Origin of the sequence: Rhizobium sp. CG4 (assembly GCF_023701965.1) — a bacterium.
Classification (GTDB): domain Bacteria; phylum Pseudomonadota; class Alphaproteobacteria; order Rhizobiales; family Rhizobiaceae; genus Agrobacterium.
This window is the reverse complement of record NZ_JABAEG010000006.1, coordinates 57,672-173,014: the sequence shown is the minus strand read 5'-3', so window position 1 is coordinate 173,014 and position 115,343 is coordinate 57,672. Positions and strand designations below refer to the sequence as shown.

The window sequence follows — 115,343 nt, the reverse complement described above, 5'->3', positions numbered from 1 at the left end:
CGTGTTGACCAACGAACTGAAATACCGTTCGAGCGGTGGGTTGTCGGCGCCATAGCTTTCACGGATATGCGCAAGCTGCTCCGGTGTCAGCACGAAGTCTGCCCCCATGAACTTGATGAAAACCGCATCACCCGGCATCATCTGCAACAGCAGGAATGACAGGGTAAATGCGGCCCACAACACGATCACAGCTTGGCCAATGCGCGAGACGAGGTATCGGGAAAGAGACAATGCTTCAGACCACACTTGTTTCGATGTTGATGGCCTGATCTATCGATCAAGCCACACGCTATAAAAGACAGGCCGACCGACAGCCTCAAAAGCGACGTCCTTGACATAGGGCGCGCCGGCAAAGGACTGGGGTTCTTCAAACAGCGGAATGACGTAAGCCTGTTCGATCAAACGCTTCTGCGCTGCACCGGTATATTCGAGACGCTTGCTGGTATCCGGCTCCGACGCGATCTTGTCGAGAACGTCATTCAAGTCGGCGTCGACAAACGTTGTGCCCTCGCCTTTGCCACCCTTCTGGCGCAACTGGTCGCGCGTTGTCGGATAATATTGGCTCTTGAGAACTTCCGGATCAGCACGTTCGACCTTTGTCGGCACCAGCGGCGTCTTCAATGGATCGAGATCATCCTTGGTGCGGGTACCGGCTTCACCAGCCAGCAGTTTCAGTTCGACGCCAACGGCTTTCCATTGCTGGGCGAGCAGCTGTAACGTTTCCTTGCTACGGGCATAGTTGAGCGATTCATAAACACCCAACGACAACCGCTGACCGTCCTTTTCACGAATCCCATCAGCACCCGGCTTCCAGCCCGCTTCGTCCAGCAACGCGTTGGCGCGTGCAGCATCAAAGGTCAGGTCACTGCTGAGATCAACAAAACCGGCAGAAACCGACGACAGTGGTGAGCGAGCCTTGGGATAGTTGTCGGAGAACAGCGTATCGATGATTTCCTGGCTGTTCGTGGCATGCAGAAGGGCCTGACGGACCTTCAGATCTGCAACCAACGGATTGCTTGGACGGAAGGCAACAGCGTGGGTCGTGCCACGGGTTTTTGCACCATAAACGGTATATCCAGCGGCTTTCACCTGCGCCTCATCATAGGCGTGAACCTGGCGGATGAAATCCCCCTGACCGGAGATCAGGGCACCGATGCGCACACCATCTTCCGGCACGGTCAAAATGGTGATCCCATCAAGATTGGCACGGCCCTGATGCTTGAGTTTCGCGGGACCCCAGGCGTAGTCGGTACGCGCCGTCAGCTGAATTTCAGTACCAAGCTTTTCACTGGCGACAACAAACGGGCCGGAACCGATGATGTTGGGCGCCTGACCGAGTTCATCCGACGACAATTTCAGCGTAGACAGGGCAACGAGGCCGGATGTCGGGGTGGCTGTTGCCTGAAGGAAACCAGGTGCTGGCGCCTTGAAGTGGAACTTTACGGTTTTGGCATCAACCACTTCCGAGCGCTCATAGTTGCTGATTGCTTCCGAAACCGTCTGCTTCAGCGCCTTGTTGCCAAGTCCAAATGCGTCATAGTTGGCAGCAACAGCAGCGGCATCAAGCGGTGTGCCATCAGAGAAGGTTACGCCGTCACGCAGGTGGAATGTGTACTCTGTTGCATCAGCATTGACGTCCCAGCTCTCGGCAATCCACGGCTCGATCTCAAGCGTCTGCGGGTTCTGATAGGTCAGCTTGTCGGTGATCTGGTTGAGGAGGCCACCGTTCGGATAAAAGCCAGCAGCTGGCGGATAAAGGCTCGTATGCGCCTGTTTTTCGAGATAAATCAGCGTGCCACCCGGCTTGCCTTCAGCCCATGAAGGTACTGCGAATGTTGTCGCAGCGACCAGCGCACCAACTGCGCACATGCTCTTTAAAATCCGGCGACGCGCAACAGAATAAAGCATCATAATTCCCTTCGTATAACCCTAAAATATACCGCTGCACGCGATGTCTGCGTGATCCGACCGATGTGCCCCAACTACGCCAGCGCATATGCAAGCCCTGCGCTTTAGAAAGTCGGTTAATCTATCTAAATGGTAGATATTCTATGCGTCCGACGTAAGGTCGATTTGTTTCAATTAAATTCTGAATATAGAAATATAAGCTATCAATTATGCGAAATTAGCAAGATGATACTCGCAAAACTTCGCGTGCTCAAGAGCGTTCCAATGAGACGCCGAATTCCAGAAAATAGTTTCGGATAAGGGGTGCACGTTGGAATCAGCCACAGCTGATCGCTCACACGCTTTATTGCAGAAGTAATTTGTCCGAGTGTTTGACAAACCCCGGAAGCGCCTTGGAACTCACCTCTATCGCTTCAATCAACGCGGTGATCGTCTGCCCCATCGGTCGGCCAGAGGCGGTAATGACACCCCAGTGGAACGGGATGCTGAAGGACAAGGGAATGGCTGTAACGTCAGTGACGGGAAGCCCGAAAATCGTTGCCGATTCCACCACGGCAATCCCGAGGCCGGAGCGTGCCATGGCAAGCGAAACATAGGTCGCGTTGCTGTCAATGATGCCGCCCGGTTGCACGCCATGCTTTTCAAGGGTCTGGTTGATACGCATGCGTAACCGGTACGGGTTGGCTGATACGATCAACCGCCGTCCCTGCAGGTCTTCAGGTGTTACGACGCTGTGTTTTGCCAATTCATCATCATTACTGACGACCGCCACGCAGGGGGACTCGCCAATCCAGTGCACATCAAGCCCCGAATTATCGAGCGGCAGGCTGGCGATACCAATATCTGACGTACGCGCCAACACAGCTTGCACGACATTTTCAGACGCCGTGCTTTTGACATGGATATGCGAGGGCAATGATGCACTCTCCAGCAACGCCAAAGCCGAAGGCAGAATGCTGGCGGCGAGAGCCGGGACGGAAGCAACCTCAATGGGCCGAGCGGCATCAACGGCAATCTTGCGCGCACCTTCGCTGATGGTACGCAAACCACTGAGAAACAGTTCCGCCTGAGCAAAAAAAGCCAGTCCCTGTTCGGTTGGTATAATACGCGGGCCATTGCGGTGAAGAACCGGAAACCCCAGTTCTTTTTCAAGGTCCTGGATCAGCCGTGTCATGACCGATTGGGATTTTCCGAGCGCTTTTGCAGCACCGGTCATGCTGCCAATAGATACCACTGCGACAAACGCTTCCAGCTGCCTGGTGTCGAGATAATCGGGTATCATACTGTGCTCAAAGCCAGTTTTGCCTTTTAAAATAAGCAGTTGCTACGCATTTGGTAATTTGCCGGTCAGCCCGACCACCGTTGCATAATCAGAATTCAGCAATTGGCGTCAAGAGGTAGCGAAAACAATGGCCCAGCCCTTACCGGTAAATCGCCTGCCGTTCGCGATGAACGGCAGGCGATTTGACGCGCAAGCTAAGTGTCAATCGACCACAAATCCTGTTTTCTTCAGGAGTTGCAAGAACAGCAACGGCAACAGTGTCGTCAGAATGATCGTAACAAAGGCCATGGCCATACCGATCCCGACTGAACCTTGCTCGAACTGACGCCAGATAAAGGTGGCAATCGTCTGCATGCCAACTGGGGCCACCACAACTGAGGCAACCAGTTCGCGAGAAGCAAGAGCAAAGACCAGCAGCATTGCCGAGGCAACACTGGGGAACACCAGCGGCAGCAGAATACGGCGGAAAGCGACAGGTCCACTAGCGCCAAACACGCGCGCCGCTGCCTCAAGATTGTCACCGAGCTGCACAAATGCAGCGGTTGCGTAACGCGCCGTCTGTGGCAGCAGAATACAGCAATAGGCCAGAAGAAGGATCAAGGCGGTATTATAGGGCGTGAATGGCAGGCCGGGCATGTTCCAGGCCATGATCAAACCAACCGCAACCACAATACCCGGAAGGGCATTGGGAATGACGGTCATGATATCGATCAGGACACGTCCGCGCATTCTGGTCTTTACAACTGTATAGGCCGAGACAACGCCGATGATACCGGTAATGATGGCAGTACCGACGCCAAGCGTCAGACTGTTCACCAAGGCACCCAGCGCACCGGCGCTGTTGCTGAAAACGGTGGCAAAATTTGCCAGCGTGACATTGTCTATGGCAAGACCGCCCGAGATGGTACGCGATAGCGACGTAACGAGAATGGCAAGCATCGGCACGCCGGTTGCCAGAAATGCCACAACAGCAAATGCCGCCATGACAGGCACTGTGAAGGCACCGAGCTCGCGCTTGTCACTGTTTTGCGGTTTGCCCACTACGGTCTGATAGGAACGACGCGCCAGGATCCAGCGCTGGACGAGGAAAGCCAGCAGCGACAAAGTTACCAGCACCAATGACAGGATGGCAGCACCGGGCAAATCAATCGGCCAGTCGCTGACCCGTGTATCAATGCCGGTTACAAGAACCGGGAAACCGGCACGGCTGCCCAAGGCTGCCGGCGTGCCGTATTCCTCGATGGCGGCGGCAAATACCAGAAGAAGACTTGCGGCAAGACCGGGCGCCGACAAAGGCAGCGTAATTCGCCAGAATGCCCGCGTTGGCGTTGCACCGAATACACGGCCGACATCCGCATAACGGGCACCAACCGCCTCGACCGTGCGCGACACAGCAAAATAAACGACCGGAAATGTGTTGAAGGTCATGACCAGTGTCATGCCGAACAGCGAAAACAGAAATTGCGAAAGATTGAAACCAAGAAGCTGTTGCAGATAACCGCGCGGCTGCAATGTCATGATCCAGCCCAGTGTAGCGATGTAGGGAGGGATCATGAAGGGCACGAGCAACAGGATATCCCACACTCTTGCAAACGGAATGCGGTACAGGGCACGCGCAACACCAAGCGGCACCGCTAGAACGGCCGACGCCATCACCACACATAGCCCAAGAAGCAGCGTGTTGCGGGTCATGCCCAAAAGCTTGCTATCCCCAAGGGTTTGAGCAAGCCGCGAGAAGGGCTCCGAAAAGGAGCCCTGCCCGAGTTGAGGAAAGATTGCCTGGAGTACGATTGCGGCAAAGGGCACGACAACAACGATTACGAGGCCACAGGCAGCAAGCCAGGCAGCAGGCGCGGCGCCACCAATATCCTTTGCACGCATTCTTTTATACTCAGTTTGTTCCGAAGATATCGGAAACCTTCTTCAGGGTCTCTTCGCGCTTGCCGTAGATGGCCGACGCATCGTAGTCGAGCAGCTTCAGGTCGCTGATCAGCGGACGGTCAGCCGGGATGTCGGTACGTGCTGGCATCAGGTAGGTTGCAGCAACCATCTTCTGGCCTTCGTCCGACAGCATGTAGTCGATGAACTTCTTGGCCTCATCCTGGTTCTTGGACCAGTTCAGGATCATGGCAGGACGCGGTGCGATAACCGTTCCGGAAGCCGGGAAGATAACGTCGATACTTTCGCCTTTGGCCTTGTTGCCATAGGTGATGTAGTCAACAGCGCCAAAAACAGCAGCCTTTGCACCCTGCAAAACTGGGTTAAGCGCTTCAGCATTGGCGCCGGCAATGATCGCGCCATTTGCCTGCAGGTCCTTGAAGGCCTTGAAGTCGTCATGAGCGCCAAGAACGCCGGTCAGTTCGAAAGCAGAACCGGACTGGGCAGGATCTGGAATGTTCACAAGGTCCTTGAACTCTGGCTTTGCCAGGTCAGCCCACTCGGCAGGCTTCGGTGTGCCGCTCTTGGTGTTCCACGCAATACCGAGCGCAGAAACGCCCTGTGCAACAGCGGTGTCGGACTTCAGGAAATCAGGAACCTTTTCAGCGTTAGGGCTTGTGTAGGACACCAGCCAGCCACGCTTTGCGAAGTCGGTTGCCGTATCCCAGGACGCGGAGATGACAATGTCAACGACAGGGTTTGCAGCTTCTGCCTCAATACGGGCCATGACCTTGCCGGTTGTTGCCTGGAAGACATTGACCTTGATGCCGGACTGCGCGGTAAACCCGGCAGCCATCTTGTCGATGAGGTTCTGCGGGCCAGCGGTGTAGACAGTGATATCGGCATGGGCAGTACCGGCCATCAGCATGACAGCCAATACGCCAAAAGCGGTGTGCTTGAGGGATTTCAACATGTTGCAACTCTCTCCTTTTGAGTGATCTGGTCATCGGCACCGAACCAGTGAATCTGGTCGGCATCGACGGAAATCGGAATTGTTTCGCCCGGTCTGAAACGGACCTGGCTGAGAAGCTGAAGCTCGACGGACGGCAGGCCGGGCGGCGAGACAACCGCCAGATGGCCATCACCACGAAACTGCGAACGCAGCACCACGCCCTGGAAACTGGCACGACCTTCGTCGGCCGACACGGCACGTGTCGGAATGAGGATACGAGCACGGTTACGGGACGGGTTTTGCATGTCGGCGATTTGATAGGTGCTGCCAGCCAAGAACCAGTTGCCGTTTTTCCATTCAATATCGGCTAGACCGCCAAGTCTGAGGAAGTCCGCGACTTCAGGCGTTGCCGGGCTGCCGATCAGGGAATCCGGAGAGGCCAGCTGCTCGATATGGCCGCTGCGCATAATCGCAACTTCATCGGCCAGCGTCAGCGCTTCGGCATGATCATGCGTGACATAAACGGCAGTCAGTTGCAGCGAGGCAATCAGTTCTGCCAGTTCACCAACCATGTTTTCGCGCAGTTCGCGATCAAGATTGGACAGAGGCTCGTCGAACAGGATCAACTGCGGTTCGGCCACAATGGCGCGGGCAATCGCCACGCGCTGCTGCTGGCCACCGGACAGGTCGCTTGGGCGTCGATCCGCGAAAGCAGCCAGACCGACACGTTCAAGGGCGCGAATAGTGCGCTGGTGTCGTTCACTCTTGCCAATGCCGCGCATTTCCAGCGGGAAGGATACGTTGCCTCCCACGGTCAAATGCGGCCACAGTGCATAATCCTGAAACACCATGCCGAGATTGCGTTTTTCAGGCGGTGCGAAAATCGAATTGCCCGCATCAGCCACGACCTTGCCCGCAATCAACACAGAACCAGCTGTCGGCTGCAACAGACCTGCAATCAGTCGCAACAATGTTGTCTTGCCGCAGCCGGAAGGCCCCAGAAGCGCCAAAGTGCCACCACGGATCAGTGAAAGGTCGATGCCCTTGAGGATTGCCGTCTGGGAATACTGGAAACTCAGGCCAGCAGTAGAAACCGCAGCCTGGGCTGCCTCGGAGGTGAAGGTCATATGATCGCAGGGGTTGATTAAGATGCGACCTCACTATTCTCACGAAATAACAGATATGTGACAAACTCTGTCACAGACCAAAAACCAGCTGTTTTCTTTTCAAGGTCAATTCTCCCTCAGCCGATCATTTGGGTTGGCGGGCGATGTAACTCGATGCTGGTATTTTACCCGCAGGCAGCAGACACGCGTAATTGAACAGCCGCATGGCATCACGAAGAAGCTGCGTGTAAGCTCCGCGAGCACACGCAACCATAGCAAGAAATATTTTTACGCATGCATTGAAAGCACAAATGAAGTGCTTTATATATTTAAGCATGATCACAAGGCTTCTTTCTCGCATCATTCTGGTGCTCGAACCGACAAAGCAGGATCTGTCTTCCCTGCGGGAGACCCTGTCTGCCTATCGGGATGCGATGAGTATTCTCGACCAGACAGAAGGCGCAAACCTAGTTGCGCTGCACACCGCAGCCTATGAAAACATCCGCGCCCGGACCGGCCTGCCCTCACGCATGGCGACACTGGCTTTGCGCGACCACAGCCATCACGACCCTGAGCAACCCGTCGAGAGCATTCCTCTCGATGCCAAACTGTTTTCCGTCAAAGGACCAGACACGGTCAGCATCGCCACGATCAACGGCCGTATCGTCGTGCCTTACGCGGTGCGGGGTTATCAGGAGGGCTGGACTGACTTTACTGAAGCACGCCTCATATTTGAGGAAGACACAGTGACCATCCACGCCGGAATAAGGTCCGGCTTTCAACCGAACAAGGAGACTTCCATGAACAATGAAGGCATTCTTGCCCGGCTCGGGCGCGTCATCGCTGGTGTTGTCAACAACGCCGTAGACACAGCTGAGTCAAACAATCCGGTTGCCGTTGCTCAGCAGGCCGTCCGCGAAATTGGGAAAATCGCCGAGGAAGCCCGTGCAGCACTGGGCGTCGCGGTTGCAGCCGGTCATCGGTTGAAGGCCAAGGCCAAGGATCTGGATGACGAAATTCAGGACCTCGATGAAAAGATAAAGGTCGGGTTGGAAAATAATCGCGAAGATCTGGCGCGTGCCGCAACCGGCCTGCAGATCGATCTGGAGGCCCAGCGCGAAGCACTTGGCAGAGCCATCATGGAAAATGCTGCCGAGATCACCGAAGCAGAGGCCACATTGCGCAGTATCGCCTCAGCCAAGGCAGACGCCCAGAAACGGGTTGAGGACGCACAGAAAGCAGCCAAAACTGCAGCACACGTGGATTCGACACCATCGCAGCGCAATGACCAGCGCCTTGCAGACGCACTGGATGCCATTGAGCGGGTTACCGGCACGCCAGCAAAACCCACGAACGGCGCCGCCGAAATTGAAGAGCTTGGCCGCTTGCAGCGACAAAACGCCATTGATGCGCGTCTCAAGGCATTCCGTGAAGGGCAACGCTAATGGGAACAATCGTCCAACCGGGTACGGCTGCATTCTGGCTAGCATTGCTGGTCATTGCCGGGCTTGGCATTGTGGAACTTGTTTCAATGTTGCTCGGCGCATCCGTCTCCTCGCTTCTTGATGATGGTTTTAGCCATCACACACCCGGAGAGTCGCATTCCGGCCTGCTTGGCAGCTGGATGTCCTGGCTCAATGCCGGCGGGGTGCCTGTCCTGGTGCTCGCCGTCATTCTTCTGGCAGCATTTGCAGTGGCCGGTTTTGTCATACAGGCAATATCGTCGGCGACCATTATTGGCCCAATGCCGGATTATGCGGCGATAACCGGAGCACTGGCAGCAGCCATTCCAGTAACCCGCTGGGCCAGTCGTGCCTTGGCCAAGATCATTCCGCGTGATGAAACAAGTGTGCTGCACCAGTCTGACTTCATTGGACTGGTCGGAACAGTCACCCTCGGTCCGCTCGATCAAGGAAATCCTGGCACAGTCAGGGTCAAGGACCGATACGATAACATCCACTCCTTGCGCGCCAAAGCGGCAGTGGGATACACCATTGCAACCGGCGAGCACATTTTAATTGTCGACGGTTCCGAGGGGCTTTTTGAAGCCATCCCGGCACCGGCGGAACTTAACTTGTCCAACAATGGGCAAAATGGGGGTTAACACACGATGGATTTCTTTTCTCTAAGCCTTATTGCCGGGGTTATTATCGCCGCGATTGTCGTCATCGGCATTATCATGACATCGCTCTACACCCGTTCGACGCGCGATAAAGCCTATGTCCGAACCGGTCTTGGCGGCAAAAAAGTCGTGCTGGACGGTGGTTCTATCATCCTGCCAATCTTCCACTCGTATTCCTGGGTATCGCTGAGCACATTGCGCCTTGAGGTGAAGAGATCGGAACATGAATCTTTGATCACCAAGGACCGTATGCGTGCGGACATCACCGCTGAATTTTACGTCCGTGTAAAACCAGATGCGGAAAACATCGCGCTTGCCGCCCAGACCCTCGGTGACCGTACCAATGATGCCGATGCGCTGAAAGCACTGGTCGAAGCCAAGTTCGTTGACGGTCTGCGCTCCGTTGCAGCCACCATGTCGCTGCGCGACCTGCAGGAACAGCGTGCCGAATTCGTCAAATCGGTGCAGGCCGCCGTTGCCCATGACCTGCAGTCGAACGGTCTGGAACTTGAATCCGTATCGCTGACGCGTCTCGACCAGACCGACATCAAACACTTCAACCCGAACAACACCTTCGACGCCGAAGGTTTGACGGCGCTGACCAAGATCACCGAAGAGCGCAAGCGCGAGCGTAACCAGATTGTTCGTGACAATGAGGTTGAAATCGCCACCAAAGACCGTGAAGCCTCTCTGCGCAGATTGACCATTGAGCGCGAACAGCGTGACGCAGAATTGAACCAGGAACGCGACATCGCCAATAAAACGGCGGAAACACGCGCCGAAGCCGCGAAGATCGAACAGGCTGCCCGCCTCAGCGAAGAAACCGCCAAGCTGGATACTGAACGCGGTATCGCGGAACGTGACGCACAGGCCCGTCAGGCCCGTGAAACAGCACGTATCGAAGCTGAACGCGGCATTGCAGAACGTGAAGCCGAAGCCCGCAAGATTACCGAAACGGCCCGCATCGAAGCGGCGATTGCCGTTGCCGAAAAGGTAGAGGAAGAACAGGCAGCTCGTGCCAAGGCCGATGAAGCCAAGGCTGCCGCTATTACCGCCGAAGAACAGGTCGTGACCGCGCGTGAAGTGGAAATTGCTGAACGCGCCAAGCGCATTGCAGTTATCGATGCCCGCAAGGCCGCAGAACGGGATGCAACAGCCATCACGGTCAAGGCAGAAGCGGAACGTGCCGCAGCGGAAAACCTGGCTGCCGCAGCAAAGATCGCAGCAGAGGCTGAGGCTCAGGCCGCCAAGATCCGCGCAGAAGGTGTGATCGCACTCGGCGACGCTGAAGCCCAGGCCGAACGTGCCCGTAACGATGCCCGTAACGCCCTGTCCGGTGATATCATCGAGTACGAACTTGCCCGCGCGCGCATCGAAATCATCCCAGAGGCACTGGCAGAAGCCATGAAGCCAATTGAGAAGATTTCCGACATCCGCATTTTCAGCGCCGGTAATCTGGCCGGTGCGCTTGGCGGCAAGGGCGGTGAAGGTAACGGCGGTGGCAGTGCCTTGAATGATCTCTCGGGCCAGTTACTCAGCTTCACTGCGCAGAAGCCGATCCTCGATGAAATCCTGTCTCAGGCTGGTTTCAAGGGTGAAGACCCGACCCAGGCACTGCTTGCCGGAAGCCTTGCTGGCGCTTCGAAAGGTGCAGCAACCAAGAAACTCGACAAGAGCGACGACGCCTGACAACAACCCTTAGACAAAAACAATGCGCGGCTTTCACGGGAAGCCGCGCATTATCATTTTTACCGTCTACCGCTAAGCAAGCACCCGAACCTGCCCATCCTCTACAATGACCTCGGTAGGACGGTCATGCGACAGGAAGTTGATTGGGCTTGCCGTGATGCCATAGGCGCCTGATTGCAGGACGGCTACGACGTCACCGGCCTTCAGGTTCGGCATCTGGATATCGCGCGCTAAAACATCGAGTGGCGTGCAAAGTGGGCCGGCAATCGTCACTGGCGCCCAATTTGTTTCATTCATGCGGGATGGCGCCACCACGGGGTAACTGCGCTTGATAACCTGCCCCAAATTCCCCGATGCCGCCAGATGGTGGTGCATGCCACCGTCAGTCACCACAAAACAAGTACCGCGCGAGTGTTTCACCGAGTTGACTTCGGCAACGTAAACGCCCGCAGGTCCAACAAGGAAACGGCCCGGCTCTACAATTGCCTTGGCGGACGACAGAAGCGGGTCATCCTTCATCAACGCAATCAGCGACGGAACCGCAGCCGCGATGACATTCAGATCAAGGGACTTGTCGCCCACGTGATAGGGGATGCCTAGCCCACCACCGAGATCGAGCGTTTCAAGCGGTTTTCCCAGCTGCTTAGCAATCCGTGACGCAATGCCAATCGCATGACGCCATTGTTCCAGAAGTGCTGCTTCGTCCAGAATTTGCGTGCCGCCATAAACATGCACACCGACCAGGTCGATAGTCTCAACGTTGGACACGGCATCCAAGGCAGCTTGTAGATTTTCTTCATCAAATCCGAATGCTGTCGGCTTGCCACCCATACGCATGGCACCGGCCTGCACGGTCGGCACCGGGTTGATCCGCAGAGAACACCGCACCGGCTTACCGATCACCTTAAGGCGTTCGATCTCTTCAAAACTCTCAATATGAATTTCGCCGATACCGCCGACTAGGACCTCTTCCAGCTCCCGAACACGTTTGCCTGGGCCGGCAAACAGAATTTTTTCTGGCGCCACACCTGCCGCCAGCGCAGCACGATATTCCCCGACTGACGCGATCTCGACGCCAGCGCCCTCTTCAACAAAAACCTTGATCACCTGCGGATTGGGGTTGGCCTTCACCGAATAGTGGATAGTGGCAAACCCGTCCAATGCGGCTGCTAGCTGCCGGTAGGTCCGGCGCATGAGAGCAGCATCATAAATATAGGCAGGAGTTGCGGTTTTTGCGGTTATCTCACGAACCGTCACGCCGCCAATCAGGAGATCAGGGCCGTCCGTCTGGAAAAGGGAAGCAGCAAGATTATAGCCATGCGACGGCCTGGGGCGCTCGGTTTCACTCACGACGCCACCCGCTCTTTCACCAGCCTCTGGTAATCAATCTTGCCATTGGGCGTGACTGGCAATTCATCAACGACCTCGATCACGCGCGGCACCATGTAGGATGCGAGGCTCGCAGCCACAGACCGCAGGACAGTGGTCACATCGACATCATCGGCCCCGGCAACTGCTAGCGCATGAACCTTCTGGCCGGCCAGTTCATCCGGCAATCCAATCACCGCGACCTGCCTGAAATGGCCCGTTGCCATCACAGCCTCCTCCACCTCAGAGGGACTGATACGGTAGCCCGATGACTTGATCATCGCGTCATTGCGGCCGATGAAGCTGAAAAAGCCCTCGTCATCCTGCACTGCCAGATCGCCGGAATAACAGACAATCTCGCCGCCGATCTCGGCATCGTGGAACGGATGCGGTTTTAGAACCTTGGCCGTGTCCTCGGGTCTGTTCCAATAACCAAGTGACACGGTTGGGCCACGATGGACGAGAATGCCCGGCTCGCCCGGTGCAGCCCGCTGTCCCGATGGTGTTACGATAAAGACCTCACACTCTGGAATAGCCTTGCCAATCGACGTCGGACGGCGGTCGAGTTCCTCCGGCGGCAGAAAGGTCGAACGGAAGGCTTCCGTCAAACCGTACATCAGGAAAACTTGTGTTTGCGGCAGCAATTTGCGAAGTGCTGTAACCGTGCTGGTTGGCACCGAGCCGCCGGAATTGGTGATATAACGCAAATGCGGAAGTTCCGTCTTCGAAAGCAGCGGCGACGTTTTGGTCAGGATCGCCCATACGGTCGGCACACCCGCCAATCCGGTGATCTGGTGATCACGCAGCGCACGGGTGATGTCGTCACCAAATCGGAAGGTGAGAATAACGATGGTGGCGGCCTGTTCCACCGATGTCAGCAGCTGGTTGAGACCGTAATCGAAGCTGAATGGTAGAATCGACAGGATGCGATCTTCGCCAGTGATGCCGAGATAGGTGCGAACAATACGGGTCCCGGCCAGCAAATTGCGATGCGACAGCATCACGCCTTTGGGTTTGCCGGTGGAGCCAGATGTATACAGGATGGCGGCGAGATCTTCGCCAATATTGTTTGAAGGTACTGTCAGACGGTCGGCATCGGAAATATCTTCAACATACAGAACGGTAACATCGTCAATATCAGCCAGACATTCAGCGATTATATCGCCTGACGCTTTGCTGGTGATGATTAACCGAGCACCGCAATCGCTGACGATATGAGAGATCTGCTGACCGCGCAGCAACGGGTTCACAGGGACGAACACACCTGATGCCCGGCTGACCGCGAATATAGCGACGCTTTCCTCGATGCCGCGAGGCAAAAAGATTGCAACCCTGTCTCTCCGTTCCAGACCTTCCGCGACGAGCGCGCCAGCGTATCTGGCAACCAGATCGCCCATCTCCCGGTAAGTGATGCGGCGATCACCATTGATGATCGCAATCTTGTCACTAGAAATGTGAGGCGCAAGAAGGTCGTGCAGAAGTACAGGCTGCGAAATCACCGGGTCATTCGCTCCACGAAAGCTGTAATGCCGGCAGGTGTCGCCAACTCCATAAAGTCAAAATTCTCGTCATCGATCGATATGCCGAAACGTTCCGACAGGAACATGATCAGCTCCAGAAAGCCGAGAGAATCTATGGCGCCTTCCAGCAACGGCGTTGTTGCGCTCAACGGAACCAGATTGGGGAAGCGACCTTCCAGATAACCGAAGACCGCCTCTGAAACGTCCTGGTCGGCCTTCCTCTCACTTAACATTTGTACTCTCCTAAATTGATCGCTTGTCGTCAGGCGTTGAGAAACACGCGCTCCGAAAACATCTCGTTAATAACGTCGTCCTGCCACACGCCTTTTATCTGGTAGGCATGCGCCGGCCACGGATTGATGGCGTGTCTAACCTGAACATCTGCTGGAGTAACCATGCTCAAGAGCGGAACGCCGCGCTTGAGAAGGAAGCGTGAAAGCGGACGCAGATTATCAACGACAGTCTGGGCACTGGTTGCATAAAGCACCCTTGCCATCGGTATCCTGCGTTTGGAAATCACATCGAGAATAACCGGATGACAGGTGTCGTGCAGCTTGATTGCCAGCGCCATACAGCCGAGTTTCATATGCAGGTTGATGCCGTCCACCTGGCGCGCCGATAGCCCCCCTTCGGGAACCTGATCAATGGTAAGAACTGTGCCAGCATTCCGGCCAAACAGCGCAGTAAACGGCAGCGCAAACAACAGGTTTCTGGAGGCAAAGGTCCGAAAACCCAGTTGCTGGTTAAGCTTGATAGCATTTTCAGACGGAGAAAAGTCCGTGTAAACAAACGTGTCGTCCGCCATCGCTTCCTGCAGCATGCGTGGCGCAAACCAGCGATACCTGGCGTCGACATACCAGCTTGAAAGATTGAGAAGTTTTTGGCCCGTCGTCATATGATAGCCGGGTATTTTCAGCAACACGCCAACCGGCTCGTCTTTGGCAAGCAGTATGCTGCCGACCGATGCGAAATCATGGTCTCGGGCATAGGCATGCAGGCGGGAGACACCGCGAGCCCAAAAGCCTGCATCCCTTTCGGGAAAGCCTTTTGCAAGCAAGTCAGCGGCTGTCGTCAGCCTTTGCTCATCGATGGACACGATCCTAAGCATTTTCTCCCCGACTAAGGACGGTCACAACCTTTCCCCCGATACCAGCATCTGCGTTTTTTGCCTGTCAGTCGGCAATCATATCTCGGGTTTCAAACCTAGGACACGACAACCACCGATTTATTCACATATCTCATTTTCGAGGGATTTGCGCCCTCTAGGTTGAGTTTGAATATCCTGATACAGCAAAATCATTACCGCCCTCTTTCAATCGGCGGAGGTAACTTCACAAAAAGGTGAATTCTGCTGAGCTTTTACGCGTTTGACTAGAATATCTCAGACATTCCGGAAAGTAGAAAATGATTTCTACTGTTAACAATATCTAACGAGAAAAAAATAGAGTTGCGCATTAGTCCCGGTTTGCCACAACCGCACGCAGACAGAGATTTTTTACTGATTTGAAAAGCCTGTCGCGGTCCTTTTTTGCGGGATCTGCGACCGCCTCGTCTACGGCTCCGTGCATGGCACTGAACAACATCACTGCCGTCATTTTTGAACCATCGACATCGAACATGCCATCCGTCGGCCGACCGACGATTGCCACCATGGATGGTTCCAACCACCCTTTGACGGATACGCCCTACAATGCGAGGGCGCAGTTTGTCGAGATCACCGACCTTCCGCACCACGCTGTGAATATCGCGACCATGGCCAGTGGCCGTCAATTTCGGCTTCAAGCGAAAAGCTCAGGAATGTACGAATGAGCACGATCAGCCCAAGAAGACCGACACTTTCGAAGGTCAACGGCGATATAATCGTTGCAATGATGTCGGCACCGATCAGAATTTCGAGACCCAGCAGGATACCGCGCCCCAGATTGGCGCGGTAACGATCATAGGCATCCTGTTTGGCCGCCGATGTCAGGTCACGAAGATAGATGCCCGTTGCAACCGCAACGCCAACCAAAATCACACCAACCCCGAAAAATTCCAGGCCCAGTGCAAGCGGCTTGAGGATCGGCGCAATCAGACTTGTCAGGCCGTCGGCCTCGCTACCAATGTCCATTTTCATAATCCTTTTTTGAAAAGAGATGGGGATTTGGCCCTGCGCCAGAAGCGTCACTTACTGAAAGAGGGGCGCGCAGCGCCCCTCTCACCATTATCGATCATAATCAGGCTTGGCCGGGCCGGTTGATCGTCAGGAAGTGCCTGACCACGGGTTTTTCCGGTCCTGTGTGGTAGGCCAGCACCTTGCTCTGCAGGTCGGCATCGGCGTGGGAAACCCGCTTATGTTGGCGCAGGTGTTCAGCCCAGGATTCAACCATGAACCATTCGACCATCTTCTCCGGATCGGCAGAGTCTTCCGTTACACCCCAGCCATAGGCACCATCGCGGCGGCGTTCCTGGGACAGCGTGTCGAGTGCCTTGAGGAAAGCCCGGCGATGCTGCTTTTCAACATGGTATTCGATCAGGATCAGAACAGGGCCACGGTCATGAGCAACAGGTTCTGCAACGAGTGGTTCTGGCCAGTGGTTCGAAGGCACCATGTCAGCATCGCCAGCAGGCAGTTTCAGGCGGTGCATGATCAACCCGACAATCAGCAATCCGGCTGCGCCAATCAACAAGGTGGCTTGAATACCAACAGCCGAACCAACCGCACCCCATCCAAGGCTACCCGCCGTCATTGCACCGTTAAACACGGTCAGGTAAACGGCAAGACCACGACCACGAACCCAGTTTGGCAACACTGACTGTGCAGCACCGTTCAGCGTCGTCAAGGCAGTGATCCATGCAGCGCCAAGGAACAGCAGAACGATAATCGCGACAAACTTCGGTGGGGCGAGTGACAGCACAGCCATGACAATTGCCGTAATGATAGCCGCGCCGAGCAGTAATCCATCGGCACTTAAGCGGTCACGCAGTTTTGGCATAACCAAGGCACCACCGATCGCACCGGCACCAACTGCACCCAGCAGGATACCGTAGAAGCTTGCGTCGCCACCCAGCAACTGACGGGCAACCAGCGGAAGCAAAGCCCAGACCGCACTGGCAAAAGCAAAGAAGATAGCAGCACGCGCCAGAACGATATGCAGTGGACGGCTTGCCCGTGTGTAACGAAGACCAGCCCGGAACGCGCCGAAGAAGTTCTCCTGCAGGGCGTCGTTGGCATTCTTCGCACGCGGCCACCAGACCAGTGCGGCGATCACGAATATGTAACTCGCAACGTCGGCTCCGTAGGTTATCCCGGCTCCAAACCCTGCCAGAAGCAGGCCGCCGGCAGCCGGACCAATCGAACGAGCGATATTGATGCCGAGCGAGTTGAGGGCAACGGCGCTTTTGACATCCTCGCGCTTTACCAGCTCCGGTACGATGGCTTGCCATGTCGGCCCCATTAACGCGGCACCGATACCACCAAGGAATGTCAGACCGATCAAAGCACTGACCGACAACATCCCGGTCTGCGCCAGAACCATCAGGCTGAGACTGACAGAAGCGAGCAAAAGCTGAATGGCGATTAGAAACTTGCGGCGATCCAGAATGTCGGTGAGCACACCGGCAGGAATGGCGAGAAGAAAGATCGGCAGAGTACCTGCCGCCTGCACCATGGCGACAGCAGCAGGAGATGCCGAGAGATCAGTCATCAGCCAGGAGCTGGCGACATCGCGCATGAAGCTGCCGGTATTGCCAAGAACCGTGGCAGCCCAGAGAACCGCGAAAACCGGTTGCGCGAGTGGGGCAAAGCTGCCGCCGGAGGATTTTGTGCTGCTCATTTGCCTTCTCCCTTTGTCAGATCCAGCGCCGCAACGATCACGAATGCGCCAGCAAGGCCGAGATGTTCAAAGAAGGCATTGGTCGCCATCATGCGATCCATGCCGGGCGCCATTTCCCAGAAACGCAGGGCAATGGCTGTTGCAAGAAGTGTGAAGCCTGACAGCGCCAATGCGCCAGCCCAACGAAGGCGACCGGACACCACCATGGCAGATGCCACCAGTTCAAAAATAATGACGGCAACTGCAAAGGCCGATGCAGGATGAAGACCGAAATGCTCCATCTCGGCAATCGCGCCGGAGAAGTCGAAAATCTTGGTCAGAGGTCCCTGAATATAAGCGGCACAAAGGGCAAGCAGTGCCACCGTTCGTGTAGCCGGAGCAGTTATCACGTCGACAAGACGTCCCTGCCGCCGGAGTGAAGAGGAGGTAAGAAGGTTCATGGCTTGCTCCAGCTGTTGTCACCGCGTTGCGGCGCTGTGTTCCTGTGATGGAGCGATAATGATCTCGAAATTCGCCAACAACAATTGCATCAATAATTCAGATTTAATTGTCAAATATGCAATAATAGAAATCGGGCGACCAACAGGTCACCCGATCAGTTTTAAAAGCTTATACAGCCCAGCAAGAGCATCCAAGCGCGCCGAAGAAGCCCTTGAGATCAGCAATCGGCAGTTTCGAGGTCCATGCACCGGCATGGTCATGACCATGAACACCGCAATCGCTGGCGCAGCCGCAGGTCGAGATAGCCGTACGGCGTAGTGAGCGGGCGCCTGCGCCTTCCGGTTCACCCCAAGCGGCATAACCACCAAACTTGCGCACAGGTGACCAGTCGGGCATCGCAGGCGGAACATCGTTCTCATCAAGCGTTCTGAAGTCACCAGTCCCGTAAACGATCTTGCCACCGACCATAGTCAGTTCCGAGGTGAGGAACGAAATCTCGTCCTCGGCGCAGGCAAAGAAGTCCTTGTCCGGCACGATCAGGTCGGCAAACTGCCCCTTCTCGATGCGGCCCTTCTTGCCCTCTTCATTGGAGAACCATGTGACCTTCTCGGTCCACATGCGCAACGCCGTCTCACGGTCCAGGCAATTGGCGCGTGGATAAAGCTGCATGCCACCCACCGTCTTGCCGGTGACCATCCATGACAGCGATACCCAAGGGTTATAGGACGCAACACGCGTGGCATCGGTACCTGCCGAGACATTCACACCTTTGTCGAGCATCTTCCTGATCGGTGGTGTGGCTTCGGCAACACCATGACCGTAGCGTTCAACGAAGTATTCGCCCTGATAGGCCATGCGATGCTGGGTGGCGATACCACCGCCAAGCGCTGCAATCCGGTCGATCGAACGGTCCGAGATGGTTTCGGCGTGGTCGAAGAACCAGTTGAGACCTTCGAGCGGAATGTCCTTGTTGACCTTCTCGAACACATCCAGTGCCCGGCTGATGGTCTCATCATAGGTAGCGTGCAGACGCCATGGCCAGCGGTTCTCGGCGAGGATCCGCACCACTTCTTCCAGTTCACCTTCCATCTCCGGGGCCATCTCCGGACGCGGTTGGCGGAAATCTTCGAAGTCGGCAGCGGAGAAGACCAGCATCTCACCTGCCCCATTATGGCGGAAATAGTCGTTACCCTGTTTATATTTGACCGAGCTGGTCCAGTTGAGAAAGTCCTCTTTTTCCTGCTTCGGCTTTTGCGTGAACAGGTTATAGGCCAGACGCACTGTCATCTGGTTGTTATCCGACAATTGCTGGATGACCTCATAGTCATCGGGATAGTTCTGGAAACCACCACCCGCATCGATCACGCCGGTCACGCCCAGCCGGTTCAGTTCCCGCATGAAGTGACGGGTCGAATTGACCTGATAGTCGAGCGGCAGTTTCGGGCCTTTGGCGAGTGTCGAATACAGAATGCCGGCATTGGGTTTGGCCAGCAGCATGCCGGTTGGATTGCCATTGGCATCGCGGGTGATCTCGCCGCCGGGCGGGTTTGGTGTGTCCCTGGTATAACCAACAGCGCGCAGGGCTGCACCATTCAAAAGTGCGCGGTCGTAGAGATGCAGCAGGAACACCGGCGTATCCGGTGCAATGGCGTTGATCTCTTCGATGGTTGGCAGGCGTTTTTCTGCAAACTGGTGTTCGGTAAAGCCACCAACCACGCGCACCCATTGCGGGGCCGGAGTAATGGCCACCTGGCGCTTCAGCATATCCATGGCATCGGCCAACGAGCGCACGCCATCCCAGCGCAGTTCCATGTTGTAGTTCAGGCCACCGCGCACCACGTGGGTGTGGTTGTCGATCAGGCCCGGCAGCACCCGTTTGCCCTTCAGGTCGATGATTTTGGTGTCGGGGCCGGCCAGTGCCATGATGTCGGCATCCGTGCCAACCTCAAGAAATGTGCCGTCCTTGATCGCGACGGCCGTCGCATGCGGGTTTGAACGGTCGAGTGTTGTGATCAGCCCGTGGTGGAGGATCAGGTCGGGATACATGGGCGTAACTCCAGGCTTTATGATGGTGATGAAGATCAATGCAAAAATTGACGTTTGAAAGGAAACACCGGATGCCTGAGCGGCACCTACTTCGTCAACCGTCAGATGGTGTCGAGTTGTTGCGAGCCGCGATCACTTTGGCGTCATCATCCCCCTTGGGCAAATGACCAAACATGTGCGGCTTGATCTGGTTGATCCAGGAAACTGCCGCAGGCTCCTTGTTGATCAGGGTCTTTGCGAAAGGAATGAGCTGTTCGCCGACGAGAATACCAAGAAGGCCGACAAGCGCAATGACCGGCGGAGCCGGTGAACGGACATTGAGCAGGCTGTAGACGATACCGACAAGCAGCCCTGCGCCGAGGGAAAGAAGATAGATTTTCATGGAATGTACTCCTCTCTTGAATGAAAAACCGCTCCGACAGGGGATTATCGGAGCGGTTCGATCAGGCCTTACTTGGCTGGGTTAGGACCGATACGTTTGCCATGCTTGACGCGCTCGGCACCGCCGTGAACGTGAGTGACTGCGTAGTCGATACCCATGCCGTAAGCACCGGAGTGTTCCTTCACCAGCGAGGTTACAGCGTCATAGGTTTCCTTGCGGGCCCAATCGCGCTGCCATTCAAGCAGAACCTGCTGCCAGGTCACTGGAATGACACCGGCTTGAACCATGCGGTCCATGGCGTATTTGTGCGCATCGCTTGAGGTACCACCGGACGCATCCGCCACCATGTAGATTTCATAGTCTGGAACATCATGGAGAGCGGAAAGAGCGAAGGTCGTGTTGCACACTTCGGTCCACAGGCCGGAAACGACAATCTTCTTGGCGCCTTTGGCGGCGTTCTTTGCCAGGGCATCGCGAACATTCTGGTCGTCCCAGGAGTTCATCGAGGTGCGTTCGAGAATGTCATTTTCGGGGTAAACCGCCAACAGTTCAGGGAAGGTGTTGCCGGAGAAGCTCTCCGTTTCAACCGTGGTGATTGTTGTTGGGATGTTGAAGATCTTGGCTGCCTTGGCAAGACCAACCACGTTGTTCTTCAGTGTCTGGCGATCGATCGACTGAACACCGAACGCCATCTGCGGCTGCTGATCGATGAAGATGAGCTGGCTGTTTGCAGGGGTAAGGACTTCGAGCTTAGACATGGTGGTTCTCCGTTTAAATTTGAGTGCCGATCAGCGGCATTGAGTTTTGAGATACCTTCGGAGGTCGGCTGCCTGCCTCAGGCAGCCGTTTCGAAAGGCGGATAATGTTTTGGTCAGTGGATGGGGTTGAAACCCCCAGTCTTACGCCGCAATCGGAACCAGATTGGCCTCGATCTGATCGCGGAAGTTTTCATAGCGGCTTGGCAGTTTCAGTGCTTCGCCGAGATGGGCAGTATCTTCGTCCCGGTCGAAACCGGGTTCGTTGGTGGCGATTTCGAACAGGATGCCGCCCGGCGTCCGGAAGTAGATCGCCCAGAAGTAGTCTCTATCGATCACCGGTGTGACTTGGTAACCCGTATCCATCAGCGCCTTGCGCACTTCGAGTTGCTTTTCGCGGTTGTCGACGGCAAAGGCTATGTGATGGACCGAGCCCGCGCCCTGACGCGCAAACGGTGTCTTTGGAAGCGAGACCAAATCAATCGTATCTGCACCATTGCCGCCAGGAATGACAAACCGGGTCACGTCACCTTCAGCCTCTGTGCGTTCATACCCCATGAAGCTGAGAAGTTCTGCGGTCGCAGCCGTATCGTGCAGATTGAAACGCGCGCCGCTAAATCCGCGGATGGCAACGTCGTCCGAGACACCCTCACCGACCCAGCCGACGCGCTTGTCATCTGCGGTTTCGACCAGAGCGAAAGCATCGCCATCCGGGCCAATGAAACGCAGGCGGTTGGCACCGAAAGCCGTGTCGGTTTCAATTCCACCAACACCCTGCGCCGTGAAGCGGTCTTTCCAGAAGGAAAGGGCGCCCTTTGGAACAGCAAACTGTGTTTCTCCGACTTCACCGACACCCGGACGACCGAGCATCATGTTGGGGAATGGGAAGTAGGTCATGACCGTACCGGGTGTGCCATTCTCGTCACCGTAATAGAGATGGTAGACACTTGGGTCGTCGAAGTTAACTGTCTTCTTCACGCGGCGCAGACCGAGCGTATCGGTGAAGAACCTGTTATTCTGCTGTGCATCAGATGCCATCGATGTGATGTGATGCAATCCCTTGATGTCCTTGATCATAATCTTTGCCTTTCTGCACTGGCGTTGTCCGTTTCGTTGAGTAGAGTTTTAGCCGGGTTGATTACTGCGCGGAATTGCAATATTTCTTTCGAATGAATTGCGTTTTTTGAAATAATAGAGATGAACGATTACAGAGCCCTGAAAACATTCCTGCTGGCCGCCGAAAAGCGCAATTTTGCCCAGGTGGCCCGCGAACTGAATATGACGCCGGCCGCGGTAACGCGCGCCATAGCCGCGCTTGAGGACGACCTTGGCGTCCAGTTGTTTGTGCGCACGACGCGGCAAGTTTCACTGACGACGGATGGCGCTGTTTTTGCAGCTCAAATCCAGCCTGCGGTCGAGGCCCTAGAAAATGCTCGCAAGGATGTGCGAAATGCACACAAGGCCGATGAAGGCCGCTTGCGCATCAGTTCTCCAACCTGGTTCGGCAAGGCCGTGTTGCCGCCGATCCTGTCAGGCTTTAGAGAACGTTATCCAAAGATGAGCTTTGAGATTTCCTTGTCGGACGGACTGGTGAACATCGTTGACGATGACTTTGATCTGGCAATCCGTATTTCATCGCAACCATCGGACAAATTCACGATCTGGCGTAAAATCCGTGTCGTGCCGCGTATTCTGGTCGCTGCACCAGGAAGCCGGTTTGTCGATATGCAGCATCCAAGCGAGCTGACACCGGATGATTGCCTTGCCTATAGCGGCGAAAGCCGACGGGAAACCTGGGCTCTATCGGATGGCGGTTCCAGCATATCAATCTCGGCCGGCCGCGCATTCAGCGCCAATAATGGTGAAGTGCTGGCCGATATGGCGGCAGATGGTGCGGGTGTCGCGATGTTGCCCGGTTTCCACATCTCCGAGCACCTCAGAACCGGGCGTCTGGTGCATGTGTTGCAAGGATGGGCGCCGGCGGATTTATGGCTGACACTCTATTATCCGCCCTATCAGGCTTTGCCGCCACGCATCGCGTCCTTCTCGAAGTTTTTCGAAGAGCAGGTCGCATCCCACATGGTGATGCTGGAGTGATGTCGATCAAGTGACCTGTAGGTTCAGGTAGTCTGGGCTGCGATAATGTCCGCAGCCACCAGCGCCTGGAGACGCCACAGATTGCGGTCACGTATGCCTTCGGCATGGAGGTCTACAATTGTGTTGTGCAGATATTCGGCGCAAGAACCACCTTGACCACAAGCTCTGGCAATCAACTGCGAGGCCTGCTCAATTGGCAAAGACTGCGTCAACCCGCTCCGTTTGGTGCTAGCCCAAAAGGTCAGTGCTTTGCGGGTGCCAATTTCGGTACGGACCGAAACCCAGCGGACCATATCTATGACTTCCCGGTACCGGATCTCGCGCGCTACGAGGGCACGCAAATCCTGACGTCGACGTTCCGCTGACAGTTCAAAAAGAATGCCGTCACATTGACCGCCGCGCTCAAGTGCCATCATCAGGCCGGGCTGATCGCTGCTGGCCCGCCAGCGCTCAATCTTCAATGAAAATGACCTGTGCCAACCATAGGCGGTGGCGCGTTGACGACTGACCGCTTCAAATTCAGGTTTCCAGATCAGCGAGCCGTAGGCAAATACCAACAGAGGATCATTGCCCGCTTCACGCTCGATCCTGTCAACGAGATGATCAAGCTCCGCTTCGGAAAGTGGCGTCCAGCCCGGCTCCGGGCCATCATCGCTGACATCTCGAAGGGTCAGGGCAACAAGTTCGGGAGTTAACTTCATCATCGTATCAAGTCACATTACGGCAAAATAGAATTGAAGATGGCCGCAGCAAGAGTGCCGCGGCCATCCTTCATCGTCGGCTATTGTATCAGGCCTTTACGAAGGCCAACAGGTCGGCATTGAGAACATCGGCATTGACCGTCAACATACCGTGAGAGAAACCAGGGTAGGTCTTGAGCGTGCCGTTCGTCAGGAGCTTGATCGCCTTGTGGGCAGAATCTGCGATCGGTACGATCTGGTCGTCTTCGCCGTGCAGAACAAGCGTTGGAACGGTGATCGCCTTCAGGTCTTCGGTCTGGTCGGTTTCAGAGAAAGCCTTGATGCCATCGTAATGGGCCTTTGCGCCACCCATCATGCCCTGACGCCACCAGTTCTGGATCACACCTTCCTGGACGGTCGCACCATCACGGTTGAACCCGTAGAAAGGACCAGCCGGTACATCACGGAAGAACTGGGCGCGGTTGGCAGCCAGTGCGGAACGGAAGCCGTCAAACACTTCGATCGGCAGACCCTCAGGGTTGTTGTCTGTCTTCAACATCAGCGGCGGTACGGCGGACACCAGGACAGCCTTGGCAACACGACCTGCGGGCTGACCATGTTTTGCAACATAGCGGGCAACTTCACCGCCACCGGTTGAATGGCCGATATGAACGGCGTTCTTCAGATCAAGGGCTTCGACGACAGCAAATGCGTCGGCTGCATAATGGTCCATGTCGTGACCGTCCGCCACCTGTGCCGAGCGACCGTGACCACGACGGTCATGAGCAACAACGCGGTAACCCTTCGACAGGAAGAACAGCATCTGGGCGTCCCAGTCATCCGACGACAGCGGCCAGCCATGATGGAAAACGATTGGCTGCGCGTCCTTTGGACCCCAATCCTTGAAGAAGATTTCAACGCCGTCCTTGGTGGTGATAGTAGCCATTTGAGTGTTTCCTTTTGTCGAAGTGGAGTTAGGCGCAGCATCTGCTGCATATGTACGTCTTGGTGAAATCGCCAAAGTGGCTACAGCAGCACCTGCAGTTAGCAACGCACGACGGCGGGTAATGGAAGAAAAAATCTCGTTCATGTGAGTGACGCCCGTAAACCTGTGTTTCAGTTTCAGGCGACACGTGTTCGTCTGATGCACAGATATTGCAGCCAAACTAGCGCCGTAACAATTGCACCAATAATTGATATTTTATTGCGTATAATGAAATAATGTTCGTGGCACGTCTAATAAGCAGACTAAGCATAAGGACACACAGTTACAGCCCGGCGACAGAGGCGGATAATGTGTTTGAAGAGGCCGTCACAGACGGGTTGCTCAACGCCGACATGACCTCTTTAATCGCCTCATTCACTGGCCTGAGAAACACGACAGCCGTCAGTTTTGCGTCATCAGCGTCAAATTTCTTGCTGAATTTACGCAGTTCAAACAGTTGGTCAAGCTGGTCGATGCCAGCCTTGCACACTCAACTCCTGATAGTGCAATCTTTGAACGCTACGGCGAGGCAAGGGAGACGGACGTGACAACAAATCGCCGCGTCAGGAACAAACAGCGGCACAATGTGCCGCTGCGGTTTGATCCGGCGAAGCTTAAACGCTATCCACCTGAAGGCAGAGGTATTTCACCTCGACATAATCCTCGATGCCGTACTTCGAGCCTTCACGGCCCTGGCCAGATTGTTTGATGCCGCCGAATGGTGCGACTTCGGTGGAGATCAGGCCGGTATTGATACCGACCATGCCATATTCCAACGCCTCGGCAACCCGGAAGACCCGTGACAAATCCTTAGCGTAAAAATAGGAAGCAAGGCCAAACTCCGTGTCATTGGCCATGTCGATCACGTCACTTTCCGTCTCGAACCGGAACAGCGGCGCAACCGGCCCGAAGGTTTCTTCTTTCGCCACCTTCATCGCCGATGTGACCCCAGTCAGAATGGTCGGTTGGAAAAACAGTCCACCCCGTGCATCACGTTTGCCACCGACAGCAATGGCGCCACCTTTTTCCAGAGCATCGGCAATGTGCTCCTCCACCTTCTCGACCGCTTTTTCGGTGATCAGCGGGCCAGCAACGACGCCTTCTTCAAATCCGTCGCCAACCTTCATGGCAGAAACTTTGGCAGCCAGCTTTTCGGCAAAGGCATCATAAACCGCGGCCTGAACGTAAATGCGGTTGGCGCAGACGCAGGTCTGGCCGTTGTTGCGATATTTCGAGATCATTGCACCTTCAACGGCAGCATCAAGGTCTGCATCATCAAACACGATGAAGGGTGCATTGCCGCCAAGCTCGAGGCCGAGCTTCATGATCTGTTCGGCACCTTGACGCATCAGGATCTTGCCAACCCCCGTTGAACCGGTGAAGGTCAACTTGCGAACCTTGTCATTTTCGGTGAATTCCAGACCGATGTCTGCAGACTTTCTGGACGTGACAACATTGAACACACCGGCCGGCAGACCGGCCCTTTCAGCCAGCACCGCGAGCGCAAGCGCAGACAGCGGTGTCTCAGCCGCAGGCTTGGAGACCATCGCGCAGCCCGCTGCAACAGCAGGTGCAAATTTTCGCGCCAGCATGGCATTGGGGAAATTCCATGGAGTGATGGAGGCCACCACGCCAATCGGCTGTTTCAGCACGATAATGCGCTTGTCCGGCTGGTGGCCGGGAATGGTATCGCCATACACCCGTTTGGCTTCCTCGCCAAACCACTCGACATAGGCCGCACCATAGAGGATTTCACCCTTCGCCTCGGTTAGCGGCTTGCCCATTTCCATGGTCAGGATCGCCGCAAGGTCATCGGCATTGGCAACCATAAGGTCATAAAGTTTGCGGAGCACCGCAGCGCGCTCCTTGCCCGTCTTTTTTGCCCAGAGTTTTTGCGCCTTGTGGGCTGCATCAATGGCGCGTGCAGCATCGGCCCGGGTCATGTCGGGCAATGTGGCAATCACCTCACCGGTCGACGGGTTGGTAACAACGAAACTTGCGCCGCCCTCACCGCTCGCCTGCCATTGACCGTTGATCAACGCCTTGTCGGTGGCCAACGTGGGGTCTTTCAGTTTGGCAAGAAGTGTTTCGGACAGGGCCATGGCGGAAGTCTCCTTCAATGGCTGAAATCAGAGAGCTGAAATCAGGTGCAACGTTACGGAACCGAATTCACCGGACACCGCGTGAGGTGTCAAGAGAATGCGTGTGTTGCATCAGGTTCGAAACTCAACCATGCCTGATCTCCGCGACTAATACTGGAAACCGCATGGTATCCGGACCAACGCAAATTCGCAAAATTTTTGCTGAAATCGAACGCAATGCGCCGGAAGCGGCTGCATTAGCCTGCCGCGCTCACGTCGAGGCGGCATCTGCGATTGCCAAACAAATCCTCGGCAAAAGCTGACAGTTTGATGCTGTTGATGCGGGCAATCCGCCCGCATCTTACCTTGACATGTTCAGGCAGCCTGCAGTTTTGCCTCGCATCGCAACAGCATGCCGTAGAGATCGCGCGGCTCGTCCGGGTCCGCCAAAAGATCGAGGTCAACAAACAGGCCTGTTTCTTCAAGCTTGCTGCGCACGTAGCGAAGCGCTGAAAAGTCCTCGATTGCAAAACCAACGCTGTCAAACAGCGTGATGGCACGTTCGTTGTCACGACCCTGCTTTTTACCAGCAATCACTTCCCACAGTTCTTTGACCGGATAATCCGCGTCTAGCTGCTGAATTTCGCCTTCAATACGGGTCTGTGGCGGATATTCGACAAAAATGTCCGAACGCAACAGGATGTCCTTGTGCAGTTCGGTTTTGCCTGGGCAATCACCACCCACCGCATTGATGTGAATGCCCGGTCCAACCATGTTGTCGGAAAGGATCGTCGCATTCAGCTTGTCGGCGGTGACCGTTGTTACGATATCGGCGCCCTCCACCGCTTCCTGCGGCGACGCGCACTTGGTAATCGAGAAACCCTTGGCGCTGAGGTTGCGGGCGCAACGCTCCGTCGCACTTGGGTCCAGATCATAAAGGCGCAGTTGGTCAACACCGAGGATCGCCTTGAATGCTAAGGCCTGGAATTCACTCTGCGCGCCATTTCCGATGATCGCCATGGTGCGGGAGTTCGGACGTGCAAGATGTTTTGCGGCAACCGCAGACATCGCCGCCGTGCGCAACGCCGTCAGAATGGTCATCTCCGACAGCAACATCGGATAACCGTTGCCAACGTCGGAAAGCACACCGAAGGCAGTGACCGTCTGGCGCCCTTCTTTGGTGTTTTTTGGGTGGCCGTTCACATATTTGAACCCGTAGAGAGTACCATCGCTGGTTGGCATCAGTTCGATGACGCCCTCGTCGGAATGAGACGCGACGCGTGGCGTCTTGTCGAACTGTTCCCAGCGCAGGAAATCTTCCTCGATCACGTCAGCAAGTTCGGTCAGGAAGGTTTCCGTTCCAACCTTCAGGACAAGGCGCATCATGTGGTCAACGCTGACAAACGGCACGACATTGAGGTTCTGATTGGCAGTCATATTCGATCTATCCTCACAATTGCTTAGTGGCTTTCACCACCCATTGTTGGTCCGCCCTGATCAGGCTTCTGTGCTGTTGTCGCCCAGGAACGTGCGGGCAATGTCCATCACCAGACCTGGCAGAACTTCGAATGCATAGGGAGCATGCACGCGTTCAAGCTTCTGGTGGAATTCGCGTCCCCAAGGCCCGAGATTGACGGTCGGGAAGCTTTTGGCATTCGCTGGCGGCAAATCGATCAAACGCGAAATCGGCGTATTTTCTGAAACAATCGTGCTTCCGCTTGCCGCAAGGCCGAGGAAACTCATGTCGGAAATACCCTGGAAGTGGGGTTTCCACACGATGCTTCTCGATGGATCATTGCCAAGACCAGCGCGTGCCTCTTCAATAGCCTGGAACAACAGGCGGTCATTGCGATCGGACATCCGCAGACGGCTGGACGGATAGTGCAATCCTGCAAAGCCGATCACGATGGCCGGGCCCGAAACGCGGGCAATCGACACAAGCCATTCCGTCAGTTCACGGGTAAGAACCAGCGGGTTGTCGATATGCGCAAGCTCCTGTTCCTTTGTGCGGTATACGGCCTCAAAACCATCTCCAAACGCACGACCTGCAGCTGCCTTCAATTCCTTGAAAGTCACGATCCTTGGCTTGGCAGGTGTTGCACCAGCACTACGGCCAACAAGGCGGCTGTATTCTGCGGATGCCGCAGAGAATTTTTCGACGGCTTCCGTCGCACCGATCATCACTTCCTGCGTAAAACGCGCGAAAAGCTCATCAGCACTCATGGCGTGATAGAGCCAGTTGAAGGCGATCCAAAAACGCTCCGGTGTGGTTACCTCATAACCGCTGCGAAGATCCTTCGCTTCAAGGCAAATCGGCGGTGGAGAGACGTCGTTTTCATCCTTGTCGGCCAGTGAAGCATTGCCCTCAAGCCTTGCGAGAATGCCTGCCCCCATCGCCTGGGCGCTGACGCCTTCATAGGGGTAGCTAGCATGCGAGCTGCAACCGATGACCAAAGCAAACGGAAGCAGTTTTCCGATTGTGCCAGCATAAACCGCGCGACCTTCGCTACCGTCACCCTGATCCGAGGTCACGTCGAGATTGACGCCCGCTTCGATTTCGATGCCAAGATCATCAACAAGTGACGGGAAGGCATCACGCATCGAACGCATACCGCGGCTTTCCCGCTCTTCGTCCGGCGTCGAGACAAACATCAGATTGCCCTTGCGATCAGCATCGGCGGCAAATTTCTCGATGCACGCAACCGCCACCGCAAGACCGCTCTTCATGTCAAGCAAGCCGCGACCGGGCAGAAAGTCTCCACTCAACAGGTCCTGAAGGGCGCGTTCTTCCTGTTCAGAGCGGTCGTCCCGGGCTGACAGGTCCTTGATCAGCGCATCTTTCAGCGCAAGGCTCTCGCAGGAGAGGTCCTTGAGATCATGGTAGTTGTCGGTCGACACCGTGTCGAAGTGACCTGCAAGTGCCAGTGTTCTCTTGCCGGTTCCGCGAACCAGCGCCACGACATTGTGGGTCAACGGATCGCCATGGCTGGCGACAAGCCGCAAGTCATCGGGATTCTGCTGAAAATAAGGGATTTCCTGAAGCAACTCATAAAGGCGGTTCGCGAAGGTCGATTCACCGACTGTGCCTGTTTCGCTTCTCCAAGAGGTCATCCGTAAGGCGAACTCGCGCACGCGAGCACCATCGATCTCGCTTCCGACGCGGGAAGCAAAGTTTTGTTCGCTTGTCATGGCTTTTTCCGTTTAGTTCGAAAGATGTTTTCTGAGGAATGAGCGCGTACGCTCTTCCACCGGGTTGGTTAGGACCTGATCTGGGGCGCCCTGCTCGACCACCACACCGCCGTCCATGAACATGACGTGGTCGGATACTTCGGCTGCAAAGCGCATTTCATGGGTAACGATCAACATGGTCATGTGCTCAGCCGCCAGCTGTTTCATGACCTGGTTCACTTCCTCAACGAGTTCGGGGTCCAGCGCGGACGTCGCCTCATCGAACAGCATCACCTTTGGCTGCATTGCCAATGCACGGGCAATTGCCACGCGCTGCTTCTGTCCACCGGACAGACGTGCCGGATAGGCATCGCCTTTTTCGGCCAGGCCAACCTTTGCCAGCAACGCGTTGGCGCGATCTCTCGCCTCGACCTTGCTCAACCCTTTCAGCCGCATCGGGCCAATCATGATGTTCTGCAGAACAGTCAGATGCGGAAACAGGTTAAACTGCTGGAACACCATGCCCATTTCCTGACGGATATGGTTGATGTGTTTTTCGAAGGCACGGCCCTTCAAGGGACGATTGACCATCTGGCCATCGAGCCAGATTTCGCCAGAAGATGTTTCCTCCAGCATGTTGATCGACCGCAGAAGGGTACTTTTGCCCGAGCCGCTTGGGCCGATAATCGAAACGATCTTGCCGCGAGCGACCGTCAGGTCAATGCCTTTGAGCACTTCATGAGGCCCGTAGGATTTGCGGATATGCCGCAGTTCGATCATGGGAGTTTGAGCTTTCATCGAATGGCTTCCACTTTGCGGGCCGCGAGACGGAGCAGATATTCCATCACCAGATTGACGACGTAATAAAGCACAGCTGCGGTCAGATAGAATTCGAACGGACGATAGGTTTCGCTGATGGCGCGCTGAGCGTTGAGGACAAGTTCGGTTATCCCCAGCACCGACAACACAGCCGTATCCTTCAGCAGTATGATGCTGTTATTGCCCACCTGCGGCAGTGCCGTCAGGAAAGATTGCGGAATGATGAAGTGCCGCAACGTGGCGAGGTGACCAAAGCCCAGGGAGCGCGCTGCTTCCGCCTGGCCCGGATCGACCGCCTTCAGCGATGCCCGGAAAATATCTGCGTTATAAGCTGCGTAGTGCAGGCCAAGCCCCAGAACCCCTGTCCAGAAGGCCGGCAACAGAACGCCCAACTGAGACAGGCCGTAATACAGCAAATACAGCTGCAGAAGCAGAGGCGTTCCCATAAACAGGAAGATAACGGCACGCACAGGCGCTGCAACAATGCGTGGGCCATAGAGTGTTGTCGTGGCAATGCCAATACCTAAGATGACGCTGACGGTGCCAGCGATGGCGGTAATCACAACCGTCCAGAGCAGGCCGATCAGAAGCATTTCCCAATAGGGCGGTACGACGCTGAAATCGAAACTCATGCTGGAACCTCCCCTTTGGAGGTAAACAGATATTCCACTCCACGTACGGTCAGCGAAATGACTGCAACAATGGCGAGATAAGCAGCACCCGCAACAGCAAACACCTCGAATGGCTTGTAGGTGGAGGTCACAAACCGCTGCGCCGAATAGGTGAGTTCAACCACGCCGATGGTCGAGACAAGGGCGGTACTTTTGGACAGGATGACCGTGTTCACACCCAGCGAGCGGATCATCAGCGGTGCGGCCTGCGGCAGCACGAACAGACGCATCGTATCGAACCGGCCAAAACCGAGAGAGCGGGAGGCTTCGGATTGCCCCTTATCAACGGAAATAATGGCTCCCTTGATACCCTCTGACATGTAGGCACCGATATTGAAGCCCATGGTCAGGACACCCGCCAGAAACGGGGTGAGTTCAAAACCAAGCTGCGGCCCACCGAAAAATACGATGAACAGCTGTACCAACAGCGGCGTGCCGCGCAGAATGCTGACATAAATCGTGGCGGCCCAACGGACAGCCGTTATTCTCGAAAACCGGCCGGTTACCACCACAGCCGCAACAACAAGACCAATCGCCAGCGAGCAGACCGTGAGTTGGATGGTTAGAAGCGAGGCTTCCAATACGAAGGGCGTTATCCGCCAGATTAATTGAAAGTCCATTGCGGCCTCTCGGACCTGGCAACCGAACATTTCGGAGCCCGATCTCTGTAAACGGATCGAATGACTGGGCGGAAAATGTCAGGCAGTTTGCACTGCAATCCATTTCCCGCCCCGCGAGACATCAGGCGTTAGCGCGTCAAACCGTGGATTAACGAACGTCCTGGCCGATCCACTTTTTCGAAATGGCCTCATAGGTGCCATCAGCCATCATGTCGTCCAGTGCCTTCTGCATGGCGGCAGCGAGTTCGGGATTGCCCTTACGGACAGCAATACCAACGTCGTAACGTGGCATGCGCTCATCCTTGACCTGTTCTACTGGCGTATTGTTCTTGGCAATGGCGACGAAAACCGGAACGTCATCAGCGATGATGGCGTCGACACGACCAGCCGTCAGGTCAAGAAGCATTTCCGGCAGCCCCTTGTATGTACGCACTTCAAACAAGTTCTGTTCGCGAGCCCATTTTTCTGCGGCTTCGCCGAGTGTCACGCCAACATTCTTGCCCTTCAGTTCATCGATATTGGCAACGCCAGCACCAGAGCGAACAAAGGCCGCAAGACCGGAGCGGTAATAAGGACCAACGAAGTCCACTGCCTTCTTGCGCTCTTCGGTCACGCTCATCGAACCGATGATGGTGTCGTAGCGGCCGGTGACCAGACCAGCGATAATACCATCCCAGGCAGTGGTAATGATTTCCGGTTCCACTTTCAGGCGCTTGGCAATTTCAGAACCGATCTCGACGTCAAATCCAACAACCTTGTTGCTTTCGTCAACGAAGCTGAACGGAGGGAAAACGCCCGACAGTGCAATCGAAAGCTTGCCGGCTTTCTGGACTTTTTCCAGATCGTCAGCATGTGCGCTTGTGAAAGGCAAGCAGAGGGTCGCAGCAACAAAAAGGCCGTAAATTGCGCGAGTAAGTTTCATGCAGGTCGTCTCCCAAAAAGATGTCCCGGCTCATAGCAGGACGTCGTGTGTATAGCTTCGATGTCTTCGAATTGCTGCTATCAACCGGCCCACTCTTTTGGATTATCCCGCTTTTTTCGAGGGCCAGCTCTTGCTCAGCGATGACAATTGGTAATTCGAGAAACGAGAACAAAAAAGAATACAAAGTGCTCGAAAATTTCATATAATAACGAAATAGTAAGTCATTTGACGAAATGGTAAAAAATGGACGACCTTGATAGACGGCTGATTGCGGAGTTGCGGATCAATGGCAGGGCGTCGGTTCCACAGCTTGCGCAGATTCTTGGTGTCGCCCGCGCCACCGCTCAAAAGCGGCTCGATCGCCTGATTGAATCAGGCGACATCAAGGGTTTCACCGTCAGGTTGAAAGACGACATCAGCCGCGATCTGATCCGAGCCTTTATCCTCGTTGAAGTGTCCGGCTCACCAAAGCACACAGTGTCGGCCATCAAACGCTTGCCGGGCGTGGCGTCTCTTTCCAATACAAATGGTGTCTGGGATGCAGTCGCCGAAATCGAGGTATCCACGATGTCCGAGTTGAACCAGCTGATTTCAACGGTGCGCGGCACCGAAGGTGTGTCAAAAAGCGAGACCTTCATCCTGCTTGGTCCGGCCTGACCGGCCCAGCTTAACGGGCGTGCTTGAACGAGGCGGCATCAGCCGCCTCGCCCGATATTCAGCGACGTTTCTTACGCCATGGCGCATTCTTCTGCCAGTCACCAGCCATGATGCTTCCAAACGGGATCACCTCGTCGACCACTTCGGCAAGGCCGTAATGTTCGATCTGGGAACGCACATTGGCCGCCGACTTGTAGGCACCCGGCAGTTCGGACACGTCCGCTTCTCCCGAAAAGAAGCGTACATCCAGTCCAGCCGTCTCTTTTGCCATGATGTCGGCAATGTTGTTCGGGCTCAGCCCACGGCAATCGGCGCCATATTCCGCCGCGAGACGCCGCAAATGAGCGCTACGCGAAAAGTTACGGCCCGCGCCATGCGGTGAGAAACCCAGACCATGAGCAGCATTGGAGCCACGCACGATCAGGATCGGCTCCGCCATGTTGAGCGGAATGATCGTCAGATCGGTCGCATCCTCAGCCCAGCCATCAAAGGCAGGCGTCGCCCCCTTACCGTGGTAGAACAGACCGTCTGACTTTCGGAACACAAAGTTATGTTCGTTCCAGAAACGGTCCGACACCTTGGCAGACAGCTTTTCCGCCGTCATGTCATGCAGCACATAATGGTTTTCCTTCGTCCACTGGCGGATGGACTGCAGAGCCGACCAGTAAAGATCACCCTCCTCGGTATCCGCCGGAATCCAGGCATTGTCGCGGTGTGTTTTCGGTGACAATTGTTCACGGAATTTGTTTGCCACCTTCATTCCACGTTCATACAGCCGGGCACCGGGCGCTCGCGATCCATGATGGGTAACCAGTGCCGTCTCGCCGGTCGACTTCATCGTTCCGACATAGGCAAAATGGTTGCCGTCACCCTGCGTTGCAAAGTGCTCGATACCAACATTCAACGCCGCACCGCTCAGATACGGGTTCTGCTGGAAAGCCGCCAATGTTGCTTCGGACGGTTTGACACGCTGATCAACGGCACGACCACCAGGCCCGAAATGCGTCACGGAGTGGATCGCATCCAGCAACGACTTTGGATCAACGCCGGGGAAGATCGAGATTGCCATGGAGCAGCAGATATCGGCCGAATGCATGCCAGGATGGATCGCCTCGGAAGCAACCACGCCACCAACAGGAATGGTTCCCACCGGTCCGGCTGGGCAGGCGTCCGGCATGATTGCCGCCGCGCGCACAACAGGCGTGCGGACAAGCGCCCGCATGGTAGCATTGACCTTCTCGACATTGTCTTGTTCGAACACGTTTTCGGCACGGATGTTGGAATAGATCTCGACATCGCCATCCGTTTTCAGCGGTACAGTCGGGGCTGGCCGGAATGCGAGCGCTGTCGCCATCGCGGCACTCATCGAACCGCCCTCATTCAAAACCCTGTTGGCGGCATCCAGCGCCGGGCGAAACCACTTGCCCTGCGGCATGCCCGCGTCAATCAAATCCTGTCCGCTTACGATCTCAACCATCTTCTTTTCTGCGTTCGCAGTCCTTCTCATTCATTCATCATTGCCGGACAACGTTCCGTCTTCCGGCATTTTCAAAATTGAAAGGCAGCGGCGACGAGGTTGAACGAAACATGGGGGGCTCCGCTCGTGCCAGAGAGCGCTGCCGGGGATGGGAGTCGAACCCATCAAGCCACCCCTAACGTGGAGGCTGTAGTTCCGTTCGGCATTCGCCGCTGCATTTCGGTCGTGGCGACCAGAATGAGGAAACATTCCGCGTCCATACCTTTCGGCATTTGGCGGTGCGGAGTTCGAATCCGCTCCCCGTTAGGGTTTACCGATGTAGTTTCCCCGGCATTCGCCACGTCTTCCAGTGTTGCTCACGGCGACAAGAGGTTGAAAGAAACACTTTTCGATGTAGTTTCTTTCGGTATTCGCCATGCATTTCATTCTGTCCGTGACGACAAAAATTGCTGGAACGCCTGCTCTATCCGCTGAGCTACGGGGTCATAAATGGGGACCCCGGCGGGATTCGAACCCGCGACCTGGAGATTAACAGTCTGTAGTTCCAATCGGCATTCGTCACGGTATCCTGCGCCCTTCACTGGTGGCGCAGGACAATGTCAAAGATCGATCGCCTCGATCTGGCGCAGCCATTCCCCTGCACCGGACTTGCCCGCCGCGAAGTTGGCTATAGCGTCATAAACGGCGTCGGAAAAACCACCGATGTTCAAGACATCCGCGGCCTTGGCAGGCGTCTGGACGTAGGGCTGGATATCGAGACACACCAGCTTTGCAGCCGGGTTGCGTCGCTTGATCCGCGCCCATTCAACCATCATGCCTGTCGCCTGGCCTTCACCGCGGTCATCGATCCAGGACTGGTTGTCCGAAACGAAAACCACGAGGTCGACCTTGGCCTTTTCCTTCACCAGCCGTTGCAGCGGTGCCGAGCAATTGGTTCCGCCGCCGCCGATGGCCGCAAGCTTTGCAGCATTGGTCATCACGCTATCGCGGCCGTTCAATTTTACGTCCACCACCCGGTTTTCAAACGGCAGTACCCGTGCACGCGGGTTACGCCGCAGGAACGAGGCTGCCACAAGAGCGGCCACATCAATGCAACGAACCGCTGACGTGGCCCCCTTTCGGTACCCGGTCACTGGCGAACCCATCGAGCCCGATACGTCAGGGCAGACCACCACATTGCCTTTGAACACCGGCACACTGGAAATTGCGGTTTCCATTGCGTCCTGCAATGCATCGGCAACTTCGCCGGGCACCGTCTGCCCAGCCATATGCCAGGCAACCAGCAACTGGTACGGAAACACCCGCGCCTTGCGAACCGTCTGCGGATCAGCGAGTTTGGCGGCCAGCTTTTCAGCAATACCGGGCACCTCAAACACGCCGTTGCGGGCAAATGTATTGAGGTTCTGGCGCACCATCTGCCAGGATCCGCTAAGTGCCACTTCCGCCCACTGCTCCTTTGTCAGCTTGAGCGAGGTCAGCATCTGGAACGGCACAGCTGGCAGAGCCCGGCTGGTATCCCGCTTGAATGCCTCGAAAGCCTTCACTTCGGCTGGCAGTGCAGCAAGATCGTATGGCTTGCCGATTGCCCATGCATACAATGCTGCACGTTCCGCATCCTTTGGCTTTGGATGCACCATACGGATAACATCCGGAAGCGAAGGATCATTGCCGACCATCGCCTGCAGGAATTGCGGCACCGTACGTGTATCAAGCCATGCCTGAACCATCTTTTTAGGACGTGTTCCAAGCGACTTGCGGCCCGCAGTTCCAGAACGCATGATCTGCACAAAACCGCGCAACATCTTGCCGCTTCTCACCACCCGCGGGAAAGCACGCGTAAAGGCATCGCTCTCAAAGCCGGATAACATTGCCAGCAACATGACCGGCATGTCTTTCATATGGCCTTGTTCAGCCGCATAGATTGCCAGTTTCGCCAGAAATTCCGGCTCGACCTCTGAAGCAAGCTTCACCACCGCATCCAGCTGCTCACCGGCATTGGCGTAAAACGTGTCATTGAACGTTCCTGTCACCGCATACTGCGCAAGTGCTTCACGCGGCGTCAGGGCATAGGCAGCGGCGCTAGCATGATTGACGGCATCCGTCTGCGGCAGCAGCTTGCCGAAATAAGATTTGAAGATTGCCGTGTTCACCATGGCCGCACCTTTTTGTTTGTTTCTGCCAGATACATTTCAAGTGGCGTGCCAGTTTGCTTTCGACGGCGCGAAAACATAGCGAAAGCGAATTCAAACCTTTGATTTTAATCATTTAAAAAATTCGAAAGCTTTTTCAACATCCAGAATTGCCAATCAACGGCAATCTCATTAAATTATCTAGTAATATAAGATTTATCTTTTTGGATAATACATGAAGCGACGTGTTGCTATCAGCATTCTGGGGACGACACTGGATATGGGCGGACGCAAGGACAGATGGAGCCGCTGGCGGCCCAATGTCGCGCTGACTCAGCAACCCGGCATGTTTTTTGATCGTGTTGAGCTGATCCACGACACCCAGTTTGGCAGGCTGGCGGAAACCATCATTGGTGATATCGAGACCGTCTCGCCCGCGACCCAGGTTCGTCAGAACATCATCAATCTCACCGACCCCTGGGATTTCTCGGAGGTCTACACAAAGCTGCGTGATTTTGCCCGCACGTATGATTTCGATCCAGACACAGAGGATTATCTCGTCAACATCACCACCGGCACGCATGTGGCGCAGATATGCTGGTTCCTTTTGACGGAAGCCCGCATCATTCCCGCCCGCCTGTTGCAGCTATCGCCGCCACGCGACCATGAACTGCCAGGCGATTATGCTGGCAAGCACACCGTCATCGACCTTGACCTTTCTCGTTACGATGAAATCGCCACCCGCTTTGCCTCTGAGCGAGAGGAAGCAACCTCGTTTCTGAAGTCCGGGATTTCGACGCGCAACGCCGCCTTCAACCGCATGATTGACGAGATTGAACAGGTTGGGATGCGCTCGGTTGCACCTTTGTTGCTGACCGGCCCGACGGGTGCAGGTAAATCCCAGCTGGCAAAGCGGATTTACGAACTGAAAAAAGCCGAGCGAAAGGTCACGGGTCCATTCGTTGAGGTCAACTGCGCCACGTTACGCGGTGATCAGGCGATGTCGGCGCTGTTCGGTCACGTCAAGGGTGCCTTCACCGGCGCCTCAGGTGAGCGGGCTGGCCTTTTGAAATCCGCAGACAAGGGCGTGCTTTTCCTCGACGAAATCGGCGAGCTTGGTCTGGATGAGCAGGCCATGTGTCTGCGTGCCATCGAGGAAAAGAGGTTTCTGCCTGTTGGTGCGGACAAGGAAACATCGGCCGATTTCCAGTTGCTGGCAGGGACCAACCGCAATCTGCGCGAAGAGGTGCAAAAAGGCCGGTTCCGCGAAGACCTGTTTGCCCGCCTCAACATCTGGACCTTCCAGCTGCCTGCACTGTGCGAACGCAAGGAAGATATCGAGCCTAACCTTGATTTCGAACTGCGCCGTTTTCTGGAAAAGGAAGGCCACAACGTGACCTTCAACAAGGAAGCGCGCGAACGTTATCTAATTTTCGCAACCTCCCCGGAAGCCGCATGGAGCGCCAATTTCCGTGATCTATCGGCATCGGTCATGCGCATGGCAACACTTGCGCCGCAAGGCAGAATAACCGTCGAGGTCGTTCGTCATGAGGCAGAACGCCTCAAGGCCGCCTGGGGAGGCGCCCCTTCAGGCCGCGCAGCAGACCAAATCCTTGTCGATGTCCTCGGCCAAGAAGCCGTCGTAGCACTCGATCTTTTCGATGTCGCTCAACTCACCACTGTTTTGAAAACATGCTGCGAGCATGGGACAGCCAGCGCTGCAGGCCGTGCATTGTTCGCTAACAGCCGCCTTGAGAAAAAAAGCAGCAATGACGCCGACCGGCTGAGCAAATATCTGGCAAGGTTCGGTTTGAAATTTGATGATGTCCGACGCCGCGCCACGGCGGGTTGATCGGCCCGACAGGCATCACGAACGCACGGTTTTGCGCCATACGGGAAACGCCCGGAAGGTCGTAACGTGACCGACCGGATTGTCCAGACGCTCTTCCGTCAGGCGCGTCACGATCGCCTCTGCCATTTCTTCGATCGGCTGACGAAACGTCGTGATTGCATACCCTTCCCAACTGGCCTGCTCGATATCGTCAAAACCGACAACACAGAGATCCCTGGGGATTTTCAGCTGAAAATCATTGCGCGCCACGTCGATAAAACCGCAGGCCAGAAGATCGGTCACGCAAAAAACTGCGTCCGGAGGTGTTGCGCCAGGAAGCAACCGCCGCGCCGCCTCTGCGCCGCTGCGATAACTGGTGGAGCCGGCCTTGATCACCTGCGGTGGCTCGAAGCCTGCCTTGGCGACCACGTCGCAGAAAAGTCGTTCGCGGGCCAGCAGGCTGGGAGACCCGTTGGTGGAGGAAACAATCGCAAAGGACTTGCAGCCCGCGCGGGCCAGCATGTGCCACGCATCTTTCATCGCGGTCTCGTGATCGAGGCTAATATGGTCCGCCTCCTCGATCTGTCCCGCACGATTGATGAGAATGACATGCTGGCCGCTTTCGATACAGGTTCGCACCAGTGACACTGGCGGCGCGCCCGAAAGAACGATTGTGGCTGAGGCACGGTAGTTAAGTGTCTGGTGTAGCGCGGACTGAATATCGGCCTCATCACCCGCCGTATTGATGACCATTGCAGCGCGACCGACCGCCTGAATGCGCCGGGTGATGGCTTCCAGCAGCGCCGATTGATAGGGCGCGTGAAGATCACCGCCCAGAATACAGATCGGCCGGCTTTTTTCCTGCGATAGACCACGTGCCAGATGGTTGACGTGATAATTCAGTTCCTCGGCCGCGGCGAGAACCTTGCGACGGGTCTCTTCAGAGACGCTCGCCCCTTCCGTGAAGGTACGCGAAACGGCGGAGCGCGAAACGCCTGCCTTCCGTGCCACTTCAATGGCACTCGCAAAACTCTGTGGCGGCCGGTTGGTCATGCAATCGCCCTTCTTTTTCCTGCCTCGACAAGGCGGATCATATCAGCTGCCTGTTCCGCCGCTCGGATCAATTGCGGTTTTGGCGTTTCAAACCACTCATCGGTACGCAATTGCCTGTTGGTGCGGACATGGGTAATTGCAGCCGCCAGTGTTGGATAAGTCTTTGGCATTTCCAGATGCAGGAATAGCGACACCAAGGCCACAGAGCGGCTGCGACCGGCACGACAGTTTACAAGAACATTGCCCTTTTCCCGATGCGGGTAGGAGGCCCGTTCCGGAAAGGTTTGGTCCAGTGCGCCACGCAGCAGGTAATACCCCGACAGCAGCATGGTGTCGGAATTGCCCGCGCCATCCACAAGCCCAAGCTTGTAATAGCGAAGCAATCCGGGACCGGACGCCAGAATGCCATTCTCATCCGTCTGACCGCCGGAGACAAAATTCACGTCAAAATTCACCGCACAGTTGACGACAATCTTGATGTCATGTTCGGCCAGCAAGGCCGGATCACAGACGGCTTCACGTCCACCAATGTAGAGATCAACATCCCAGCCGGGCAGGTTGCTCTCGATCAGACTAAGATGCGGGCGTTCATATCGCGGAGAAGCACTCATGCTGCCTCTCCCTTGCGATCTTCATCCGCTATGGCAATCCGCATCGCTTGCGAAAAATCGACGGCAACACCGGGGGCTGCGGCAAAGATCGCGCCACCGGTCAGCAATTCGGCCTGCTCCGCCGGATAGGTTCCGGTTACACCACCGGCCTCACGCACCATCAGCAGACCGGCAAGGCAATCCCAGGCGTTCATATAATATTCGGCGTAGCCATCCGTGCGGCCTTCTGCCACCCAGGCAATGGCCAGCGCACCCGACGCGCCACGGCGAATATTGGCGCCTTTTTCCAGCACACGCTGCTGCGCCGCCAAATAATCAGCGCTCTCAACGCGCGGAGACCAGCCAATCTCCACCGATGCATTGGTAATGGCTTCGGTTTTCGCGGCCGTAAGCGGCACACCGTTTTTGGTCGCACCCTGCCCCTTGCGGGCAAAATAGAATTCATCGGACGCCGGATTAAAGATCACACCCAGCAGTGTTTCGCCCTGTTCATGAACGGCAATCGAAATGCAAAAATGCGGAATGCCACGGGCAAAATTGGCCGTTCCGTCAATCGGATCAATCACCCACAGCCTGTCCGAAAGATAACCACCAGCCTCCTCACCCAAAATCCCGTCCAAGGGAAATGCCTTGGTGATCAGGGCTCGTACATGGCTTTCCACCATACCGTCTGCCTCGGTGAGAAAATCCTGCCGTCCCTTGAGCGTAAAATCGCCGGGCTTGCGGGCATGAAAGGCAGCAAGGGCAACAGCACCGGCAGAGGTGGCAACTTCGCGCAAAAGGGCTTCACGGAGGTTCAGTTCATCGACAGTCAGCATGATTTCTTTCGAATGGATGGTGCAGGCCTTGGCCAGAAACAAGGCCTGCCAGTATTGTTACAAATATTTGACAGTTACTTCTTGTAGTTCAAGGCCCAAAGATCCTGCCAATCCTGACGAGCTTCCCAGTCCGCGGAACCGGTAGAGGCGTCATAGGAAAGCAGCTGGTCACGAACCTTGCCAACACCCGACGGCTCACTGTCTGGCAGGCTAATGGTGGTGTTGGTCGACATTTTGCCGTCCTTCGCCTGCGGCGCGATGCCTTCAGCTGTCATCATGTAACGCAGGAACAGCTTTGCCGCGTTCGGGCTTTTTGTGCCCGACGCAATCAGACCAAGCGAAGGGTAAGTCCAGCCGGAGAATGGGGAAAGACCTACGCAAAGGCCAAGCTTCATACCGTCCTTGTTGTCACGGTACTTGGCCGTGCTGACCAGACCAACAAAGCTATCCTTGGTATCAGGAGCGCCAATCGATTCTGCAGCCGCACCGTCGGAATCGGTCAACAGCGGGCTATTGGCGGCAAGCGCCTTGACCCAGGCAGCGGTAGCGCTGGCCTCGTCGGTTTCCAATGGTTTGCCATATTGCGCCTGATAGGCATCGGCAACAGCCTTGTCGGCGTGGGTGGCCAACTGGTTAAACCAGTCGGTATAGGAAGGCTTGCCAAGCGGATCCTGCATGGCAACCTTGCCCTTCCACTCGGCTTCTGTCAGCTGCCAGATGTTGGAGACAGGGCAGCTGTCATGCAAAGCGGTGTTGTAGGTCCAGACATTCGGTGCAAGAACGATGGTCAGCGGGTCCTGATAGATCACTGGAATATCCTTAGCCAGATCTGTTGGCAGCCAGCTCTTTGCATAACCCTTGGCAACGATCTGCGACAGTGCGGCAGGTGCATCTGCCAGAATAACCACGTCAGCCTTGACGTTATTTGCCTGGGCCTCGCGAATGACGATTTCAAGCGTTTCTGGTGCGCTGGATTTTACGCCAGTAGCCTGAACACCGTATTTTTCCGAAAAGGCCTTTGCCTGTTCGACAATTTTGCCGGTCGAGTCGTAGACGGTAAAAGGCGCTTCCTCTTTGGCGGCGTCAATCAGCTTGTCGAGATCGAAAGCCTCTTCGGCGCCGGCATTGGCCGCGCCACACAGAACAGCGGCAGACAGCATCAGAGAGGAGAGCAGAGTACGGGAATGTCTCATCGGTATTCCTTTGAGTGATTTGAACAAAGATGTTTTCGTGAGGTTATGCGAGTAGAAGTGCCGGACGCTCGGTTCCGGCTGGGTGTGCCGCGCTTGGGGCGCGGATTTCGGTCGTATCGAAACGCTGGCCAGCAGCGTCGAACAGGTAAAGACCCTCGCGGCGCGCAAAACAGCTGATCATGTCACCCGGCTTTGCGGTTGGCCTGCTATGCGTAGAGTGAAACAGTCGTTCTGAACCAAGGGACAGTTCGATGATCCAACTGCCACCGGTCGGCATGATGCTTTCAAGCCGCAACGCGCCGAGTGGTACGGCGTTCGATGTCTCTGACAGGGAAATTTCCTCAGGCCGTAGTCCGATCGATGCTGCGCCGGTCAAGTCAAGGCTCTCGGACAGGCGGGCGCCAAAGCCATCACCGCTTGATGTTCCGTCCAAACTGATCATGTTGATTGGCGGATTGCCGATAAACTCCGCAACGAACCGATTGACCGGACGTGAATAGATATCATCGGGCGCACCGACCTGCTGCAAACGCCCGCCATTCATCACGGCAATGGTGGTGGCAAGCGTCATCGCTTCCCACTGGTCATGGGTGACGAACACGATTGTTGTGCGAAACTCCTCATGCAGACGACGCAATTCGGTGCGCATTTCCAGTCTGAGCGCAGCATCGAGATTGGAGAGAGGCTCATCGAGAAGAAGGATGCCGGGATTAACCGCCAGCATGCGCGCCAGTGCCACGCGCTGCTGCTGACCGCCGGACAGCTGCGCGGGATAACGCGATGCGTAATCGCGGATGCGCAGCTTTTCCATCACGTCGTTGACCTTGGCGCGACGCTCCGCTTCCGGCAGCTTGCGCAGGCGCAGGCCAAAATCGATGTTCCGCTCCACGGTCATATGCGGCCAGAGCGCATAGCTCTGGAACACCAGACCGAGGCCGCGCTTTTCCGGCGGCACAAAAGCGGAGGCCGGAACACTGTCCACAAGCTTATCGCCAATGGCGATTTCGCCGTCGCTCAGATGTTCAAGGCCCGCAATCATGCGCAATGTCGTGGTCTTGCCACAACCCGATGGTCCCAGCAGGCACATGAACTCACCATCTGCGATGGTCAGGTTCAGGCCTTCGACGGCGGCGTTGCCGTGGCCAGCGTAATTCTTGGTGACATTGGTCAGGGTGATATCGGGCATGTCAGCTCTCCAGTCCCTTGGCAATGCCATTGCCCGTGAGACGGTTGATAAGAATGGTGCCAAACAGCGCCAAGAGCGCGATCATCAGCACCACGGCATTGGCTGCCTGGGTGTAGTTGTAATCAACGAGACGCAGCGAATAGGTGGTCAGGACATCGGTTGCCGGCACGGCGAGGATGATGAACAGGCTGACGCCCTTGATGCCGGAGATGAATGGCAGCAGGATTGCGCTGGCCAGCGCCCGTTTCTGGATTGGCATCACGATGCTGAGCATACGACGCCACCAACCGGCACCCGCGATGCGAGCAGCCTCTTCCGGCTCTTTGCCCAGCTGCGCCATGGCCGCAATGCCGGACCGCGAGGCAAATGGCATCTGATCGGCAATCAGTGCGAGAATAAGGATAATCGACGTACCGTATAGCGCTGGCAGCGGACCACGCGGCACCGCAAATACCGTCAGGATGGCAGCTGCAAACGCAATTCCTGGCACAAGATATGGCAGGAACGTAATCTGGCGCAGGAAATTACCAAGTGCGGCAAAGGGGCTGCGAATGACTACATACCCGACCAGCAGGCCGAGAACACCGGATGCAAGTGAGGCCACGCCAATGATCACCAGGGTATTGAGGCCAGCGCTCCAGAATTCCGGCGTCATCAGAATGCCGTTTCTTAGGGCAACGGTGTCGAGGTTGGCGCCGATCCAGTAATCGAAGGTGAAATTTTCGGGCGAGAAACGACCCGGCACACGCATGATGGTCGACAGAAACAAGGTCAGCAGCGGGATCACCACACCGACGGTAAAAAATGCCAGCGTGAAAATAGTGGCAGGCATCTGCCAGCGCCCCAGCGGACGGCGGCGATCCATCGCTCCCTTGCCACCGATGATCGCAAACCGGCGCGCCTCGCGCATCATTCTGGTATCGATGTAGAGTGTGACCACACCAATCGCCATGATGACCGCGGCCATCACTGCGGCCATGCCGGTCTGCCGCGTGGAGATTGCGCGATAGAGCGAAGTCGAAAGCGTGTCGAAACCGACGGGAAGGCCAAGCACGTAAGGCACGGCAAATTCACCGATACAATCGGCAAGGATCAGCAGTCCGCAGGACAAAAGTGCGGGGCGCATCAACGGCAGCACAATCTGAAATGCCACGCGGCGACGGCTGGCACCCAAAATACGTGCGGAATCTTCCAGCTGGGCATCAAGACGCTGCAGCGCGCTGCCTAGGATCAAAATGACGAAGGGCGCATAATGCAACGACAGGATAATGATCATCGGTAACCGACCATAAGCCAGCCAGTCCGGCGTTGAAAAACCAAGCGTCTCCAGCCAACCGGGCTGACCGCCAACCGTGCGGTTCTTGAAAATTGTGGTCCAGGCAAGCGCCAGCGTCCAGGTCGGCAGCATGAACGGAATGATCAGTGCCGTCGCAAACCAGCGACGTCCCGGCAGCTCTGTGCGGTTGACCAGCCAGGCCAGTACACCGCCAACTGACATGGAAAGAACAATAGAACCAATAGCAATCGAGGCGGTATTCAACATCGGCTGCCACAGCAAGATGCTCGACATGCGCGAGGCGAAAGCACGCGTCACATAATAGAGGGTGAATGCGCCTTCCGGAGCTCGAGTGCGCGCAGCATCGCCAATCTGCACAATAGCCACATTGACGAGGATCGAAATGACTGGCGCGAGGATCAACAGCAGGAACACGACAGCCAAAGCAATGCCGATGAACATTACCGGCTCATGGCTTATGACCGTGAGATGATGTCGCAACCGTCTGTATGGCGCATTGCCCGATGCAAGGCGTGCATCTTTTTCTACGTGCCCTATGTCCACCATCTCGGCGCCCTCTCGTATTCACGGGGCGACCATAGGCAGATCACATGACAGCCAAATGACACATTGCACATATGTGCATTGGAAAAATTGGCCAATAAAAGTCCAACAATATTCGAAATGTAGAATGTTTAGCACGTAGGTGCACAGCACTTTTCGCGATATTTTTCACGTCAACAGCGCACAAAAACGCGTGCTTGTTATTGTTTTGCAGCGCTTCGAGAAGCGAAAAACCTCTCTCGCTGCACCACTGACTTAAACATTCGTGGCAAAAAATTGCGCGCACAGATTGCCAAACGGAAAATCCTACTTTAGAATCATTCTAGAAAAAATGAGTATCAATCTCATGTTTCTGCGTAATTTTACAAAGAAGGAAACTACACATGTCCAACAAAGCGTCCTGCAAAGCCTGCTCGTTCTATGAAGACCACGCCGCAAATGCTGGTACAGTTGCCGCAGACGCTGGCCTCTGTCGTTTCAACCCACCGGTTTCGCAGCCAGACGCCAATGCGCGTGGCCTGTGGCCGGTCGTAACCGGTAGCGATTGGTGCGGCCATTTCGACGGTGACAACAAGGCTGCATAAGCAACCTGTTTGTTTTTGACGAAGACAGCCATTGGCTGTCTTCGTTGCATGCCTGATCACACGATCAGCGCAACTTGCCTTTGCAACGGCAAGTTCATTCATACACATCGACGATATGTCGAGCCGAATTTCCAGAGACTGTCTTTTGAGGAGCTGATAAGCCTGCTCTGATGAGGGAGCCTCTCACGCCAAGGGGTTGGCCGCCAACCCTCTTCGTGGCTTGACGAATACTCCCGCCTGACAAGACCTTGTCTTACTGCCAAAACCAATCGAAAAATCGTTCTGGATGGCGATTGGTTTGCCGGATGCTTTTATCTGCCGCCTCAGAAGCCGCCTCAGACGGGTCATCGCAAAACCAGAGAAAATTTTGTTCCGTCTCAACCAGTTCCCGCTTGAAGGACCACACTGCGCGGTCGGCCTTTTCAAAATCGGCAAGCACGATCACCGGTGAAAATTCGCTGTGGAGGTGAAGCAATATTGGATCCTGATCTGACATATGCATTCTTACGGCACATCCCCATTTTCCTGTGCTTTTCCCATCAAAAGCACCGTGACTCTCATGTCTTTCCCTTGCAGGAAATGACTGGTGTTGGGCGCTGTGAAACTGGCCTTCTAACACCGACGCGCATAATGATTGCGACCGGCATTAGGTTCCCGCCTCAATCGAGAAAAGGTCGTGCCTTCTGAGCCACCAAAAATAAAGCGGGCGAAACCGCGTTGGGACGATATCAGGGAAGATTGGGATAATATGTCGGCTGAACCGATATCATGCCAACAATTCAAAGGCTTGCGCCTGCAACCTGTGCGAACAGACCTGCCCCAAATGCCTATTTTTTATTGTACGAAACCCTCAGGGGACTTTGGATGACTGGCGCATCTGCAATTTGTCGAGCCAGTTATGCATCCAATTATCGGCATCACCATCCAACATATTTTTCAGCTGCGCAGCAGCGCCGATATCCCGAATGGCCTCACTGGGGCGAATGCCGAAATATTGCTGAAAAGCGCGGGAAAAGGTGTCCTCATTGGAAAAACCGCAGGAATAGGCAAGTTTCGCCACTGCTCCACGGCCGGTCCCGACCGATGCCAGTTTCAATCTCGCCAGCTTGAGCCGACGCTCTCGGATATATTCACCAACTCCACCAACCGGTTCAAACAGCCGGTAAAGCGCAGAGCGCGACAAGCCGAACTGATACATGATCATATCGGTCGACAGAGACAAGTTTGTCAGGTTGCGCTCGATGAATGTCTGGATCGTTTGCAGGTTTACATGCGTCAGCGTGTCGAACTGCGTGGTAACGGCACCGGTAAATGCACTTGATAACAAGGCAGATGTGGATTCCACCAGAAGCTGCCCCTCCGTCTGGCTTAGTGTCGGCGCACGCCGTGCGATAGACAGCATGTAATCGCTGAGAATGACCCCAAGTGTCGATGAACCTTCAACGCGCGCACCGTGAAGATTATCAACCACTTTTGGCATCAACCGCATCATCTGACGTGGAATGACCAGGCTGATGATGTCCATATTGCTGGCGTAAGACTGCATCGGGCGGCTGAGATCAAAACAGACGATGTCGCCCGTTACGCCCTTACCGTAACCGCCGTCCGCATTATACGAACACTCGCCCTTCACGTAGAGTTGCACCAAAAGGTGATCGACCGCAGTTGCGGATACCAGGGCACCGGAGCGATGAAACTGCTGCGGGCTCGCCGACGATTTGCCGATCAGGAACTGGCCGGGATTATAGGTCGCCAGATCGGCACTGAATGTATCGAAATCACTATCCGTGGGAGTGGCATCAAACAGGCTGGCAATGCCTGTTCGCCAATACTCGTAATTGTCCTCACGGCTCAGCTGCGATGAACGAATAATATGATGCTCAACATTCGCTGGGCTCAAGATTTCTTACTCTGCAAACTGCGGTTGACGTGCTCAACATGAATTTGAACGCTGGAAATGCTCATGTCAAATTTGACGAATATCAATATTCGTCCAATTCCGTCTCTAATAACACTTACCGCTGACAATCGTATTCAGATTGAATTCTGACAGATTCACCATTGCCTGATGTCACGCCATTTCTATTCAAGCCTCCCTTAGGGAACCATGAGCGTGTCTGGCTGTTAAAGCAGAACAGGGAACAAACACATCCGGGCTGGGTCCTATCTCCACTCTCAAGATCAACAGCATGACCAACGAACTGTGGAATAGATACCGGAGACATGAACCATGACGAAAGTTGCCAAACAAACCAGCCACAAACGTTCTGATGCCAGAGATCGTTTGATCATTGCGCTTTACGCGCAGTTGCGTGCCGAGCGGGAAACCCGCGAAGCGATGGAGTGGGTAATGCGCAATGGCGGACTTTCGCCGGAAGTGCTGGAGGCCATGGCTTCAGACCCCATTCCGGTTGTTACGGCCGATGACATAAAAACCGTAGAAAACTCTCTCAAACATCTGCAGCTGGACCATGGAAGCGTTCACCCATGACACGCGCCATCTCGCCGGTACCATCTACCAAAAAACCCTTCAACCAAGATCAGCGGCGACCATTTGATGGGAAACCGCCCTGAAACTGCCTGCCAAGGTCTATCCCGGCAACAACAACCTATTTCACAAAGACTGAGCAGGCGAAGAATGAACACAAGTGCTGCGTCAACACCTGATGCTCCGTTGCCAGAACGGGAACTCACAGCCGAAGAAAAAGAGAAGGCACGTCGCAAATATCTGCTGTCCCGTTTCTGGGAAAGCGCGCGTGGTTTCTGGAGCCGAAGCGGTGAAAAGCTTGCCTGGCCGTTTTCGATCGTGCTGGTGGCTTTGCTGTGCACCAATGTCGTTTTTCAGTACGGCATCAATGTGTGGAACCGAAACCTCTTCGATGCCATCGAAAAACGCGACGCTAGCACCGTCTATTTCTTGAGTGCTATCTTCATACCGCTTGTGTTTGGCAGCATGTCGCTGGTCGTCATCCAGGTATTTTTCCGTATGAAGATACAGCGCCGTTGGCGTTCCTGGCTAACAACAGGGATCATCAATCGCTGGCTGGCGAACGGTCGTTACTATCAGCTCAATTTGATAGGCGGCGACCACAAAAACCCGGAAGCACGCATGTCTGAAGATTTGCGGATTGCGACCGAGGCGCCCGTGGATTTTGTCGCTGGCGTCGTTTCTGCATTTTTGTCTGCGTCCACCTTCATCGTTGTTCTCTGGACCATTGGTGGTGCGTTGACCATCACCATCGCCGGAACCACCGTCACCATCCCCGGTTTTCTCGTCATTACCGCGATCCTTTATGCCACCATCACATCGACCTCAATGGTGGTGATTGCAGGCAATTTTGTGCGGATTTCGGAAGTGAAAAACCAGGCGGAAGCCGAGTTCCGTTATACGCTGACACGTATCCGGGAAAATGGTGAAAGTATCGCCTTGTTGGGCGGCGAAGAAGAAGAACGCAGCGACCTCAACAAAACCTTCTCCCATGTGCTTCATCAATGGGCACTGATTGCCCGGCAATATATGCGCACAACACTGGTGTCGCAGGTGTCCAGCCTGTTTGCACCTGTCGTTCCAATTCTGTTGTGCGCACCGAAGTTTCTTGATGGAAGCATGTCGCTGGGACAGGTCATGCAAGCGGCATCGGCTTTTGCCATTGTGCAGGGTGCATTTGGCTGGTTGGTCGACAACTACCCCCGCCTCGCAGACTGGAATGCCAGCGCCAGGCGTGTGGCATCGCTCATGGTGTCGCTCGATGGACTGGAACGCGCCGAAAAAAGCGACGCGGTCGGCCGGGTTAAACACGGCGACACTCAGGGCGAGGCCATTCTCAGCCTCAATGATCTCTCGGTATCGCTGAACGATGGCACAGCTGTCGTCACAGAGACCAAGGTCCTGATAAACCAGGGAGAGCGGGTTCTGGTATCGGGCGAGTCCGGCTCCGGGAAAAGCACGCTGGTACGCACCATCGCCGGCCTGTGGCCATGGGGTGAAGGAAGCGTCGACGTGCACCCCGGTAAACGGTTGTTCATGCTGCCGCAACGCCCCTATATCCCCTCGGGAACACTGGGTCGTGCTGTTGCCTATCCCGGCGCATCGGATGAATGGCCACTTGATGAGGTAAAATCGGCGCTCGACAAGGTGGGACTGGGCCATCTGGGCGCAAAGATTGAAGAGGACGCCCCTTGGGACCAAACCTTGTCTGGTGGCGAAAAACAGCGCTTGGCATTTGCGCGCCTGCTGCTTCACAAGCCGGATATCATCGTGCTTGACGAAGCAACCTCCGCGCTGGACGAAAAAAGCCAGGACAAGATGATGCAGACGCTTATTAATGAACTCCCTGACGCAACGATCCTCAGTGTAGCACATAGGGCTGAGTTGGAGGCTTTCCACAGCCGAAAGGTGGTCCTGGAACGACGTGAGGGTGGTGCGAAGCTGGTTAGCGATGTTGACCTTGGTCGCCACCATAAAAAACGCAACGTGTTCAAACGCTTGATCCCGAAGCCTCGGTTGCTTCGCTAGAGGGAAACATCTGACAGCCGGACGTCTGTTTATTGTTGCCCGAAACAGTCTGCCTCTCTACAACTGCCGGTGTCCACCACATAGCTTTGATTGTTTCAACCTACCTCGCAAATATGGAGAATACCCGTGGCGACTGGCCTGATTGCTCTTCTTGATGATATCGCGGCAATAGCCAAGCTGGCGGCAACCTCTCTTGACGATGTCGCCGGCCAGACCGCGAAGGCAAGCGTCAAGGCCGCAGGCGTGGTCATTGACGATACGGCAGTTACACCAGCCTATGTCATCGGTCTTTCGCCAAGCCGCGAGCTGCCCATCATCGGGCGTATTGCCCTTGGTTCGCTGCGCAACAAGCTTCTGTTCTTGCTACCGCTTTGCCTGCTTCTCGGATATTTTGCGCCATTCCTGATAACACCCCTATTGATGATCGGCGGCATGTATTTATGCTTTGAGGGGGCCGAAAAAATCTACGAAGCATTTTTTCCCCATGCCGCCCATGATATGGTTTCAGTTGACGCAGTCGTCGATCAGGCGACTCTGGAAGCACAAAAGGTGTCCGGTGCGATACGGACGGACTTTATCCTGTCGGCAGAAATCATGGCGCTGACGCTGGCAGAAGTTTCGACGTCTGATATGTACACGCAAGCGGCCGTATTGGCGGGTGTCGGCATTCTCATTACCGTTGCCGTCTATGGCGTGGTCGCCGTCATCGTCAAAGCCGATGACATAGGACTTCATATGGCCAAGACCGGCCGCTCATTTGTGCGCTCGTTTGGCGAAGGCCTCGTAAAAGGCGTTCCGGTTTTTCTCAAGGTTCTGGCGCTGGTTGGCACGGCAGCTATGTTGTGGGTCGGCGGCAGTATTATTGTGCACGGCCTTGCCGGCCTCGGTTTTCACCTGCCGGAACACATCATCGAGCAGGCGACCCACGCCGTGCAAAACGGAACCCCTGTGCTTCCGGGTGTTCTTGGCTGGCTCACTGCCTCCGTATTGCAGGCAATTCTCGGCATCGTTCTGGGTGGTGTTGTGATTGCGATCCTCAGCTTCATCAATTCAGTCAGGGGCAAACCAAGTTCTGCTCATTAACCCATCTTATCTAATTCTGCAGATGATTGCGCTCGACAAGGAACGTTTATCCATGCTGCGCTGTTGAACCACATTGCCAAAGTCTGAAAGGACAAGCATATGGTTTCCCCGCGCGCGAACTGGAAAGGCTTCATCAAATTCGGCGAAGTGTCTTGTCCAGTAGCACTCTATACCGCCGCGTCGTCGGCAGACCGCATCAGCTTTAATGTGCTCAACCGGAAAACCGGAAACCGGGTACGTCGAGCATTTGTCGATGGTGAAACCGGGGATATTGTTGAGCGTGACGATCAGGTCAAAGGTTATGAAATTGATGACGGGCGTTATGTCGTCCTTGAGCCGGAGGAAGTGGCAGCAGCCATTCCCGATAGCGACAAAACGCTGACGATAGAGGCGTTCATACCTTGCTCGCAGATCGACAATGTATATTTCGACAAACCATATTACCTGGCACCCGAGAAAATGGGAGCTGAAGCGTTCGCATTGTTGCGTGAAGGCATGGAAAAAGAAAACGTCGCAGCCATCGCCCGCACCGTGCTGTTCCGTCGCCTGCGGACTGTCCTCATTCGTCCTCACCATGACGGTTTGATCGCCTCAACGCTCAATTTCGATTACGAAGTTCGCTCCCCGGAAGAGGCTTTTGAAGAATTGCCCGATCTGAAGATCGAAGGCGAGATGCTGGAGCTTGCCGAACACATCATCGGCACCAAGACAGGCAAATTTGACGTCAGCAAATTCGATGATCGTTACGAGGCGGCAGTAACCGAACTGGTTAAGGCCAAGATTGAAGGTCGGTCGCTACCAAAACGCAAAGCACCGGTCGCGTCAAAGCCAGGCGACCTGCTTAAGGCACTCCGTGAAAGTGCAGGTATGGGCGAAGGCAAAGTCACAAACAAACGGTCTGCGGCCAACGCCAACAGAGGAAAAAAAGCCGACACCGGAGAGAAAGCAGACAAGACTGCCTCGAAGCCCAAACGCACCGCCAGCAAGACACGGCGAGCAAGCTAAACGGAGATTGCCATGGCCATTCGCCCTTATTGGAAAGGTTATCTCAAGCTGTCACTGGTGACGTGTTCGGTGCAGATGGTGCCAGCGACATCTGAAAGCGACAAAGTCCGTTTTCACACTCTCAATCGACCCACCGGCAACCGCGTTGTCAGCCATTATGTTGATTCTGTAACCGGCAAAGCGGTGAAAGAGGAGGATGAGGTAAAGGGTTATCCCCGCGGTGAAGACGACTACGTCATGCTGGAGGATGACGAGTTGGAAAATGTCGCCCTAGACAGTACCCGGACGATAGACGTTTCTATGTTTACGCCACGAGACAGTATCGACTGGATTTGGCTGGACACGCCCTATTATCTGTCGCCAAACGAACCGGTTGGTCAGGAAGCTTTTTCAGTTATTCGTGATGCGATGGAAGCGCGAAAAATGGTCGGCGTGTCACAGCTGGTCATCTCCCGGCGCGAGCGTGCTGTCATGCTGGAACCCAGAGGTAAAGGCATTGTGTTGTGGACCTTGCGCTATGGTGACGAGGTGCGCGATGAAAAAAGCTACTTTGATGGCATCGATAATGAAAAACCGGAGCCCGACACCCTGTCTCTCGTTCGGAAACTGATCAAAAAACAGACCCGTGACTGGGATGCAAAAATGGTCATTGACCCCGTGCAGGATCGGTTGCTCGACATTATCGAAAGCCGCAAAAAAGCACTGAAAAAGACCTCAAAAACCAAAACAAAAAAGCCGGCAGTGGAACCGCCCGACAACGTCATCAACATCATGGATGCACTGCGTAAATCGCTGGCAGGAGAAAAACGGTCACGAAAATAATGTACCGACCGATCCACATCTCACTCCGGAGATATGGCCTTGATCTTCGCGAGACGTTTTATGGCCTGTGCAAGTGAACGTTCGCTGTCACAATAATCCTGCCAGGCAGAGGTCTTCTGCAACAGGTCCGGCACTGTGCGGATGGTGAAACGTTTGGGATCCAGATCGGATTTTACCTGAGCCCATGTCAGAGGCATGGAAACCGTCGCTCCCGGCCTAGCGCGTGGAGATAGCGGTGCCACTGCTGTCGCAATGCGGTCATTGCGCAGGTAATCCAGAAAAATGCGGCCATCCCGTTGTTTTTTGGCCATCTTGGTCAGATATAGCTCCGGGCTATCGCTGGCCATTTGTTCGCAAAGATTACGGGCAAAGGCCTTGGCATCGTCCCAGTCCGGCCCAGAGCTTTTGGGCGCAGCAAGCGGCGTCACGACATGCAGGCCCTTGCCTCCGGTCGTCTTGCAAAAACCGATCAGCCCCACCTCCTCCATCCGATCGCGAATTTCTCTCGCCGCAGCAACGATTGCGGAAAATTCTACCCCCGGCCCAGGATCAAGGTCGAACACCAGTCGGCCGGGTACTTCGATACGACCAGGATCACAGTTCCACGGATGCAGTTCCGTGCCACCGATTTGCGCAATCGCAATCAGTCCCTCAACGCGGTCAATTTGCAGATAAGGCTGCTTGTCACCACTGATCGTGACAAGTTCCAGCAGATTGGATGTGCCGCGCATGGCATGGCGCTGGAAAAACTGCTCGTCACCAATACCATCAGGTGTCCGCAATATCGAACATGGGCGTCCCTTGAGATGGCCAATCATCCACGGACCGACAGACTGGTAATACTGCGCAAGCGCCAGCTTGTTTACCGGTTCGCCATCTCCCGCATCCGGCCACAGCGGTTTGTCTGGATGTGAGATCATCACACCCATGACCTCCGCCTTTTTACCTTTGACCACCCGGGCTGATTTGCCCTTTTGTGGTTCAGGCACATCGGATTTTTCCGGATTTGCAGGCATCTCGACCTCTACATCTGCCGCGGGTTTGTCTTCCCGCAGTCCCTTGAAGGCAGCCTGCCGCACCTGCCCGTCGGCAGTCCATCCGGCAAACTCGATTTCCGCGACAAGTTCTGGCTTTAGCCAAACGATATCAGCGCTTTGTTTCGGTGCGCCAACACCGGTAAAGGGCGACTTTGACGTCTCCATTTCCCGCAATTTCGGCAAAATTTCTTGCACAACCTTGGCGCTGTAACCCGTGCCCACCCGGCCGACATAAACAAAATGATCGCCACGATTGACACCGACCAGCAGGGAGCGGAATTTCCCATTGGTCTTGGCATAGGCGCCAATCACAACTTCATGGCCAGCACGGCATTTGGATTTCGCCCAACTGTTAGTCCGCCCGGAACGATAGGGAGCGTCGCTTTTTTTCGACACGATACCTTCAAGCGAAAGACGGCAGGCGGATCGCAGAACCGCATCGCCACCGGTTTCAAAATGCTCGACATAACGCAAGCGTGTGTCAGCATCGGCCTCATCAAGCAGAGTTTCCAACTGTTGTTTACGCTCGGTAAGTGGCAGGTTGCGAATGTCCTCCTTGCCGTCAAACAACAGATCAAACGCAAAGTAGACAAGAGCACCGGTCTGCTCGTCCGATAGTGCCGCCTGCAGCGCCGCGAAATCCGGTGCGCCGTGATCATCAAGGGCGCAGATTTCCCCATCGATGATACCGTCTGCAAGACCGGATGCGGCCTTGGCAATGGCACTAAACTTCTCTGTCCAGTTGAGACCCTTGCGGGTCTTCAAGATTACCTCACCATCTTCAATGCGCATTTGAATGCGGTAACCGTCGAACTTGATCTCGTGCAACCAGCCTTTGCCCGCCGGCGGCCGCGTCAGTGTCTGGCACAGTTGTGGCGGCACAAAAGCCGGGATTTTTGAATTCTGACGGCTCGACTCCTGATGGCCCGTTTTCTGAGAGCCAGCCTTTCGACCAACAGATGCTGACTTTCGTTTGTCTGCGGCAAGGCCGTTACTGCTGTCCCACACAGCATCGGCTTCGATATCGCCACTCTTCATCATGAATGGTTTGGGTTTCCTGCCCTTGCCGGATGCGATTGTTTCCATGGAACGGCCGGAGGCGACCGAGGTCATGTTATTGTCGAGAACGGCGGCGCCGTCCTCCTCAACCGAAAAGTCATCATTGTGCTTGATAAGCAGCCAATTGGTGCGTTTGCCGCCGTTGCGATCATGACGCATGCGAACCAACACAAAACTGCCATGCAGACGGTCACCCTCCAGCGTGAATTTAAGGTCGCCCTTTTTCAAAGCCTCTTCGGCTGTCATATCGCCTTCCGGCTCCCAGTAGCCTCGATCCCACAACATGACAGTGCCGCCACCATATTGTTTTTTGGGAATGGTGCCCTCGAAGTCACCATAATCAAGGGGATGGTCCTCCACCTCGACCGCCAGACGCTTGTCATGCGGATCAAGCGAGGGACCTCTAGTGACCGCCCAGGATTTGAAAACCCCATCCAATTCCAGTCGCAGATCATAATGCAGCCGGGTCGCATCATGTTTCTGGATAACAAAACGCAGGCGATTGGACTTACCCAGCTGGCCTGACCCGCTCGGTTCCTTCGTTACCTTAAAATCGCGCTTCTGCTTATAGATAGAAAGCTTATCTCTGGTCATGGACGCACCCGCAACAATCCGCCCGAAGACATGCTTCAGACCGTGGGATCAACTGCTTTCACCGGGCGTTTGTTCCTGCGGCGAGACTGCTGTGTAAAAAACTCCGCTTCCGTTTCTCATTCCGCAACAGTTACGACTGGGTTCAGGTAAAGCAGGAGAAAATCCATGAAGATCAGCGCACGCAATACCATGAAGGGTAAAATCGTCGAAGTAACCAAGGGCGCGACGACCGCACATGTGCGCATTGATATCGGCAATGGCGTTGTTACGACATCATCCATCACAAATGCCGCTGTCGACGAATAGGGTCTGATGGTTGGCGGCGAAGCCTATGCCGTTGTAAAGGCATCAGACGTCATGGTCGCGGTAGATTGAAGCCAAAGCTGAAAGATCAGAAATCACTTGCCGCGACATAGAGTGCGGCAACTGTCTCAAAGCCTGCCTGATCCTCCAGGTCGAAGCGACCCGGCAGCGGACTATCAAGGTCAAGCACACCGAGAATGCGCCCATCCTTGATCAGCGGCACCACCAGTTCCGAACGCGAATTCGCATCGCACGCAATATGGCCTGGAAAAGCGTGAACGTCAGGCACAAGCTGTGTCTTGGCGTCGGCAACTGCGACGCCACAAACACCCTTGCCAACCGGAATACGCACACAGGCAACCTTGCCCTGAAAAGGACCGAGAACCAGTTCGTCCTGCTGTTTCAGGAAATAGAACCCAGCCCAGTTCAGATCCGGTACGAGACCAAAAACTAGCGCGGAAACATTGGCTGCGTTGGCGATGAAATCGCGCTCGCCATGCAGAAGCCCTTCCAGCTGACTGTTCAGCTCTCCGTAGAACGACGCCTTATTGCTGTTCTCAATCGTCTTGATCGTAAACATCACATTTGCCCTGTCGGTAGTTTTCAAGCCTTCTGGCAATGGATGACATCGCCAGTTTCGAAATCGCCTTACCGCGTCGTTGCGATCGGCTTGAACAATGGTCTATCCGGTTTCAAATTGATAAATGGTGTTTCGTCAAGGCAAACGCTACCACTGAAGAATTGATCATGCCGATAGTGTCCTGATTGAACCTTACCCTCCCAAAAATAGAAACACCGGCATACAACACCGGTGTTTCCTGATCTGGAGAACGCTACGCGAACTGCAATTCACCTAACCGACATCTGCCAGCAGCGATTTGCCTGCACGATCAAAAACCACAGCCTTGGTCGGGTTTGCACTCAGCGCCAGGCTCTCCCCGCGATTAAGAGGCTGGTCGCCGTCCAGCACGGCAAGCCAGAGTGCACCAGACGGCAATTCCAGGCTGACGATCGTCTCATTGCCAAGTCTTTCTACCAGACCGATCCGGCCAACAATGGAACCGTCGGAGGCTGGAGCAAGGTCATGTGGACGAATGCCGAGCGTCAGCTGATCACCGGTCTTCACTGAGCGTGCGTCGGCTTCGACCGTCAGCTTGACGACGTCCTGTCCGCTGACCGTAACCCGGCTGCCCTCTACTTTGTCGACGTGTACCGGCACGAAGTTCATCTTCGGTGAGCCAATGAAACCGGCAACAAAGAGATTGGCGGGGCGCTGATAAAGTTCCATCGGCGATCCAACCTGCTGCACGACACCAGCGTCCAGCACGACGATCTTGTCCGCCAGTGTCATCGCCTCGACCTGATCGTGCGTGACATAGATCATCGTTGCGCCAAGCTCCTTGTGGAGCTTGGAAATTTCCATCCGCATATCGACACGCAAGGCCGCATCAAGATTGGACAGCGGCTCATCGAACAGAAACACCTCCGGCTGCCGCACGATTGCACGACCAATCGCAACACGCTGGCGCTGGCCGCCTGACAGCTGGCCCGGTTTGCGATCCAGCAGGTGTTCCATCTTCAGGATGCGTGCAGCTTCACGGATTTTGCGGTCGCGCTCATCCTTGGGAGTTCTGGCCAGCTTTAGGCCGAAACCGACATTGTCATAGACACTCATATGCGGATAGAGCGCGTAGGACTGAAACACCATGGCAATTCCGCGGTCACGCGGTTCGACATCATTACACAGCTTGTCGCCGATATGCAGCTCGCCCGAGCTGATATCTCCTAGACCGGCAATCATGCGCAACAGGGTGGACTTTCCGCAACCGGACGGGCCGACGAAAACGACGAACTCACCATGCTTGATCGACAAGTCCACACCCTTGATGACGGGCTGCTCGCCGTAACGTTTGTGGATGGATTTGAGAGAAAGACCAGCCATGAAATTATCCTTTGACGGCGCCGGCGGTCATGCCTGCCACAATCTGACGGTTGAAAAACAGGAAGACGACCAAAGGCGGAATGGTAATCAGCGCGATGTTGGTGAAGAGGAGATTGTAGGATGTGTTGAACTGGCTCTGGAAATTGTAGAGAGTCAGCTGAACCGTCGCATTGGCGTTGCCCGGCAGGTAATAAAGCGGGTTGGTAAAATCGTTGAAGATACCAACCGACTGCACCACGATATTGGTCACCGTTACTGGCCATAACAGCGGCAGGATCACCCGGAAAAACACATCCAGCGGCCGCGCACCGTCGATGATCGCTGCCTCATCCAGATCGCGTGGAATGGTCGCAATGAAGGCGCGGTAGAGGATGATGGTGAAAGGCAGGTTATAGGCGACCTCAATCAGCACCATGCCATGCAGCGTACCGAATAGTTTCAAACCCTGCAGCAGCCAGATGGTTGGTACCACCGCAGGTGGGATCATCAATCCGGCAAGGATCAGGAACTCCACCAACGGGTTCCAGCGGGTTTTGCGACGCGCCAGGACGAAACCGACCATAGCGCCGAACACGACAAGCAGCGTCACGCTGGTAACGGTAAGGATGGTGGAGTTGATGAATGCGGTCACCAGCATCCAGTTTCGTGTGGTGATCACCGTGACCAGATTGTCCCAGAGGTGAAACCCTGATGGCCAGGAGAAATCCAGCAGATTGGCCTGTCGCCTGTCCTTGAATGCCATCAGCACAATGAACGCAAATGGGATGACAAAAACGACGAAGGAGATGAGTAGAGCAGCAATGCCGCCAATGGTGGAAGCACGGGATTTCACTGGTGTCCCTCCCTGCGATTGAGGAAGATTGTGATCGGAACAACAAGGATGGCGATCAGGATAAACAGCACCACATTGCCCGCCGTCGACAGTCCAAAAAAGCCTGACTGGTATTGTTTGTAGATCACCGAGGCGATGGTATCGGAAGCAAAGCCCGGCCCACCCTTTGTCATTGCCCAAATCAGATCGAAGGTTCGAAGTCCGCCGATGAAGGACAGCGTGATGACGGTTGCCGTCGCGGGACGACTGAGCGGCAGAGTGATGTAGAAAAAGTTCTGCAGCTTGGTGCCGCCATCGATGCGCGCCGCCTCGTAGTAGTCTTTTGGAATGGCGACGATACCGGCAATATAGATCACAGTTGCAAGACCCACGCCCTTCCAGACATCAACAAGCGCAACTGAGAACAATGCCACCTTGGGGTCTGTCAGCCAGCCAGGACCTTTTATTCCCAACAGCGCCAGACCTTCATTGATTGCCCCCTGCGTGGGGTGCATCAGAACAGTGAAGGTAATGCCGACACCGATGGTCGACACCAGCACGGGGAAAAACACCAGTGACCGCAACAGTCCACGCGCCATGATCTGGCTGGTCAGCATCACCGCCAGCAACATTCCGATGACAACCTTGAGACCTGAGGTGATCACCGCATAGATGATGGTGTTGACGAGGCCTTGAATGAGAAAGGGTTCGCGGAAGAACTGAATGAAGTTTTCAAAACCGATAAAGCTCGAACTGAACAGGCTCCAGCGTGTGAGGCTGAAGTAAAAAGATGCAAATGTCGGCAGAAGAAACAGCACGCCGTAGATGACCGCCGCCGGCAGGTAAAACCAGCCGGGATAGGACGACCGACGCGTGGTCAGGGTTGAAACAGCAGATGCGACCATGAGGGCTCCAGAGACAAAGGCGGTGGCCTCGGGCAAACCTGCCGAAGCCACCGGAATATCGGCATTTATCTGCCGGACAGACCAAGCTGCTGAGCTTGCTTGCGGACATCTTCATCATAAAGTGCTGCAGCATCGGCTGGCTGGCGAATACCGGTGCCAACTTCCACCGTCAGCTGCTCGAGGATCGGTCCCTTGATCGGCGAGAGGAACTCCAGCGCCGGGGCATTTTTGCCGTTTTCAAAATAGGGCAGAAGGTCGGTCACAGACTGCACGACATTGTCAGGCAGCGTGCAGCCCTTGATCAGGTAGGGGCCGTTAATCGCCACGGCCTTGCTTTGCGCTGCACATCCTTCCGGACTTGCAACGAAGGCGAGGAACTGTTTTGCAACATCAATATTGGCCGATGTCTTGGAAATGTAGAAACCAGCCGGCATCCACACGGTGAGGCCAGTGTCTTCAGCCTTGGCGGCGGGCAATGCGAAAAAGCCGACATCATTGATCTGGTCAGGATAACCATCAGAAAGTGCCGGAATGGCAAAGGTGATCATAGGGTAATGGGCGCCCTCGCCCTCGGCGATCATACGCAGACCGTCTTCGTAGCGCGCAGCGCCAAAATCTTCATTGAAGAATCCGCCGTCCGAGACTTCCTTGAGATATTCGAAACCGCGCACAGCAGCAGGGGTAGAGGCAAATTTCGCCGTCCCCGCCGTATATTGCGCGGCAAAGTCCGGCACCTGCTTCTGCACATTGTAAAAGTCAGCCAAGAGCAACACCTGGCTTGTCCAGGGTTCACCATAGGTCTGGATAACCGCGGGGATACCCGCGTCCTTGATCTTCTTGTTATTAATCATGAATTCTGCCCAGCTCGTCGGAACCGACAAGCCAAGTTTTTCGTAGATCTTGCGGTTGTAGAATATGCCACCGGCCTCAGCGGGGCGGGTTGGTACGCCGTAAACACCACTACCTGCCGTCACGACCTGTTTGAAGCTGTCAGCGACATTATCCATGAACGGTTCGGCACTGAGATCGACAAGTGTCTGCTCCGGTGCCAATGCCTGCAGCAGCGAGCCGGTATTGTACCAGAAAATGTCGGTCATCTGGCCGGTTGCCAGCCGGGTCTTGACGATGTTGTCGCCTTCCCCGCCGCCGGGGCGCGCTTCGATGTCTATCGCGACATCAGGATTTTTCTCCTGAAAGGCCGTCGCCAAAGCTTCGGAAATGGCAATAGTGTGCGAGGCATTATCCACCAGAATGGTCAGGTTGGTTTTTGCCAAGGCTGCGCTTGAAAGCGCAGTCAGGGTGAAAAGGCCAGCGGCAAAAGCCGTCAGGGCAGTTTTGCGTTTTGTCATGTCCTGCTTTCCATATTGGACTGTATTGTATAGTATCGGCTCACCAGCCCGGAAGGCCCAGCTGCTGTGCCTGTTTGCGCGCATCTTCGTCATATCGAGCCGCAGCATCCGCTGGCTCGCGAATGCCTGAGCCGACCTCGACAGTGAGCTGTTCGAGGATCGGGCCTTTGACGGGGGAGAGGAATTCGAGTGCTGGTGCGTTCTGCCCGCCTTCGGCAAAATATGGCAGCAGGTCAGCAACCACTGGCGCTACCTTTTCCGGCAGCTCGCAACCCTTGATCAGGAAGGGACCGTTGATACCGACGGTATCTTCCAGAACCTTGCAGCCATCGGTGCTGGCGACAAAGGCCATGAACAGTTTGGCAAGGTCAGGATTTGCGGATGTCTGGGGAATGTAGAATCCACCCGGCATCCAGGTGGTCAAACCATTATTGACTGCATCATCGCCCGGCTGGGCAAAAAATCCCACCTTGTCGAGCAATTCAGGGTAATTGTCTGAAAGGGCCGGTATGGCAAATGTCAGCATCGGGTAATGAGCGCCCTCGCCGTTGACCAGCATACGCAGGCCGTCATTGTAGGTCGCCGCACCAAAATCTTCGTTCATGATATTCGCATCATGAACCTGCTTTAGCCTTTCGAAGCTTTGTGTTGCTGCAGGTGTCTTGGCGAATTTGGCAACGCCTGCGGTAAACTGCGTAGCAAAATCGGGTACCGCCTTCTGCACGTTGAAAAAGTCAGCGAGAACAAAAAGCTGGCTGGTCCAAGGGTCACCGTAGGTCTGGATAAGCGCGGTCTTGCCAGCTGCCTTGATCTTTTCATTGTTGGCCATGAATTCGGCCCATGTTTTGGGCACATCAAGACCAAGTTCCGCGTAAATATCACGGTTATAGAAAATGCCCCCCGCTTCCGCCGGACTGATCGGCACGCCAAAGACAGCATCTCCAACGCTTACAACCTGTTTGAAGCTGTCAGAAACGTTTGCCATGAACGGTTCCTGGCTCAAATCCATCAAGGTCTGCTGCGGCGCCAGCGCCTGTAGCAGCGATCCGGAATTATAATAGAAAATATCCGTCATCTGCCCGGTCGCCAGCCGGGTCTTGACGATGTTGTCTCCCTCACCACCGCCGGGCCGCGTTTCGATATCAATAGTGATATCCGGGTTTTTCAGCTCAAATGCCTTCACCAATGCTTCCGCCAGAGCCACGGTATTCGGGCCATTGTCGATGAGCATGGTCACCGTGCTCTTTGCCATGACGGGGCCGGACAGCACCGTCATGGTCAATAGACCGGCAGCAAAACTAATCAAGGCATGTCTTCTATGAGTCTTCAGCATTGGTTTCCTCCCTGTTGGCCCACCCCTCCGCAGGCCTGCTGACGCCTTTGCCCTTCGCCTTACGGCGTACGGGCGTTAATCATGAAGTCCTCTTTGACCGCCCGCACCGGCGGAATGAATTTAAAGCTGATGGAATGTTTGCCCGGCCCCAGATCGCGACCGGTAAAGGTGGCGCCGTCAACGGTCACGTCGGTGTAATCATCGGCAAGTTTCAACACGCCGCGTGCACCTTGTGGCACTTCAACCTCATAAAGCGCAGTGTTGCCGTTAACGGACCATCCGGCAGAGATCAGACCCCGTGGAGACTGGTGGCTTGCCTGAACCGGAGACAGATCTGGAATGATGGTTGGTTCGAGGACAATGGTAGCAAAACCGGGCTCGGCGGCATCCGGGCGGAAGCCGGCAACAGCCTCAAACAACCACTGGCAAACAGCGCCGTAGGCATAGTGATTGTACGAGTTCATCTGCGGATTATAGATCGTGCCATCCGCCTGGACCGCATCCCACCGCTCCCAGATCGTCGTTGCGCCCATTTTCACCTGATAGAGCCAACCCGGCACATTTTCCTGCAGGAACACATCCGCAGCCAGTCCCACTTCACCAATCTTCAGCAGAGCTGGCAACAGCGCAGGCGTGCCGATGAAACCGGTGCCGATACGTCCCTCGGAACGAGCAATCGTTGCCTTGAAATAGCCCTTGGCCGCTTCCAGATGCTCATCTGGAATAAGGTCATGAACGATCGCCAGCGCATAGGACGTCTGGTCATCATAGGCCAGACGGCCAGAGGTGGTGATGAACTCACGCTGGAAGGCGGTCTTGACCTGAGCTGCCATATCAGCAAGCCGTTGAGCCACGGCAGCATCGCCGGTTATGGACGCGATTTGCGACACCAGATTTGCGGTGATGTAGAGATAGAGCGTTGCTGCGGCGTCATCGCCAATCGTTGGCAGCGGTTTTGCCGAAGGTCCAGATGGCTGTAGCCAGTCACCAAACGAAAAGCCCCGGGCACCCCACTGACGTGGCGGCGAAACAATCGGACCATCGCTGATCGACCAGACAAAATCGACCCAGCGGATCATCGCTGGCAGTGCCTCGGCAAGAATGTCCCTGTCGCCGTAATGGAGGTAGAGTTGCCACGGAATAACAGCAATGGCATCACCCCAGCCGGTCGAACCATAAAAGCCCGGATAAAACTCTGGCTGCTGGCGTGTCGGATCCGGCACCACATGCGGCACAGAACCGTCTTCACGCTGGTCCGCCATGATATCGCGTACATATTTGGCAAGGAAATCATGGGCATCTGCCAGATAGAGCGCAGTGCCTGCGAAGACTTGGGCATCCCCCGTCCAGCCGAGGCGTTCATCACGTTGCGGGCAATCGGTTGGCACTTCGATGAAGTTGCCGCGCTGGCTCCACACAGTGTTGAGAACCAGCCTGTTTACCAGCGCATTGCCAGAGGTGAAGCTGGCCTTCTGCTCGGTAACCGAGCTGATAGGAACGGAGTAAACGTCTGAGATCTTCGCATTACCGGTTGTCGTGATGCGGGCATAACGGAAACCGTGGAAGGTGAAGTGCGGCCGGTATTGTTCGGCGCCCTTGCCAGCCAGCGTGTAAATGGTGTGAGATTCTGCCGTGCGGTAATTCACGTTGTAGAAATTGCCGTCCTTGTCCAGCACTTCAGCATGCTCGACACGGACGCTGTCACCCGCATCGCCGCTAACCGTATAGGCAACGTAACCACCAACATTCTGGCCAAAATCATGCACGGTGCGACCTTCCGCATCCGTCCAGCTTTTGAGCGGCGCAATCGGCGTCATTTCACGCACCGGCGTGGTTTCATGTGCCACAAGGATTGATGGGTCGAACGCCACAACCTCGGAGCCAGCCGTCACTTTCGGCTGAACGCGCGCATCAAATGCCTCGCCGAAATAGATACCCGATTTGACAACCGGCAAAGTGCCACTCTGCCAGGATGCATCAGTGGTAAGCAGCAGACCGGCATCACCCTCGCCAGCTCGCAACTCTGCAATCGCCGCGATCTGGCTACCCCAGGTGTTGGTCAAGCGATGTTTGCCCCACATCAGCGGCGAACGCAGCCAGCCATCCGCCAACCATATGGTGATGGTGTTTTCGCCAGCCATCAGAAGATCGCTGACCTCATAGGTCTGGTAAGACAGGCGCTTGTCGTAGGTTGTCCAACCGGGGGTCAGCAGGTCGTTACCAACACGCTGACCATTGATGAAGGCCCGATACAGCCCTAGGGCGCTGATGCGAAGAACCTCTTTCCCGGTCTTATTTTCCAGGACAAAACTCTTCTGGAGGAAGGAGGCAGGCGTTCCCTCTCCCTTGTCCGCGAGTGGCCGTACCATTGGCGCCGTCCACGCGTAATTGGTGATTGAATTGTCTCTCCGGGCGTGCGTTGACACTTTGTCGTGCATGCCGTCCTCCCTCAAATCCAGCTGCAATCATTCATGTAGAATGTTCTACGTATATCGTTCTACACTTTTTTCCGTTTGGCAACCCAATTTGTTCCGATAGAGTGAAATGACATTGCCCCAGCCTGTTGAAAGGCTTTTGTTAGGCATGCAAACGGCACGATTGAAAGGTACATTTGTGGGTGAAAAAGGAACACGTGGCGGCCGGGTAACAATCCGGGAAGTCGCTGAAGACGCTGGTGTTTCTGTGGCTGCAGTTTCAAAAGTCCTGCGCGACGCCTATGGTGTATCCGACGCGTTGCGCGCCAATGTCCGGGCATCGATGAACAAGCTTGGATATCGGCCACTCGCAGCCGCACGCGGCATGCGCGGACAGACCTACACGATCGGTTTGCTGCTGCCCGACATCAGAAATCCGTTTTTTGCCGACATCATGACCGGCGTGAATACCGCACTTGAGCGAACGCAATATCGAGCGATGATCGGCATCAGCCATTCGTCGATCGAAACGGAACTGGCGATGGTGGAATCGATGATCGACCGCCAGATGGACGGCCTGTTGATGATCGGTTCGACTGAAGACCGGGAGAATCTGAACAATATCGCAATACGCAAGCCTCTCGTCGCCATCGGACATCATGACCCGGAGGCTCACGGTTTTGACACGGTCAACAATCACGATCAGCAAGGCGCGATGATTGTCGTCAAGCATCTGGCCGCAAACGGTTATCGCAAGATTGCGATGCTCAGCCTTATTTCCAGCACCTCCACCATTCTGACACAACGCGAGGTTGGATACCGTCGTGGCATGATGGAAGCCGGCCTTGGAAAATATATCAACATCGTACACTCCTCGCAGACGCTTCGCGACGTGCAACTGACCGCACGCCGCATGTTGACAGCGTCACAGCGCCCCGACGCCATCTTCTGTTGGACCGACCTCATCGCTTTGGGCGTCATCAGCGTAGCCAGAGAGCTTGGCCTGTCGATCCCTGAGGACCTTGCCGTGGTTGGTTATGACAACACGATGTTTTGTGACTTTGCTCAGAACAGGTTGACCAGCATCGACCAATCAGGAGAACAGCTTGGCCTTCAGGCAACGCGACTGTTGATCGAACGCATCAACGGCCGGAATACTGCGGAGCATTTTGTTGTAACACCGCGTATCGTCGTACGGGAAAGTTCAACACCCTCCACCACGCCAAAAGATCCAGTCTGAAGGCACTCCCAGATATCTGAAGTGCTTTCATCAACGGTAACTCAACTCGCGTTTTCTACCGCGCCAATACCGGCCTCATTTTTGCGATCGTCCCGTTGCGAATCAGCCAGCGCACCGGCTGTATAAATCAGCTGGTGAAGCGCGGTTGCACCTCATTTACCGCCCTGCAGGCCAATATTAGAATATTCTCTGTGGCTGCACCGACACGCTTTCTCTTGCGTATCGTTACATATCGTAACAATTGCCACGAATAAAAAAGTTATAGTTTTTCAGTGGCTTGTCTAGAATCTCATGCATAGCGCGAACATATCGCTCATTGCAGGCAAAGTGCCTTCAATGTCTTTTCTGCGGGGGCAGACATGCATGAGAATTCAATGACGCCAGTCAACATAGGCCGGCGGTTTAATAAGGTAGCGAAAATCAGCCGCAACGCGCTACTTGCATCGACAGTACTTTTGGCAGTGCCAAATTTTGCTTGGGCAGACGAAACATATAACGGCCCCAATCTGGTAGACGAAAATACAGACATTGATGGCAAATTCTATGTCGGCAACGAGGGTAGTGGTGATCTCCTTATTACCAACGACGCAAAACTCACGACATATGAAAGCTTCATCGGCTACCGTATCGGAGACGTGGGCAGCGTTACAGTTACCGGTACCGAAACTCTTTGGGAAAACACTGATTTCCTATATGCTGGCTTTAACGGTAATGGCCAACTTCACATTGAGAACGGCGCTACCGTAAAAAGTTTCTTTGGCCTCATCGGCGCATCAGATACATCGACAGGTAACGTGAATGTCCTCGGTCCGGGATCAACTTGGTCAAACGCTGGAGGCCTTGTCATCGGCATGGGTACTCTCAATGTCGAGTACGGTGGACTGGTTGAAAGCAGAGACGGTACAATTGGTGACCGAGAGTTTCGTACCGGTACAGCCAACATCATAGGTCATGGCTCTCAGTGGGTCATGCCCGGCATTCTTGACGTCGGTTTCGAAGGCAAAGGCATCCTCAATATTGAACAAGGTGGCGTCGTATATAATGCCGAGGCACACATCGGGCGTTTCTCCGGCAGCACCGGCAAAGTCAACGTCACTGGTTCCGAATCCGTGTGGAATAACAGCGAAAAATTATACATTGGTTTTTTCGGTGACGGCACCCTTACCATCAGTGACGACGCCGTGGTCACAGTCGGCACGCAGATGCAAAATGGTCGCTATGATGGCACGACCTACATCGCTTACGGAGATGGTACTACAGGAACACTGAACATCGGTGCGGCAGAAACGGAAATCGCAGCTGCGGCTGGCACCTTGAAGACAGATTCCATCAAATTCGGCCCGAATACACAGCCAGGCACTATCGTTTTCAATCACACCGGCAGCAATTACACTTTTGCACCTGATATCAACGGGAACGGTAACATAAGGCAACTTGCTGGCGTCACAACCTTGTCTGGTGACAACGCACGTTTTTCCGGCACCACCACTGTCAAAGGCGGCGAACTGCTGGTCAGTAATGTCCTCGGCGGTACAGTCAAAGCCAGCAATGGCGGAACCATCGGCGGTACAGGAACCATCGGCTCAACAACCGTCACAGATGGCGGTATCCTTTCTCCAGGCGGCTTGAACACCGTTATCTACAGCCGAATGGCGACTTTCGGAGCCCCTTTCCACAACCAAATCGGCACATTGACGATCAATGGCGACCTGACGCTGAAAGACGGATCCACATATGCTGTCGATTTAAGTCACGCATCGAGCGATTTGACAAAAGTTACCGGCACAGCATCGATCTACGACGGCGCCGATGTTAAGGTGACGTCGTTGGACGATGCAACGAGCTACCAGCAGACCCAAAAATACACCATCCTCAACGCAGACGGCGGTCTCACTGGCAAGTTCAGCGAGCTCATCAATACGTCTTCGGCGTTTCTGGATATCACCACGTCATATGACGACTACAATGCGTACTTGAATGTCTCGGTGAAGGGTTCCGGCAACACCGGCACCAACCCGAACCCATTCAGCAGGGTTGCACGAACGGGCAATCAGAAGTCGCTCGCAGGCGCACTCGACAGTCTGGACCAGACACCAGATAGCGCTTCGTTGAAGCTTTACAACGACCTTTTGGAGTTGAGCGAAGACGAAGCTCTGCAGGCTTACCAGCAGCTTTCCGGTGATGTTTATGCGACGGCACAAGGTGCCTTCACCCAGACGAACCGCGCCGTAAACACCGCCCTGAACAGCCGTGTTCGCGCCGTGACTGACGGTGTTGCGGCACCTTCTTCGATGGCACTCGGTTATGCTGAAGAGAAGAAAACAGCAACGGACGAACGTTTTGCTGCTTTCGAGCCCAAGGAAGCCTTCGATACCGATCGTTTCGCCACTTGGGTCAACGGTTTTGGTTCCTGGGGTAAGGTCAGCGGCGTTGACGGCGGTTCCGATACGGATACGGCCAATGGCGGCGTGATCTTCGGTGGCGACATGATGGTCGGTAGCGACTGGCGTGTTGGTGTGCTCGGCGGCTACAGCCGGTCATTCTTCGACACGGACAGCAGCAACGGCGCCAGCACCAACTACCACCTTGGCGGTTACGCTGGTACGAAGTGGGGTCCGGTCGCATTCCGCACTGGCCTGAATTACACCTGGCACAATGTTGATACGAGCCGTACCATCACGGCGCTTGGCCAGACATTGTCCGGCGACTATGACGGCAGCAGCTTCAATGCCTATGGCGAACTGGCCTACCGTCTTGACGTCGGCAAGTCTGCACTGGAGCCTTTTGCAGCCTTGGCGCATTCTCGCACCAGAACGGATGGCTTTACCGAAACAGGCGGCACGGCTGCGCTGACGGTTGACGATTCCTCGATGAACACGACCTTCACCACTGTCGGTCTGCGTGCATCTACAGATCTGGATATTGCCGGTGTAGCATCGGTGGCACGCGGCAACATCGGCTGGATGCATGCCTTTGGTGACGTAGACCCGGTATCCTCGGCTCGTTTTGCCACGGGTGACAGCTTCTCCGTGACCAGCACGCCAGTTGACCGCAATGCGGCACTGCTCGAGGCAGGTGTGGACTTGACCATCACCCCGGCATCGACACTCAGCTTCACCTATAACGGACAGATCGGCTCAAACGCATACGATCACGGTGCCAACGCAAAGCTTCGCGTGAAGTTCTGATATCGCAATAAAAAACTCAGAGCGGCGGTTTTCCGCCGCTCTTTTCTTATGAGGGCATCCACAGGCATGTCCCGCAGAAGTGGCAAATTTCGCACCTCACTCACCACTTGTGCTTGACAACATCACCGTACCGAGCGACGCGAAAACATTCGCATTGTGCCGTCACAGGCACAGATCGGACAGAACCATCAAATGAACAGGCCTTGCAGTTCGTGTCGATAACAAAACTTCTCTTGTCCGCGCTGACAGCGTTGATTATCAGCGCCACCTCTCTGCTCGCGGGCGAGACTTCGGACGGCATACGCATTCAGCAAGTTCCTGCTGACCTCTATGGTTCCGTGCCTTTGGATGGCTTTATCGACGTCGCACTCGTCAAGAACGAAAAACTGACGTTGCAGGATATGTTGCAACACCAGGCATTGTTCGCACCTATTGAAGGCCACGACGTCAATCTCGGTTTTGTGCGCACCTCCGCCTGGTTGCGATTTGCCGTGACACTGCCAGCAGGCGTGAAGCGACCGCAGGATATTCTTCTGTCGATCATGCCGAACTTTACCGACGAGTTGGAAGTTTATGTCGGCGTTGAAAAGCCCGGAATGCGGGAGGCGGATTTCGACCGCTTCGAGATGGGCGATCATTCGCCACGCCTGAATGCCAACTTCAATACGTCGGCAAACGTCTTGCCTCTAGAGTTATTTCCAGACCAGACGCGGATCATTTACATCCGGGCGCACAACAAGGACGCCAGCCTCAACGTCTCGGCGGAACTGCTATCACCCAGCTATTATGACTACAGATCCATCGTCCAGAACCTCGTTCGTGGCATGTGGTTTGGCGGCATGGGCGTATTGCTGGTTATCCAGCTGTTCTTTTTCTATTTCGACAGAAAGAAGTTTTATATTTTCCTGATGCTGGACATTCTAGCTGTCAGTTCGACCTATTTTGGCGCGCTCGGCATGGCGCGACTGTTGTTTTTCGACAATGGTGGCCTCGGTAACGACTACCTGTCGAGTATGTCCTCCTGGTTTGGGCTTACCGCTGGTGCGCTATCGATAAGGGCCATTCTGGACCTCGACCCACGTTACCCGAAGATCGATCTCTATTTCCGCTTCGCAGCTATTGTCGGCATTATCGGTGTTTTCTGCGTGCTTTTCGGGGTAAACCGCTTTTTTGTGCTGTTGGCCGGACCGGTCATCTTGGTCCTCACCACGATGGCCATGTCGGTCGCCCTTATCGATTTCCTTCGGCAACCCAATGCACAAACTGGCCTTAACTCCGCGGCATTCGGCCTGCTTTGGGCAGGTTTGATTGCGACGAACAGCCAGCGGTATGGCATTCTCTCACTTCCCAGCTGGGTGGCAGGCTCTTATGCCGCAACCAGCATAACCCACTTTACACTCTTAACCGGCTCGCTGGCGGTCCGGTTGCGCAACGCAGAAACAGCTGCTCGCAATGCCGATCGCCGTGCTTTGGAAGCAGCAAGTGCCGCCGAACAACATGCCAATGATCTTGTTCGCGAAAGAACGGGGGAGCTGGTGGAAGCAAAACGGGTGGCCGAACAGGCACTCTGCGCCGAACTGCAGGCACAGGAACAGCAAGTCCGGTTCATGGAAGTCATTTCCCACCAGTATCGTACGCCGCTCGGCGTGATCAGAACCAACCTGCAAAGCATTGGTCTGACCTTGCCAAAAGACGATGAGGCCAATCGGCAGAGACTGGACCGCGCCCACACCGGCGTTGCGCGGCTGGTCGAGGTTTTAGAAGTCAATCTCACCAGAAGCAAACTGCAAGGCCCAGCCTTTCAGCCAGCACTGTCAGAGATCAGCGTCAGCAATGCCGCCATGAGCGCGGTCATAAGTGCGCGTGACTTGCTGCACGGCGTTACCTTGAATGTTTCAATCGCCCCAGACGTCGAACAGGCATTCATTCGCGCCGATAGCGAGATGTTGAAATTGGCAATTATCAACCTGCTCGAAAACGCATTCAAGTTTTCCGCCCCGGTTGGATCAACACAGGTTTGGCTGGACGTTTTCAGGGATAACGAGACTGTGCATTTCCGGGTTAGGGATAAAGGAATAGGTATCGAAGCAGAAGTCGTTGAAGACCTGATCGAGAACCACACACGAGGCACAAATTCTGCTCACATCGAAGGAACAGGCGTTGGCCTGTCACTTGTCAAACGTACCGCAGACGCCCATGCGGGACGCTTTTCACTTTCAAGCGGTAAAGACGGTGGCACTGAAGCGACCATTGTTTTGCCCGTTTTGGCCTGAATTATCAGTCAAATCAACACCCATCCAATCCACCGGTTTCGATTGGAGCACTCGCCGCGTGATTATCACACGCGCTCACCACAGCCCGTAATGCACAGTCAAAAGTCAGTTCAATGCCCCCAGTATCTACCCCACCAACTCATGCCACGCGTCAAAGCGGAAATGGGCCGGTCCGAGTCATACTCGTGGAAGACGACCTTGATCTGAAGCAGGGATTGACTGATTTTCTGCGGTTGAACACCTTTGCCGTCACAGCCGTGGGAAACGGCAAGGAATTTGACCTGGCATTGGGCACGGAGGATTTTGACGTCGCCATACTCGACGTCAATCTGCCGGATACCAGTGGATTTGAGATAGCGCAGCGCCTGAAGAAGACAACCAATATTGGCATCATCATGCTGACCGCCCGCACATTGCGGGACGATAAACTTCGCGGCTACTCCGAAGGCGCAAATCTCTACCTAACAAAACCGGTTGATGGCGATGAACTGGTGTTTGCCATCAAAAATCTGGCCGACCGGCTTCGCCAGAGCGACAAAAATGCACAACCTGCCCGGCCTACCGGCAAGTGGTCGATAGACCGGGTCGGCCAGCGGCTAACCTCTCCGCAGGGCACGGTCATCAAACTGTCCGGCCGTGAGGCGACATTGCTTTCAAAATTGGCAGAAGACAGTAAGCGGATCATTGGCCGTCACGAACTCGGCCTCGCCATGGGATATCAGACGCTTGCGGACACCCGCAGTCTGGACGCCGTCTTGCAGCGATTGCGCGTAAAAGTCCGCGAAAGCGGTGCCGAACTGCCCATCCATGTTATCCATGGTGTCGGTTTTCAGCTCTCCGGCGAAATTATCCTCCGCTAGAATTTCAGCTTGCACGGGTCCGGTTCATGCAGAGCCCGGCCAATAATTCGGGCTCTCCGTGTTATTACAGTTCGCGGCGAGAGCTTTAGGGCCGTTAAGCAGCGCCAAACACCGCACGGTCGCCGGAGGTTGCGACGCAGTCTTCCTTGAGGCTGATGGTTTTCAGATCTCTTCAAATTGGTGGTAGGCGATCTGCTTGGTGATCAGACTAACGGGTTTGTCGGGATAGCTTCGCAAGCGTAAAAACTCCCCGGCAAACCAGCTGCCGGGGAGTTCTCGTAATGGCCAATTGTCAGTTTAACTGGTCGATTTTTTAGCCGACTTATTGAATTGTCGGCAGGTGTTCATTGAGGAAGGCGTTGCCCTTGGTCAGGACGGCTTCGGCATCAAGCGGCATGTCATGCTCAAGGATGAACCATTTCGCGCCGGCCTTTTTGGCCGCTGGCAAGATGGTTTTCCAATCCAGAACGCCGGTGCCGAGGGTGGCAAAACCACGCTCATTTTCCGCGGTCCCCGCAGGTGCATTATCCTTTGCGTGGATAGCAAATACACGGCCATTCAACGTGCCGAGAAACTCTGCAGGATCCGTTCCGCTACGTGCTACCCAGGCAACATCAAGCTCGCTTTGCAGCTTTGGACCGGCAGCATCGAGCAAAAGCTCAAGCGCTGTCTTACCGTCAAACTTGACCATTTCAAAGTCATGATTGTGGTAGGACATGGCCAAACCGGCTGCAGCCAACTTGTCTGCGTAACCGCCAAGCTCCTTGCCAAATGCCGTCCATGCAGCAGCATCAGTCGGGCGATCTTCCGGCGTGAGGTAAGGCACGGTCACAACCGGGTTACCAACGGCCTTCTGCTCGGCAATGACGTCGTCCAGATTGCCGCGCAGCTTGTCGATCGGCACATGTGACGAGATCACCTTGATCTTGTGTTTCTCAAGCAGTGCAGACAATTCTTTTGCGCTGACCTTCTGCATGTCGACGGTTTCCACCGCTGAGACACCGGCGCGATTGAGAATGGCAAACTGCTCTTCAAGCGTCCCTGCATCGCGCAATGTGTACATCTGCGCTGCGATTGGCAGGGTTTTAGCGTCTTCAGCCAGAACCGGGTTTGCGATACCTGCCGCCATTGCTGCGACCAGTGCCATACCTGCGAATGTTGATTTCAAGGATTTCAAACGCGTAACTCCCTTTTCGTTTGAGCGGTAAACGACACGCAAGCGCCACCCTCCCCGGCCCTGCAGCCGGAGGTGCAAAAGCAGCCTCGAATGTGTGGTGTCGTCTGTTTCAGATAGACTGCGGGTTAGATGTCGATCCCGACCCAAGACGTGGTCTGGCTGGACCGTACTGCCGCATCAATGAACGCAAGCCCCGCAAGGCCGTCGTCAATACCGGGGTAGATCCCCTCCCCAGACGATGTATTCCCCTCCCTCTTTGCTATGATAGCATCTGCGGCTTCACGGTAGATCGTCGCAAACCCTTCCAGATATCCTTCAGGGTGGCCGGATGGCACTCGGCTGACGCGGTTGGCGGCAGGGCCTGCCCCGGCGCCATTGCGTGTAATCAGCCGCTTCGGTTCGCCATAGGGCGTGAACCACAATTCGTCTGGCACGCGGTGGTGCCACTCAAGCCCGCCCTTGTCGCCGTAGACACGCAGCGAAAGTGCATTTTCGTTGCCAACGGCAATCTGGCTGGCCCACAGCATACCCTTGGCACCACTGGCGTATCGCAACAGGATATTGGCGCTGTCGTCTAGTTGCCGTCCGGGCACGAAGGATGTCAGATCAGCATAGATGCTCTCGGGAATTTCACCGGTGACGAATGCTGCAGCGTTAAAAGCATGCGTGCCAATATCGCCAATCGCGCCGCCTGCGCCAGAACGGCTGGGGTCTGTGCGCCACTCCGCGCCCTTGACGCCGGTTGTCTCCACCGCTTCCGTCAGCCAGTCCTGCGCATATTCCGCTTGCACATGACGCAGCTTGCCGATGGCGCCGTTGGCAATCATTTCTCGCATCTGACGCAACATGGCATAACCGGTGTAGTTATGCGTCAGAATAAACAAATTGTCGGACGCCTTGACGATTTCGGCCAGCTTCTTGGCTTCCTCGATCGTCGCGGTCACCGGCTTGTCGCAGATGACATGGATGCCCTTTTCCAGGAAAAGCTTTGAGGGGGCAAAATGCAGATGATTTGGCGTCACGATAGCGACGGCCTCGATACCATCGGCGCGCGCGGCTTCAGCCACAGCCATATCTTCAAACGAAGCATAGGAGCGATCTGCTTCAATACCGAGCATCACGGCCGAGGCGTTGGCGCGGGCAGGTTCGGATGAGAGCGCCCCGGCCACCAGCTCATAACGGTCGTCAAGTCGCGCTGCGATACGGTGAACCGCGCCGATAAATGCACCTTGACCGCCGCCCACCATACCGAGACGAATACGACGGCTGTCGAATTTTTTTGGGCCTACTGACATGGGATTACCTTTCACAGACCAAGGATGCGAAGGTTGGCGGCTTCATCCACCCCGCTTTTGGCAAAATCGTCAAACGCCCGCTCGGTCACGCGAATGATGTGGTTTTTAATGAAGTCTGCCCCTTCGCGCGCACCATCTTCCGGGTGCTTCAGGGCACACTCCCATTCCAGAACCGCCCATCCGTCGAAGTCATATTGGGTAAGCTTGGAAAACACCGCACCGAAATCGACATGCCCATCGCCCAGCGAGCGAAACCGGCCCGGACGGTCAACCCAGCCCTGATAGCCGCCATAAACGCCGGATCGGCCGGTCGGATTGAACTCGGCATCCTTGACGTGGAAGGCGCGGATACGCTCGTGATAGATATCGATGAAATCCAGATAGTTCATCGCCTGAAGCACGAAGTGGGACGGATCATAGAGGATGTTGGCCCGTGCGTGATTGCCTGTCGCTTCCAGAAAACGCTCGAAGGTCACGCCGTCATGCAGGTCTTCACCCGGATGCAGCTCGTAGCAGAGATCAACGCCGTTCTCATCGAACGTATCGAGAATAGGTTTCCAGCGATTGGCAAGCTCGGCAAAGGCCATTTCAACGAGGCCGGTCGGACGTTGCGGCCAGGGATATACAAACGGCCATGCCAGGGCACCGGAAAAGGTCGCATGGCTTGAAAGACCAAGATGCTGCGAGGCTTTCGCCGCATATTTCAGCTGATTGACGGCCCATTCCTGCCGTGCCTGCGGTTTGCCGCCCAATTCGGCCGGCGCAAAACCATCAAACAACTCGTCATAGGCAGGATGAACCGCAACAAGCTGGCCCTGAATATGAGTGGAAAGCTCGGTGATTTCGACACCGAGTTCGGCAAGGCGCCCTTTGATATCGTCGCAATAGGCCTTGGAAGCCGCAGCTTTTTCCAGATCGAAGAGTTTGGGATCTGTGGGCACCTGAATGCCCTTGTAGCCGAGCGAAGCTGCCCATTGGCCGAGATTGTCGAGCGTGTCGAAGGGGGCTTTATCTCCAACAAATTGCGCGAGGAAAATCGCCGGGCCTTTGATCGTCTTCATATCCATACTCTCCTTGCATTCACAATTTCAGGTATCGCAGCTAAGGCTGCCGCGGTCGGCAGCGCGCCACCGAGCCGCGCACCACCAGTTCTGTGTCCATTACGATTGTCTCGGCTGTCCGTTTGCCGTTCAGCCGCTCAACCATCAGCGCCATGGCCTTGCGACCCATTTCCTGACGGGGCTGCCGCACCGTTGTCAGCGGTGGTTCGAACGCATTGGCGAAGATGATGTCGTCGAAACCGGTGACCGACACGTCACTCGGCACCGACAGGCCACGCGCCCGCAATTCGCTGATCGCACCAATTGCCATCTGGTCGCTCGATGCGAAGATGGCAGTGAAGGAAATACCGCGCTCCAGAAGGCCAGTAATTGCCTGACGACCGCTTTCGATGCTGTAGTCACCGCTGACAAGCAGCGTCTCATCGTAATCGATCCCGGCTTCGGTGAGAGCATCGCGGTAGCCATCAAAACGCTCTTGCGCCAGCGTCTCCGGGAACGGACCGGCAAGATGCACAATCTGCTTGTGCCCGGCCTCGATGAGGTGACGCATGGCATTTTTGGATGCCGCACGGTTGTCGACCTTGACGGTTGGTAGCGCAATGCCGGCAACGGTTTCCGAGGCGATGACGATTGGCGGCAGGTTATCCACCTGATCCAAAAGCTCTGTCGGAAACTGGCCCGTCATCAGGATCAGCCCATCGGCATGTTTCTGCCGGACCATATCGATGTGATTTGCTACCCGGTTCACATCGTTGCGGGCATCACCCATGAGAACCTTGTATCCAGCTTCGCTGGCCGCTTCTTCGACACCCTTGTAGATTTCGAGATAAAATGGGTTGCCGATATCACGAACCAGGAGAATGACGGTGTTGTTGGATTGGCGTCGGAAACTGGCCGCCTGGGCATTGGGCACAAAGTTCGCTTGCCTCACGGCATCGAAAACCTTTTTCCGGGTTTCCGGGCGCACCTTGTCGGGTTGCTGCAGCGCGCGCGACACGGTCGCAATCGACACGCCCGCAATGGCTGCAACTTCCCGGATATTCGAACCTTGTTCTTTGCTCATCTGTTACACACGCAGCTGCTTTTGGCGGCCATAAAGCAGCATCAGCGCAAGTAACGTGACACCGAATATGATCTGCCGAGCCCATACATCTAAGTTGAGTGTAATCAGTACGCTTTGCAGGATGGTTAGCGCAACAGCTCCGGCCATTGTTCCGACATATCCACCGGCGCCGCCCGCCAGTGAAGTACCGCCAATGACAACCGCGATGATCGACGGCAGGACATATTGATCGCCAACCGAAATGAAGGACGTGCCGGTGTAACCGATCACGCAGACCCCGGTCAGCCCCGCAAATAGACCGGACAGGCCATAGAGCAGCGTGCGGATCAGGGAAACTGGCAGACCGACCAGTGTCGCTGCGCGTTCGTTTGAACCGATAGCGTAAATGGCAAATCCAAACGCCGTTCTGCGCAGCATGAACAGCATGATGGCCGCAATGCCCAACCAGACGAACAGCACGCCAGGAATGCCGAAAATCAGCGGACGGTTGATGAAACCGGCCAGCAGCGGCGCTGCCGCACCCGATGGCACGCCCTGAGAATACACCACAAGTCCGCCCTGGATCACCGCCGTCATGCCAAGTGTCATGACCAGTGGAGGAATACGCACAAAGGTAATGCCGATGCCGTTGACGAGGCCAATCAGGAACGGAATGCCGCCAGCGACCAGAATGGAGAGCGGAATACCGGCATTCTGGCCGTTCATCATGTTGCCAGCCAGAACAGCGCCCAGCGAGATCATGGCACCGACCGAGAGGTCGATACCCTCACGTCCGCCAAGGATCACAAGGTTCTGACCTGCCGCGACGATGCCGAGAATGGCGGCAATAGTCAGCAAACGAACGATCTGCGAGCCCTGCGCAAAGCCCGGTGACAACAATTCGCCAACCAGCAGAAGGAAAACAGATGCGCCAATGGCAATGGTTAAGGGATCGGTGAGCAGAGTTTTGATTTGCAAGCCCGGATTTGTCATATCAACGCCTCGTCACCAGAACGCCACCGGCAAGCGCCGTCAGCACAATCAAACCCTGCACCAATGTCTGGTACTCGAAGGGCAAGCCCGCAAAGAAAATCACATTGCCGATCATGCCAAGCACCAGCGCTCCAGCAATCGACCCCGTCGAACTGCCAAACCCGCCAGAAAGCGCCGTTCCGCCCAAAACCACAGCCGAAATGGATGACAGCGCCAGACTTGCGCCCAGCAATGGGTCGCCCGATGCGGTCTCACCGGTCAGGCAGAGCGCCGCCAGCGCCGAAAACAGGCCGGAGATCATGTAAGCGCCGATACGAATACCGGAGAGACGAAGACCAGTCTGAAAAGCACCGGTGCGATTGCCGCCGACCGCCAACAGATGCACATGAAACGGAATACGCGACACGATCAGTGTGAAGGCAATACCGGCGAACAGAACCCACACCACAAAAGGCAAGCCGATGAAGCTGCCGGAATAGGTTTGCCAATAGGCTTCAGGGACCGGAAGACCAGCCTGCGGTAACACCCAGATGGCAAGTCCGGCAAAAATGATGCCCGTGGCAAAGGTCGTGACAATCGGCTGGAAGCGCAGGCCGGAAATGAACAGGCCATTGACCAGTCCGCACACCAGACCAACAATGCAACCTGCCGCCATTCCTGCAAACACAGCACCGGCTGACCCGCCAAGCGCCGCAATCACACTGACCGTAACAACATTGGCAAGTGCCACGATGCTGCCCACCGACAAATCAATGTCGCCAGCCAAAATGACATAGGTTTGGCCGATGGCAACGAGGATGAGCGGAAGAAATGTCGTCAGGTTGGATTGCAACACCGACGGCTGAATGAATGTGGGCTGCAGAAACGTGTTGACCGCAACAAGAATAGCGAGAACGACAAGCGTTATGATCCAGGGTTGCTTGCGTAAGATACCGGACGAACTCATGCGGCGTCTCCATAGGCGGCGCGTGTCATGTTGATGGGGGTCATGTCTTCTCCGGTCAGTTCTGCCGAAATACGACCGCCGTTGAACACCAGAATGCGGTCGGCATATTCGAGAATTTCCGCGTCCTCGGACGAGTAGAAAAGGATGGTGGCACCGGCATCGGCCTGCTGGCGCATTAGGGCAAAAAGGTCTGCCTTGGCACCAAGATCGATGCCCTTGGTCGGATCATCCAGCAACAGCAGCTTCGGCGCGGTTGCCAGCCAGCGGGAAATGAAGATCTTCTGCTGATTGCCGCCGGAAAGCGTGCCGATCGGCATATCCATGCCGGCAAACTTCGTTTTCATATCGTCAGCGACTTTCTGCACACGCGGTTTCAGCGTGGCAGGGCGGATCAACTTTTTCTTTTCGCGCACCATCAAAGCGGCGACGAGATTTTCAAAAATCGAACGCCCCTGAAAGGAGGCGTCGCGGCCACGGTCTCCAGAGACATAGGCGAAACCGTTATGAACGGCCTGTGCCGGCTTGGCGATGGTCACCTTCTGGCCGGCAAACTGCACATCCCCAGATGTAAAGGGATTGGCACCGAACAGGCCTTTCAATAGGGCCGATTGACCTTGCCCCTGCAGACCAGCCAGACCGAGGATTTCACCCGGATAGGCTTCAAGTGTGACACCACGCACGCCCGTGCTGATCGCATCTTCGACCTTCAGGCTGGCTGGAGCGGCCAAACGTCCCTGCTGGCGAGCCGGTGCGGCGCGAACATCGCCGACCATGTCATGCACGACGGCCTCACGGGTGGTCGTGGAGGTATCGAGTTCAGAGATCGTCGCGCCGTTTCTCATCACGGTGATGCGGTCACAAACGGCAAATACTTCGTCAAGACGGTGGGAAATCATGATGGTGGAGACACCATCGACCTTCTTGGCCCTGAGAATTTCAAAGAAACGCTGTGACTGGCGGCCGTCAAGTGCTGCCGTTGCCTCATCCATGATCATCAGGCTGGCGTTCTGCGCAAAAACTTTAAGAATTTCGACAAGCTGGCGCTGATCCGGCGGTAAGTTGCCGACAATCGCATCCGGCTCAAGCCCTTCGCCGGCAACACCCTCAAACAGTGCAATCAACTTGCGCGCCTCGGCGATCAGGGCCTTGCGATCGACAAACACGCCGCGCTTCGGCTCTCGCCCGAGAAAGATGTTATCGGCCACGGACAATTGCGGGATCAGGCTCAACTCCTGATAAAAAAGCGCAATTCCTGCATTTTCGGCGTCACGCGGGCTTTTGAAGTGTACTTCGCTGCCGTTGAACTTGATGGCACCACTGGTCGGGGCTACTGCACCCGCCACAATCTTGCATAGCGTGCTCTTGCCGCAACCATTAGCGCCGAGCAGCGCGTGGATTTCACCACGGCCGACCGTCAGCTTACCGGCTGTCAGGGCACGCACGGCACCAAAATTCTTCGTTATGCCGGCCGCTTCCAAAGCGTTCGCCATCGCATGTCTCCGAATTGTACTTGTCATTGGCGGACATGGGAAAACACACATGGTCCGCATTCGAATAGTGAAATTCGGGCTGGCGATAACCACCAGCCCGAAGGCCATTTTATTTGAAGAACTCGCCAGCCTGTTCAGGCGTCACGGTTGCAGTCACAGACCAGTAGCCTGGCTTGCCGTCTGCAGCCTTGATGTTGTCCGCCAGGTTTTCATTGTTCACGAAGGGGATCGGAATGTAGATGGCGTTGCCATACGTACCGCCAAAAACACCGTCCTTGAATTCCTTGCCCTGCAGCTTCAGCACAGCAACGTTCAGTGCGCTGGCCATAACGCCGGGAGGGTTGACCGAAGCACCGGAATTGAACTTTTCGGCTTCCCAGCGGGTCATGAAGTCCTTGCGGATTTCACCCGTCGCAGCAATGTCCTTTGCCTTGCCGGCGGCTTCGATTGCGCGCCATGCACCATCAGCCATGCCGTCCTGAACCCAGACGCCGCTGATATCAGGATAGGTTGCGAGAAGGTTCTGCATGGCCTGCTGGCCCTGCGCCTGGTCCCAGCTGGCATTGGCTTCATTCAGAACCTTGATGTCAGGATACTTGGCGAACACTTCGCGGTAACCGGCGACGCGGGCTTCGTTGGCAGGGTTGCCTGCAATGCCGTTGATCGCAACAACGCTGCCCTTGCCTTGCAATGTATCTGCAAGCCACTGCGCGGACTGTGCAGCCCATGCCTTCTGGTCGATACCGACATAGATGGCATCCTTGGAGGACACTTCCGCATCTGTCGCGATAACGAGGATGTTGCGTGCCTTGGCCTGCGCAAAGATCGGGTCAAAAGCAGTCGGACTACCCGGATTGATCAGGATCGCATCAACGCCTTGGTTCATGAAGTTCCTGATATGGCCAATCTGTCCCTGCACATCGACATTGCCGCTCTGGACAACAACCTCAACCTTGACGCCCTTATCGCCCCAAGCCTTTGCAGCAGCCTGAGCCTCTTCGATCATCTGCGTGCGCCACTCACTGCCGACAAACGAGTTGGAAAGACCGATCTTGAAGCTCTGCTCCTGAGCGTGCACGGACGTACCGGCCGCAAGCACCATCGCAGCGGCAGCCATCAAATGTCTAAACATGAAATTTTGCTCCTCCAAGCACGGATATACACTATGAAACCGTTTACATCGCGGAATGTAACCGGTTTCACAACTGAGTCAATCCTATGACGCCTGTTTTGTTGTCGCTGGGGATAAGAGGCTAAAAGATGAAATAAAGCAGCCTGTTCAGAGAATAGGCGCGGCAAATTTGATGTGCGTAGTTGTAGCGAGGCGTGATTTTACGGCAGCCATACGTTATGCGTAGGCGCGCAACATCCCGGCATTGAACCGTAGTGTCAGGGACTGACAATTCAATAAAAGCGGAGTGTCCTCTCATTGCTGATACAGCATTGAGAGGACACTCCGATAACGATCCTTCGTGACGACGGAAGGCGAGAAGCCGATTGTATTGTTTGGGGACGCCTCAGCTGTCCACTAAGGCCGCCTTCTGTTGTTCACCCAGTAACTTCAGGGCAACAATCGACGCGTTTTTCACGTGTTGCGAGGCGTACTTCCGTGCGGCCTCGGCATCGCGTGACTGTAAAGCCTTCGTGAGTGCATCGATTTCTGCAAGGCTCTGGGAAATCCGTTCGGGGTGCATAAGAGACGTTGCGCGCAGAATATTGATGCGTGAGAAAAGGCTCTGGAGGACCTCCCGCACCAGCGTGTTGCCACAGCGCCCGAGCATGATCGAATAAAGACGGCTTTTGGCTTCAAGCACCTCGGCCGTTTCGCCAGCAAGTGCGTGGCCGCGCAGAACCGCCGCTTCGCGGCCAAAGGCATTCAAGTCTTCATCCGAGCCACGCGTTGCAAATTCCTGGGCAGCAAAACCTTCCAGCAATTCACGAAGCGCGTAAATTTCGCCGGCTTCTTCAAGCGAAATGCTGGCGACAACTGGCCCCTTGTGGGGGACGATTTCCACCAGCTTTTCCGCTTCGAGCTTGCGCAGTGCCTCGCGCAGAGAAGTCCGGCTTACACCAAGCTCCTCGCACAATTCACGCTCGACGAGGCGGCTGCCCGGAGCATATCGACCCGAGGTGATGCCGTCTCGTACGGCGTTTTCTATCTGCCGGCGGAGCGTATCCGCTTGCAAGGCAACCCCACGCACAACCATCAGTAATTCCTATATTACATTATGACCATCCGACATTTACATGATCCGCAGGTCTGTAACAAGTTGTGTCCGCCGACGATAAAGACCCGTAGTCTACACGTGGAATGCCGTACCGGACGGTGATCAGGCACCTGCAGATGCGAATTGCTCGGCCGTCACTTCTTCTTCCCACACGGTCTTGCCGATAGAAACGGCAGTGTGAAGGAGGTAGCTCGTGGCCGTTGCACCGTGCCAGTGACGCTCTCCCTCTGGAATCCAGACAATATCTCCCACACGAATACGTTGAGCTTGTTCACCATCCACACAAACCCAGCCTTCGCCGGCAACAACGGTCAGCACCTGCCCGGTCTCATGGGTGTGCCAGTAGGTACGTGCACCGGGCGTGAAGAACACATTGTTGATTGTCACGCCATCGGTCGTCGGCATGATCGGGTCAGCATGAACCGTTCCCGTAAATGTCGAAGATCTAACTTCGGAAACCGCGCCAGTCTGGCGGCCATGGAAAATCTTCATCACATCAGTCCTTTTTGTTGTGCAGGCGAACGCCGCCCGAAATGTCCCCGATTGCATCAACGACGCGATTGCTGATCACATCGCCATAACCAAGCGCAGTCGCAAGACCAAAGCTGGCCATGGGCCCGGCAGAGTTGAGAGACGAAACGCCTAGTTCGTGTAACATGTCACAATAGAGCAAAACATCCTTGGTCATCAGCTTGCTGGTCAGGCCGCCTTCCAGATAATCACCGTCGACAATCTTAGGGAAGCGGTTCAGCGTTGCGAAGTTAACACCACTGCTGGCATTGAGCACATCCAGCAGCTTGTGCAGATCAAGACCGGCCTTCTTGCCCGCCACCATGACTTCCGCCGTCGCAGCAAGGCTGACGGCGTTGAGGAAATTGTTGAGAAGCTTGGCGGTGTGACCCGCGCCGCAGTCGCCCATGACGATCACTTTGCTGGCAATCAGCGAAAACACGGGCTGCAACCGTTCAATGGCGCCGGCGTCGCCGCCCACCATCAGCGTCAGGGCGCCTTTTTCGGCAGCGGCAGCGCCACCGGAAATTCCGGCATCAACCAGGAACGCACCCTTTTCCGCAAAAAGACGGGCAAGTCTTTTGGTCGAGGCGGCCGACGCCGTGCTCATATCCGCAACAACCTGTCCGGGGCGGATATGCTGGAGAACTCCATCTTCGCCCTCCACGACACGTTCGATCACGACGCTGTCAGGCAAAGAAAGCAGGATGATATCTGCGCCTTCCATCACCTCCCGAATGCTTTGGGACGGTGTCGCACCAAAACGCGCTGCTGCCTGCGCATCCTTGTCGTAACCGAGGACTTCTACGCCGCCTGCCACGATGCAGCGCGTCATGCGTCCTCCCATATTGCCAAGTCCGATAAATCCCACTTGCGGATTAGACATCCTGCTTATCCTCGATACAGCACCCAATTCCGTTGCCAGAATGCTGGCATTGCGGGCGCGTTTTCCTCACTCACGCTCATCCATCGCCAATGGCACTGGCGCGCGGACAGTTCATTTGCCGCTTCCGTTCAAGGCTTCACCAGCCTTTGCCTGCTCTGCCTGCCATTCCTTGATGGCCGTGCTGGCAGTTCTGAACGCGGCAAGAGCCGCCGGAGCGCCGCAATAGACCATGGCCTGCAACAAAACGGCCTGGATTTGGTCTGGTGTCACGCCGTTGCGCAAGGCACCGCGCACATGCACCGCCAGTTCGTGGTGCTGGTTCATGGCCGTCAGCATGGCGAGATTGAGCATGCTACGGGTTTCAAACGGTAACCGTTCGTCGCCCCAGACCTCACCCCAGCAATATTCCGTGACTAGCCTCTGGGCTGGCCGGTTGAAATCGTCAGCATTTTCCCACGACTTTTCGACGTGGGCTGCGCCCAGCACGCGTTTGCGGTTCTGGAACCCTTTGGCGAAGATTTCGCTTTCAGTTGGCATTCCGATGTGCCTCCCTCGTTATCACTGTTATTGCTATCGGGCTGACCTGGATGACCGTGCTCATTCGCCGGCTCCGTATCCAATCATCGCCTTGGTTTCGAGATACTCGCGCAGTCCCGCCTCGCCCCATTCGCGGCCATTGCCCGAGCGGCCAAAACCACCGAATGGCGCACCGAAGTCAGCAGGCGGATAATTGATATGCACCTGACCACCATTGAGCCGCCGGGCAATAGCTCGCGCCCGCTCACGGTCTGCCGACTGGACATAGGCGGCAAGGCCGTAAAATGTGCCATTGGCAATGGCGACGGCTTCATCTTCACTCCGATAGGGAATGATCGACAGAACCGGACCAAAGATTTCTTCCTGCGCAATGGCCATGTCCGGCCCAACATCGCTGAACACTGTCGGGCGCACATAATAGCCGTCTGGCAGACCTTCAGGACGTTCAGCACCGCCAGCAACAAGTGTTGCTCCTTCTGCCACACCACTGTTGATGAGGCTCAGGACACGATCAAACTGGCTGCGATTGACGACCGGGCCGAGCTGGGTATCGGCGGCATCCGTCGGTCCAAGACGATAGGCATCCGCGGCGTCCGCGGCGATTTTGGACGCGCGGTCCATCAGATGCGCGGGCACCAGCATACGGGTGGGGATCGAGCAGGATTGGCCCGAATTGGTAAAGCAGGCCGCCACGCCTCGACGCACAGCATCTTCAAGATCAACGTCATCAAGCAGAATATTGGCCGACTTGCCGCCCAGTTCCTGCGCGACCCGTTTGACCGTCGGAGCCGCTGCCCGCGCCACCTCGATGCCAGCACGGGTCGAACCGGTAAAGGACACCATGGCAATGTCGTCATGGGCTGCAATGGCAGAGCCAACCGTTGGACCATCGCCGTTGACGAGATTGAAGACACCGGGAGGCACACCCGCCTCATGCAAGACTTCGGCAAATAGAACCGTGCTGATGGCGGAGAATTCGCTGGGCTTCAGAACCATCGTGCAGCCAGCAGCAAGTGCTGGCCCTACCTTCACGATGACCTGATTGACCGGCCAGTTCCAAGGCGTGATCAGACCACAGACGCCAACCGGCTGGTGCCGCAGGCGCGTGCCGCTATCCATGTCCTCTTCGAAACGAAAGTCTCTCAGGACCTTCAGCAGCGCCTCGATATGCAAAGGTCCACGCGCCGCCTGCCCCTTTGTTGCAAAGGTAATGGGCGAACCCATTTCCACACGCATCGCTTCGGCAAACTCATCATAACGACTGTTATAGGCAGCAAGAATCCGCTCAAGCAAAGCAATGCGTTCTTCGACGGTCGTGGCGGCAAAGGCCGGTGCTGCACGTTTGGCGGCCGCCACGGCTCTGTCAACATCCCCTTCATTGCCGAGAGACAGCCGACCAATGACCTTTTCGGTTGAGGGATCGATGAGATCCATGGTGCTGCCACCAACTGGCTCAACCCAGGCACCATCAATATAAAACTTGTCCAGGACGATCATGGCGAAACCCTCAATCCTGTTCCTGCTCGAGCAGGCGATACATTTCGGTGTGATCAGCAGTTGGGCCGACCTCGCCTGCCTGCTCATGCCAGAGGTCGATACCGTTGCGTCCGAAGGTCAGCGGATAATCAACCGATTGCGCCAAGGCACGGGCAATGCCCAGATCCTTGTCCATGAGATGCAGTGAAAAACCGGACCCGTAGGTGCCCGACAACATAAATTGTTTGACCTTGTTTTCAGACGTATTGCTCTTGCCGGATGAGGCGTTGAGCACATCCGTCATCGCCTCAGGCGAAATGCCAAAGCGCTGTGCAACATGCAGCGCCTCAACCGTCACCATCAGCCCGCACGCTGACACGAAGTTGTTGAGCGCCTTGGCCGCATGGCCAGACCCGGCCGGACCGATAAACAGAATGGAGCCGCCCATTGCTTCAAGCACCGGCATGGTCTCGGCTTTCACTGTTTCCTTGCCACCCACGAGAATGGCAAGTGTGCCCTCCCGGGCTCGCTTGACGCCACCGGAAACCGGAGCATCAAGATATTCCAGCCCCTGAGCTTCGAGCGTTGCCGCCAGATCACGCGACCGCACCGGCTCGGACGAACTCATGTCGACGACCAGCGAGCCCTTGCGCAGCGCTGCTGCCCAACCATTTTCCAGAAGAACCGTTTCAACGATCTTGGAATTCGGCAGCATGGTGATCAGAACATCAACCTCACCCGCCACATCTTTCGTTAATGGCGATACGGATAGCTCATCACAGATCGCGCTGACCCGCGCCGGATCTGCGTCCGCCACCAGAATGCGAAATCCTGCCTTAACCAGGCATGCACACATCGGCGCGCCCATCATTCCCAATCCAATGAAGCCTATTGTTTTTCCGGCCATCTGATTGTCTAACCTCACCTGTTTTCATCGCGCTCCGGCCCAATGCCAGAAGTGGTTTTAAAACCTGCCGTTAACGCAGGGCGGAAAAATCCGTTGGAGCAAGGAAACTGTTTTCCACCCGTGCAACGATCGGGCGTTCGCGTTCGGTTTCCGCACGCGCAGCGATCCAGTCAGCGTCGGCCTGGAATGCGTTCCAGCGCTCTTCACGTTCGGCCATGCTTTTCCATTTGAGAATGTAACCGAGCGTGTGATTGTCACTGCCGACAAGCGTCGTCCAGAAACCCACCTGTTCGATGCCATATTTGTCGAAGAAGCCGAGCGTATGGCTACGGAAACGGTCGAGAAGAGCTGGCAGTCTGGTGGGGGCGCAGTAGTAGACACGCATTTCAAGGATCATCGGATTTTCCTCCCGGATCATCAATCAAGTTTACGTTACATTGCAGTAATACAATATGTCAATAATACAAAATTATCGATCAGATTGTTAATTCGTCGACATCCAGTTTGGCAACCATGCCTTCGGTCTGATTGCTGTAAGCCGGATATCGTTTGAGCACCTCCGGATCGTGCCCGGGAACAATCAGGCGCTTCTCACCGGCCAGCTGCATCAGCCGTCCGTAGCCAGCGATCGTCTGTGAAACGCTGTCGCAAGTCGGGAAAACCCGGCCGGAATTCATATGAGCGTAGTGGTGGGACGCGTCAGAGGCGAGCACGACTGCGCCACGCGCCGTGTTGACACGCACGCATTGAAGGCCGCGCGAATGGCCACCGATATGATGTACGGAAACGCCGGGAAAAAGCTGGTCGTCCCCATTTGCAAAAGCGACCTTGCCTGCGTAAACGCGGCGCACCATGCCCGTCACATCCTCGGCCTCATATGGGTGGTTTAGCGTGTGGTGACACATGCAGGGACCGGTCGCGTATTGCATCTCGCTTTCCTGCATATGGAAGCAGGCATTGGGGAACATGTCGTTGTTGCCAGCATGGTCGTAATGCATATGGGTAATGATGACGTGCTGTACGCTGGCGCAATCCACACCCACGGCCGAAAGGGCCTGATTGACGGGTGTGGTCAGTTCGCGCGCTCGGCGATTGCCGCTGTCCGGATTAAAGCCGGTATCGACAATGATGGTGCGCTTGTCATTGCGGATCACCCACACAAAATAGTCGAGTGGCATCGGCCGGTCATGTTCATCACCGCCGATGAAATTCTGCGAAGATTGCCGCCCGTTATGGGCATATTTCACGGCAAGAACTTCATATGTCTCGTCAGCCATTCCATCCTCTTTACGCTTGCAGCGCGCGGCGCAGTATCCAGAGCCGGGGCGGGTTGAACCGCCCCGGTTATGACGTCCTCACCCGGACACGATGTCCGGGCTAGCATCATCATTTCGGCCAGATCGGCTTTGCAAGCGCCAGATCGTCAGGATAAACGGTAACCGGAATACCCTTCTGCCACTGGATGATCGTCAGGCTGGCGCCTTCGCGATGGCCCTTGTCGTCAAAGCTTAGCGTACCGCCGGGGAAATATTTGGCCGGACCGGCATTCAGCGTTCTCAACGCTTCACCAAGAGCGGCACGGTCACGGCTGCAGCTCTTGTCCAGTGCATCCTTGAACAACCAGATATCGCCATAGGTCGAGATGGCATTCTGCGTCATCCATGGCTCGCCATACTTTTCGTTCAGACGCTTGATCAGGTCTTCCTGACCTTTGGTGCCCCAGTTCGCCACCGCTGACATCACGCCTTCAAGCAGGTCGGCCTGCATGGTGTTGAGTACTTCCGGTTCGGCAATAGCAATACCAAAGGAAACCACAGGTGTGTTGACCCGGAACTCCTTCATCTTCTCAAGGATCAGCTTGCTGTCTGAGATAACCGTCGGCAGGAAAAACAGCAGATCCGGCTTTTGCTGCCGCACTTGCTGCACAAGCGAGGTCGCGTCCGCCAGCGGCGGCGTGAACACCTGCTCGAAGGACAGGTCAAGACCGACATCCTTCAGAAGGCCCTTCTTCATGCGATCAACAGAGGCAAGCGATGCAGCCGTGTTATCGGTGATGATCGCCACGGTCTTTGGACGCGTGCCGGTTTGCTGCTCGGCAAGGTCAAGGATGATCGGCAATGCGATTTGTGCCTGCACACCCGCGGTCGCAGAAGTCTGGAAGATGTTCTTGAAACCGCGGCTGGTGATGAGGTCGGAATAGGACAAGGTCAGAAGCGGCAGATTAGCACGTTCCGTTACTTCGCTGACCGCGAGCGTGAACGAGCTCAGATAAGCGCCAGTTGCTCCGACAAGGCCCGGAAAGTCCGCAACCATGCGCTGGGCAGAGTTGGTGGCTTTTTCAACGGAATCGCCTGAATCGATAGTGACAAGCTGTAGAGGCGCGCCGCCCAGGCAAGCGATGCCGCCGGCTTTATTGACGTCCTCGACTGCCATTTCGGCGCCCATTTTCATGACCTGACCCGGACGGGCATAAATGCCCGATGTCGGCGCGATCAAACCAATCTGGATTGGTTCTGCCGTCTGGGCCTGCGCCAAACCGGCATTCAGCACTGTTGATGCCAGTGCTGCTGTCAGAAAGAATTTTGCATTGCTTTTCATGTGTTCACTCCTCCACACATTATTGCTTTGTTACATTCCAAGATATGCCTGACGGACGCGGTCGTCGGCCTTCAGCGCCTCTCCGTCTCCCTCGAGCACAATTCGTCCCGTTTCCAGAACGTATCCGCGATCTGCAAATTGCAGGGCCTCGGCGACCCGCTGCTCCACCAGCAGGATCGAAAGACCTATGTCACGCCTGATCTCCATCATCTTGTCGAACACAAGATCGGCGGTGGATGGAGCAAGTCCCATGGATGGCTCATCAAGCATCAAAAGCTTTGGAGATGATGCCAAACCACGACCTATGGCCAGCATCTGCTGCTGACCGCCCGACAATGTGCCGGCATACTGGCCAGCACGCTCCTTCAGCACCGGAAACCAGGTGTATATGCGCTCAAGATTTTCTTTCCATTCGCGGCGGCCCTTTTCGGTCGCGGCACCCATTTCCAGATTTTCAAGCACCGTCATCGACGGAAACACCTGCCGTCCCTCTGGAACATGGGCGATGCCCAGATGTGGTCGACTGGATGGCTCAAGGTTGGAAATATCCTGTCCCTCGCAGAGAATGCGACCACCGCGTAATGGAACGATCCCAGAAATTGCCTTGAACAACGTGGTCTTGCCCGCACCATTCGGACCGACAACCGAGATGAACTGGCCCTGGCCGATCGTGAGTGACACGCCGTGCAGAACCGCGATGGATGATGAATAGCCGGCGGTGATGTCTTCGATCTCAAGCATTTGCCACCCATTTCTTTCCAAGATAGGCCTCGATAACCCGTGAATCCCGGGTAACTTCCTGCGGCAGTCCTTCGGTAATGACCTGCCCGTGATCGAGCACAAGGAAGCGATCAACCAGCTGAACCATGGCATGCATCGTGTGCTCGATAATCACGACCGTGACACCTGACGCTGACAGCCGACGGATAACGGCAACCACTTCGACCGCCTCTTCCTTGCCAAGCCCTGCCAATGTCTCATCCAGCAACAGGATGTGTGGTTTTCCGGCCAAAGCGCGGGCAAGTTCCATCAGACGCAGGTCCTTGGTCGAGAGACCCCCAGCAAGCTGGTGCGCGATATGCAACAATCCGACCTGACGAAGTGCATCGTCAGCGATGGTCTCTGCCTCTTCCTCGCTTTTTGCGGTGACGTAAGAGCCGACCTTCACGTTGTCGCGAACACTCATGCGGGTGAACGGACGCATGATCTGGAACGTGCGGCCGACACCGGCCTGACACAGTTCATGCGGTTTACGACGCGCCATATTGACGCCATCAACCATAACCTCACCCTCGCTCGGCAGCTGAAAGCCGTTGAGCAGATTGAACAGCGTGGTCTTGCCAGCACCGTTCGGGCCGATAATTCCGAGGATCATGCCCTTATTGACCTGGAAGCTGACATTCTGCACGGCTTTCAGACCACCGAAGTTCTTCGACATATTGCGCACGTCGAGGACGATTTCGGGGTTGAGTGCTCGGGTTTCCCGGGCCGGAAGCGGTGTGACATTGGCAGCCACCGGCTGATCGGCGATCACAGGTGACGTTTCTTCCTTGCGGCTACGCAAACGGTCACGAATTTTCCAGAACATGCCCTCCGGTGCAGCGGTGATCAGAACCACGATGGCAACACCGTAAACCACGCCCTGAATACCGGGCAGGAAGTTGCCGAGTTCCGCGTGCAGGATTTCGGCAATCGGGATCAGGAAGGACGCACCGATAATCGGCCCCCACAAGGTACCCGCACCACCGAACATCGTCACAGTCAGCGCCTGCGCAGAGACCAGCATGCCAAACACCGACTGCGGTGTAATGACGAGAATGACGACGGCATAGAGCGACCCGGCCATCGCGGCAATGGCACCGCTCAGCGCGATAGCTTTGAGTTTCCATCGCAGGGTATCAATACCGGCAGCCTCGGCAGCTGCCTCGTTCTGCTTGATGGCGATAAGCGCCATGCCGAAACGAGAGGCTTCGATTGCGCGCGACAGCACGACAACGGCGCAGAGGAAGACCATGGCAATCAGCGTGTAGACCCGACCATCCGTGAACTGCATGTAAGCGGCAGGATTGTCGTGGACACGTGGAATGCTGACTTCAGGAAAACCAAGCCATTGGAAGACGTACATCAGTGCCAGCGGATAGGCGAGCATACTGAGCGCGAAGTAGTGGCCGCGCAGCTTGAAGGTTGGAAAACCAATCAGAACACCGGCAACCGCGCCGATCAGACCCGACACAAAGAACATCAGCCAGGGCGACAGACCCCAGTAGATTTGTGCAAGCACGGTGGCAAAGGCGCCTATGCCGAAAAAGCTGGCATGGCCGAAGGACACAAGCCCGGTATAACCGCTGAAGATGTTCCAGCTCAGGCCAAAAATGGCCCAGATCAGTACCAGCGTCAAAATGAGTTGGTAGTAGGAATTGGTCACAAAGATCGCAAGCACCATGTAGCCAAGCGCTAACGCGAAGAAGACCCTGATAGATTTGAGAACAGACATATTCATCAGGTTCTCTCCACGTTGCGGCCGAACAGGCCTTGGGGTCGCAGCATGACAACCAGCAGGAAGCACACGAAGATTGTCGCATTCTGCAACTGGGTGGGCAGGACGAGTGTCGAGAACTGCTGGATGAGACCAATCAGCATGCCGCCCCAGAAGGCACCGATGACGCTGCCGATGCCGCCGAGAACAACACCCGCATACATGATGATGACGTATTCGAGACCGACGAACGGGCTGAACGGATAGTTGGTGGCAAGCAGACCGCCGGCCATCGCCGTAACCGCAGTACCAATGGCGAAGGCCACACGGTGCGACTTGTCGACATTGATGCCCATATAGGTCGCAGCTTCAGCATTGTCGGCCGCAGCACGTAGTGACTTGCCAAGGAAGGTGCGTTGTATCAGCAGCCACAGGCCGATGATGGCGACGGCCGAAAACAGCGCCGTCAGCACACGCGACTTGTTGAAGAACAGCAGGATCGGCATGCTTTCACCAAACGGTTCAAGTGCCCATGCGTCACTCGACAGCGGTGTGCGGATCGATACCAGATCGGCACCAAACAGGATCATCGCGCCATTCTGCAGGATAAGGGCAATACCAAGCGTCAGGATGAGCTGTGCGTAGTGGCCGTCGGCCTCCATGCCCACAGTCCGTGTTCCCGTCACCCGACGGATCATCAAACGGTGGATGATCCAGCCGAACAGGAACATCGCAGGCGCTGCTGCCATGACGGCAACATAGGCGCCAAGTTCAGCACCGAAAAAGGCCTGAATGCCAAAAGCGCCGAACGCGAAATAAGTCGCGTACATGCCGAGCATCATGAAATCGCCTTGGGCGAAGTTAATCACGCGCATGATGCCGAAGATCATAGCCAGACCCACGCACATCATCCCGTAAAGCGCACCAACCAGCACACCTGTAATCAGGAGCTGCAAGATGCTCTCAATCAATATCTGAAAGTCGCTCATACGGCTCTTTCTCCTCCTCCAGTTCGGCATAATTGTTCCAGCGCCGCTACAGCGCGTGCGCTGGCCCCGCTCTTCGTCAGGTTTTCAATGGCAAGTTCGATTTGCTGCGCTTGTTGTTTGCCCAGGCGAGTTGCCGCGGCATCGGCCAATCTCTTGCGAACCAGTTCTGGCGACGCTGAACGCACATCATCAAGGAGTTCAACGATCACCTCACCCCGCTTCGTCTCTAACCGGAGTTCCGCGCCCTGACGGGCCGGAAAGGCTCCATCCAGCCAATCGGAAACCGTGATGGTCGTGCGGTCGATCAGGTCTGTGATCGCTGCATCATTGAGCAGCGCATAATTGGCCTCAGCAATCTCGCCACGGGCAATCGTCGCGGCCATGCCAAAGAAAATACTCATCTTTGCCTGCAACGGCGTCTCAAATGGACCGCGATAATTGCAGCCCGGATAATTCAGCGCGGCGTTGTAGGTCGACAGGTGGATCTTCTCGACGCTATCGCCATCTCCCACCCGGTTGATGGCTGCCAAAGCCACCTGACAAGGTGACTGTGCAAAATTGCAGGCAGGCACTTCCTTGTTGAAAACCGCCATGATTTCAAACGTGCCATTTGGATAAAGCGAGATACGCTCAGTCGGCAGCGGAATGCCAAATGCGGGAAACAGGCCGGCAACACCATCAAGCGCGCTGTCTGACCCTTTGGCACCGAGTGCGGCAAGTTTCACAGCACTCAGTGCATTGCGGGCCGCAAAACCGGGGTGAAAATACATGTCGTCAGCGCCGCTATGCGGCCATTCGTTGAGACCACCAAAGGCATTTGCAGCAAGCGCCAGCGCGTTGACTGTCTTGTCCTGATCGAGACCAAGCAATATTGCGCCAGCCAGTGCGCCTGAAAGTGGGCCTATCAGGCCCGTGGGACGAAAACGCCGCGCCATATCTGGCGTTATCAGCGCCCGCCCGACCCGACCGCCGATTTCATAACCCGCAATAGCTGCTTCCAGTGGATCTGCGACAAGGTCAGGGTTTTCGGCAACGAGCGCCAGAACAACAGGCCAGACCACGACACCCATGTGGCTGATACTGCCGGCATGCATGTCTTCGCGCACCAGGCCGTGGCCACGAACGCCATTGGCGAAGGCTGCATCCAATGCACCAACAGTCGCCGCCTCACCAATCACGGCGCACGGGCCATTGCCGCCAACCGCGACAGCCAGTGCCTGCCTGCTCCACGGTAGATCGGCAGCCTCGATTGCGCAGGAGATGAAGTCGGCAAGGCAGGTGGCTGCCTTTGCCCGGACCTCGTCCGGGAAGCCGCCTTCAGGTTTTGCCTGAGCGACAAGTTCGCGCAATAGCGCATTGCTTCTCATTGAACTCTCTCCCTTTTGGCCCTTGGTCAGCCCGCCTGAAGGCAGGCATGAGCAAGGGTTCGGGCGCCCAGAAAGGGACAGCCCGCCTCCATTCATGCAAATTGGCAAACCCGTCGCGGCCGCGCTTCAAGCGCCCGCGATTGACATTCCACAGTCGATTTTCAGAGATACGCCGGTAATGCAGCGCGCATCATCCGAGGCCAGAAACACCACGGCATTGGCAACATCTTCCGCCTCAGGCAAACGGCCGAGCAGCGACTTCGCCTCCCGTTGCGCCCAGCCAGCATCCGTAATGACTGCGCTGGCTCCGGGCGTGCGCACCGAGCCGGGCGCAACAGCATTCACCCGCACACCCTTGGCGCCCAGTTCGGCAGCCTGTTGGCGCGTGAAAGCATCGATTGCGCCCTTGATTGTCGTGTAAACCGAGGTGCGGCCAACAGCCATCGAAACAGCAATGGATGAGAGATTGATGATGCTGCCGTTTGCGCTCTTCTCAATGAACGGCGTCGCCGCCTGCGTTGCCCAGAGAAAACCCTTGATGCCAACATCCAGCATCCGGTGCACTTCATGTTCGGGAAATTCTGCCAGTGGCGAATAATGGAAAACAACGGCATTGTTGACGAGAATGTCGAGACCGCCATCTGCGGCAAATGTATTAATCGCCTTATGAACGGCCTGACGGTCGCTGACATCGCAGGCCAGAGCGACAAGATCAACATCCGCATTTTCGGAGATCACAACGTCCAAACGTCCTGCATCATTATCGAGGACGCCAACGGTGGCCCCAGCTTTTGCAAGACCAACTGCGATAGCAAGACCGATACCGTTCGCGCCTCCGGTGACAACAGCACGCAATCCCTCCAGTGCCGGCATGCAAACCTCCCCTTTTGCGTTACCTAATCCTTAAAATGGGTAATATCACAAAATGACAATAATACAATCATAAAATTCGCACCACTTGACCACCCTGTCCCACTAAGTGCACTGCAGGCGACTGTCTTATCGTATCCGCAATAGGATGAGGCAAAACCACCACCGCTTGCCCGGGCCTAAAATCGTGAAAGGCCTTATTTCGCACCGTCTTTCAGGCGATGGCAAACAACGCATTATTAATAACAGATATATAATATACATACATTTGGAGCGATCCTCACCGATTACCGGTACCGAGGGTTGTCCGCTCCAAGTCACGGCAACTTCGAGGAGGAGTATTCCGTGACTTCATATGGGGGAGCGTCATGATTTTGAGATCTGCCACAAGCCGCAATATTTTCTCTGTTGCAGCAGCTGGGGTGCTGACAACAGCGGCTGCGGCTGGAATTCTATTCTCGATCACCTACAGCGACATGCGGGAAGCGAGCATCACTCGCATGAAACAGATCACGGAATCGGGTGCCGCCGGGATCGCCAAGGATATGAGCAACGCCGTCCAGGTGGCGAGCGGCATTCGCTCCAGCCTGACAGCGATGCAAACCGCGCAAAAGGCCGATCGTACAGCGGCTGATGCCATGCTAAACGCAACCCTTCGCGACAACCCCGCCCTTCTGGCCACATGGACAGCTTGGGAGCCGAACGCTTTCGACGGCCATGACGTCGATAACACCGGGCAGACGGGGCATGATGCGACAGGACGTTACGTTCCTTACATGTCGCGCAGCGGCGACAAGATCGCACACGATCCACTTGTGGACTACACCGTACCTGGCGTTGGCGACTATTACCTTCTGGCCCGCGACAGCCAGAAAACGGTTGTCATTGAACCCTATGAATACCCGGTTGATGGCAAGACCGTGCTAATCACATCCGTTGCCATGCCGATTATTGAAGATCGCAAATCTGTTGGCGTTGCAGGCATCGACATCTCGCTCGCCGCCGCAAACGAAACAATTTCAAAAATCCATCCGATGGATACCGGTTTTCTGGCGCTGGTAACTGCCAAGGGCAATATTATCAGCCACCCGGACAAGGCACTGGTCGGAAAATCCATATCCAATGCAGGCGATGCTGTTGCAGGTTGGGCCAATATCATCGCCAATTCCGGGACCGAAGAGGAGATGACGGCGCCGGATGGCACCACCTATTTCTCGATTGCCGCTCCGGTCAAACTCACACCCGAGATGAATTGGTATGCGATTGCCTTTATCCCGAAAGACACGGTCTTTGCCGGTCTCTATAGCATGATGTGGAGTGCAGCTTTCATTACCGCCGGGGCGATTGCGCTGCTTGGTCTTTCCGGTTGGCTGATTGCCCGTCGCTTCATTGGCCGCATTGCCAATGTGATCGGTGAAACCAACGAAATTGCCAGCGGCAATCTGAATGTCGATCTTCGTGACCGTGAAAAGCATGACGAGATTGGTGACCTGTCACGTTCTCTTGAAATCTTGCTTCAGAACAACCGCCGCCGTGTGGAACTCGAAGCCGAGGCCGAGGCAGGACGCGCAGCGCAAGAGGCGGAGCGTCTCGAACGTGAGCGGATCAATTCCGCGCAGGAAGAAGAAGTCCGATTTGCTGTAACCCGACTGGCTGGTGGACTGGAGCGGCTGTCCGAAGGTGACATGACCGTGCGCCTCGACGAATCCTTCTGTCAGGCGCTCGACGGAATTCGCGGCAACTTCAACCATTCCGTGGAGAAATTGCAGGCGGCAATGTTGTCGTTCCGCGACAACGCCTCAACAATCCAATCCGGCTCGGAAGAAATTCGCAACGCCGCGGACAATCTTGCCCGCCGCACCGAACAGCAGGCGGCATCGGTCGAACAGACAGCTGCAGCATTGGAGCAGATCACCACATCGGTGAGAGATTCGACCGCGCGTGCTGAAGAAGCCGGCAATCTCGTCACACGCACGCGGCTTGGTGCTGAGAAATCCGGCGATGTGATGCGCGAAGCCGTCAATGCAATGAGTGAGATCGAAAACTCCTCGCAATCCATCTCCAACATCATCAGCGTCATTGATGAAATTGCCTTCCAGACTAACCTACTCGCCCTCAATGCCGGCGTTGAGGCCGCCCGTGCCGGTGAGGCCGGCAAGGGTTTTGCGGTGGTCGCGCAGGAAGTTCGTGAACTTGCCCAACGCTCGGCGCAGGCAGCAAAGGAAATCAAGAGCCTGATTTCCTCATCTGGTGATCATGTAAAACGTGGTGTCTCATTGGTTGGACAGACCGGCACAGCGCTGCAGGCGATTGTCGCGGAGGTGCAGCAGATCAACCAGAATGTCCTGGCGATTGTGCAATCCGCGCGCGAACAATCAACCGGTCTGCAGGAGATCAACGCTGCGGTGAACCAGATGGACCAGGCCACCCAGCAGAACGCTGCAATGGTTGAGGAATCCAACGCCGCCTCCCATACGTTGGTAACGGAGGTCTCTGCCCTCTCCAACCGCCTTGGCCAGTTCCGGCTGACCCAAACGCATAATGTTTCCCCGATACAGTACCGGGGCGCAGCGTAGGTCTTTCTACCAACTATCCATGCCCACCAATCCGGCCGTGTCCGCACGGCCGGAATTTTTATGGCCGCTGACAGGACCAACAGTTATCTTGTTGTTGCGCGACCACTGACGACATTCGTCACTTTACTTTGCCGGTGAATTCCTCGAAAAATGTCGCATGCCGTTCAGGTTCATTCATACCGCCGACCTTCATCTCGATTCTCCACTCCGCTCTCTGGCATTGCGAAACAGCGATCTTGCCGAGCTGATTGGTGACGCCACACGGCAAGCTTTTGCAGCCATCGTCGATCTGTGTATCGATGAGCAGGTCAACGCGCTGGTTATTGCCGGTGATCTCTATGACGGTGACCAGACCTCGATGAAAACTGCGCGCTTTCTGGCAAGCCAGATGCGTCGGCTGCATGAGGCAGGCATCGCCACCTTTGTCATCCGTGGCAATCACGATGCCCTGTCCCGCATCACCCAGGAATTGATCATGCCACCTTCCGTCACCGTATTTGGCGGACGGCCCCAGACCATTGATTTTGCCCATGGGGACCTCACGCTCGCCGTTCATGGCCTGAGCTTTGCCAAACCGCATGCGCCGGAAAGCCTTCTCGAGAAATATCATCGCCCCACACCGGACGCGGTGAATATCGGCATCATGCATACAAGTTTGGCCGGAGCGCCCGGTCATGATCTTTACGCGCCATGCAAGGTATCTGACCTGCACGACTGGAATTTCGACTATTGGGCTCTTGGACACGTCCATGCCCGCACACAGCATAAGGGTGAGCGCACCGTCATCATGCCGGGCATGCCGCAGGGCCGCGACATCAATGAAAACGGCGAAAAGACCGTCACCCTGGTGACAGTCAACGATGATCGCAGCCTTACCATCGAAGAGCGCGCAACCAGCATCGCACAGTTTGAACGCATCCCGGTGGATCTGTCTTCAGCCGAAACCTGGCGTGAAACCGCAGATCTGATTGAGGCGGCCATGGGCAACGCCCGGGATCAAGCAAACTCGACGCATCTGGTTGGACGCCTGCGACTGACAGGGGCAACACCACTGTCCTTTCAGCTGCGTCGTGATCGAGACCTTTTATTGGCAGAAACCGAACAACGTGCCGAAAGCCTCGGACGGACCTGGATTGAAAAGATCGAAGTGGCGACGATAGCCCCAACAAGTGTCACGAGTGGAGATACGGCCGCCGATCCGGTACTCGAGCTTGGCGAGTTGATGCGTAACGACATCATCAAACAACATGGCATTCGTGAAGCAGTAAGGGATTTGGTCAAGGAATTGCGCGATGATCTGCCACCGGAGGCACGAGCATTCAGTGGCGATAACGAAGTGGCATTTGAAGCCTTGATTGACCAGCTTCTCGCGGAAGGCAGTGATGACATCCTCGCCCGGTTAAAACCGGAAGCGTCGGAGATCAACTGATGCGTCTGCGCAGGCTCGATCTCACCCGTTATGGCAAATTTACCGATTATTCGATCGACTTTGGCGAGCACAAAGCCGGCACGCCGGACCTGCACATTATCTACGGCCTCAACGAGGCAGGAAAATCGACCTCGCTGAATGCCTATCTCGATCTGCTGTTCGGCATCGAAGAACGCACGCGATACGGTTTCCTGCATCAGGGCAAGGCGATGGAGATTGGTGCCTGCCTCGAATTCGATGGTCAGGCCCATGAATTCAAACGTATCAAGCAGCGCAACAACTCACTGTTGAACGAACAGGGCCAACCGCTCAATGAGGGCGCGCTCAGTGTTCCGCTTGCCGGTCTGAGCCGTGATGCTTATCGCATGATGTTTTCGCTCGACGACCAGACGCTGGAAGATGGCGGCAACGCCATTCTGGAAAGCAAGGGCGACTTGGGCGAATTGCTGTTTTCGGCCAGTGCTGGCCTGGCAGGCGTCAGTTCCATTCTCGAAGCGGCCACCAGTGAAGCCGATGGGATTTTCCGCAAGCGCGCAAGCTCGACAAAAATTGCCAGCCTCAAGCGACAGATCGCAGACCTTAAATCGCAGCGCGACGAAATCGATACGCAGGCTTCTGCCTATCGGGCCCTGACGGCAGAACTGGAACAGGCCGAGGCGGCCTATGACGCCGTGATGAAGGAGATTAGTGCCGCAAAAACACGGCAGGATGAGATTGCGCGCGTTCTGCGCACCCATCCGCTTGTTGGTGAATACAACCGCGGCAAAGACCAGCTTTCGCAGTATGATGATTTGCCAAGGCCACCAGACGAATGGTCAACGGCACTCCCCAATCTCGTTGTCGAAGAGGCACGCTTTCAGACACGGTTGACCGGCCTTGACCAACGCGAACGAACACTTCGCGGCGAACTGGCCCAACTGGTTACCGATGAGCATCTATTGGCCACTGCCGAGCGGATCGATCAACTGGCCGATGCTGCAGCACGTTATGCCACGGCAGAGGAAGATTTGCCGAAAAGAAAAGAGGCATTGTCGCAGGCAAACCGCAAGCTCGACATGATCCTGGCATCCTTGGGGCATACCGACGTTAAGGACCCTAAAGCACTGCTGATACAGGCGGCTACGATCGGAATGCTACGCGATCTGATCAGCGAAAAATCCGGCATTGACGTCGCGCTTTTGGCTGCTGAAAAAGAACACGTCGCGGCACAACAAGCTCTGGAGAACGAGCAACGGGCCCGTAAAACTCTGGATGTAGCCGTCGTTGCGCTCAACGCCAGCAGATTGGCACAGCTTCAGTCGACGCTGAACCGAGTGCGAAACGGTAATCTATCCGCAGAATTGCGTCTTGCGGAACGCAGTCTGACCACCAAACTTCAGGCTTTCGACGATGCCGTCGCCAGACTTTTCCCATGGTCGGGTGATGGAGACGCCCTCAGACGCATATCCTTACCGTCCGCTGATCGCCGTGAGACATGGAAATTGCGGCTTTCCGCGATCGAGCAACGTCGCGCCCAGATCATTGAACGGCAAAGAGAGCTTACGAGCCGACAGGACGAGGAAACCGCGAGGATTGCAGCCTTGCGCGCATCAGCCAGCATTCTGGATGATGAGCAGACTAAGCTCACCCTTACCGAACGGGATGAAATCTGGAAGCAGCACCTCGCCGCACTTGATCGGGAAACCGCCGCGCGTTTTGAAAAACAGATGCGAAAAACCGACGAGGTTGTCACCGCCCGTCTCGACAGAGCCAAGGAGTTGGAAGAACTGCGGTCCCTGACGGCAGCACTCGCTGTAACCACGGCCAATAATGAGCGACAGCGTCAATTGCTTGAAGAAACGAATGGCGAACTTGCGACGCTGCGCCACGAAATCCAGTCGGAGACACCTTCTGAAATCGAGCTCCCAACAGACGCCTCCCTTGCCAGTTGGCTGGCGAAAACAAGCCAATGGGCAGAAGGCCACGCCGCCGGATTGGCCGCCTGGGACGATTTACGCCAGACCTTACACAGCGTCGAACAGGCAAGAACAGCACTTGCAACAGAACAGGATGGCCTTGCGAAGGCCTTAAGTGCCAGTGGCGTTGAGATGGACGCACTTGATCTCACCGCCATGACACAGGCTGCGGAGAACCTGCTCTCCGACCACACGGCATTGCAAGCCAAACGAGTGGACGCCGACAAACGCATTGCAGAACTGGAAACGGCTGTTTCTCAGCGCAAGACAACACGTGATGGAGCCGCGAAAGCTTCTGAGGAGTGGCAACGCGGCTGGTCAAATGCACTGATGACCACGTGGTTTGCAGACAGGCAACACAGCATTGGCGCGGTCAGAGAACTTCTCGACGTTGTCGTTGCCCTGCCCGAAGCATTGCGTGAACAGGCCGACCTGCACCACCGCATCACATCGATGGAAGCCAACCAGAAATCCTTTGTCGACACTGTCGCGCAAATCTATGAGGTTCTCGGCGACACATGTGACGACACCGATCCTCTCACCGCAGCCAGAACCTTGATCAAGCGTCTTGACGAAGCCAGACACGTCGCCACAAAACGGCAGGAACGGGATCAGTCCCTTGCTGGTCTGGCGCTTGAGCGTGAGAACCTGGACAGCGAGATCGCACTTCACGCCGCACATAAAACCCAGATGACCGAGTTTTTTGGTGTCGAGACACTGGCAGAGGTGCGGCAGGCATTGGACCAGTCTGGCAACAGAGACAAGTTGGCGGCCCAGCAGCACAAGCTGGAACAGCAGATTTTCAGCGAGATGCAGATGCCGTCGCTGGATATTGCCATGGACAGTGCATCCGATGTCGATTTGAGCGAATTACAGCGCGAGCAAGCCGAACTTGTGGCACGCCTTGACGCTCTCGATGAACGCTCAAAGACCCTGTTTGCCAACAAGGCACGTGCGGCCGAGCGCCTGTCGGCGATTGGTGGCGATGATGCCGTCGCACGTCTTGAAGCCCAGCGCCGCACATTGCTGTTGGAGGTCGAAGATCTTGCGCTGCGTTATCTGCGGCTGCGCAGCGGCAATCTGATCGCTGAACATGGCATTCGTGCCTATCGCGACAAACATCGAAGCGCGATGATGAACCGGGCATCAGAGGCGTTTCGACTTATCACCCGCGGAGAATATAACGGCCTTGCAACGCGACCAGACAAAGACAAGGAAGTCCTGATCGGCCTGCCGCGAAACGGCGGCTCCAAGGTTGCCGTTGAAATGTCCAAGGGAACGCAATTTCAGCTGTATCTGGCACTGCGCCTGGCCGGATATGAAGAATTCGCCATGGCTCGCCCGTCCGTGCCGTTTATCGCTGACGACATTATGGAGACCTTCGACGAACCCCGCTCAGAAGAAGTATTCCGGCTGTTCGGGCGGATGGCTGAGGTCGGACAGGTCATCTACCTGACCCACCACAGGCATTTATGCGACATCGCGACCGAGAAACTCCCCTTCGCAAAGGTTCATGAAATTCCCTCTGTAACGGGCTGATCAATCGCTCCAGCACATACAATCCTTGCACAAAAACAAAAACGCGTGCTGCTCCAAAACAAATCTGGCTTGATGCAACACGCGTTTCCTAGGGATAATTATCCCGCTTGCTTAGACTACCAGAGCGAGGTGTGGCGGTTCACATCCTTGTAGAGCAGGTACCGGAAGCGGCCCGGTCCACCGGCATAACACGCTTGCGGACAGAAAGAGCGCAGCCACATGAAGTCGCCGGCTTCGACCTCGACCCAATCCTGATTGAGCCGGTAAACGGCCTTGCCTTCAAGCACATAAAGGCCGTGTTCCATGACATGGGTTTCCATGAATGGAATGGTCGCGCCTGGCTCAAAGGTCACGATGTTGAGGTGCATGTCGTAACGCACATCATCGGGATCGATGAAACGGGTTGTCGCCCAGCGGCCATCCGTTCCAGGCATGGCCGAGAGCGAGCGCTCATCTTCATGCGCGAAAATCGCTGGCGGAAGTTCCAGTCCTTCAACCTCCTGGAAGACCTTGCGAACCCAGTGAAACTTCACAGCCTCGGTGCCGGGATTGTGCAATTTCCACGATGAACCAGCAGGGATATAGGCAAAGGAACCGCTTCGCAGCGTATGTTCACCGCCATCGTACTCGATGACCATGCCACCCTCGACGACAAAGATTGCCGCTTGTGCACGTTTGTCCGGCTCCGGACGGTCGCTACCGCCACCCGGCTGTACTTCCATCACATATTGCGAAAAGGTTTCAGAGAAACCGGTCAGTGGTCTGGAAAGGATCCAGGCGCGCGTCGCTTTCCAGTGCGGCAGAACGCTGGTGACAATGTCAGTGAGAACACTACGCGGAATAACGGCATAGGCGGTCGTAAAAACAGCCTTGCTCGACAGAAGTTCTGTCTGGCCCGGCAAGCCGCCAAACTGTGAGTGATATCGTTTCGTATCCATGGTTCATCTCCGCGGCGCACAATTGTGCATCTTCATTAGAAGCAGCACGAGTTTTAAGCAAACAATAAGTGGCGTCAGATTGCCACAACTCTTTCCAATTGCAACCCAAACAATTGTAAAACAACATGAAACTATATTTTCACACGAACTTGCATGAAAACTGCTTCTCACAAAACGACTGGACAGAGGTTCAGCATAAACAACAAGAGGGAAACAGCATGATGCAAATTGCGAGGCAGATACAGACCAAACCATCCATTCTGCGCGGATTGAAAAACTCCATGCTGGTCGGCGCCACTGCTTTGGCCCTGATCACTACAAATGCAGGTATTTCGCTGGCCGCTGGCACTTTGCGTATTGGCATGACCGCCTCGGACATTCCACTGACCACAGGTCAAACCGATCAGGGCGGCGAAGGTCAGCGTTTCATGGGTTACACCGTTTATGACTCGCTTGTTGAATGGGATCTGTCGAGCGCCGACAAACCATCGGTCCTCACCCCCGGCCTCGCACTTTCCTGGAATGTTGATCCGGCTGACAACTCCAAATGGATATTCAAGCTGCGTGAAAACGTCAAATTCCACGATGGCAGCACGTTTGATGCCGAGGCTGTCGTCTGGAACCTCGACAAATTGCTGAAGACCGACGCGCCGCAGTTCGACCAACGTCAATCCGCGCAAGGAAAATCACGTATTCCCGCAGTTGCAAGCTACCGGGTCGTCGACCCGACTACCGTCGAGATAACCACCAAGACCCCAGATGCAACCCTCCCCTATCAGTTAAGCTGGATCCTGCTGTCGTCTCCTGCCAACTGGGAAGCCCAGGGCAAAAGCTGGGAGGCAGTAGCGCAAAAACCGTCAGGCACCGGCCCTTGGAAACTTGAAAATGGCTTTACGCCACGTGAGCGGGCCGAACTGACGCCAAACACCGAATATTGGGACAAAAACCGCGTTCCGAAGCTCGATAAACTCGTCCTGATCCCCTTGCCAGAAGCCAACACCCGCATCGCAGCCCTTCGCTCCGGTGAAGTGGACTGGATCGAGGCGCCCGCACCGGATTCTGCCCAATCGGTCAAGGATGCCGGTTTCAACATCGTCACGAACGCCTATCCGCATAACTGGACTTGGCACCTTTCGCGTATCGAAGGTTCACCGTGGAACGACATCAGGGTCCGCAAGGCCGCAAACCTCGCCGTTGATCGCGACGGCCTGAACGAGTTACTGGGTGGTTTTTCAGTGCCAGCCCAGGGATATCTGCCTCCGGGGCATCAGTGGTTTGGCAAGCCAGATTTCAAACTCGAATATAATGTCGAGGCCGCCACCAAGCTGATGGAGGAAGCCGGTTACGGCCCGGACAAACGCTTGAAGACCAAGGTTATCATTTCCTCGTCAGGTTCCGGCCAGATGCTGCCACTGGCGATGAATGAATATATCCAACAGACGCTGGCTGAAATCGGCATCGACGTCGAGTTCGAAGTGGCAGACTGGAACACCGTCATCAACATCTGGCGTGCAGGGGCAAAGGATGCCAGCTCGAAGGGCGGCACCGCGGTCAACTACAGCTACTTCATCCAGGATCCGTTCAGCGCGATGATCCGTCAGTCACAGTGCAATCTCGCACCGCCAGCTGGCACCAACTGGGGTTTCTATTGTGATCCGGAAATGGATGCCTTGTTCGATAAGGTCCGCAATGCATTTGACCCGGCAGAACAGGACAAGGTCCTCCAGCAGGTTCACGAAAAATACGTCAACGATGCCCTGTTCCTGATGGTCACCCATGACGTCAACACACGCGCCATGTCCGCAAAGGTCAAAGGCTTCGTGCAGGCACAGAACTGGTTCCAGGATTTTTCGCAAATCACCATCGAACCCTGATCCATCGCAATGAAAAGGATATGCCGGATACCCGGCATATCCCAGCTGCCCGATCCAACCCATTTCCAAGCGAGGACCAATGCTGGCGTATGGTTTGAAACGACTTCTGCATGTCATACCGGTCGCCATAGGCGTCAGTGTCGTATGCTTCCTGCTGATCCACATCGCCCCGGGCGATCCGCTCGCCGCCGTACTTCCTTCCGATGCCTCGGCTGAGCTCCAGGCACAGATGCGTAGCTTCTATGGCCTCGACCAGCCTCTACCCATACAATATCTGATGTGGATGTGGCGTGCCCTGCAAGGTGATCTTGGCATGTCGATTGCCACCGGTCGTCCGGTCCTCGGCGAGATCGTCTCAGCTTCGATTAATTCCATCATTCTAGCTGTGGCTGCAACGCTCATCGGCTTCACGCTGGGAACCGCCCTTGGTTTTATGGCAGGTGTGTTTCGCGGCACATGGATTGACCGCATTGCATCGGCCATTTCCATGCTCGGCGTCAGCATCCCGCATTACTGGTTGGGCATGGTGCTGGTTATCATCTTCTCGGTCACGCTCGGCTGGCTTCCCGCCATGGGCGGCGGACCCGGTGGTTCGGACGGTCGCACCATTGGCTGGGATTACATCCGCTACCTGATCCTGCCAGCCGTCACCATGTCGGTGATACCGATGGGCATTATCGCTCGGACGATCCGCTCACTGGTTGCCGATATTCTGGCGCAGGATTTCACGCAGGCTCTGGCCGCCAAGGGGTTGATGACCAGGCAGGTTCTGCGGCACGTGGTGCGCAATGTCGCGCCGACAGCTATTTCTGTCATGGGCCTGCAGCTTGGTTATCTGCTCGGTGGCTCGATCATTATCGAAACCGTGTTCTCCTACCCCGGCACAGGTTTTCTGCTGAATGGTGCCATTTTTACTCGCGACTTGCCGGTGCTGCAAGGCACAATACTGGTGCTCGCGATCTTCTTCGTCCTCGTCAATCTGATCGTCGATGTGCTGCAAAGCGCCATCGATCCGCGCATTCAAAGGAGCTGAGGCATGGCAGTCATTACCGCAGATCCCGTTACCGATGCTCCGCGCATCGCCCGCTCTCCCGGTTTCTGGCATGGCGTCGTCCAACGCATCTGTCGTGATCCGGTGGCATTGATTGCACTTTCCATCATCGTGCTGCTCGTTGCTATCGCCATTTTTGCACCCTATCTGGCACCTCACGACCCGACCAAAGCCAATGTCATTCGTCGACTGCGGCCAATCGGAACACCCGGCCATTGGCTGGGCACCGATGAGCTTGGCCGCGACATGCTCTCTCGTTTGATCTACGGCACACGACTATCGCTGATCATGGGCGTTGTCCCGGTCCCGATCGCATTTGTCATCGGTTCGACAATCGGCATCATCGCCGGTTATGCTGGCGGTCTCACCAACACGCTGATCATGCGCACCGTTGACGTCTTTTATGCCTTTCCTTCAGTGCTGCTGGCTGTTGCACTGTCGGGTGCCCTCGGGTCCGGCCTTGCCAATGCCATGGTCTCGCTGACCGTTGTGTTTATACCCCAGATCGCTCGTATCGCAGAAAGTGTGACAACACAGGTCAGAGGGCTGGATTATGTCGATGCAGCCCGCGCGTCCGGTGCACGTGCTCCGACTATCATCAGCGTGCATATTCTGGGCAATGTCCTCGGCCCGATCTTCGTTTTTGCCACCAGCCTGATTTCGGTATCCATGATCCTCGCATCCGGCCTTTCATTCCTCGGTCTCGGTGCCCGCCCACCGGATGCCGAATGGGGACTGATGCTCAATACATTGCGCACTGCGATCTACGTCAATCCACTGGTCGCAGCGCTGCCGGGAGTGATGATTTTCATCACATCGATCAGCTTTAATCTTTTCTCTGACGGGCTGCGCTCAGCCATGGATGTGAAGTCATGATGGACCTTACAAATGATAAGGAAGATCCGCGTGATCGCGGCGGACCGGCGCAGCCTCTGATTTCGGCACGTCGGTTATTGAAGCACTTTCCGGTCAAATCATCCGGGCTGTTTCAACCGAAAAAGGTCGTGCGCGCCGTTGAGGGTGTCGATTTCGACATTCTCAAGGGCGAAACCCTTGGCGTGGTGGGCGAAAGCGGGTGCGGCAAATCCACGACGGCACGGTTGTTGATGCAGTTGATCAAACCCGACCAAGGCGAACTGCTGTTTGACGGTGAAACGGTTGGTGGCACCCTGCCGCTGACGGACTATCGCCGTCAGGTCCAGATGGTGTTTCAGGACAGTTACGCGTCACTAAATCCGCGCCTCACCATGGAAGAATCCATCGCCTTCGGTCCACAGGTTCACGGTGTACCGATCAACAAGGCCCTGGCGCGGGCTCATGACCTGCTACACCGCGTCGGACTTGAGCCCAGCCGTTTTGCAGGACGGTATCCGCATGAATTGTCAGGCGGTCAGCGCCAGCGCGTCAACATTGCCCGCGCCTTGGCTCTGGAACCGCGTCTGGTCATTCTCGATGAAGCCGTGTCCGCGCTGGATAAATCAGTCGAAGCGCAGGTCCTCAATCTTCTGCTCGATCTGAAACGTGATTTCGGCCTGACCTACCTGTTCATCTCGCACGACCTGAACGTCGTACGCTTCATGTGCGACAGGGTCATGGTCATGTATCTGGGTAAGGTTGCAGAAATCGGCAGCCGCGACGCGATTTTCGACCATACCAGACACCCTTATTCTGCCGCCCTTCTGGCATCCATGCCCAAGATGGATCCCGCAGAACGAACAATGGAGACACCACTGGCGGGTGATCCCCCAAACCCGATCGACCCACCGTCAGGTTGTCGTTTTCATACCCGCTGCTCCCTCGCTGAAGAGATCTGCAGCATATCCGTTCCGCCGCTTGCAAATGTATCTGCGCAGCAACAGGCCGCCTGTCTCATGTCCCTTTCGGGATCGGGACACAGCAAGGCCCACGCCATGATGGAGGCATGAGATGATTAGTCCGATGATCGATATCAGCAATCTCTCGGTGACGTTCAATCGCGGTCGCCGTCCGGTAAAAGCGGTGAGCGGCGTCAGTCTTTCGGTGCAATCCGGCGAAGTCGTCGCACTGCTCGGCGAATCCGGCTCTGGCAAAAGCGTAACGATGCGCTCGCTTTTGCGGCTACATCCCAAAGGCACAACAATGGACGGCTCTATGGTCGTCGGCGGCCGTGACATCACCGGCCTTTCAAAACGAGAATTGGGCAATTTTCGTGGCGCGGTCGTTTCCATGGTGTTTCAGGAACCCCGTCTGGCTCTGGATCCGGTCTATACTCTCGGGCGACAGATCGAGGAAACCATCATGCGCCACGAGCGAGTTTCCAGAAAGGAGGCCGCAGAGCGTGCGCTCGCCCTGTTTCAGAAGGTAAAAATCCCCTCGCCTGAACGCCGCCTGCAAAACTATCCGCATGAAATGTCGGGCGGAATGTTGCAACGATCAATGATTGCCATGGCGCTGGCCTGCAATCCGAAGGTTCTTCTGGCCGATGAGCCAACCACCGCGCTGGATGCAACCGTGCAGATACAGATCCTGCTGCTGATCCGCAAGTTGCAAAAGGAATATGGACTGTCGGTCATTTTCGTAACCCATGATATCGGCGTTGCCGCAGAGGTCGCAGACCGGATCGCCGTCATGTATGCGGGTCGCATTGTTGAAGAAGGCACGGTCAGCGACATTATCAAGAACCCTCGACATCCCTATACCAAGGGGCTGCTTGGCGCACGCGTTGAGCTTGCTCACGGCCGCGACCGCCTGATCACCATTCCCGGATCACCGCCGGATCTCGCAAATATGCCACCCGGCTGCTCCTTTGCACCGCGCTGCTCGCAGGCGGTGCAAAGCTGCCATTCGACGGTGCCGAGGCTGGTTGGCACTGACACGAATGGGCAGGTTGCCTGCCTTCAATACACCTAGCGTTTGCCTTATCGTGTTCCAAAAATAAAAATGAACAAGGGAGGTGGGCGTCCCTGTACCGGACGCCCCAAATGACATGACACATATAACCCTCATCAACCCTAATACATCAAAGCACACGACGGCGATGATGACGGAGATTGCCCGTGGCCTGTTACCACCTGGCGTGACGATTGATGGCGTCACCGCAGAGCGTGGTGTGCCGATGATCATCGATGATCGGCAACTTGCCGCATCCGTCGCTGGCGTGGTGGAAATGGGGCTCGCAGCGGCCTCCCGCTCAGATGGCATCATTATCAGTGCCTTTGGTGACCCCGGCATCGACCAGTTGCGGCCATTGGTCGATATTCCCGTGGTTGGCATTTGCGAAGCGGGCATGCTGGAAGCGTCGAAGGGCGGACGCCGCTTTGGTATTGCCACCGTGACACCTGATCTCGTGGCGAGTTTCTCCAGCAAGGCAATCGGCCTTGGCCTTGGCCATCTCTATGCCGGCACCCGTCTGACCCCTGACGACCCGCTTGAACTGGCGTCCAATGCCATCGCTCTTGAAGACGCACTGGCGATAACCGTGCAGCAGTCTTTCGAGCTGGATGGCGCTGAGGCCGTGATTATTGGCGGCGGCCCCTTGGGGCAGGCGGCTGTCGGGCTTGCCCCTCGCTTCAAGATACCAGTTATTGCACCGATCAGTACTGCGGTTGAACAGTTGCTACGTCACATGGCAGACAGATCGGGCAACATGCGCGAGGCATGCTCGTGAGAGCGCCCTCCCACCGACATTCATCATCCAGAAGCATTCTGGTTGCTAATACCGCCACGCCTGTCAAAACTGCGACAGCAGATAATCTGGTGGAGTTAGGTGTGCCGAAAGAAAAGTCGTTTCTGTTTCGCGTAAGACAGGCGCTTCCCGAGCTTCACCCCGCAGAACGCCGGCTTGGTGAGTTCGTCTGCGATTTTCCCGGCGAACTGGCCAGCTATTCTGCACAGGAACTGGCGGCGTTGGCCCATGTCTCGAAAGCCACCGTCTCGCGTTTTGTGCAACGGTTGGGGTACGATAATTACGAAGAAGCCCGTCGCCATGCCCGCACCGAAAAACAGACGGGATCGCGGCTGTTTCTGACGACTTCAGCGGATGCATCGTCCACCCAGTCGGTCAAAGCACATGTGGCTCAAGGGATCGTCAATATCGAGGCAACGTTCCTGTCAATCACTGATCATCAGATCGATGCCATTGCCGAGGCAACATTGGCGGCAAGAAAGGTTTGGGTCATCGGATTTCGCAGCAGCCAGCCGTTCGCAGCCTATATGCAATGGCAACTGACTCAGGTGATCGAAAACATCGTCGCCATCCCGGGCCCCGGGCAAACCTTGGGAGAGCACCTCGTCAGTTTCCGACCCGATGACGTGGTCATTCTGTTTGGTCTTCGCCGTCGTGTCGCAACCATGGACACGCTGCTGGAACAGATTGCAAAATCAAAGGCAAAGCTCGTATACATCACCGATGAAGGCGCTCCGCTGCTGACCACGGCAGCCTGGCATCTTCACTGCCAGACGTTAGCGCCCGGCCCATTGTTCAACCACACATCGGTTCTCACTCTCTGCCATCTGCTGATCACCCGATGCTTGGAAAAAGCAGATATCGCGGGCCGCGCCAGACTGCGCAGCATCGAGGCACTGAACGACAGTCTGGACGAGCTTTAGCCGGACAGCATTTCATCCAGTCTGCCCAGCATCATGTCGACCGCTAGGCCGAGCGGTCGATCATCTTGATCCATTCGGCGGCACGCCGTGCCGCATTCGCCAACACCGGCTTTGGTGCCTTGTACCACTCATCTTCCGGCAACTCGCGACGAGCGCGGACATGGTCGACTGCCGCTTCCAGGGTCGGAAACTCATCCGGCAGGGTCAGGTGCAGAAACAGCGAAACGACGGCAACCGAACGGGACCGGCCACCGCGGCAGTTTACCAGCACGCTGCCACGTTCCCGACGAGGATAAGAGGGTTTGTCGGGAAGTATCTGCTCCAACGCCGCCCGGAAGATATAATGAGCCGCCACCATCTGCGTGTCCGGATTGCCATCGCCATCGATTAAGCCAATCTTGTAATAACGGATTTCGCCCGGCCCATATACGCTGCCTTCGTGGTCCGACACGACCTGCGGCTGACGGACATAGTTGAAGTCGAGATTGACAGCGCAATTGACGACGGTGGTAATACCGTTGCGACGCAAAAGATCGAGATCGCTTGCGCCTTCCTTACCCGAAATAAACAGATCGACCCCATAGGTCGGATGACGCTCGTAGATCAGGCTGAGTTTTGGCAGTTCGCGGCTTTCCGGCATCTGCGGTTTTCTGGTTTCAATGTGCTGCATATTTTCCTCCGCAAATGACGGCTTACCTTGATTGCTTCAACCCGATTATCCGACCCGGGTCGATGTCTGTATCTGGCTAGCCTTGGCGATACGGGTTTCCGAAATGGAACGGGCAACATGCTCAAGCGCCGGATAGTTCGCACCTTCGCCTGTTGCGATGTAACCGGGGCACAGAAAATCGAGTGAACCCGGCGCCACCTTGCCCAGCGTCAGCGGCTCATACTGGCCACCGGCATTTTTGAGAATAAGCGTGGCCGCTGCCACGTCCCAGGCATTGACCCCAAACCCGGTGGCGGCATCAGCCCAACCGACTGCGACATGGGCGATACTGAGGGCTGCACTGCCCGGACGACGCAGCGTCGAAAAGGTCTCTACCAGCACCCCAAAATTGGCGAGAGCTACCTCCTTGCCGTCCAGACGGAAGTCACGCGAAACCGGATAACCGGTAATCAGGGTTGCCTTGGCCTCATCGGCAACCGAACGGGAACGGATCGCCTCATCATTGAGATAGGCAAATTCAAGATCGGCGGCAAACATCAGATCTGCCATCGGGTCCAGTATCGCGCCGGCAACCACCTCACCGTCAATGACAGCTGCAATCGACACGCACCAGAATGCCAGACCGCGGGCAAAATTTGCGGTGCCATCAATCGGGTCGACATACCACTGGATGTCACCTGAACCGATCTGGCCACCTTCCTCACCCATGATCGCCGAATTAGGCTCACGCTCCAGAATGAAGGCACGGATCGTCGCCTCGGCCCGTTTGTCATGGACTGTCACAATGTCATGCAGATCGACTTTGTAATCAATCGTCATGTTCGACCGAAAAGCCTCCAGAAGCGGCGCACGAACTGCAAGTGCCGCTGATTTCGCAAGCTCCATCAATCGTCGGGATCGGGCAAGTGCATCCTCTGAAGCAGGCTGCGGGCTGGTGGAATTCTTGTCGGTCGACATGTATGTTTTACCTCTTTGCGATGGAAAAGCCGGCGCGGCCAAAACCGCGCCGGACAACGTTACTTCTTGTAATTGACCCGCCAGAAGTCCTGCCACTCTTCACGACGATCAAAGTCGTCGAGGCCGGTTGCCGAACGATAGCCGAGTAGCTTATCGGCGACCTTTGCAAGACCCGATGGCTCATCATCCGGCACCTTGATGTCGGTATTGGTCGGGATTTTCCCGTCCTTCATCTGCGGTGTAATGCCTTCTTCCGTCAGAATGTAATGGACAAAGAGCTTGGCGGTGTTGGGGCTTTTCGTTTTGGAGGCAATCAGACCAAGCTTGATGTAGGTCCAGCCCACCCACGGATCGAGGTCGGCACACACGCCGAGCTTATATCCCTTGTCTCCATTATCGCGAAACTTGGCAGAGCTTAGCAGCCCAATGAACGGTTCTTTCTGGCCAGCAGCACCAACGGCTTCAGCCACCGGGTCGTCGCCATCGGTGGCAAGTGGCGCATTTTGTGCCAGTGCCTTGATCCATGCGGCAGCGGCGCTTTTCTCTGACGTTTCCAGATCCTTGCCGAAATGCGCTTTGTAAGCGGCGGCGACCTTGTCGTTGCCGTGTGTTTCAAGCTGGTTGAACCAATCGGTGTAGGTGCCCTTGGTAAGCGGATCGACCAGAGCAACCTTGCCCTTCCACTTTGTCTCCGTCAGTTCCCAGATATTGCTGACCGGGCACTTGTCGTAAGCCTCGGTATTGTAGGCCCAGACGTTGGCATTGGTCGAAATGGCCAATGGGTCCTGAAACTCCTCAGGAATTTTTGACGCCATATCGCCGGGCAGATAATTCTCGACAAAACCTTCCGGCAAAAGCTGCGCAAGGGCAGCCGGTGCGTCGGTGATCAGCACCACATCACCCTGCACATTGCTGGATTGGCTTTCACGAATAATCATTTCGAGCTGGCTATTGGCAGACACCTTCATGCCGGTCACCTTCAGCCCATATTTGTTGCTGAAGTTCTCGGCCATCTCGACGATCTTGCCTGTGCTGTCGTAGATGTTGATTGGTTTTTCCTGCTTGGCCGCAGCGACCAGAGCATCGAGATCAAAGGCTTCTTCGGCCCGCAAAGATCCCGCTGAGACACCCGCCAAAAGGCTGGTGGCCAGCAGCACCCGCATCATATGCTTTCCATTGCGCATGACTTCCCCTCCCAAGGAAAATAGGGCAGGCCTCCCGCCTGCCCCGTGCTTCATTTTTTGTAGTTGACCCGCCAGAAATCCTGCCAGCTTTCACGCTTGTCCAGGTCCTCAGCAGCGGTGCTCGCATCAAATGCCATCAGCTCGTCGAGATGCTTGGCGATGCCCGATGGCTCATCTGCTGGCAGGCCAATCTTCGAGTTGCCCGATATCTTGCCGTCGGCGATTTGCGGAGCGATGCCCTCTTCAGTCATCAGGTAGCGTACAAAGAGTTTTGCGGCGTTGGGGCTTTTCGTCTGGCCTGCAATCAGACCAAAA

General features: G+C 55.6%; 100 protein-coding genes and 1 pseudogene (2 of these 101 cut by a window edge). 28 read left to right on the top strand and 73 right to left on the bottom strand.

All coding sequences use genetic code 11. The features are described 5' to 3' along the window. The 6 genes from HGO37_RS17770 to HGO37_RS17745 all read right to left on the bottom strand — a co-directional run. Positions 1-231, bottom strand: the 5' end (the start) of a protein-coding gene (locus HGO37_RS17770; protein ID WP_250984482.1) for an ABC transporter permease. It extends 717 nt beyond the left edge of the window; the window shows 231 of its 948 coding nt (coding positions 1-231); the start codon lies at positions 229-231; the stop codon falls past the left edge of the window. Positions 232-270: 39 nt separating this feature from the next. Continuing rightward, positions 271-1,908, bottom strand: coding sequence for a TIGR04028 family ABC transporter substrate-binding protein (locus tag HGO37_RS17765; RefSeq protein WP_250984614.1), 1,638 nt, complete (start codon positions 1,906-1,908; stop codon positions 271-273). Positions 1,909-2,251: 343 nt separating this feature from the next. Next, the gene (locus tag HGO37_RS17760) at positions 2,252-3,190 is read right to left on the bottom strand and encodes a LysR family transcriptional regulator (protein WP_192489760.1); all 939 of its coding nucleotides are present in this window, start codon (positions 3,188-3,190) and stop codon (positions 2,252-2,254) included. Positions 3,191-3,391: 201 nt separating this feature from the next. After that, positions 3,392-5,071, bottom strand: a complete 1,680-nt coding sequence (locus HGO37_RS17755) for an ABC transporter permease (RefSeq protein ID WP_250984481.1) — start codon at positions 5,069-5,071, stop codon at positions 3,392-3,394. A gap of 10 nt (positions 5,072-5,081) precedes the next feature. Beyond that, positions 5,082-6,041 carry an ABC transporter substrate-binding protein gene (locus tag HGO37_RS17750; protein WP_502941430.1) on the bottom strand — a complete coding sequence of 320 codons (960 nt, stop codon included), beginning with the start codon at positions 6,039-6,041 and terminating at the stop codon, positions 5,082-5,084. Then, positions 6,035-7,147, bottom strand: coding sequence for an ABC transporter ATP-binding protein (locus HGO37_RS17745; protein WP_250984480.1), 1,113 nt, complete (start codon positions 7,145-7,147; stop codon positions 6,035-6,037). The genes HGO37_RS17750 and HGO37_RS17745 overlap by 7 nt, the downstream gene beginning before the upstream one ends. Positions 7,148-7,461: 314 nt before the next feature. Here HGO37_RS17745 and HGO37_RS17740 point away from each other — a divergent pair, with 314 nt between their 5' ends. The 3 genes from HGO37_RS17740 to HGO37_RS17730 are packed head-to-tail and all read left to right on the top strand — an operon-like array spanning position 7,462 to position 10,937. Continuing rightward, entirely contained in the window at positions 7,462-8,571 is a 1,110-nt protein-coding gene (locus HGO37_RS17740) for a PspA/IM30 family protein (protein ID WP_250984479.1), read from the top strand. Further along, complete coding sequence (locus HGO37_RS17735) at positions 8,571-9,230, top strand: OB-fold-containig protein (RefSeq protein WP_250984478.1); 660 nt, start codon at positions 8,571-8,573, stop codon at positions 9,228-9,230. The genes HGO37_RS17740 and HGO37_RS17735 overlap by 1 nt, the downstream gene beginning before the upstream one ends. A 6-nt stretch (positions 9,231-9,236) precedes the next feature. Beyond that, entirely contained in the window at positions 9,237-10,937 is a 1,701-nt protein-coding gene (locus tag HGO37_RS17730) for a flotillin family protein (protein ID WP_250984477.1), read from the top strand. A 72-nt stretch (positions 10,938-11,009) separates the two neighbouring features. Here HGO37_RS17730 and HGO37_RS17725 read toward each other — a convergent pair whose 3' ends face one another. The 12 genes from HGO37_RS17725 to HGO37_RS17670 form a co-directional block, all read right to left on the bottom strand. Further along, positions 11,010-12,287, bottom strand: a complete 1,278-nt coding sequence (locus tag HGO37_RS17725; protein ID WP_250984476.1) for a type III PLP-dependent enzyme — start codon at positions 12,285-12,287, stop codon at positions 11,010-11,012. Then, the gene (locus HGO37_RS17720; protein WP_250984612.1) at positions 12,284-13,801 is read right to left on the bottom strand and encodes an AMP-binding protein; all 1,518 of its coding nucleotides are present in this window, start codon (positions 13,799-13,801) and stop codon (positions 12,284-12,286) included. The genes HGO37_RS17725 and HGO37_RS17720 overlap by 4 nt, the downstream gene beginning before the upstream one ends. After that, on the bottom strand, positions 13,801-14,058 hold the full coding sequence (locus tag HGO37_RS17715) for an acyl carrier protein (protein ID WP_192489768.1): 258 nt from the start codon (positions 14,056-14,058) through the stop codon (positions 13,801-13,803). Before HGO37_RS17715 ends, HGO37_RS17720 begins: the two co-directional genes overlap by 1 nt. Before the next feature lie 29 nt (positions 14,059-14,087). Then, a complete protein-coding gene (locus tag HGO37_RS17710; RefSeq protein WP_250984475.1) occupies positions 14,088-14,933 on the bottom strand; it encodes a hypothetical protein in 846 nt (281 codons plus the stop codon). A 346-nt stretch (positions 14,934-15,279) separates the two neighbouring features. Next, complete coding sequence (locus HGO37_RS17705) at positions 15,280-15,477, bottom strand: hypothetical protein (RefSeq protein WP_250984474.1); 198 nt, start codon at positions 15,475-15,477, stop codon at positions 15,280-15,282. 62 nt (positions 15,478-15,539) lie between these two features. After that, a complete protein-coding gene (locus HGO37_RS17700; protein WP_192489771.1) occupies positions 15,540-15,935 on the bottom strand; it encodes a DUF1622 domain-containing protein in 396 nt (131 codons plus the stop codon). A gap of 106 nt (positions 15,936-16,041) precedes the next feature. Beyond that, positions 16,042-17,640 (bottom strand): MFS transporter, encoded by a 1,599-nt coding sequence (locus HGO37_RS17695; protein ID WP_250984473.1) that lies wholly within the window; start codon positions 17,638-17,640, stop codon positions 16,042-16,044. Next, complete coding sequence (locus HGO37_RS17690) at positions 17,637-18,080, bottom strand: DoxX family protein (protein ID WP_250984472.1); 444 nt, start codon at positions 18,078-18,080, stop codon at positions 17,637-17,639. Before HGO37_RS17690 ends, HGO37_RS17695 begins: the two co-directional genes overlap by 4 nt. A 169-nt stretch (positions 18,081-18,249) precedes the next feature. Continuing rightward, positions 18,250-20,127: an amidohydrolase gene (locus HGO37_RS17685; RefSeq protein WP_250984471.1), complete on the bottom strand. Its 1,878-nt coding sequence runs from the start codon at positions 20,125-20,127 to the stop codon at positions 18,250-18,252. Between the two features lie 94 nt (positions 20,128-20,221). Next, on the bottom strand, positions 20,222-20,509 hold the full coding sequence (locus HGO37_RS17680) for a XapX domain-containing protein (protein WP_192489775.1): 288 nt from the start codon (positions 20,507-20,509) through the stop codon (positions 20,222-20,224). 68 nt (positions 20,510-20,577) lie between these two features. Then, entirely contained in the window at positions 20,578-21,267 is a 690-nt protein-coding gene (locus HGO37_RS17675; protein WP_192489776.1) for a hydrolase, read from the bottom strand. A 141-nt stretch (positions 21,268-21,408) separates the two neighbouring features. After that, positions 21,409-22,341: a ring-cleaving dioxygenase gene (locus HGO37_RS17670; protein WP_250984470.1), complete on the bottom strand. Its 933-nt coding sequence runs from the start codon at positions 22,339-22,341 to the stop codon at positions 21,409-21,411. A 120-nt stretch (positions 22,342-22,461) separates the two neighbouring features. On the opposite strand from HGO37_RS17670, the gene HGO37_RS17665 reads away from it, so the two are divergent. Next, complete coding sequence (locus tag HGO37_RS17665) at positions 22,462-23,361, top strand: LysR family transcriptional regulator (protein WP_250984469.1); 900 nt, start codon at positions 22,462-22,464, stop codon at positions 23,359-23,361. Between the two features lie 23 nt (positions 23,362-23,384). Here HGO37_RS17665 and HGO37_RS17660 read toward each other — a convergent pair whose 3' ends face one another. The 4 genes from HGO37_RS17660 to HGO37_RS17645 all read right to left on the bottom strand — a co-directional run bounded on the left by HGO37_RS17660 (position 23,385) and on the right by HGO37_RS17645 (position 27,128). Next, the gene (locus HGO37_RS17660; protein WP_250984611.1) at positions 23,385-24,062 is read right to left on the bottom strand and encodes a gamma-glutamylcyclotransferase; all 678 of its coding nucleotides are present in this window, start codon (positions 24,060-24,062) and stop codon (positions 23,385-23,387) included. Positions 24,063-24,150: 88 nt separating this feature from the next. Further along, the gene (locus HGO37_RS17655) at positions 24,151-24,987 is read right to left on the bottom strand and encodes an alpha/beta fold hydrolase (protein WP_352230580.1); all 837 of its coding nucleotides are present in this window, start codon (positions 24,985-24,987) and stop codon (positions 24,151-24,153) included. 322 nt (positions 24,988-25,309) lie between these two features. Then, positions 25,310-25,516, bottom strand: a complete 207-nt coding sequence (locus HGO37_RS17650; RefSeq protein ID WP_250984467.1) for a hypothetical protein — start codon at positions 25,514-25,516, stop codon at positions 25,310-25,312. A gap of 124 nt (positions 25,517-25,640) precedes the next feature. Beyond that, on the bottom strand, positions 25,641-27,128 hold the full coding sequence (locus HGO37_RS17645) for an NAD-dependent succinate-semialdehyde dehydrogenase (protein WP_250984466.1): 1,488 nt from the start codon (positions 27,126-27,128) through the stop codon (positions 25,641-25,643). 164 nt (positions 27,129-27,292) lie between these two features. Between HGO37_RS17645 and HGO37_RS17640 the strand changes: the two genes are divergently transcribed. After that, positions 27,293-27,430, top strand: a complete 138-nt coding sequence (locus HGO37_RS17640; RefSeq protein WP_250984465.1) for a hypothetical protein — start codon at positions 27,293-27,295, stop codon at positions 27,428-27,430. A 52-nt stretch (positions 27,431-27,482) separates the two neighbouring features. Here the strand turns inward: HGO37_RS17640 and ocd are convergent, their stop codons facing one another. From ocd to HGO37_RS17610, 6 genes are all read right to left on the bottom strand, one after another. Then, complete coding sequence (ocd, locus tag HGO37_RS17635; RefSeq protein WP_250984464.1) at positions 27,483-28,544, bottom strand: ornithine cyclodeaminase; 1,062 nt, start codon at positions 28,542-28,544, stop codon at positions 27,483-27,485. Positions 28,545-28,604: 60 nt separating this feature from the next. Next, on the bottom strand, positions 28,605-30,296 hold the full coding sequence (locus HGO37_RS17630) for a M20/M25/M40 family metallo-hydrolase (protein WP_250984463.1): 1,692 nt from the start codon (positions 30,294-30,296) through the stop codon (positions 28,605-28,607). 12 nt (positions 30,297-30,308) lie between these two features. Continuing rightward, complete coding sequence (locus HGO37_RS17625) at positions 30,309-31,073, bottom strand: amino acid ABC transporter ATP-binding protein (protein WP_285200752.1); 765 nt, start codon at positions 31,071-31,073, stop codon at positions 30,309-30,311. Beyond that, a complete protein-coding gene (locus HGO37_RS17620; protein ID WP_250984462.1) occupies positions 31,070-31,726 on the bottom strand; it encodes an amino acid ABC transporter permease in 657 nt (218 codons plus the stop codon). Before HGO37_RS17620 ends, HGO37_RS17625 begins: the two co-directional genes overlap by 4 nt. Next, positions 31,723-32,385, bottom strand: coding sequence for an amino acid ABC transporter permease (locus HGO37_RS17615; protein WP_192489786.1), 663 nt, complete (start codon positions 32,383-32,385; stop codon positions 31,723-31,725). The genes HGO37_RS17620 and HGO37_RS17615 overlap by 4 nt, the downstream gene beginning before the upstream one ends. A 148-nt stretch (positions 32,386-32,533) precedes the next feature. Continuing rightward, entirely contained in the window at positions 32,534-33,307 is a 774-nt protein-coding gene (locus HGO37_RS17610; RefSeq protein WP_250984461.1) for a transporter substrate-binding domain-containing protein, read from the bottom strand. 243 nt (positions 33,308-33,550) lie between these two features. Between HGO37_RS17610 and HGO37_RS17605 the strand changes: the two genes are divergently transcribed. Further along, entirely contained in the window at positions 33,551-33,964 is a 414-nt protein-coding gene (locus HGO37_RS17605) for an Lrp/AsnC family transcriptional regulator (RefSeq protein ID WP_192489787.1), read from the top strand. A gap of 58 nt (positions 33,965-34,022) precedes the next feature. On the opposite strand, the gene HGO37_RS17600 is transcribed toward HGO37_RS17605, so the two are convergent. Together HGO37_RS17600 and HGO37_RS17595 are read right to left on the bottom strand one after the other, a co-directional pair. Continuing rightward, entirely contained in the window at positions 34,023-35,441 is a 1,419-nt protein-coding gene (locus tag HGO37_RS17600; protein WP_250984460.1) for an RtcB family protein, read from the bottom strand. A 599-nt stretch (positions 35,442-36,040) separates the two neighbouring features. Further along, on the bottom strand, positions 36,041-37,594 hold the full coding sequence (locus tag HGO37_RS17595) for an RNA-binding protein (protein ID WP_250984459.1): 1,554 nt from the start codon (positions 37,592-37,594) through the stop codon (positions 36,041-36,043). 211 nt (positions 37,595-37,805) lie between these two features. Here HGO37_RS17595 and rtcR point away from each other — a divergent pair, with 211 nt between their 5' ends. After that, on the top strand, positions 37,806-39,422 hold the full coding sequence (gene rtcR / locus HGO37_RS17590) for an RNA repair transcriptional activator RtcR (protein WP_250984458.1): 1,617 nt from the start codon (positions 37,806-37,808) through the stop codon (positions 39,420-39,422). Between the two features lie 15 nt (positions 39,423-39,437). On the opposite strand, the gene HGO37_RS17585 is transcribed toward rtcR, so the two are convergent. The 6 genes from HGO37_RS17585 to HGO37_RS17560 all read right to left on the bottom strand — a co-directional run bounded on the left by HGO37_RS17585 (position 39,438) and on the right by HGO37_RS17560 (position 46,105). Next, the gene (locus HGO37_RS17585) at positions 39,438-40,454 is read right to left on the bottom strand and encodes a LacI family DNA-binding transcriptional regulator (protein ID WP_250984457.1); all 1,017 of its coding nucleotides are present in this window, start codon (positions 40,452-40,454) and stop codon (positions 39,438-39,440) included. Next, the gene (locus HGO37_RS17580; protein ID WP_250984456.1) at positions 40,451-41,065 is read right to left on the bottom strand and encodes a dual specificity protein phosphatase family protein; all 615 of its coding nucleotides are present in this window, start codon (positions 41,063-41,065) and stop codon (positions 40,451-40,453) included. The genes HGO37_RS17585 and HGO37_RS17580 overlap by 4 nt, the downstream gene beginning before the upstream one ends. Then, positions 41,062-41,883 (bottom strand): inositol monophosphatase family protein, encoded by an 822-nt coding sequence (locus HGO37_RS17575; protein ID WP_250984455.1) that lies wholly within the window; start codon positions 41,881-41,883, stop codon positions 41,062-41,064. Before HGO37_RS17575 ends, HGO37_RS17580 begins: the two co-directional genes overlap by 4 nt. A 74-nt stretch (positions 41,884-41,957) precedes the next feature. After that, complete coding sequence (locus HGO37_RS17570; RefSeq protein WP_250984454.1) at positions 41,958-43,076, bottom strand: ABC transporter substrate-binding protein; 1,119 nt, start codon at positions 43,074-43,076, stop codon at positions 41,958-41,960. Positions 43,077-43,119: 43 nt separating this feature from the next. Further along, positions 43,120-44,262 carry an ABC transporter ATP-binding protein gene (locus HGO37_RS17565; protein ID WP_250984453.1) on the bottom strand — a complete coding sequence of 381 codons (1,143 nt, stop codon included), beginning with the start codon at positions 44,260-44,262 and terminating at the stop codon, positions 43,120-43,122. A gap of 1 nt (position 44,263) precedes the next feature. Next, positions 44,264-46,105, bottom strand: a complete 1,842-nt coding sequence (locus HGO37_RS17560; protein ID WP_250984452.1) for an ABC transporter permease — start codon at positions 46,103-46,105, stop codon at positions 44,264-44,266. Positions 46,106-46,485: 380 nt separating this feature from the next. Here HGO37_RS17560 and HGO37_RS17555 point away from each other — a divergent pair, with 380 nt between their 5' ends. Beyond that, positions 46,486-46,686 (top strand): hypothetical protein, encoded by a 201-nt coding sequence (locus tag HGO37_RS17555; RefSeq protein WP_250984451.1) that lies wholly within the window; start codon positions 46,486-46,488, stop codon positions 46,684-46,686. Positions 46,687-46,939: 253 nt separating this feature from the next. On the opposite strand, the gene HGO37_RS17550 is transcribed toward HGO37_RS17555, so the two are convergent. Continuing rightward, positions 46,940-47,182, bottom strand: a complete 243-nt coding sequence (locus tag HGO37_RS17550; protein WP_250984450.1) for a hypothetical protein — start codon at positions 47,180-47,182, stop codon at positions 46,940-46,942. Positions 47,183-47,536: 354 nt separating this feature from the next. Continuing rightward, on the bottom strand, positions 47,537-48,586 hold the full coding sequence (locus HGO37_RS17545) for a helix-turn-helix domain-containing protein (protein WP_250984449.1): 1,050 nt from the start codon (positions 48,584-48,586) through the stop codon (positions 47,537-47,539). Between the two features lie 330 nt (positions 48,587-48,916). On the opposite strand from HGO37_RS17545, the gene HGO37_RS17540 reads away from it, so the two are divergent. The 5 genes from HGO37_RS17540 to ku (HGO37_RS17520) all read left to right on the top strand — a co-directional run bounded on the left by HGO37_RS17540 (position 48,917) and on the right by ku (HGO37_RS17520) (position 54,112). Next, positions 48,917-49,177, top strand: a complete 261-nt coding sequence (locus HGO37_RS17540; protein WP_250984448.1) for a hypothetical protein — start codon at positions 48,917-48,919, stop codon at positions 49,175-49,177. Positions 49,178-49,324: 147 nt separating this feature from the next. Beyond that, positions 49,325-51,202, top strand: coding sequence for an ABC transporter ATP-binding protein/permease (locus HGO37_RS17535; protein WP_250984447.1), 1,878 nt, complete (start codon positions 49,325-49,327; stop codon positions 51,200-51,202). Between the two features lie 126 nt (positions 51,203-51,328). Next, positions 51,329-52,285, top strand: a complete 957-nt coding sequence (locus tag HGO37_RS17530) for a DUF808 domain-containing protein (RefSeq protein WP_250984446.1) — start codon at positions 51,329-51,331, stop codon at positions 52,283-52,285. 99 nt (positions 52,286-52,384) lie between these two features. Next, positions 52,385-53,290 carry a non-homologous end joining protein Ku gene (ku, locus tag HGO37_RS17525; protein ID WP_250984445.1) on the top strand — a complete coding sequence of 302 codons (906 nt, stop codon included), beginning with the start codon at positions 52,385-52,387 and terminating at the stop codon, positions 53,288-53,290. A 12-nt stretch (positions 53,291-53,302) separates the two neighbouring features. Then, complete coding sequence (gene ku, locus HGO37_RS17520; protein ID WP_250984444.1) at positions 53,303-54,112, top strand: non-homologous end joining protein Ku; 810 nt, start codon at positions 53,303-53,305, stop codon at positions 54,110-54,112. 20 nt (positions 54,113-54,132) lie between these two features. Here the strand turns inward: ku (HGO37_RS17520) and ligD are convergent, their stop codons facing one another. Continuing rightward, positions 54,133-56,802: a DNA ligase D gene (ligD, locus tag HGO37_RS17515; RefSeq protein ID WP_250984443.1), complete on the bottom strand. Its 2,670-nt coding sequence runs from the start codon at positions 56,800-56,802 to the stop codon at positions 54,133-54,135. 165 nt (positions 56,803-56,967) lie between these two features. Between ligD and HGO37_RS17510 the strand changes: the two are divergent. Next, positions 56,968-57,177 (top strand): annotated as a pseudogene (locus tag HGO37_RS17510) (TOBE domain-containing protein). Positions 57,178-57,193: 16 nt separating this feature from the next. Here HGO37_RS17510 and msrC read toward each other — a convergent pair. The 7 genes from msrC to HGO37_RS17475 all read right to left on the bottom strand — a co-directional run bounded on the left by msrC (position 57,194) and on the right by HGO37_RS17475 (position 65,883). Beyond that, positions 57,194-57,685, bottom strand: coding sequence for a free L-methionine (R)-S-oxide reductase MsrC (msrC, locus tag HGO37_RS17505; protein WP_250984442.1), 492 nt, complete (start codon positions 57,683-57,685; stop codon positions 57,194-57,196). A 273-nt stretch (positions 57,686-57,958) separates the two neighbouring features. After that, on the bottom strand, positions 57,959-59,047 hold the full coding sequence (locus tag HGO37_RS17500) for an ABC transporter ATP-binding protein (protein WP_285200749.1): 1,089 nt from the start codon (positions 59,045-59,047) through the stop codon (positions 57,959-57,961). Positions 59,048-59,051: 4 nt separating this feature from the next. Beyond that, positions 59,052-59,879, bottom strand: coding sequence for a carbohydrate ABC transporter permease (locus HGO37_RS17495; RefSeq protein WP_250984441.1), 828 nt, complete (start codon positions 59,877-59,879; stop codon positions 59,052-59,054). Then, entirely contained in the window at positions 59,876-60,763 is an 888-nt protein-coding gene (locus HGO37_RS17490) for a carbohydrate ABC transporter permease (RefSeq protein WP_250984440.1), read from the bottom strand. The genes HGO37_RS17495 and HGO37_RS17490 overlap by 4 nt, the downstream gene beginning before the upstream one ends. Positions 60,764-60,828: 65 nt before the next feature. Then, positions 60,829-62,112 carry an ABC transporter substrate-binding protein gene (locus tag HGO37_RS17485; protein WP_250984439.1) on the bottom strand — a complete coding sequence of 428 codons (1,284 nt, stop codon included), beginning with the start codon at positions 62,110-62,112 and terminating at the stop codon, positions 60,829-60,831. A 40-nt stretch (positions 62,113-62,152) separates the two neighbouring features. Next, the gene (locus tag HGO37_RS17480) at positions 62,153-63,445 is read right to left on the bottom strand and encodes an ABC transporter substrate-binding protein (RefSeq protein ID WP_502941429.1); all 1,293 of its coding nucleotides are present in this window, start codon (positions 63,443-63,445) and stop codon (positions 62,153-62,155) included. A 59-nt stretch (positions 63,446-63,504) separates the two neighbouring features. Continuing rightward, a complete protein-coding gene (locus tag HGO37_RS17475; protein ID WP_250984438.1) occupies positions 63,505-65,883 on the bottom strand; it encodes an alpha-L-rhamnosidase in 2,379 nt (792 codons plus the stop codon). Between the two features lie 145 nt (positions 65,884-66,028). Between HGO37_RS17475 and HGO37_RS17470 the strand changes: the two genes are divergently transcribed. The 4 genes from HGO37_RS17470 to HGO37_RS17455 all read left to right on the top strand — a co-directional run bounded on the left by HGO37_RS17470 (position 66,029) and on the right by HGO37_RS17455 (position 73,420). After that, positions 66,029-67,099, top strand: a complete 1,071-nt coding sequence (locus HGO37_RS17470; RefSeq protein WP_250984437.1) for a LacI family DNA-binding transcriptional regulator — start codon at positions 66,029-66,031, stop codon at positions 67,097-67,099. Between the two features lie 374 nt (positions 67,100-67,473). After that, positions 67,474-70,287 (top strand): autotransporter family protein, encoded by a 2,814-nt coding sequence (locus tag HGO37_RS17465; protein WP_250984436.1) that lies wholly within the window; start codon positions 67,474-67,476, stop codon positions 70,285-70,287. A 233-nt stretch (positions 70,288-70,520) separates the two neighbouring features. Beyond that, entirely contained in the window at positions 70,521-72,560 is a 2,040-nt protein-coding gene (locus tag HGO37_RS17460; protein WP_250984435.1) for a sensor histidine kinase, read from the top strand. Positions 72,561-72,745: 185 nt separating this feature from the next. Next, positions 72,746-73,420, top strand: a complete 675-nt coding sequence (locus tag HGO37_RS17455; protein WP_250984434.1) for a response regulator transcription factor — start codon at positions 72,746-72,748, stop codon at positions 73,418-73,420. A gap of 322 nt (positions 73,421-73,742) precedes the next feature. Here the strand turns inward: HGO37_RS17455 and HGO37_RS17450 are convergent, their stop codons facing one another. The 22 genes from HGO37_RS17450 to HGO37_RS17345 all read right to left on the bottom strand — a co-directional run bounded on the left by HGO37_RS17450 (position 73,743) and on the right by HGO37_RS17345 (position 96,271). Then, on the bottom strand, positions 73,743-74,597 hold the full coding sequence (locus HGO37_RS17450) for a sugar phosphate isomerase/epimerase family protein (protein WP_250984433.1): 855 nt from the start codon (positions 74,595-74,597) through the stop codon (positions 73,743-73,745). Between the two features lie 125 nt (positions 74,598-74,722). Then, complete coding sequence (locus tag HGO37_RS17445; protein WP_250984432.1) at positions 74,723-75,892, bottom strand: Gfo/Idh/MocA family protein; 1,170 nt, start codon at positions 75,890-75,892, stop codon at positions 74,723-74,725. An 11-nt stretch (positions 75,893-75,903) separates the two neighbouring features. Continuing rightward, positions 75,904-76,953, bottom strand: coding sequence for a sugar phosphate isomerase/epimerase family protein (locus HGO37_RS17440; protein ID WP_250984431.1), 1,050 nt, complete (start codon positions 76,951-76,953; stop codon positions 75,904-75,906). 40 nt (positions 76,954-76,993) lie between these two features. Further along, complete coding sequence (locus HGO37_RS17435) at positions 76,994-78,016, bottom strand: LacI family DNA-binding transcriptional regulator (RefSeq protein ID WP_250984430.1); 1,023 nt, start codon at positions 78,014-78,016, stop codon at positions 76,994-76,996. 3 nt (positions 78,017-78,019) lie between these two features. Beyond that, entirely contained in the window at positions 78,020-78,988 is a 969-nt protein-coding gene (locus tag HGO37_RS17430) for an ABC transporter permease (protein ID WP_250984429.1), read from the bottom strand. Position 78,989: 1 nt separating this feature from the next. Next, positions 78,990-79,934, bottom strand: a complete 945-nt coding sequence (locus tag HGO37_RS17425) for an ABC transporter permease (protein WP_250984428.1) — start codon at positions 79,932-79,934, stop codon at positions 78,990-78,992. After that, complete coding sequence (locus tag HGO37_RS17420; protein ID WP_250984427.1) at positions 79,931-81,424, bottom strand: sugar ABC transporter ATP-binding protein; 1,494 nt, start codon at positions 81,422-81,424, stop codon at positions 79,931-79,933. The genes HGO37_RS17425 and HGO37_RS17420 overlap by 4 nt, the downstream gene beginning before the upstream one ends. A 109-nt stretch (positions 81,425-81,533) precedes the next feature. Further along, the gene (locus HGO37_RS17415) at positions 81,534-82,556 is read right to left on the bottom strand and encodes a substrate-binding domain-containing protein (protein ID WP_250984426.1); all 1,023 of its coding nucleotides are present in this window, start codon (positions 82,554-82,556) and stop codon (positions 81,534-81,536) included. Between the two features lie 385 nt (positions 82,557-82,941). Continuing rightward, complete coding sequence (locus tag HGO37_RS17410; protein ID WP_250984425.1) at positions 82,942-83,631, bottom strand: GntR family transcriptional regulator; 690 nt, start codon at positions 83,629-83,631, stop codon at positions 82,942-82,944. A 123-nt stretch (positions 83,632-83,754) separates the two neighbouring features. Next, the gene (locus HGO37_RS17405; RefSeq protein ID WP_250984424.1) at positions 83,755-84,144 is read right to left on the bottom strand and encodes a cupin domain-containing protein; all 390 of its coding nucleotides are present in this window, start codon (positions 84,142-84,144) and stop codon (positions 83,755-83,757) included. Positions 84,145-84,148: 4 nt separating this feature from the next. Then, positions 84,149-85,048 carry an NAD(P)-dependent oxidoreductase gene (locus HGO37_RS17400; RefSeq protein WP_250984423.1) on the bottom strand — a complete coding sequence of 300 codons (900 nt, stop codon included), beginning with the start codon at positions 85,046-85,048 and terminating at the stop codon, positions 84,149-84,151. 111 nt (positions 85,049-85,159) lie between these two features. Then, positions 85,160-85,585, bottom strand: coding sequence for a carboxymuconolactone decarboxylase family protein (locus tag HGO37_RS17395; protein ID WP_192489824.1), 426 nt, complete (start codon positions 85,583-85,585; stop codon positions 85,160-85,162). Positions 85,586-85,645: 60 nt separating this feature from the next. Next, a complete protein-coding gene (locus tag HGO37_RS17390; RefSeq protein ID WP_250984422.1) occupies positions 85,646-87,082 on the bottom strand; it encodes an aldehyde dehydrogenase family protein in 1,437 nt (478 codons plus the stop codon). Between the two features lie 10 nt (positions 87,083-87,092). Next, a complete protein-coding gene (locus HGO37_RS17385) occupies positions 87,093-87,968 on the bottom strand; it encodes an NAD(P)-dependent oxidoreductase (RefSeq protein ID WP_250984421.1) in 876 nt (291 codons plus the stop codon). A 70-nt stretch (positions 87,969-88,038) separates the two neighbouring features. Further along, complete coding sequence (locus tag HGO37_RS17380) at positions 88,039-88,365, bottom strand: NIPSNAP family protein (RefSeq protein ID WP_250984420.1); 327 nt, start codon at positions 88,363-88,365, stop codon at positions 88,039-88,041. 79 nt (positions 88,366-88,444) lie between these two features. Next, positions 88,445-89,245 (bottom strand): N-acyl homoserine lactonase family protein, encoded by an 801-nt coding sequence (locus tag HGO37_RS17375; protein WP_250984419.1) that lies wholly within the window; start codon positions 89,243-89,245, stop codon positions 88,445-88,447. A 109-nt stretch (positions 89,246-89,354) separates the two neighbouring features. Further along, on the bottom strand, positions 89,355-90,566 hold the full coding sequence (locus tag HGO37_RS17370) for an ABC transporter substrate-binding protein (protein WP_250984418.1): 1,212 nt from the start codon (positions 90,564-90,566) through the stop codon (positions 89,355-89,357). 30 nt (positions 90,567-90,596) lie between these two features. After that, the gene (locus tag HGO37_RS17365; protein ID WP_192489830.1) at positions 90,597-91,307 is read right to left on the bottom strand and encodes an ABC transporter ATP-binding protein; all 711 of its coding nucleotides are present in this window, start codon (positions 91,305-91,307) and stop codon (positions 90,597-90,599) included. Further along, the gene (locus tag HGO37_RS17360; protein WP_250984417.1) at positions 91,300-93,066 is read right to left on the bottom strand and encodes a branched-chain amino acid ABC transporter ATP-binding protein/permease; all 1,767 of its coding nucleotides are present in this window, start codon (positions 93,064-93,066) and stop codon (positions 91,300-91,302) included. The genes HGO37_RS17365 and HGO37_RS17360 overlap by 8 nt, the downstream gene beginning before the upstream one ends. Then, a complete protein-coding gene (locus HGO37_RS17355; RefSeq protein WP_250984416.1) occupies positions 93,066-94,031 on the bottom strand; it encodes a branched-chain amino acid ABC transporter permease in 966 nt (321 codons plus the stop codon). Before HGO37_RS17355 ends, HGO37_RS17360 begins: the two co-directional genes overlap by 1 nt. Next, the gene (locus HGO37_RS17350) at positions 94,028-95,398 is read right to left on the bottom strand and encodes an MmgE/PrpD family protein (RefSeq protein WP_250984415.1); all 1,371 of its coding nucleotides are present in this window, start codon (positions 95,396-95,398) and stop codon (positions 94,028-94,030) included. Before HGO37_RS17350 ends, HGO37_RS17355 begins: the two co-directional genes overlap by 4 nt. Before the next feature lie 126 nt (positions 95,399-95,524). Further along, entirely contained in the window at positions 95,525-96,271 is a 747-nt protein-coding gene (locus tag HGO37_RS17345) for an SDR family NAD(P)-dependent oxidoreductase (RefSeq protein WP_250984414.1), read from the bottom strand. A 365-nt stretch (positions 96,272-96,636) separates the two neighbouring features. Between HGO37_RS17345 and HGO37_RS17340 the strand changes: the two genes are divergently transcribed. The 3 genes from HGO37_RS17340 to HGO37_RS17330 all read left to right on the top strand — a co-directional run bounded on the left by HGO37_RS17340 (position 96,637) and on the right by HGO37_RS17330 (position 103,767). Then, entirely contained in the window at positions 96,637-98,844 is a 2,208-nt protein-coding gene (locus tag HGO37_RS17340; protein ID WP_250984413.1) for a methyl-accepting chemotaxis protein, read from the top strand. Positions 98,845-99,001: 157 nt separating this feature from the next. Continuing rightward, positions 99,002-100,273: a metallophosphoesterase family protein gene (locus HGO37_RS17335; protein WP_250984412.1), complete on the top strand. Its 1,272-nt coding sequence runs from the start codon at positions 99,002-99,004 to the stop codon at positions 100,271-100,273. Beyond that, positions 100,273-103,767, top strand: coding sequence for an ATP-binding protein (locus HGO37_RS17330; RefSeq protein ID WP_250984411.1), 3,495 nt, complete (start codon positions 100,273-100,275; stop codon positions 103,765-103,767). The genes HGO37_RS17335 and HGO37_RS17330 overlap by 1 nt, the downstream gene beginning before the upstream one ends. A gap of 116 nt (positions 103,768-103,883) precedes the next feature. Here the strand turns inward: HGO37_RS17330 and HGO37_RS17325 are convergent, their stop codons facing one another. After that, positions 103,884-104,705, bottom strand: coding sequence for a bifunctional allantoicase/(S)-ureidoglycine aminohydrolase (locus HGO37_RS17325; protein ID WP_250984410.1), 822 nt, complete (start codon positions 104,703-104,705; stop codon positions 103,884-103,886). A 281-nt stretch (positions 104,706-104,986) separates the two neighbouring features. On the opposite strand from HGO37_RS17325, the gene HGO37_RS17320 reads away from it, so the two are divergent. The 7 genes from HGO37_RS17320 to HGO37_RS17290 all read left to right on the top strand — a co-directional run bounded on the left by HGO37_RS17320 (position 104,987) and on the right by HGO37_RS17290 (position 112,217). Further along, the gene (locus HGO37_RS17320) at positions 104,987-106,579 is read left to right on the top strand and encodes an ABC transporter substrate-binding protein (protein WP_250984608.1); all 1,593 of its coding nucleotides are present in this window, start codon (positions 104,987-104,989) and stop codon (positions 106,577-106,579) included. A 79-nt stretch (positions 106,580-106,658) separates the two neighbouring features. Further along, complete coding sequence (locus HGO37_RS17315) at positions 106,659-107,612, top strand: ABC transporter permease (protein WP_250984409.1); 954 nt, start codon at positions 106,659-106,661, stop codon at positions 107,610-107,612. A 3-nt stretch (positions 107,613-107,615) separates the two neighbouring features. Continuing rightward, positions 107,616-108,506 carry an ABC transporter permease gene (locus tag HGO37_RS17310; RefSeq protein ID WP_250984408.1) on the top strand — a complete coding sequence of 297 codons (891 nt, stop codon included), beginning with the start codon at positions 107,616-107,618 and terminating at the stop codon, positions 108,504-108,506. Beyond that, positions 108,506-109,555, top strand: coding sequence for an ABC transporter ATP-binding protein (locus tag HGO37_RS17305; RefSeq protein ID WP_250984607.1), 1,050 nt, complete (start codon positions 108,506-108,508; stop codon positions 109,553-109,555). Before HGO37_RS17310 ends, HGO37_RS17305 begins: the two co-directional genes overlap by 1 nt. 1 nt (position 109,556) lies before the next feature. Beyond that, on the top strand, positions 109,557-110,519 hold the full coding sequence (locus HGO37_RS17300; RefSeq protein ID WP_250984407.1) for an ABC transporter ATP-binding protein: 963 nt from the start codon (positions 109,557-109,559) through the stop codon (positions 110,517-110,519). Between the two features lie 76 nt (positions 110,520-110,595). Then, the gene (locus HGO37_RS17295; protein ID WP_250984406.1) at positions 110,596-111,276 is read left to right on the top strand and encodes an aspartate/glutamate racemase family protein; all 681 of its coding nucleotides are present in this window, start codon (positions 110,596-110,598) and stop codon (positions 111,274-111,276) included. A 101-nt stretch (positions 111,277-111,377) separates the two neighbouring features. Beyond that, a complete protein-coding gene (locus tag HGO37_RS17290; protein ID WP_250984405.1) occupies positions 111,378-112,217 on the top strand; it encodes a MurR/RpiR family transcriptional regulator in 840 nt (279 codons plus the stop codon). A 43-nt stretch (positions 112,218-112,260) separates the two neighbouring features. On the opposite strand, the gene HGO37_RS17285 is transcribed toward HGO37_RS17290, so the two are convergent. The 4 genes in view from HGO37_RS17285 to HGO37_RS17270 are tightly spaced (at most 59 nt apart) and all read right to left on the bottom strand, a layout consistent with a single transcriptional unit that may run on beyond the window. Beyond that, the gene (locus tag HGO37_RS17285) at positions 112,261-112,887 is read right to left on the bottom strand and encodes a dual specificity protein phosphatase family protein (RefSeq protein ID WP_250984404.1); all 627 of its coding nucleotides are present in this window, start codon (positions 112,885-112,887) and stop codon (positions 112,261-112,263) included. A 45-nt stretch (positions 112,888-112,932) separates the two neighbouring features. Then, on the bottom strand, positions 112,933-113,844 hold the full coding sequence (locus HGO37_RS17280) for an inositol monophosphatase family protein (RefSeq protein WP_250984403.1): 912 nt from the start codon (positions 113,842-113,844) through the stop codon (positions 112,933-112,935). Between the two features lie 59 nt (positions 113,845-113,903). Then, the gene (locus tag HGO37_RS17275) at positions 113,904-115,028 is read right to left on the bottom strand and encodes an ABC transporter substrate-binding protein (protein ID WP_405049452.1); all 1,125 of its coding nucleotides are present in this window, start codon (positions 115,026-115,028) and stop codon (positions 113,904-113,906) included. A 50-nt stretch (positions 115,029-115,078) separates the two neighbouring features. Then, positions 115,079-115,343, bottom strand: the end of a protein-coding gene (locus HGO37_RS17270; RefSeq protein ID WP_250984402.1) for an ABC transporter substrate-binding protein. The gene runs 875 nt beyond the window's last position; only the last 265 of its 1,140 coding nucleotides appear in the window; its start codon lies off the right edge, out of view; its stop codon occupies positions 115,079-115,081.

Excerpts from the sequence above, each read along its gene's own strand:
- HGO37_RS17765 (WP_250984614.1), bottom strand. The coding sequence starts at position 1,908 with ATGCTTTATTCTGTTGCGCGTCGCCGGATTTTAAAGAGCATGTGCGCA.
- HGO37_RS17760 (WP_192489760.1), bottom strand. The coding sequence starts at position 3,190 with ATGATACCCGATTATCTCGACACCAGGCAGCTGGAAGCGTTTGTCGCA.
- HGO37_RS17755 (WP_250984481.1), bottom strand. The coding sequence starts at position 5,071 with ATGCGTGCAAAGGATATTGGTGGCGCCGCGCCTGCTGCCTGGCTTGCT.
- HGO37_RS17750 (WP_502941430.1), bottom strand. The coding sequence starts at position 6,041 with ATGTTGAAATCCCTCAAGCACACCGCTTTTGGCGTATTGGCTGTCATG.
- HGO37_RS17745 (WP_250984480.1), bottom strand. The coding sequence starts at position 7,147 with ATGACCTTCACCTCCGAGGCAGCCCAGGCTGCGGTTTCTACTGCTGGC.
- HGO37_RS17740 (WP_250984479.1), top strand. The coding sequence starts at position 7,462 with ATGATCACAAGGCTTCTTTCTCGCATCATTCTGGTGCTCGAACCGACA.
- HGO37_RS17735 (WP_250984478.1), top strand. The coding sequence starts at position 8,571 with ATGGGAACAATCGTCCAACCGGGTACGGCTGCATTCTGGCTAGCATTG.
- HGO37_RS17730 (WP_250984477.1), top strand. The coding sequence starts at position 9,237 with ATGGATTTCTTTTCTCTAAGCCTTATTGCCGGGGTTATTATCGCCGCG.
- HGO37_RS17715 (WP_192489768.1), bottom strand. The coding sequence starts at position 14,058 with ATGTTAAGTGAGAGGAAGGCCGACCAGGACGTTTCAGAGGCGGTCTTC.
- HGO37_RS17710 (WP_250984475.1), bottom strand. The coding sequence starts at position 14,933 with ATGCTTAGGATCGTGTCCATCGATGAGCAAAGGCTGACGACAGCCGCT.
- HGO37_RS17705 (WP_250984474.1), bottom strand. The coding sequence starts at position 15,477 with ATGGTGGCAATCGTCGGTCGGCCGACGGATGGCATGTTCGATGTCGAT.
- HGO37_RS17700 (WP_192489771.1), bottom strand. The coding sequence starts at position 15,935 with ATGGACATTGGTAGCGAGGCCGACGGCCTGACAAGTCTGATTGCGCCG.
- HGO37_RS17695 (WP_250984473.1), bottom strand. The coding sequence starts at position 17,640 with ATGAGCAGCACAAAATCCTCCGGCGGCAGCTTTGCCCCACTCGCGCAA.
- HGO37_RS17690 (WP_250984472.1), bottom strand. The coding sequence starts at position 18,080 with ATGAACCTTCTTACCTCCTCTTCACTCCGGCGGCAGGGACGTCTTGTC.
- HGO37_RS17685 (WP_250984471.1), bottom strand. The coding sequence starts at position 20,127 with ATGTATCCCGACCTGATCCTCCACCACGGGCTGATCACAACACTCGAC.
- HGO37_RS17680 (WP_192489775.1), bottom strand. The coding sequence starts at position 20,509 with ATGAAAATCTATCTTCTTTCCCTCGGCGCAGGGCTGCTTGTCGGTATC.
- HGO37_RS17675 (WP_192489776.1), bottom strand. The coding sequence starts at position 21,267 with ATGTCTAAGCTCGAAGTCCTTACCCCTGCAAACAGCCAGCTCATCTTC.
- HGO37_RS17670 (WP_250984470.1), bottom strand. The coding sequence starts at position 22,341 with ATGATCAAGGACATCAAGGGATTGCATCACATCACATCGATGGCATCT.
- HGO37_RS17665 (WP_250984469.1), top strand. The coding sequence starts at position 22,462 with ATGAACGATTACAGAGCCCTGAAAACATTCCTGCTGGCCGCCGAAAAG.
- HGO37_RS17660 (WP_250984611.1), bottom strand. The coding sequence starts at position 24,062 with ATGAAGTTAACTCCCGAACTTGTTGCCCTGACCCTTCGAGATGTCAGC.
- HGO37_RS17655 (WP_352230580.1), bottom strand. The coding sequence starts at position 24,987 with ATGGCTACTATCACCACCAAGGACGGCGTTGAAATCTTCTTCAAGGAT.
- HGO37_RS17645 (WP_250984466.1), bottom strand. The coding sequence starts at position 27,128 with ATGGCCCTGTCCGAAACACTTCTTGCCAAACTGAAAGACCCCACGTTG.
- HGO37_RS17640 (WP_250984465.1), top strand. The coding sequence starts at position 27,293 with ATGGTATCCGGACCAACGCAAATTCGCAAAATTTTTGCTGAAATCGAA.
- ocd (WP_250984464.1), bottom strand. The coding sequence starts at position 28,544 with ATGACTGCCAATCAGAACCTCAATGTCGTGCCGTTTGTCAGCGTTGAC.
- HGO37_RS17630 (WP_250984463.1), bottom strand. The coding sequence starts at position 30,296 with ATGACAAGCGAACAAAACTTTGCTTCCCGCGTCGGAAGCGAGATCGAT.
- HGO37_RS17625 (WP_285200752.1), bottom strand. The coding sequence starts at position 31,073 with ATGAAAGCTCAAACTCCCATGATCGAACTGCGGCATATCCGCAAATCC.
- HGO37_RS17620 (WP_250984462.1), bottom strand. The coding sequence starts at position 31,726 with ATGAGTTTCGATTTCAGCGTCGTACCGCCCTATTGGGAAATGCTTCTG.
- HGO37_RS17615 (WP_192489786.1), bottom strand. The coding sequence starts at position 32,385 with ATGGACTTTCAATTAATCTGGCGGATAACGCCCTTCGTATTGGAAGCC.
- HGO37_RS17610 (WP_250984461.1), bottom strand. The coding sequence starts at position 33,307 with ATGAAACTTACTCGCGCAATTTACGGCCTTTTTGTTGCTGCGACCCTC.
- HGO37_RS17605 (WP_192489787.1), top strand. The coding sequence starts at position 33,551 with ATGGACGACCTTGATAGACGGCTGATTGCGGAGTTGCGGATCAATGGC.
- HGO37_RS17600 (WP_250984460.1), bottom strand. The coding sequence starts at position 35,441 with ATGGTTGAGATCGTAAGCGGACAGGATTTGATTGACGCGGGCATGCCG.
- HGO37_RS17595 (WP_250984459.1), bottom strand. The coding sequence starts at position 37,594 with ATGGTGAACACGGCAATCTTCAAATCTTATTTCGGCAAGCTGCTGCCG.
- rtcR (WP_250984458.1), top strand. The coding sequence starts at position 37,806 with ATGAAGCGACGTGTTGCTATCAGCATTCTGGGGACGACACTGGATATG.
- HGO37_RS17585 (WP_250984457.1), bottom strand. The coding sequence starts at position 40,454 with ATGACCAACCGGCCGCCACAGAGTTTTGCGAGTGCCATTGAAGTGGCA.
- HGO37_RS17580 (WP_250984456.1), bottom strand. The coding sequence starts at position 41,065 with ATGAGTGCTTCTCCGCGATATGAACGCCCGCATCTTAGTCTGATCGAG.
- HGO37_RS17575 (WP_250984455.1), bottom strand. The coding sequence starts at position 41,883 with ATGCTGACTGTCGATGAACTGAACCTCCGTGAAGCCCTTTTGCGCGAA.
- HGO37_RS17570 (WP_250984454.1), bottom strand. The coding sequence starts at position 43,076 with ATGAGACATTCCCGTACTCTGCTCTCCTCTCTGATGCTGTCTGCCGCT.
- HGO37_RS17565 (WP_250984453.1), bottom strand. The coding sequence starts at position 44,262 with ATGCCCGATATCACCCTGACCAATGTCACCAAGAATTACGCTGGCCAC.
- HGO37_RS17560 (WP_250984452.1), bottom strand. The coding sequence starts at position 46,105 with ATGGTGGACATAGGGCACGTAGAAAAAGATGCACGCCTTGCATCGGGC.
- HGO37_RS17555 (WP_250984451.1), top strand. The coding sequence starts at position 46,486 with ATGTCCAACAAAGCGTCCTGCAAAGCCTGCTCGTTCTATGAAGACCAC.
- HGO37_RS17550 (WP_250984450.1), bottom strand. The coding sequence starts at position 47,182 with ATGTCAGATCAGGATCCAATATTGCTTCACCTCCACAGCGAATTTTCA.
- HGO37_RS17540 (WP_250984448.1), top strand. The coding sequence starts at position 48,917 with ATGACGAAAGTTGCCAAACAAACCAGCCACAAACGTTCTGATGCCAGA.
- HGO37_RS17535 (WP_250984447.1), top strand. The coding sequence starts at position 49,325 with ATGAACACAAGTGCTGCGTCAACACCTGATGCTCCGTTGCCAGAACGG.
- ku (WP_250984445.1), top strand. The coding sequence starts at position 52,385 with ATGGTTTCCCCGCGCGCGAACTGGAAAGGCTTCATCAAATTCGGCGAA.
- ku (WP_250984444.1), top strand. The coding sequence starts at position 53,303 with ATGGCCATTCGCCCTTATTGGAAAGGTTATCTCAAGCTGTCACTGGTG.
- ligD (WP_250984443.1), bottom strand. The coding sequence starts at position 56,802 with ATGACCAGAGATAAGCTTTCTATCTATAAGCAGAAGCGCGATTTTAAG.
- msrC (WP_250984442.1), bottom strand. The coding sequence starts at position 57,685 with ATGTTTACGATCAAGACGATTGAGAACAGCAATAAGGCGTCGTTCTAC.
- HGO37_RS17500 (WP_285200749.1), bottom strand. The coding sequence starts at position 59,047 with ATGGCTGGTCTTTCTCTCAAATCCATCCACAAACGTTACGGCGAGCAG.
- HGO37_RS17490 (WP_250984440.1), bottom strand. The coding sequence starts at position 60,763 with ATGGTCGCATCTGCTGTTTCAACCCTGACCACGCGTCGGTCGTCCTAT.
- HGO37_RS17485 (WP_250984439.1), bottom strand. The coding sequence starts at position 62,112 with ATGACAAAACGCAAAACTGCCCTGACGGCTTTTGCCGCTGGCCTTTTC.
- HGO37_RS17480 (WP_502941429.1), bottom strand. The coding sequence starts at position 63,445 with ATGCTGAAGACTCATAGAAGACATGCCTTGATTAGTTTTGCTGCCGGT.
- HGO37_RS17475 (WP_250984438.1), bottom strand. The coding sequence starts at position 65,883 with ATGCACGACAAAGTGTCAACGCACGCCCGGAGAGACAATTCAATCACC.
- HGO37_RS17470 (WP_250984437.1), top strand. The coding sequence starts at position 66,029 with ATGCAAACGGCACGATTGAAAGGTACATTTGTGGGTGAAAAAGGAACA.
- HGO37_RS17465 (WP_250984436.1), top strand. The coding sequence starts at position 67,474 with ATGACGCCAGTCAACATAGGCCGGCGGTTTAATAAGGTAGCGAAAATC.
- HGO37_RS17445 (WP_250984432.1), bottom strand. The coding sequence starts at position 75,892 with ATGTCAGTAGGCCCAAAAAAATTCGACAGCCGTCGTATTCGTCTCGGT.
- HGO37_RS17440 (WP_250984431.1), bottom strand. The coding sequence starts at position 76,953 with ATGAAGACGATCAAAGGCCCGGCGATTTTCCTCGCGCAATTTGTTGGA.
- HGO37_RS17435 (WP_250984430.1), bottom strand. The coding sequence starts at position 78,016 with ATGAGCAAAGAACAAGGTTCGAATATCCGGGAAGTTGCAGCCATTGCG.
- HGO37_RS17430 (WP_250984429.1), bottom strand. The coding sequence starts at position 78,988 with ATGACAAATCCGGGCTTGCAAATCAAAACTCTGCTCACCGATCCCTTA.
- HGO37_RS17425 (WP_250984428.1), bottom strand. The coding sequence starts at position 79,934 with ATGAGTTCGTCCGGTATCTTACGCAAGCAACCCTGGATCATAACGCTT.
- HGO37_RS17420 (WP_250984427.1), bottom strand. The coding sequence starts at position 81,424 with ATGGCGAACGCTTTGGAAGCGGCCGGCATAACGAAGAATTTTGGTGCC.
- HGO37_RS17415 (WP_250984426.1), bottom strand. The coding sequence starts at position 82,556 with ATGTTTAGACATTTGATGGCTGCCGCTGCGATGGTGCTTGCGGCCGGT.
- HGO37_RS17410 (WP_250984425.1), bottom strand. The coding sequence starts at position 83,631 with ATGGTTGTGCGTGGGGTTGCCTTGCAAGCGGATACGCTCCGCCGGCAG.
- HGO37_RS17405 (WP_250984424.1), bottom strand. The coding sequence starts at position 84,144 with ATGAAGATTTTCCATGGCCGCCAGACTGGCGCGGTTTCCGAAGTTAGA.
- HGO37_RS17400 (WP_250984423.1), bottom strand. The coding sequence starts at position 85,048 with ATGTCTAATCCGCAAGTGGGATTTATCGGACTTGGCAATATGGGAGGA.
- HGO37_RS17395 (WP_192489824.1), bottom strand. The coding sequence starts at position 85,585 with ATGCCAACTGAAAGCGAAATCTTCGCCAAAGGGTTCCAGAACCGCAAA.
- HGO37_RS17390 (WP_250984422.1), bottom strand. The coding sequence starts at position 87,082 with ATGATCGTCCTGGACAAGTTTTATATTGATGGTGCCTGGGTTGAGCCA.
- HGO37_RS17385 (WP_250984421.1), bottom strand. The coding sequence starts at position 87,968 with ATGGCCGGAAAAACAATAGGCTTCATTGGATTGGGAATGATGGGCGCG.
- HGO37_RS17380 (WP_250984420.1), bottom strand. The coding sequence starts at position 88,365 with ATGATCCTTGAAATGCGTGTCTACTACTGCGCCCCCACCAGACTGCCA.
- HGO37_RS17375 (WP_250984419.1), bottom strand. The coding sequence starts at position 89,245 with ATGGCTGACGAGACATATGAAGTTCTTGCCGTGAAATATGCCCATAAC.
- HGO37_RS17370 (WP_250984418.1), bottom strand. The coding sequence starts at position 90,566 with ATGAAAAGCAATGCAAAATTCTTTCTGACAGCAGCACTGGCATCAACA.
- HGO37_RS17365 (WP_192489830.1), bottom strand. The coding sequence starts at position 91,307 with ATGCTTGAGATCGAAGACATCACCGCCGGCTATTCATCATCCATCGCG.
- HGO37_RS17360 (WP_250984417.1), bottom strand. The coding sequence starts at position 93,066 with ATGAATATGTCTGTTCTCAAATCTATCAGGGTCTTCTTCGCGTTAGCG.
- HGO37_RS17355 (WP_250984416.1), bottom strand. The coding sequence starts at position 94,031 with ATGAGCGACTTTCAGATATTGATTGAGAGCATCTTGCAGCTCCTGATT.
- HGO37_RS17350 (WP_250984415.1), bottom strand. The coding sequence starts at position 95,398 with ATGAGAAGCAATGCGCTATTGCGCGAACTTGTCGCTCAGGCAAAACCT.
- HGO37_RS17345 (WP_250984414.1), bottom strand. The coding sequence starts at position 96,271 with ATGCCGGCACTGGAGGGATTGCGTGCTGTTGTCACCGGAGGCGCGAAC.
- HGO37_RS17340 (WP_250984413.1), top strand. The coding sequence starts at position 96,637 with ATGATTTTGAGATCTGCCACAAGCCGCAATATTTTCTCTGTTGCAGCA.
- HGO37_RS17335 (WP_250984412.1), top strand. The coding sequence starts at position 99,002 with ATGCCGTTCAGGTTCATTCATACCGCCGACCTTCATCTCGATTCTCCA.
- HGO37_RS17330 (WP_250984411.1), top strand. The coding sequence starts at position 100,273 with ATGCGTCTGCGCAGGCTCGATCTCACCCGTTATGGCAAATTTACCGAT.
- HGO37_RS17325 (WP_250984410.1), bottom strand. The coding sequence starts at position 104,705 with ATGGATACGAAACGATATCACTCACAGTTTGGCGGCTTGCCGGGCCAG.
- HGO37_RS17320 (WP_250984608.1), top strand. The coding sequence starts at position 104,987 with ATGCTGGTCGGCGCCACTGCTTTGGCCCTGATCACTACAAATGCAGGT.
- HGO37_RS17315 (WP_250984409.1), top strand. The coding sequence starts at position 106,659 with ATGCTGGCGTATGGTTTGAAACGACTTCTGCATGTCATACCGGTCGCC.
- HGO37_RS17310 (WP_250984408.1), top strand. The coding sequence starts at position 107,616 with ATGGCAGTCATTACCGCAGATCCCGTTACCGATGCTCCGCGCATCGCC.
- HGO37_RS17305 (WP_250984607.1), top strand. The coding sequence starts at position 108,506 with ATGGACCTTACAAATGATAAGGAAGATCCGCGTGATCGCGGCGGACCG.
- HGO37_RS17300 (WP_250984407.1), top strand. The coding sequence starts at position 109,557 with ATGATTAGTCCGATGATCGATATCAGCAATCTCTCGGTGACGTTCAAT.
- HGO37_RS17295 (WP_250984406.1), top strand. The coding sequence starts at position 110,596 with ATGACACATATAACCCTCATCAACCCTAATACATCAAAGCACACGACG.
- HGO37_RS17285 (WP_250984404.1), bottom strand. The coding sequence starts at position 112,887 with ATGCAGCACATTGAAACCAGAAAACCGCAGATGCCGGAAAGCCGCGAA.
- HGO37_RS17280 (WP_250984403.1), bottom strand. The coding sequence starts at position 113,844 with ATGTCGACCGACAAGAATTCCACCAGCCCGCAGCCTGCTTCAGAGGAT.
- HGO37_RS17275 (WP_405049452.1), bottom strand. The coding sequence starts at position 115,028 with ATGCGCAATGGAAAGCATATGATGCGGGTGCTGCTGGCCACCAGCCTT.